118 protein-coding genes, 2 tRNA genes and 3 pseudogenes (1 of these 123 running past the window's edge) are annotated in these 110,975 nt (G+C 66.9%); 73 read left to right on the top strand and 50 right to left on the bottom strand.

Annotated elements, in window-relative coordinates:
• A partial coding sequence (locus tag RX333_RS03150) for a DDE-type integrase/transposase/recombinase (RefSeq protein WP_316013469.1) occupies positions 1-596 on the top strand: 596 nt, incomplete at its 5' end.
• A gap of 61 nt (positions 597-657) precedes the next feature.
• Here the strand turns inward: RX333_RS03150 and RX333_RS03155 are convergent.
• Both RX333_RS03155 and RX333_RS03160 read right to left on the bottom strand, forming a co-directional pair.
• Positions 658-795, bottom strand: a pseudogene (locus RX333_RS03155) (IS3 family transposase); the annotation flags it as partial.
• A 276-nt stretch (positions 796-1,071) separates the two neighbouring features.
• Entirely contained in the window at positions 1,072-1,782 is a 711-nt protein-coding gene (locus tag RX333_RS03160) for a GntR family transcriptional regulator (protein ID WP_316013602.1), read from the bottom strand.
• 235 nt (positions 1,783-2,017) lie between these two features.
• Here RX333_RS03160 and RX333_RS03165 point away from each other — a divergent pair, with 235 nt between their 5' ends.
• The 6 genes from RX333_RS03165 to RX333_RS03190 all read left to right on the top strand — a co-directional run bounded on the left by RX333_RS03165 (position 2,018) and on the right by RX333_RS03190 (position 7,780).
• Positions 2,018-3,001: an ABC transporter ATP-binding protein gene (locus tag RX333_RS03165; protein WP_316013470.1), complete on the top strand. Its 984-nt coding sequence runs from the start codon at positions 2,018-2,020 to the stop codon at positions 2,999-3,001.
• 44 nt (positions 3,002-3,045) lie between these two features.
• A complete protein-coding gene (locus tag RX333_RS03170; RefSeq protein ID WP_316013603.1) occupies positions 3,046-4,311 on the top strand; it encodes a PotD/PotF family extracellular solute-binding protein in 1,266 nt (421 codons plus the stop codon).
• Positions 4,312-4,371: 60 nt separating this feature from the next.
• Complete coding sequence (locus tag RX333_RS03175) at positions 4,372-5,220, top strand: ABC transporter permease (RefSeq protein ID WP_316013471.1); 849 nt, start codon at positions 4,372-4,374, stop codon at positions 5,218-5,220.
• Between the two features lie 2 nt (positions 5,221-5,222).
• Positions 5,223-6,053 carry an ABC transporter permease gene (locus RX333_RS03180; RefSeq protein ID WP_316013472.1) on the top strand — a complete coding sequence of 277 codons (831 nt, stop codon included), beginning with the start codon at positions 5,223-5,225 and terminating at the stop codon, positions 6,051-6,053.
• Entirely contained in the window at positions 6,050-6,685 is a 636-nt protein-coding gene (locus RX333_RS03185) for an aspartate/glutamate racemase family protein (RefSeq protein ID WP_316013473.1), read from the top strand. Before RX333_RS03180 ends, RX333_RS03185 begins: the two co-directional genes overlap by 4 nt.
• A gap of 615 nt (positions 6,686-7,300) precedes the next feature.
• Positions 7,301-7,780 (top strand): roadblock/LC7 domain-containing protein, encoded by a 480-nt coding sequence (locus RX333_RS03190; RefSeq protein WP_316013474.1) that lies wholly within the window; start codon positions 7,301-7,303, stop codon positions 7,778-7,780.
• A 332-nt stretch (positions 7,781-8,112) separates the two neighbouring features.
• On the opposite strand, the pseudogene RX333_RS03195 reads toward RX333_RS03190, so the two are convergent.
• Positions 8,113-8,402 (bottom strand): annotated as a pseudogene (locus tag RX333_RS03195) (integrase core domain-containing protein); the annotation flags it as partial.
• Between the two features lie 45 nt (positions 8,403-8,447).
• On the opposite strand from RX333_RS03195, the pseudogene RX333_RS03200 reads away from it, so the two are divergent.
• Positions 8,448-9,666, top strand: a pseudogene (locus RX333_RS03200) (IS3 family transposase).
• A gap of 307 nt (positions 9,667-9,973) precedes the next feature.
• On the opposite strand, the gene RX333_RS03205 reads toward RX333_RS03200, so the two are convergent.
• Positions 9,974-10,942: an SDR family oxidoreductase gene (locus tag RX333_RS03205; protein WP_316013475.1), complete on the bottom strand. Its 969-nt coding sequence runs from the start codon at positions 10,940-10,942 to the stop codon at positions 9,974-9,976.
• A gap of 291 nt (positions 10,943-11,233) precedes the next feature.
• Between RX333_RS03205 and RX333_RS03210 the strand changes: the two genes are divergently transcribed.
• From RX333_RS03210 to RX333_RS03235, 6 genes are all read left to right on the top strand, one after another.
• On the top strand, positions 11,234-12,280 hold the full coding sequence (locus RX333_RS03210) for a YeeE/YedE family protein (RefSeq protein WP_316013476.1): 1,047 nt from the start codon (positions 11,234-11,236) through the stop codon (positions 12,278-12,280).
• Between the two features lie 288 nt (positions 12,281-12,568).
• A complete protein-coding gene (locus tag RX333_RS03215; protein WP_316013477.1) occupies positions 12,569-13,231 on the top strand; it encodes a hypothetical protein in 663 nt (220 codons plus the stop codon).
• Positions 13,232-13,865: 634 nt separating this feature from the next.
• Entirely contained in the window at positions 13,866-14,135 is a 270-nt protein-coding gene (locus tag RX333_RS03220; protein WP_316013478.1) for a hypothetical protein, read from the top strand.
• Between the two features lie 393 nt (positions 14,136-14,528).
• A complete protein-coding gene (locus tag RX333_RS03225; RefSeq protein WP_316013479.1) occupies positions 14,529-14,990 on the top strand; it encodes a (2Fe-2S)-binding protein in 462 nt (153 codons plus the stop codon).
• A gap of 3 nt (positions 14,991-14,993) precedes the next feature.
• Complete coding sequence (locus RX333_RS03230) at positions 14,994-17,174, top strand: xanthine dehydrogenase family protein molybdopterin-binding subunit (protein ID WP_316013480.1); 2,181 nt, start codon at positions 14,994-14,996, stop codon at positions 17,172-17,174.
• A gap of 13 nt (positions 17,175-17,187) precedes the next feature.
• Positions 17,188-17,790 carry an Isoquinoline 1-oxidoreductase subunit gene (locus RX333_RS03235; protein WP_316013481.1) on the top strand — a complete coding sequence of 201 codons (603 nt, stop codon included), beginning with the start codon at positions 17,188-17,190 and terminating at the stop codon, positions 17,788-17,790.
• 144 nt (positions 17,791-17,934) lie between these two features.
• Here the strand turns inward: RX333_RS03235 and RX333_RS03240 are convergent, their stop codons facing one another.
• Positions 17,935-19,575, bottom strand: coding sequence for an alpha/beta fold hydrolase (locus tag RX333_RS03240; RefSeq protein ID WP_316013482.1), 1,641 nt, complete (start codon positions 19,573-19,575; stop codon positions 17,935-17,937).
• An 87-nt stretch (positions 19,576-19,662) separates the two neighbouring features.
• Here RX333_RS03240 and RX333_RS03245 point away from each other — a divergent pair, with 87 nt between their 5' ends.
• The 4 genes from RX333_RS03245 to RX333_RS03260 are packed head-to-tail and all read left to right on the top strand — an operon-like array spanning position 19,663 to position 24,347.
• Positions 19,663-20,370, top strand: a complete 708-nt coding sequence (locus RX333_RS03245; RefSeq protein WP_410056041.1) for an ABC transporter ATP-binding protein — start codon at positions 19,663-19,665, stop codon at positions 20,368-20,370.
• Positions 20,367-22,781, top strand: coding sequence for an FtsX-like permease family protein (locus RX333_RS03250; protein WP_316013483.1), 2,415 nt, complete (start codon positions 20,367-20,369; stop codon positions 22,779-22,781). The genes RX333_RS03245 and RX333_RS03250 overlap by 4 nt, the downstream gene beginning before the upstream one ends.
• Positions 22,778-23,830: a lipocalin-like domain-containing protein gene (locus tag RX333_RS03255; RefSeq protein WP_316013484.1), complete on the top strand. Its 1,053-nt coding sequence runs from the start codon at positions 22,778-22,780 to the stop codon at positions 23,828-23,830. The genes RX333_RS03250 and RX333_RS03255 overlap by 4 nt, the downstream gene beginning before the upstream one ends.
• A gap of 1 nt (position 23,831) precedes the next feature.
• Positions 23,832-24,347 (top strand): pyridoxamine 5'-phosphate oxidase family protein, encoded by a 516-nt coding sequence (locus RX333_RS03260; RefSeq protein WP_316013485.1) that lies wholly within the window; start codon positions 23,832-23,834, stop codon positions 24,345-24,347.
• On the opposite strand, the gene RX333_RS03265 is transcribed toward RX333_RS03260, so the two are convergent.
• Together RX333_RS03265 and RX333_RS03270 are read right to left on the bottom strand one after the other, a co-directional pair.
• Positions 24,337-24,660 carry a hypothetical protein gene (locus RX333_RS03265; protein ID WP_316013486.1) on the bottom strand — a complete coding sequence of 108 codons (324 nt, stop codon included), beginning with the start codon at positions 24,658-24,660 and terminating at the stop codon, positions 24,337-24,339. The genes RX333_RS03260 and RX333_RS03265 overlap by 11 nt on opposite strands.
• Positions 24,657-25,277 (bottom strand): thiamine diphosphokinase, encoded by a 621-nt coding sequence (locus tag RX333_RS03270; protein ID WP_316013487.1) that lies wholly within the window; start codon positions 25,275-25,277, stop codon positions 24,657-24,659. The genes RX333_RS03265 and RX333_RS03270 overlap by 4 nt, the downstream gene beginning before the upstream one ends.
• A 138-nt stretch (positions 25,278-25,415) precedes the next feature.
• Here RX333_RS03270 and RX333_RS03275 point away from each other — a divergent pair, with 138 nt between their 5' ends.
• Positions 25,416-26,108, top strand: a complete 693-nt coding sequence (locus RX333_RS03275; RefSeq protein ID WP_316013488.1) for a hypothetical protein — start codon at positions 25,416-25,418, stop codon at positions 26,106-26,108.
• Here the strand turns inward: RX333_RS03275 and RX333_RS03280 are convergent, their stop codons facing one another.
• From RX333_RS03280 to recJ, 4 genes are all read right to left on the bottom strand, one after another.
• A complete protein-coding gene (locus RX333_RS03280; protein WP_316013489.1) occupies positions 26,109-26,555 on the bottom strand; it encodes a CreA family protein in 447 nt (148 codons plus the stop codon).
• Between the two features lie 60 nt (positions 26,556-26,615).
• Positions 26,616-27,380 carry an NAD kinase gene (locus RX333_RS03285; protein WP_316013490.1) on the bottom strand — a complete coding sequence of 255 codons (765 nt, stop codon included), beginning with the start codon at positions 27,378-27,380 and terminating at the stop codon, positions 26,616-26,618.
• An 86-nt stretch (positions 27,381-27,466) separates the two neighbouring features.
• Positions 27,467-27,979, bottom strand: coding sequence for a hypothetical protein (locus RX333_RS03290; RefSeq protein WP_316013491.1), 513 nt, complete (start codon positions 27,977-27,979; stop codon positions 27,467-27,469).
• Positions 27,980-28,200: 221 nt separating this feature from the next.
• Entirely contained in the window at positions 28,201-29,964 is a 1,764-nt protein-coding gene (gene recJ / locus RX333_RS03295) for a single-stranded-DNA-specific exonuclease RecJ (RefSeq protein WP_316013492.1), read from the bottom strand.
• A gap of 202 nt (positions 29,965-30,166) precedes the next feature.
• Here recJ and RX333_RS03300 point away from each other — a divergent pair, with 202 nt between their 5' ends.
• Complete coding sequence (locus RX333_RS03300; RefSeq protein WP_316013493.1) at positions 30,167-31,453, top strand: homoserine dehydrogenase; 1,287 nt, start codon at positions 30,167-30,169, stop codon at positions 31,451-31,453.
• A 6-nt stretch (positions 31,454-31,459) separates the two neighbouring features.
• Here RX333_RS03300 and RX333_RS03305 read toward each other — a convergent pair whose 3' ends face one another.
• Positions 31,460-32,389, bottom strand: coding sequence for a rhodanese-related sulfurtransferase (locus tag RX333_RS03305; RefSeq protein ID WP_316013494.1), 930 nt, complete (start codon positions 32,387-32,389; stop codon positions 31,460-31,462).
• A gap of 232 nt (positions 32,390-32,621) precedes the next feature.
• On the opposite strand from RX333_RS03305, the gene RX333_RS03310 reads away from it, so the two are divergent.
• From RX333_RS03310 to RX333_RS03365, 12 genes are all read left to right on the top strand, one after another.
• A complete protein-coding gene (locus RX333_RS03310) occupies positions 32,622-35,240 on the top strand; it encodes a TadE/TadG family type IV pilus assembly protein (protein ID WP_316013495.1) in 2,619 nt (872 codons plus the stop codon).
• Positions 35,241-35,498: 258 nt separating this feature from the next.
• Positions 35,499-36,980 carry a signal recognition particle protein gene (gene ffh, locus RX333_RS03315; protein ID WP_316013496.1) on the top strand — a complete coding sequence of 494 codons (1,482 nt, stop codon included), beginning with the start codon at positions 35,499-35,501 and terminating at the stop codon, positions 36,978-36,980.
• A gap of 80 nt (positions 36,981-37,060) precedes the next feature.
• Complete coding sequence (locus tag RX333_RS03320) at positions 37,061-37,570, top strand: GNAT family N-acetyltransferase (protein ID WP_316013497.1); 510 nt, start codon at positions 37,061-37,063, stop codon at positions 37,568-37,570.
• Positions 37,567-37,869 (top strand): chorismate mutase, encoded by a 303-nt coding sequence (locus RX333_RS03325; RefSeq protein ID WP_316013498.1) that lies wholly within the window; start codon positions 37,567-37,569, stop codon positions 37,867-37,869. Before RX333_RS03320 ends, RX333_RS03325 begins: the two co-directional genes overlap by 4 nt.
• A 40-nt stretch (positions 37,870-37,909) precedes the next feature.
• A complete protein-coding gene (gene rpsP, locus RX333_RS03330) occupies positions 37,910-38,302 on the top strand; it encodes a 30S ribosomal protein S16 (RefSeq protein ID WP_316013499.1) in 393 nt (130 codons plus the stop codon).
• Between the two features lie 55 nt (positions 38,303-38,357).
• Positions 38,358-38,987: a 5,6-dimethylbenzimidazole synthase gene (gene bluB / locus RX333_RS03335; RefSeq protein WP_316013500.1), complete on the top strand. Its 630-nt coding sequence runs from the start codon at positions 38,358-38,360 to the stop codon at positions 38,985-38,987.
• Positions 38,984-39,478 (top strand): ribosome maturation factor RimM, encoded by a 495-nt coding sequence (gene rimM, locus RX333_RS03340; protein ID WP_316013501.1) that lies wholly within the window; start codon positions 38,984-38,986, stop codon positions 39,476-39,478. Before bluB ends, rimM begins: the two co-directional genes overlap by 4 nt.
• Before the next feature lie 103 nt (positions 39,479-39,581).
• Positions 39,582-40,367 carry a tRNA (guanosine(37)-N1)-methyltransferase TrmD gene (gene trmD / locus RX333_RS03345; protein ID WP_316013605.1) on the top strand — a complete coding sequence of 262 codons (786 nt, stop codon included), beginning with the start codon at positions 39,582-39,584 and terminating at the stop codon, positions 40,365-40,367.
• A 1-nt stretch (position 40,368) separates the two neighbouring features.
• The gene (gene rplS / locus RX333_RS03350; protein ID WP_316013502.1) at positions 40,369-40,749 is read left to right on the top strand and encodes a 50S ribosomal protein L19; all 381 of its coding nucleotides are present in this window, start codon (positions 40,369-40,371) and stop codon (positions 40,747-40,749) included.
• Positions 40,750-40,863: 114 nt separating this feature from the next.
• Complete coding sequence (locus RX333_RS03355; protein WP_316013503.1) at positions 40,864-41,748, top strand: hypothetical protein; 885 nt, start codon at positions 40,864-40,866, stop codon at positions 41,746-41,748.
• Between the two features lie 112 nt (positions 41,749-41,860).
• Entirely contained in the window at positions 41,861-42,082 is a 222-nt protein-coding gene (gene rpmE / locus RX333_RS03360; RefSeq protein WP_316013504.1) for a 50S ribosomal protein L31, read from the top strand.
• Between the two features lie 171 nt (positions 42,083-42,253).
• Complete coding sequence (locus RX333_RS03365; protein ID WP_316013505.1) at positions 42,254-43,063, top strand: division plane positioning ATPase MipZ; 810 nt, start codon at positions 42,254-42,256, stop codon at positions 43,061-43,063.
• Between the two features lie 69 nt (positions 43,064-43,132).
• On the opposite strand, the gene RX333_RS03370 is transcribed toward RX333_RS03365, so the two are convergent.
• Complete coding sequence (locus tag RX333_RS03370) at positions 43,133-44,470, bottom strand: D-alanyl-D-alanine carboxypeptidase family protein (RefSeq protein WP_316013506.1); 1,338 nt, start codon at positions 44,468-44,470, stop codon at positions 43,133-43,135.
• Positions 44,471-44,804: 334 nt separating this feature from the next.
• Here RX333_RS03370 and RX333_RS03375 point away from each other — a divergent pair, with 334 nt between their 5' ends.
• The 5 genes from RX333_RS03375 (at position 44,805) to RX333_RS03395 (ending at position 48,349) form a co-directional block, all read left to right on the top strand.
• Positions 44,805-45,251: a phasin family protein gene (locus RX333_RS03375; protein WP_316013507.1), complete on the top strand. Its 447-nt coding sequence runs from the start codon at positions 44,805-44,807 to the stop codon at positions 45,249-45,251.
• A 130-nt stretch (positions 45,252-45,381) separates the two neighbouring features.
• Positions 45,382-45,759 (top strand): ATP-dependent Clp protease adapter ClpS, encoded by a 378-nt coding sequence (clpS, locus tag RX333_RS03380; RefSeq protein WP_316013508.1) that lies wholly within the window; start codon positions 45,382-45,384, stop codon positions 45,757-45,759.
• Positions 45,756-46,748 (top strand): methyltransferase, encoded by a 993-nt coding sequence (locus RX333_RS03385; protein ID WP_316013509.1) that lies wholly within the window; start codon positions 45,756-45,758, stop codon positions 46,746-46,748. The genes clpS and RX333_RS03385 overlap by 4 nt, the downstream gene beginning before the upstream one ends.
• Before the next feature lie 55 nt (positions 46,749-46,803).
• The gene (locus tag RX333_RS03390) at positions 46,804-47,424 is read left to right on the top strand and encodes a thermonuclease family protein (protein WP_316013510.1); all 621 of its coding nucleotides are present in this window, start codon (positions 46,804-46,806) and stop codon (positions 47,422-47,424) included.
• Between the two features lie 121 nt (positions 47,425-47,545).
• Positions 47,546-48,349 (top strand): SDR family NAD(P)-dependent oxidoreductase, encoded by an 804-nt coding sequence (locus RX333_RS03395; protein ID WP_316013511.1) that lies wholly within the window; start codon positions 47,546-47,548, stop codon positions 48,347-48,349.
• 82 nt (positions 48,350-48,431) lie between these two features.
• On the opposite strand, the gene RX333_RS03400 is transcribed toward RX333_RS03395, so the two are convergent.
• Together RX333_RS03400 and accD are read right to left on the bottom strand one after the other, a co-directional pair.
• Positions 48,432-49,694 carry a folylpolyglutamate synthase/dihydrofolate synthase family protein gene (locus tag RX333_RS03400; protein ID WP_316013512.1) on the bottom strand — a complete coding sequence of 421 codons (1,263 nt, stop codon included), beginning with the start codon at positions 49,692-49,694 and terminating at the stop codon, positions 48,432-48,434.
• Positions 49,691-50,611: an acetyl-CoA carboxylase, carboxyltransferase subunit beta gene (gene accD, locus RX333_RS03405; RefSeq protein ID WP_316013513.1), complete on the bottom strand. Its 921-nt coding sequence runs from the start codon at positions 50,609-50,611 to the stop codon at positions 49,691-49,693. Before accD ends, RX333_RS03400 begins: the two co-directional genes overlap by 4 nt.
• A gap of 112 nt (positions 50,612-50,723) precedes the next feature.
• On the opposite strand from accD, the gene RX333_RS03410 reads away from it, so the two are divergent.
• Positions 50,724-51,611 (top strand): branched-chain amino acid aminotransferase, encoded by an 888-nt coding sequence (locus RX333_RS03410; protein ID WP_316013514.1) that lies wholly within the window; start codon positions 50,724-50,726, stop codon positions 51,609-51,611.
• A 3-nt stretch (positions 51,612-51,614) separates the two neighbouring features.
• Here RX333_RS03410 and RX333_RS03415 read toward each other — a convergent pair whose 3' ends face one another.
• Entirely contained in the window at positions 51,615-52,301 is a 687-nt protein-coding gene (locus RX333_RS03415; protein ID WP_316013606.1) for a YafY family protein, read from the bottom strand.
• Positions 52,302-52,364: 63 nt separating this feature from the next.
• Here RX333_RS03415 and RX333_RS03420 point away from each other — a divergent pair, with 63 nt between their 5' ends.
• Together RX333_RS03420 and RX333_RS03425 are read left to right on the top strand one after the other, a co-directional pair.
• The gene (locus RX333_RS03420) at positions 52,365-52,973 is read left to right on the top strand and encodes a glutathione S-transferase family protein (protein WP_316013515.1); all 609 of its coding nucleotides are present in this window, start codon (positions 52,365-52,367) and stop codon (positions 52,971-52,973) included.
• 69 nt (positions 52,974-53,042) lie between these two features.
• On the top strand, positions 53,043-54,029 hold the full coding sequence (locus RX333_RS03425; protein ID WP_316013516.1) for an NAD(P)H-quinone oxidoreductase: 987 nt from the start codon (positions 53,043-53,045) through the stop codon (positions 54,027-54,029).
• 78 nt (positions 54,030-54,107) lie between these two features.
• On the opposite strand, the gene RX333_RS03430 is transcribed toward RX333_RS03425, so the two are convergent.
• Together RX333_RS03430 and RX333_RS03435 are read right to left on the bottom strand one after the other, a co-directional pair.
• Positions 54,108-54,788 (bottom strand): MarC family protein, encoded by a 681-nt coding sequence (locus tag RX333_RS03430; protein WP_316013517.1) that lies wholly within the window; start codon positions 54,786-54,788, stop codon positions 54,108-54,110.
• Positions 54,789-54,864: 76 nt separating this feature from the next.
• Positions 54,865-55,476 carry a ribonuclease T2 gene (locus RX333_RS03435; RefSeq protein ID WP_316013518.1) on the bottom strand — a complete coding sequence of 204 codons (612 nt, stop codon included), beginning with the start codon at positions 55,474-55,476 and terminating at the stop codon, positions 54,865-54,867.
• 129 nt (positions 55,477-55,605) lie between these two features.
• Here RX333_RS03435 and RX333_RS03440 point away from each other — a divergent pair, with 129 nt between their 5' ends.
• The 8 genes from RX333_RS03440 to RX333_RS03475 all read left to right on the top strand — a co-directional run bounded on the left by RX333_RS03440 (position 55,606) and on the right by RX333_RS03475 (position 61,794).
• Positions 55,606-56,352, top strand: coding sequence for a DUF1013 domain-containing protein (locus RX333_RS03440; RefSeq protein ID WP_316013519.1), 747 nt, complete (start codon positions 55,606-55,608; stop codon positions 56,350-56,352).
• Positions 56,353-56,378: 26 nt separating this feature from the next.
• Positions 56,379-57,050, top strand: a complete 672-nt coding sequence (locus RX333_RS03445; protein WP_316013520.1) for a Crp/Fnr family transcriptional regulator — start codon at positions 56,379-56,381, stop codon at positions 57,048-57,050.
• Positions 57,051-57,132: 82 nt separating this feature from the next.
• Positions 57,133-57,345, top strand: coding sequence for a DUF2892 domain-containing protein (locus tag RX333_RS03450; protein ID WP_316013521.1), 213 nt, complete (start codon positions 57,133-57,135; stop codon positions 57,343-57,345).
• Positions 57,346-57,347: 2 nt separating this feature from the next.
• Positions 57,348-57,776, top strand: coding sequence for a YeeE/YedE family protein (locus tag RX333_RS03455; protein WP_316013522.1), 429 nt, complete (start codon positions 57,348-57,350; stop codon positions 57,774-57,776).
• A gap of 1 nt (position 57,777) precedes the next feature.
• Entirely contained in the window at positions 57,778-58,209 is a 432-nt protein-coding gene (locus RX333_RS03460; protein ID WP_316013523.1) for a DUF6691 family protein, read from the top strand.
• A 14-nt stretch (positions 58,210-58,223) separates the two neighbouring features.
• On the top strand, positions 58,224-59,105 hold the full coding sequence (locus tag RX333_RS03465) for an MBL fold metallo-hydrolase (protein ID WP_316013524.1): 882 nt from the start codon (positions 58,224-58,226) through the stop codon (positions 59,103-59,105).
• Between the two features lie 16 nt (positions 59,106-59,121).
• The gene (locus RX333_RS03470; RefSeq protein ID WP_316013525.1) at positions 59,122-60,837 is read left to right on the top strand and encodes a sulfate permease; all 1,716 of its coding nucleotides are present in this window, start codon (positions 59,122-59,124) and stop codon (positions 60,835-60,837) included.
• A 54-nt stretch (positions 60,838-60,891) separates the two neighbouring features.
• On the top strand, positions 60,892-61,794 hold the full coding sequence (locus RX333_RS03475; protein WP_316013526.1) for an MBL fold metallo-hydrolase: 903 nt from the start codon (positions 60,892-60,894) through the stop codon (positions 61,792-61,794).
• A gap of 19 nt (positions 61,795-61,813) precedes the next feature.
• Here RX333_RS03475 and hemA read toward each other — a convergent pair whose 3' ends face one another.
• The 14 genes from hemA to RX333_RS03545 form a co-directional block, all read right to left on the bottom strand.
• Entirely contained in the window at positions 61,814-63,037 is a 1,224-nt protein-coding gene (hemA, locus tag RX333_RS03480; RefSeq protein ID WP_316013527.1) for a 5-aminolevulinate synthase, read from the bottom strand.
• A gap of 50 nt (positions 63,038-63,087) precedes the next feature.
• The gene (locus tag RX333_RS03485; RefSeq protein WP_316013528.1) at positions 63,088-63,540 is read right to left on the bottom strand and encodes a DsrE family protein; all 453 of its coding nucleotides are present in this window, start codon (positions 63,538-63,540) and stop codon (positions 63,088-63,090) included.
• 48 nt (positions 63,541-63,588) lie between these two features.
• Positions 63,589-64,017: a DUF302 domain-containing protein gene (locus tag RX333_RS03490; RefSeq protein WP_316013529.1), complete on the bottom strand. Its 429-nt coding sequence runs from the start codon at positions 64,015-64,017 to the stop codon at positions 63,589-63,591.
• Positions 64,018-64,083: 66 nt separating this feature from the next.
• Positions 64,084-65,352: an NAD(P)/FAD-dependent oxidoreductase gene (locus RX333_RS03495; RefSeq protein WP_316013530.1), complete on the bottom strand. Its 1,269-nt coding sequence runs from the start codon at positions 65,350-65,352 to the stop codon at positions 64,084-64,086.
• Between the two features lie 73 nt (positions 65,353-65,425).
• Positions 65,426-66,121 (bottom strand): c-type cytochrome, encoded by a 696-nt coding sequence (locus RX333_RS03500; protein ID WP_316013531.1) that lies wholly within the window; start codon positions 66,119-66,121, stop codon positions 65,426-65,428.
• A complete protein-coding gene (locus RX333_RS03505; protein WP_316013532.1) occupies positions 66,118-67,473 on the bottom strand; it encodes a c-type cytochrome in 1,356 nt (451 codons plus the stop codon). Before RX333_RS03505 ends, RX333_RS03500 begins: the two co-directional genes overlap by 4 nt.
• The gene (gene soxC / locus RX333_RS03510) at positions 67,457-68,734 is read right to left on the bottom strand and encodes a sulfite dehydrogenase (protein WP_316013533.1); all 1,278 of its coding nucleotides are present in this window, start codon (positions 68,732-68,734) and stop codon (positions 67,457-67,459) included. The genes RX333_RS03505 and soxC overlap by 17 nt, the downstream gene beginning before the upstream one ends.
• A 64-nt stretch (positions 68,735-68,798) precedes the next feature.
• Positions 68,799-70,499, bottom strand: a complete 1,701-nt coding sequence (gene soxB, locus RX333_RS03515; RefSeq protein WP_316013534.1) for a thiosulfohydrolase SoxB — start codon at positions 70,497-70,499, stop codon at positions 68,799-68,801.
• A 93-nt stretch (positions 70,500-70,592) separates the two neighbouring features.
• The gene (gene soxA, locus RX333_RS03520; RefSeq protein ID WP_316013535.1) at positions 70,593-71,450 is read right to left on the bottom strand and encodes a sulfur oxidation c-type cytochrome SoxA; all 858 of its coding nucleotides are present in this window, start codon (positions 71,448-71,450) and stop codon (positions 70,593-70,595) included.
• A gap of 57 nt (positions 71,451-71,507) precedes the next feature.
• The gene (gene soxZ, locus RX333_RS03525) at positions 71,508-71,837 is read right to left on the bottom strand and encodes a thiosulfate oxidation carrier complex protein SoxZ (RefSeq protein ID WP_316013536.1); all 330 of its coding nucleotides are present in this window, start codon (positions 71,835-71,837) and stop codon (positions 71,508-71,510) included.
• A 19-nt stretch (positions 71,838-71,856) separates the two neighbouring features.
• A complete protein-coding gene (soxY, locus tag RX333_RS03530; RefSeq protein ID WP_316013537.1) occupies positions 71,857-72,273 on the bottom strand; it encodes a thiosulfate oxidation carrier protein SoxY in 417 nt (138 codons plus the stop codon).
• Between the two features lie 22 nt (positions 72,274-72,295).
• A complete protein-coding gene (gene soxX, locus RX333_RS03535) occupies positions 72,296-72,772 on the bottom strand; it encodes a sulfur oxidation c-type cytochrome SoxX (RefSeq protein ID WP_316013538.1) in 477 nt (158 codons plus the stop codon).
• A gap of 101 nt (positions 72,773-72,873) precedes the next feature.
• Positions 72,874-73,440 carry a thioredoxin family protein gene (locus RX333_RS03540; RefSeq protein WP_316013539.1) on the bottom strand — a complete coding sequence of 189 codons (567 nt, stop codon included), beginning with the start codon at positions 73,438-73,440 and terminating at the stop codon, positions 72,874-72,876.
• An 11-nt stretch (positions 73,441-73,451) separates the two neighbouring features.
• Positions 73,452-74,189 carry a cytochrome c biogenesis CcdA family protein gene (locus RX333_RS03545; protein ID WP_316013540.1) on the bottom strand — a complete coding sequence of 246 codons (738 nt, stop codon included), beginning with the start codon at positions 74,187-74,189 and terminating at the stop codon, positions 73,452-73,454.
• A 48-nt stretch (positions 74,190-74,237) separates the two neighbouring features.
• Between RX333_RS03545 and RX333_RS03550 the strand changes: the two genes are divergently transcribed.
• The 3 genes from RX333_RS03550 to RX333_RS03560 all read left to right on the top strand — a co-directional run bounded on the left by RX333_RS03550 (position 74,238) and on the right by RX333_RS03560 (position 76,223).
• Positions 74,238-74,636: a thioredoxin family protein gene (locus RX333_RS03550; RefSeq protein ID WP_316013541.1), complete on the top strand. Its 399-nt coding sequence runs from the start codon at positions 74,238-74,240 to the stop codon at positions 74,634-74,636.
• Between the two features lie 86 nt (positions 74,637-74,722).
• Positions 74,723-75,052 (top strand): metalloregulator ArsR/SmtB family transcription factor, encoded by a 330-nt coding sequence (locus tag RX333_RS03555; protein WP_316013542.1) that lies wholly within the window; start codon positions 74,723-74,725, stop codon positions 75,050-75,052.
• An 85-nt stretch (positions 75,053-75,137) separates the two neighbouring features.
• Positions 75,138-76,223, top strand: coding sequence for a YeeE/YedE family protein (locus RX333_RS03560; RefSeq protein WP_316013543.1), 1,086 nt, complete (start codon positions 75,138-75,140; stop codon positions 76,221-76,223).
• Here RX333_RS03560 and RX333_RS03565 read toward each other — a convergent pair.
• The 3 genes from RX333_RS03565 to RX333_RS03575 all read right to left on the bottom strand — a co-directional run bounded on the left by RX333_RS03565 (position 76,220) and on the right by RX333_RS03575 (position 77,752).
• Complete coding sequence (locus RX333_RS03565) at positions 76,220-76,870, bottom strand: DUF1353 domain-containing protein (protein WP_316013544.1); 651 nt, start codon at positions 76,868-76,870, stop codon at positions 76,220-76,222. The genes RX333_RS03560 and RX333_RS03565 overlap by 4 nt on opposite strands.
• A gap of 77 nt (positions 76,871-76,947) precedes the next feature.
• Positions 76,948-77,415 carry an SRPBCC family protein gene (locus tag RX333_RS03570; protein WP_316013545.1) on the bottom strand — a complete coding sequence of 156 codons (468 nt, stop codon included), beginning with the start codon at positions 77,413-77,415 and terminating at the stop codon, positions 76,948-76,950.
• Complete coding sequence (locus tag RX333_RS03575) at positions 77,393-77,752, bottom strand: metalloregulator ArsR/SmtB family transcription factor (protein ID WP_316013546.1); 360 nt, start codon at positions 77,750-77,752, stop codon at positions 77,393-77,395. Before RX333_RS03575 ends, RX333_RS03570 begins: the two co-directional genes overlap by 23 nt.
• Positions 77,753-78,557: 805 nt before the next feature.
• Between RX333_RS03575 and ttcA the strand changes: the two genes are divergently transcribed.
• The 10 genes from ttcA (at position 78,558) to RX333_RS03625 (ending at position 87,553) form a co-directional block, all read left to right on the top strand.
• Complete coding sequence (ttcA, locus tag RX333_RS03580) at positions 78,558-79,403, top strand: tRNA 2-thiocytidine(32) synthetase TtcA (RefSeq protein ID WP_316013607.1); 846 nt, start codon at positions 78,558-78,560, stop codon at positions 79,401-79,403.
• A 68-nt stretch (positions 79,404-79,471) separates the two neighbouring features.
• Positions 79,472-81,271: a membrane protein insertase YidC gene (gene yidC, locus RX333_RS03585; protein ID WP_316013547.1), complete on the top strand. Its 1,800-nt coding sequence runs from the start codon at positions 79,472-79,474 to the stop codon at positions 81,269-81,271.
• Positions 81,271-82,002 carry an MOSC domain-containing protein gene (locus RX333_RS03590; RefSeq protein ID WP_316013548.1) on the top strand — a complete coding sequence of 244 codons (732 nt, stop codon included), beginning with the start codon at positions 81,271-81,273 and terminating at the stop codon, positions 82,000-82,002. Before yidC ends, RX333_RS03590 begins: the two co-directional genes overlap by 1 nt.
• The gene (locus RX333_RS03595; protein WP_316013549.1) at positions 81,999-82,640 is read left to right on the top strand and encodes a CatB-related O-acetyltransferase; all 642 of its coding nucleotides are present in this window, start codon (positions 81,999-82,001) and stop codon (positions 82,638-82,640) included. The genes RX333_RS03590 and RX333_RS03595 overlap by 4 nt, the downstream gene beginning before the upstream one ends.
• 60 nt (positions 82,641-82,700) lie before the next feature.
• A complete protein-coding gene (yihA, locus tag RX333_RS03600; RefSeq protein ID WP_316013550.1) occupies positions 82,701-83,351 on the top strand; it encodes a ribosome biogenesis GTP-binding protein YihA/YsxC in 651 nt (216 codons plus the stop codon).
• 26 nt (positions 83,352-83,377) lie between these two features.
• Positions 83,378-84,280, top strand: coding sequence for an acetylglutamate kinase (argB, locus tag RX333_RS03605; protein WP_316013551.1), 903 nt, complete (start codon positions 83,378-83,380; stop codon positions 84,278-84,280).
• Entirely contained in the window at positions 84,277-84,900 is a 624-nt protein-coding gene (locus RX333_RS03610) for a ferredoxin (protein ID WP_316013552.1), read from the top strand. The genes argB and RX333_RS03610 overlap by 4 nt, the downstream gene beginning before the upstream one ends.
• Positions 84,901-84,931: 31 nt before the next feature.
• Positions 84,932-85,441 carry a SixA phosphatase family protein gene (locus tag RX333_RS03615; RefSeq protein ID WP_316013553.1) on the top strand — a complete coding sequence of 170 codons (510 nt, stop codon included), beginning with the start codon at positions 84,932-84,934 and terminating at the stop codon, positions 85,439-85,441.
• Positions 85,442-85,523: 82 nt separating this feature from the next.
• The gene (locus tag RX333_RS03620) at positions 85,524-85,745 is read left to right on the top strand and encodes a hypothetical protein (RefSeq protein WP_316013554.1); all 222 of its coding nucleotides are present in this window, start codon (positions 85,524-85,526) and stop codon (positions 85,743-85,745) included.
• 56 nt (positions 85,746-85,801) lie between these two features.
• A complete protein-coding gene (locus RX333_RS03625) occupies positions 85,802-87,553 on the top strand; it encodes a monovalent cation:proton antiporter-2 (CPA2) family protein (RefSeq protein WP_316013555.1) in 1,752 nt (583 codons plus the stop codon).
• Here the strand turns inward: RX333_RS03625 and RX333_RS03630 are convergent, their stop codons facing one another.
• From RX333_RS03630 to RX333_RS03675, 10 genes are all read right to left on the bottom strand, one after another.
• On the bottom strand, positions 87,554-89,461 hold the full coding sequence (locus RX333_RS03630) for a beta-galactosidase (RefSeq protein ID WP_316013608.1): 1,908 nt from the start codon (positions 89,459-89,461) through the stop codon (positions 87,554-87,556).
• Positions 89,462-89,463: 2 nt separating this feature from the next.
• Positions 89,464-90,294, bottom strand: a complete 831-nt coding sequence (locus RX333_RS03635) for an SMP-30/gluconolactonase/LRE family protein (protein WP_316013556.1) — start codon at positions 90,292-90,294, stop codon at positions 89,464-89,466.
• Positions 90,287-90,892, bottom strand: coding sequence for a 2-dehydro-3-deoxy-6-phosphogalactonate aldolase (locus tag RX333_RS03640; protein WP_316013557.1), 606 nt, complete (start codon positions 90,890-90,892; stop codon positions 90,287-90,289). Before RX333_RS03640 ends, RX333_RS03635 begins: the two co-directional genes overlap by 8 nt.
• Positions 90,889-91,767 (bottom strand): 2-dehydro-3-deoxygalactonokinase, encoded by an 879-nt coding sequence (locus tag RX333_RS03645; protein WP_316013558.1) that lies wholly within the window; start codon positions 91,765-91,767, stop codon positions 90,889-90,891. Before RX333_RS03645 ends, RX333_RS03640 begins: the two co-directional genes overlap by 4 nt.
• Entirely contained in the window at positions 91,764-92,531 is a 768-nt protein-coding gene (locus RX333_RS03650; protein ID WP_316013559.1) for an SDR family oxidoreductase, read from the bottom strand. Before RX333_RS03650 ends, RX333_RS03645 begins: the two co-directional genes overlap by 4 nt.
• Complete coding sequence (locus RX333_RS03655; protein ID WP_316013560.1) at positions 92,531-94,243, bottom strand: IlvD/Edd family dehydratase; 1,713 nt, start codon at positions 94,241-94,243, stop codon at positions 92,531-92,533. The genes RX333_RS03650 and RX333_RS03655 overlap by 1 nt, the downstream gene beginning before the upstream one ends.
• Entirely contained in the window at positions 94,236-96,257 is a 2,022-nt protein-coding gene (locus RX333_RS03660) for an alpha-galactosidase (RefSeq protein ID WP_316013561.1), read from the bottom strand. Before RX333_RS03660 ends, RX333_RS03655 begins: the two co-directional genes overlap by 8 nt.
• A complete protein-coding gene (locus RX333_RS03665) occupies positions 96,254-97,102 on the bottom strand; it encodes a carbohydrate ABC transporter permease (RefSeq protein ID WP_316013562.1) in 849 nt (282 codons plus the stop codon). The genes RX333_RS03660 and RX333_RS03665 overlap by 4 nt, the downstream gene beginning before the upstream one ends.
• Before the next feature lie 154 nt (positions 97,103-97,256).
• Positions 97,257-98,207 (bottom strand): sugar ABC transporter permease, encoded by a 951-nt coding sequence (locus RX333_RS03670; protein ID WP_316013563.1) that lies wholly within the window; start codon positions 98,205-98,207, stop codon positions 97,257-97,259.
• A 163-nt stretch (positions 98,208-98,370) separates the two neighbouring features.
• Entirely contained in the window at positions 98,371-99,633 is a 1,263-nt protein-coding gene (locus tag RX333_RS03675; RefSeq protein WP_316013564.1) for an ABC transporter substrate-binding protein, read from the bottom strand.
• A 137-nt stretch (positions 99,634-99,770) separates the two neighbouring features.
• On the opposite strand from RX333_RS03675, the gene RX333_RS03680 reads away from it, so the two are divergent.
• The 5 genes from RX333_RS03680 (at position 99,771) to RX333_RS03700 (ending at position 104,216) form a co-directional block, all read left to right on the top strand.
• The gene (locus RX333_RS03680; RefSeq protein WP_316013565.1) at positions 99,771-100,562 is read left to right on the top strand and encodes an IclR family transcriptional regulator; all 792 of its coding nucleotides are present in this window, start codon (positions 99,771-99,773) and stop codon (positions 100,560-100,562) included.
• Between the two features lie 12 nt (positions 100,563-100,574).
• Entirely contained in the window at positions 100,575-101,633 is a 1,059-nt protein-coding gene (locus RX333_RS03685; protein ID WP_316013566.1) for a sn-glycerol-3-phosphate ABC transporter ATP-binding protein UgpC, read from the top strand.
• Positions 101,634-101,706: 73 nt separating this feature from the next.
• Positions 101,707-101,883, top strand: a complete 177-nt coding sequence (locus RX333_RS03690) for a PLD nuclease N-terminal domain-containing protein (protein ID WP_316013609.1) — start codon at positions 101,707-101,709, stop codon at positions 101,881-101,883.
• Between the two features lie 87 nt (positions 101,884-101,970).
• The gene (locus RX333_RS03695) at positions 101,971-103,125 is read left to right on the top strand and encodes an acyl-CoA dehydrogenase family protein (protein WP_316013567.1); all 1,155 of its coding nucleotides are present in this window, start codon (positions 101,971-101,973) and stop codon (positions 103,123-103,125) included.
• Between the two features lie 17 nt (positions 103,126-103,142).
• Positions 103,143-104,216 (top strand): CaiB/BaiF CoA transferase family protein, encoded by a 1,074-nt coding sequence (locus RX333_RS03700; protein WP_410056042.1) that lies wholly within the window; start codon positions 103,143-103,145, stop codon positions 104,214-104,216.
• A 16-nt stretch (positions 104,217-104,232) separates the two neighbouring features.
• Here the strand turns inward: RX333_RS03700 and RX333_RS03705 are convergent.
• Together RX333_RS03705 and RX333_RS03710 are read right to left on the bottom strand one after the other, a co-directional pair.
• A tRNA-Gly gene (locus RX333_RS03705) sits at positions 104,233-104,307 on the bottom strand.
• A gap of 35 nt (positions 104,308-104,342) precedes the next feature.
• A tRNA-Gly gene (locus RX333_RS03710) sits at positions 104,343-104,417 on the bottom strand.
• Between the two features lie 285 nt (positions 104,418-104,702).
• Between RX333_RS03710 and RX333_RS03715 the strand changes: the two genes are divergently transcribed.
• From RX333_RS03715 to RX333_RS03730, 4 genes are read left to right on the top strand one after another with little or no spacing between them, the layout of a single operon-like run.
• Complete coding sequence (locus RX333_RS03715) at positions 104,703-105,224, top strand: prolyl-tRNA synthetase associated domain-containing protein (protein ID WP_316013569.1); 522 nt, start codon at positions 104,703-104,705, stop codon at positions 105,222-105,224.
• Positions 105,225-105,270: 46 nt separating this feature from the next.
• Complete coding sequence (gene trxA, locus RX333_RS03720; protein ID WP_316013610.1) at positions 105,271-106,179, top strand: thioredoxin; 909 nt, start codon at positions 105,271-105,273, stop codon at positions 106,177-106,179.
• Positions 106,179-106,835 (top strand): LON peptidase substrate-binding domain-containing protein, encoded by a 657-nt coding sequence (locus RX333_RS03725; protein ID WP_316013570.1) that lies wholly within the window; start codon positions 106,179-106,181, stop codon positions 106,833-106,835. Before trxA ends, RX333_RS03725 begins: the two co-directional genes overlap by 1 nt.
• Entirely contained in the window at positions 106,832-107,011 is a 180-nt protein-coding gene (locus RX333_RS03730; RefSeq protein ID WP_316013571.1) for a Trm112 family protein, read from the top strand. Before RX333_RS03725 ends, RX333_RS03730 begins: the two co-directional genes overlap by 4 nt.
• Here the strand turns inward: RX333_RS03730 and rlmH are convergent.
• Together rlmH and rsfS are read right to left on the bottom strand one after the other, a co-directional pair.
• Entirely contained in the window at positions 107,008-107,478 is a 471-nt protein-coding gene (gene rlmH, locus RX333_RS03735) for a 23S rRNA (pseudouridine(1915)-N(3))-methyltransferase RlmH (RefSeq protein WP_316013572.1), read from the bottom strand. The genes RX333_RS03730 and rlmH overlap by 4 nt on opposite strands.
• Positions 107,479-107,485: 7 nt before the next feature.
• Positions 107,486-107,818: a ribosome silencing factor gene (gene rsfS, locus RX333_RS03740; protein WP_316013573.1), complete on the bottom strand. Its 333-nt coding sequence runs from the start codon at positions 107,816-107,818 to the stop codon at positions 107,486-107,488.
• 270 nt (positions 107,819-108,088) lie between these two features.
• On the opposite strand from rsfS, the gene RX333_RS03745 reads away from it, so the two are divergent.
• The 3 genes from RX333_RS03745 to RX333_RS03755 are packed head-to-tail and all read left to right on the top strand — an operon-like array spanning position 108,089 to position 110,314.
• Positions 108,089-108,796 (top strand): ABC transporter permease, encoded by a 708-nt coding sequence (locus RX333_RS03745; RefSeq protein ID WP_316013574.1) that lies wholly within the window; start codon positions 108,089-108,091, stop codon positions 108,794-108,796.
• The gene (locus RX333_RS03750; protein ID WP_316013575.1) at positions 108,789-109,535 is read left to right on the top strand and encodes an ATP-binding cassette domain-containing protein; all 747 of its coding nucleotides are present in this window, start codon (positions 108,789-108,791) and stop codon (positions 109,533-109,535) included. The genes RX333_RS03745 and RX333_RS03750 overlap by 8 nt, the downstream gene beginning before the upstream one ends.
• Positions 109,532-110,314, top strand: coding sequence for a substrate-binding domain-containing protein (locus RX333_RS03755; protein WP_316013576.1), 783 nt, complete (start codon positions 109,532-109,534; stop codon positions 110,312-110,314). The genes RX333_RS03750 and RX333_RS03755 overlap by 4 nt, the downstream gene beginning before the upstream one ends.
• Before the next feature lie 56 nt (positions 110,315-110,370).
• Here RX333_RS03755 and RX333_RS03760 read toward each other — a convergent pair whose 3' ends face one another.
• Positions 110,371-110,975: the 3' portion of a branched-chain amino acid aminotransferase gene (locus RX333_RS03760; protein WP_316013577.1), read on the bottom strand. Its footprint extends 268 nt past the window's final position; the window shows 605 of its 873 coding nt (coding positions 269-873); the start codon falls outside the window, past its right edge; the stop codon is at positions 110,371-110,373.

Raw genomic sequence — 110,975 nt, forward strand, 5'->3', positions numbered from 1 at the left:
GCCAGCCGCATCCGCAACACCCAGTCTTTTCGTATCTGCTTCAGGAAGATGCAGATCGACCGCCCGAACCAGGTCTCCCTCTCGGGATCATGCGTTGCATGACCCTGCCGGGCAGCGGGGGCGCCGACATTACCTTCGTGCCTGTCAAGAACGAGTTCTTGTATCTGGTCGCGATCATGGACTGGGCGTCGCGCAAATTCCTGAGCTGGAGGCTGTCGAACACGATGCACGCAGACTTCTGCGTCGAGGCTTTGCGGGACGCAATCGTCGCATACGGCCCGCCCGGGATATGCAACACGGATCAAGGATCGCAGTTCACCGGATCGGCGTGGATCACGACGCTGACCGAGGCAGGCGTGCGCATCTCGATGGATGGGAGGGGCCGTTACCTCGACAACATCTTCATCGAACGGTTGTGGCGGAGCCTTGAGCAGGAGGCGATCCATCTCGAAGAAATCAACGACGGCTTCCAGGCCCGGCGCGTCATCAAGGACTGGATGACATTCTACAACACCGAGCGGCCCCATTCCGCGCTCGATCGGCTCACGCCCGACGCCGCATACTGGGCGGGCTTCGAAGAACAGAAAGCAGCATGAAACCTAAACCCAATACACCTTAGAAACGCTCCAAACCTGTCCGAAAAGGTGGGACCACTTCAACACTGTCCTCGCCGCGCAGCCCTTCCAGAACAATGCGGATCTTCTCTTCAGCAGAATGGTGCTTCCGCGTGCGACGGCGGATGTCCTTCACCATCGACTCCGCCGTTGGCTTTGCTGTTCCGGGTTTCTGTCTCATCTTCACACCTTGGTGGTCACGATGAGCCAGAAACTTTCCGTTACAAAATCAACTCAGATGTCCCGAGGGTGCTGACGCGGGACATGCGGCTCTGTCGGGTAAGTTTCTCATGTTCTGCCGGGAAAGCCCCGCTAGAATCACGGTAAGCTGGATCACGGATCAGATCCGTTCGAGGGAGAGCATATAGCAACTTACGTGTCTAAATCTGGTATTGGCCCTGCACGCAACCAGTTGAAGCAGCCTGTTTGCCTATAGTCCGAGAGGCCGCTCCGGATCTTATCGCCCGAGGATCGCCTTCAGCTCCGGTTCGGGGCGGGGTCGCTCACGAAGGTCCAATGCAGAAAGAATGTCGAGCAGGTGCCCCTTCATGATCTCCTCGGCATCCTCGCCGTTCTTGGCCCGGAACGCGTCGATCAGCGCGTGATGGGCCTGTTTCTCGCAGAGCGCGTTCTGCTTGCGCCAGTAGATCGCGATGATGAGCGACGATCGCGCGGTCAGCTGTTCGATCAGACTTGCGATGATAGTCTGGTCCGCGATCCGTGCGATCTCGACGTGGAACTGGCCCGAAAGATGCAGCGCCCGTCCCGACTCTCCTGCCGCCAAGGCTGTGTGCTCGTCTTCGACGTGTCGCTCCAGCCTCGCTATGGCGTCCGGGGTCATTCTCGCGGCGGCTGAATGTGCCGTCCGCGGTTCGAGCAGCGCCCTCGCTTCGAACACTTCCCGCGCCTCGCGAACCGTCGGCTGTGCGACGAACGCGCCGCGATTGGCCTTGAGATCGACAAGCTGCGAATGGGACAGCGACTGCAATGCACTGCGCACGATGGTCCGCGACACGCCGTATATCTCGCTCAGCTCGCCTTCGCTCAGTTTGGTTCCCGGAGGCAGCATATGCTCGTGGATGGCAGAGCTTAGCGACGCCTCGACACGCGCGCTCGCCCGTTGCGGTTCTCGCCCGCGTTCCGGCACGTTCTTTCCCGAAGTCTTCATCGCCACTCCCTCCAGATGTAATGGGCAGTTTGCGAATCGAATGCAAGCACGCGCCGCGTTGCGCTCAATCGAATTCTAGATTGTATACACTCTTTGTGTACATAAATTGATCAGGCCCGCTGGAAACTGCATGAAAACCGTGCAGCGGACACTAATCGCCCGTTTTTGAGGCTGATTGCGCTGGCGATCCACGAGAACCTCTGCTGCGGTCGGTCAAGCGATCATTGGAACCGACATGAAGCAGCCATCCGACCTCGAACTCATAGCCCTGACCAAACGATACGGCGAAACCGTCGCCGTCGCCGCAATCGACCATCGATTCCGCGCGGGCCGCTATGCCTGCCTGTTGGGCCCGTCGGGATGCGGAAAATCTTCGACACTGCGCATGATCGCCGGGCACGAGGAGGTCTCTGACGGCGCAATCATCCTGGACAACCTGGACATCGCGCATCTGCCGCCCAGCAGGCGCGGCACCGCAATGATGTTTCAAAGCTATGCGTTGTTTCCCCATCTGAATGTCCGCGACAATGTCGCCTTCAGTTTGCGAATGGCGGGTGTCAGCCGACCGGAACGCGAGAAGCGAGCAATGGAGATGCTCGAACTCGTGGAATTGCAGACGATGGCCAACCGCAGGCCCGATCAACTCTCTGGCGGGCAACAACAGCGCGTGGCGCTGGCACGTGCGCTGATCACCAGACCCCAGGTTTTACTGTTGGACGAGCCACTTTCGGCGCTCGATCCCTTCCTGCGCATTCGGATGAGAGCCGAACTCAAGCGTCTCCAGCGAGAGCTCGGCATCAGCTTCATCCACGTCACGCATGGTCAGGACGAGGCGCTGGCGCTGGCTGACGAGATCATCGTCATGAACGATGCCCGGATCGAGCAGGCCGGACCGGCAATCGAGATCTTCGATCGGCCCCGGACCGCCTTCGTCGCGCGGTTCATGGGCGGGCATAACGTGATCGATCTGCCGCGTGGATCGGTGGCGCTGCGCTCCGATCATACGACGCTCGCGTCGGCTGGTTCCGGACAGGTCGATGGCACGATTACCGCCGTCGAATACCAAGGCACGCATGTCAGCGTGACCGCCCGCACATCCGGTGGGCAGGACATGACAGCTTCCGTACCTGCATCCGCCTTTTTCGACAGTCCACGGGAACTCGGCGAAACCGTGGGGCTGACCTGGCAGGAGCGGGACGCACATCCCCTTTCCGCCTGACACGCACCGCCCTTCCAACAGAGAGGATTACTCCGATGACCACGATACCCAAGGTTCGCTATAGCCGCAGGTCAATGCTGAAGACTGGCGGAGCCGCACTCGCCGCGACTGCCTTGCCCGCCCCGATGGTTTGGGGCCAGGAAACCCGCAACATCACCCTGCGCCAGTTCGGAACGGGCGTCTCCAACCTCAACGAAGTGGCCAACAAGGTCCGTGAGGATCTGGGCTTCAACCTAGAGATGACCGCGCTCGACACCGACAGCGTCACCCAGCGTGCGGCGACGCAGCCCGACAGCTTCGACATTGCCGATATCGAGTATTTCGTGGCCAAGAAGGTCTGGCCCTCGGGCAACCTCCAGGCGATGGAGACCAGCCGGATCGACAATTACGACAAGATCGTCGGCATCTTCCGCACCGGCAAGCTGACCCCGACCTCGACAATCGCGCAGGGCACCGCTCCGCACACCGTCGGCTTCGTCGAAGGTGTCGATGGCCGGGAGTTTGTCGATTACGAATCCGGCTGGATGACGCTGGTGCCCACGATCTACAACGCCGATACCCTGGGCATCCGACCGGACCTGATCGGTCGTCCGATCACCAACTGGTCCGAGCTTCTGAACCCTGAATTCCGAGGGAAGGCGTCGATCCTCGACATTTCCTCGATCGGGATCATGGACATGGCGATGGTGTGCGAGTCGATGGGTGAGATCACCTATGGCGACAAGGGCAACATGACCCGCGAAGAGATCGACCAGACCATCGCCATCTTCACCGAGGCCAAGCAGAACGGTCAGTTCCGCGCCTTCTGGAAGAGCTTCGACGAAAGCGTGAATCTGATGGCGTCGGGCGAAGTGGTCATCCAATCGATGTGGTCGCCCGCGATCACGGCGGTCAAGTCCCGCGGCATCCCTTGCATCTACCAGCCGCTGGAAGAAGGTTACCGCAGCTGGGGCGGTGGCATCGGCCTGTCCAAGAACCTCAGCGGCATGGAGCTCGATGCAGCCTACGACTACATCAACTGGTATCTCTCCGGCTGGGTCGGCGGCTTCCTGATGCGTCAGGGCTACTATTCCGCCGTGCCCGAGACCTCCAAGGCTTTCATGAGCGAGAACGAGTGGGGCTACTGGTTCGAGGGCCAAGAAGCGACGGACGTCATCACCAACCCGTTCGGCGACGCCATGGCCCAACCGGGCGAAGTGCGTGACGGCGGCTCGTTCGAAGAGCGGATGGGCGCGGTCGCATGCTGGAACTCGGTGATGGACGAGAACCAGTACATGGTCCGCAAGTGGAACGAGTTCATCGCCTCCTGACGCATCCCGGCGGGGGCCGGCATCATGGTCCCCGCCATCTTCCTCGAACGGAAATCTTCCATGCCCAGACAGCTCGTATCGTGGGTTCAGGCCGCGCCGTTGGCGTTGATCCTCGCCGCATTCCTGGTGGCGCCGATCATCATGATCGTCATCGTCAGTTTCTGGGGCGCGACCGAATGGTCGATCTATCCGGCCTTCCAATTCGACAACTACGAATTTCTGTTCCGCTCTCCTGTCACGTACACCGTCTTCGCAAATACGCTGAAATACACCTTCATCACCTGGGCGCTAACTCTGCTGATCGGTTTCACGGTCGCCTATTTCCTCGCCTTTGAGGTGCGCACTCTGAAGTGGCAGATCGCGCTGTTCCTGCTGTGCACGATTCCGTTCTGGACCTCGAACATCATCCGGATGATTTCCTGGATCCCGTTTCTCGGGCGCAACGGCCTGGCCAACTCGGCGCTGCTGAGCTGGGGGGTCATAGACGAACCGCTGGACTGGCTGCTGTTCTCGGATTTCAGCGTGATCCTGGCCTTCGTCCATCTCTACACGCTGTTCATGGTGGTGCCGATCTTCAACTCCATGATGCGCATCGACCATGCGCTGATCGAGGCCGCCCGCGATGGCGGGGCGTCCGCCCGGCAGATCCTGTTCCACGTCATCGTGCCCCTGTGCAAGCCGGGCATCATGATCGGCACGATCTTCGTGACCACCTTGGTGATGGGGGACTTCATCACGGTGCGATTCATGTCCGGCAGCCAGCGTGCCAATGTCGGGCGCCTGATTTCGAACGACATCAGCTTGCTGCAATACCCCTCGGCGTCTGCGACGGCGGTACTGCTTCTTGTAACCGTACTTATCGTCATAGGGCTGCTGCTGCGCCTCGTCGATATCCGAAAGGAGCTGTGACCATGTCCGGCCCCCGCAGCCGCGGCTTCTACCTGCTGTCCGCGTTCTTCGCGCTATTCGTGCTGTTTCTCTACGGGCCGATCCTGACCATCGGCATCCTCAGCTTCCAAGGCCCCCAAGGCGGGTTGACCTTTCCCATGCGCGGAGTGTCGCTGCACTGGTTCCGGGACCTGTTTCAGGAGCAGGCAGTCGGCGACATCTGGGGCAGCTTCCGCCGCTCCTTCGCGCTTGGCTTCATGGTGATGGTCACGACCGTAGTGGTGTCGATACTGGCGGGACTTGCGTTTCGCAGACGCTTCGCGGGAGCAACGCTTCTGTTCTATCTGGCCATCGCCTCGCTGGTCATTCCGTCTATCCTCGTCTCGCTGGGTGTCGGCCTGATCTTCAACCAGCTCGGCCTGCCGGTACACTGGGCGAGTTCGGGATTCGGCAGTCAGCTGACCTGGACCCTGCCTTTCGGGCTGCTGATCATGTTCGCGGTGCTCAACAGGTTCGACAAGACCTATGAGGAAGCCGCCCGCGACCAGGGAGCGACGGCCTGGCAGACGTTCGCGCATGTGCTATTGCCGATGATCGCTCCGTCCCTGCTGGGCGTCGCGCTGTTTGGCTTCACGTTGAGCTACGACGAATTCGCGCGCACGCTCTTGACCGCAGGCAGCTACAATACGCTTCCGCTCGAAATCTTCGGCATGACGACCAACGTGACGACGCCCGTGATCTTCGCGCTGGGAACGCTGACTACGGTATTCTCGCTGGCCGTGATCGGCCTTTTCTTTCTGGCCGTCTGGCTGATGTCGCGCCGTCGGCGCAAGGCAACGGTCGGATCTTCATGAAAGCGATCCTGATCAATCCCAACCGGACCGAGGCTATGACCGTAAGCGCGGTTGACGCCGCGCGCCGGGTCTCGCCAGGTATCGAGTTCAGCGGCTGGACCTCCCTTGAAGGACCGGCGTCGATCGAAGGCCCCGCGGATTATGCCTGCGCGATCCCGCCTCTGCTGGACCTCGTCGCGGAGGCCGATCGCCAATCGGCACAGGTTATCGTCATCGCCTGCTTCGACGATACCGGATTAGCCGAGGCACGGACTCGCGTGGCCTGTCCGGTGATTGGCATCGGTCAGGCCAGCTATGCCTATGCCGCTTTGCTCGGAAGGCCTACAGCCGTGATCACGACCGTCGAGGCCGCGATCCCTCAGATCCGGGCAAATATTCAGGCCTATGGTCAAGGGGCCGACATCGTCGGGGTCGTGGCAGCGCAGGTCCCGGTCCTGTCGCTCGCAGCCGATCCGCAACGCGCCCTCGTCCAATTTCTGTCAGCGATCGAGGCCCTTCCGGACAATGTGGCGAACGTTATTCTGGGATGCTCTGCAACTGTCTCGATTGCTGACGAGATCGCCAGACAATCAGGCCTTAACGTCATTGACGGTGTCAGCGCGGCGGCACGGCTCTGCCGGGTCCTTTTGTAACGGCGGGGTCGTACACAGCTTCGCGAAACTCCATCTGCAGCGTGCGATCAACACGTTTTCGACGGGGACGCCCGTAAGCGAAATGCCGCCAGCATATCGGTTTTTCGCTATCAAGCCGATAGATTTGGTTGATGCTTGATAGCTCGCCTTCGCGAGATCGCACGACGAGGGTCGACTAAAGCCAAATCTCCGGCGGGTGACGACAGCTCGCGAGTGCACCAACCCAGTATACGGGTCTGTCGATATGATGAGAGATCATCTTACGGGTCCTATCCGCTGTGTCCAAGCCTACTGCCGTAACAAATCAGGCTTGGTTGTCTTTCGCTTCTTAAACCGTTCTCGATTGGCGCCAGATTCCGATCGCTGGAGAAGATGAACCCCTTTGGGGTCGATGCCAACAGTCAATCCCAGGTTGTCTGTGGTGATCCTTGAGTTGAGAAAAAGCCCAAATTCCGGGAGGTTTCGGCCACAAATCGGCCACCGTTGGACCGCCTAACTGTTCTAACTGTTAGCAGTTTTGCAGCCGACGCATTCGATTGAGGCGGCTGGGTATGAGCGGCTAGCGGGTGACACCTCTTTCCAGTGGACCGAAAGAGGGTGGCGTAAGGGGTCCGCATGAGACTGTTCAGGAAAGCTACGAAGCCAATTCCGGAAGCGAAATTACCGACATCCCAGCGCAATGGAGGATCGCGCAAGGAACCGTCGCTCGCGTCCGATAGCAACGAAGGAAAACGAAAAGTGAAGAACGAAGAGATTTCATCCCTCGAAAACCTGCAAGGATTTCTCGGAGCCTGCATCGTGGATGCGGAGTCGGGCATGATGATGGCGTCCATCGGCGGCTCCAACCTCGACCTTGAGGTCGCCGCGGCGGCAAACACCGAAGTCGTCAAGGCGAAACAACGTGCGATCCGCGAACTCGGATTGAATGACAAGATCGAGGACATCCTGATCACGCTCGATGGGCAGTACCATCTCATCAGGCCGCTCGCGATCAGCCCGATGATCTTCATCTATCTCGCCCTCGACCGCGCGAACGCGAACCTCGCGATGGCGCGTCGTGGCCTTCGCATCGCGGAAGAGTCGGTCACCGCCTGACCCCAACTCACTTCAAGGTCAGGATTCTGGCCGAACCCGATCCGGGGCTGCTCGGAGACCTGCGGCCCCGGTATTGGTCTTCTCCTGCGGGATGTTCGATGACCGGCTTTGGAGATCCTTGCAGCCCGGGGGGGATGCAAAGGCCACATCTCCATCCCAAGGGACATCATCTCGCAGGAGAAGATACCAACCCTTTTCTCAACCACTCTCGCCCTGTAGCCGCCTTTCGGCTGCTCCGATCCCCATCTTTGGACGGCTGAACCTGGAGTTCCCGGCTTCTTTGCGCCGCTACGGAACGCTGGATTGCCGCAAGCTGGATTTTTCCGGCTGTCTCAGGACGACGGGCTGGTGACGCCATCGGGATAATGCATTGCAATCGGAACGTTGTATCCGATCACGCTGTGGGGTCGGTCCTCGTTGTAGTGTCGACGCCAATCCTCCAGCTTTTCGCGTGCGTCGGCGAGGCACACGAACCAGTGGGCGCTCAGGCATTCGGACCGAAGTTTGCTGTTGAAGGCCTCCCCTCTCGGGGCATCGCTGCGCGATGCTCTACCGGGCAGTGGATAAACCCGTTGTCCATCGGCTTTCCGGGCCGTGAGAAGTCCACTGAATAGCCCCGCGCATCGTGGGCGCCTTCTTCGCTGGTTTTTGAGGCAAGGAGGCCATGATGAGCAGCAGCAAGTTCAGCGATGAGTTCAAGCAGGACGCGGTCGCGCAGATCACAGAGCGGGGCTACCCGGTCAGGGAAGTGTCGGAGCGTTTGGGGGGCAGCGCGTGTTCGCTCTACGCTTGGAAGAAGAAGTTCGCGAAGGCGTCCTTGGGAGAGGCGGAGAAAGACGCCGAGATCCGGCGTCTGAAGAAGGAGCTGGCGCGGGTTTCGGAGAAGCGTGATATCCTTAAAAGGGTCGTCATTGACGCGCCATTGGTCCAAGCGACAATGACGATGCGTATTTCGCCAGGGATGCAAGGTGAGATACGCGTTCGTGGCCGAGCATAGTGGGCAGTTCTTCGTCAGGGCGATGTGCCGGTGCCTGCGCATCCAGCGGAGCCGCTTTTATGCGTGGGTGAAGGCCCCGCTCAGCAAGCGCGCACAGGAAGACGCTCGTCAGACCGAACTGCTGAAGGAGGCCTCGGTCGAAAGCCGCAAGGTCTATGGGCACCCCTTGTCCGGCAGGGTCTTGCAAAGCAAGATCCCGAGAGGGGCAAGCTTCACGACGATCTTCTCGATCAGGGCGAAAGCGCTCGTCCGAACCGTGTTGCCCGCGTGACCAGGCTGGCCGGGATCACGGCACAGATCGGCTGCAAGCGCCGCCCCGGGAAGTATGGCGGCAAACCCTCGGTCGTGGTCGACAACACCATGGATCGGCATTTCGACGTGGAGGCTCCTGACAAGGTCTGTGTGACCGATATCACCTGCATACGGACGCAGAAGGGCTTCGCTTGCCTCGCTGTCGTAATCGACCTGTTTTCTCGGCGGGTGGTCGGATGGTGCATGCGGTCACGCCAGACGACCGACGTCGTGCTCCAGGCTCTGCTCACGGCCACATGGCGAATGAATCCGAAGGCTGAGGTGCTGATCCACGCGGATCAGGGCAGCCAGTTCACAAGCATGGATTGGGCCGCTTTCCTGAAAGCCCACAACCTCGAGCATTCCATGAGCCGACGCGGCAATTGCCACGACAACGCCGTTGCCGAGAACTTCTTCAACCCCCCTCAAGCGCGAGAGGATCAGGCGCCGCACCTACCGAACCCAACAAGAAGCGCTGCGGGACGTGTTCGACTACATCGAGATGTTCTACAATCCAAGGCGCAAGCACGCGCGAAACGGAACGCTGTCGCCTGTCGAGTTCGAGAGGCAGCAGAAACTGAGACATGAGGGCGTCTAAGAGACTCGAGGCTATTTAGTCCTGCATCCCTGATCATGGGCCAAACCCCTGCTGTGAGGCAAAGCAAATGTAGAACTGCGCTGGAATCGACATCAAGACATCGTCGAACGAGCCTTCCGGTTCTGGATATAGGTCCTGTTTGGACCCGGCTCAGGAGCCTTGAGCTGTCCTGTGCCTGCATGCTCGACCGGGCATTTTACGGGTGACGAGTGCTCGACCGAGTGGTCGTTGGAACCGGGCGAACTGATGCAGCACGCAATCCGCCCGAACCGGTTACTCAGCGACACAACTGCCGCTTCGGACCACGTCATCCGATGATCATTCCCAATACGACCAGCGCAACAGCACCGCCTCCGAAGACGAGTTTGCGTGCCAGATCCCCGTCCACGATCAACCCCTCATCCTTGGCACGGTCGGAGAAGCGACCATGCGCAGTGCCGGCATGCTCGGCAGGTGTGAACAGATTATCCTCGCGCCCGCCGGGCTCGGGCTCACCGCTTTTCTGCATTTCGGCCCCGTCCTTGGCCAGCTTCCGGTCGAGCCATGCGGGCAAAGCCATGTCGCCGAAGAGCAGTTTCAGGACCGAACCGCCGACCAGCAGCTCGCGCTCGCCCTTCTCGATGGCGCGCAGCACGGCCTTCGCCGCCACCTGGGGCGCATAGATCGGCGGTGCGGGTTGCGGTTTCATTTCGAGGCGGTTGCGGGCCCAGTCGAATTGCGGCGTGTTGATCGCTGGAAGCTGGACGAGGCTGAGCGTCACCTCGCGACCGGAGCGGATCAGCTCGGATCTCACCGCGGATGTGAACCCGTTGATCGCGTGTTTCGCGGCGCAGTAGGCCGCCTGGAACGGCACCGCGCGATAGCTGAGGCCTGAGCCGACATTCACGATGCGGCCGGTCGGCCCCATCAGGCGCAGGGCGGCTCGGGTTCCGTTCACCTGACCGAGGAAGGTGGTGGCGACGATGGCCTCGAATTCCTCCACCTCGGTTTCGAGAAAGGGCGAGAAGCTGGTCAGCATCGCGCAGTTGACCCAAACATCCGGGCGTCCGAGCCGTGCGACCAGATCGTCCGCCGCCGCGTCGAGTGCCGATGCATCGCTGACATCCGCTCTGGCGACGGCCACATTGTCGTGTTCCGCGTCCAGCGTGGTGAGGCGATCCTGGCCGCGCGCGATCACCCCGACATGCCAGCCGTCTGCCAATAGGCTCTCGACGACGGCGCGTCCGACCCCCGCCGTTCCTCCCGCGATGATCGCGACCCTACCTGTTCCGTTCATGTCCTGCTCCTCGTGACTTGCGAAATGAACGCCTCACGAGCGGGATCGGTGCCGTGCGCTTTGTCGCACCATCCGATGGGAGGCGTCGGACGATTTGAACCACTCCGAAAATAAGAAGGCCGATGCGGTCTAACCCTCGCTGACCGGGCGGAAGGACCTGCGTCATCGGCATCCGTCGAAACGATCGATCTCGGTTGGAGCAGGAAGGCGAATTTCAGTCTCGAACGCCATTTTGACAATTCGTGATGCGATCCTCACCTAAGCCAATGGCCTGTCAGTAGGAGAGACGTGATGTTGTTGGAAATGTACGATTTCGGGCTCGAAGCGCGGAGCCTGCACCTGATCGCCGGGCTCGTGCTTGGCCTGGTTTTCGGCATCGCCGCGCAGGCATCGCGTTTCTGTCTGCGCCGTGCGGTGGCCGGACCCGTCGAGGAGCGGGGATCCGCCGCGGCGGTCTGGCTTTCGGCACTCGCGACGGCGATCGCGGGGTTCGGGATCCTCTCCGCGACCGGACTCGTCGACCTGGGCGGGCATCGCTTCTTGTCCTCGGAAATTCCGGTAACGGCGATCATCCTGGGGGGTCTGGCATTCGGCGTCGGCATGGTTCTGACACGCGGATGCGCCTCGCGACTGACCGTGCTTTCGGCGACCGGCAATCTGCGGGCTCTCGTCGTGCTGCTGGCATTTGCCGTGACGGCCCATGCGACGCTCAAGGGGATCGTCGCACCCGTGCGCGTGAACCTCAGCGCGATGACCGTCGATTTCCCGCTGGCCGCAGTTGCACAAACTCCGTTCGGGATCGCCCTGTTCGCGGTGCCCGTGATCCTGGCCGCGGGTGTCCTGGTGTGGCGGACACGTCCCGGAGTCCTCAACGTGGTTTTCGGCATTGCGATCGGACTGGTCGCGATCGGAGGCTGGGCCGCGACGAGTGTCCTGCTGCTCGACGAGTTCGATCCGATGCCCGTGCAGAGCGCGGCATTCACCTCGACATGGAGCGACACACTGTTCTGGACGATCGCCTCGACGGCCACCCCGGCCGGGTTCGGCGTCGGCTTCGTCGGAGGCGTGCTCGCGGGTAGTTTCCTGAGTGCCACGATCCGTCGGGAATTGCGGTTGGAGAGCTTCGAGACGGCCGGCCAGACGCTGCGCTATGTCGCGGGTGGCATGATGATGGGTTTCGGCGGCGTTCTCGCCGGAGGCTGCACCGTCGGGGCGGGCCTGTCCGGTGTCGCGACCGGCAGCATCGCGGCGATCCTCGCCCTCGTCAGCATCGCGCTGGGCGGGTGGGCCGCGGGCAACCTGAACTGGACACGCAGGGCCGTTCCGGCGACCGCCTGATCCCGCCGCGCATCCCCGGCGTTCCGGTTGCAAGATCGGGCCTATGAATGCGACATCTCTGCCGACAGCGATCCACGCTGTCGGCAGATTTGATTCGAGCCCTGTCAACGGCGTGAATCGACCTTCGGAAAATCCCATCGACCTGTACGCGATTTCTTGTCGCGGATTGAGCAAATAGCACTCGCCTTCGCGGTCCTCCCGACCGGACGGAGGCGGAGGCGCGATTGGCGTCGAAGCGAATACATGCTAGAACAAATAAAGAACATTCTAGCTTGGCCCGCCCCGTGTATGAACAGCATCATCCAATTTCCCCAGGCACCCCGATCGGATCGCAATCACCATCCCCTTGTGGATCAAGGATTTTCCGACGTGTTCACGACCACGCCTCAGGATGCCGCGGCGTTCGGCTTCCTTCTGGCCAGCCTGCCGAGCATCCACGGGCCGATTCTTTGGGTCTACGACCGGATGTCCGCGCGGGAGGCGGGAAGGACATATCTCTTGCGGCATGTGCTGCATTGCATGCCCGCGAATGCGACAGGCGTCCTTCAAGCGATGGAGGACGGGTTGAACAGTTCCGGTCCCGGCGCCGTCCTGGGGGAATTGTGGGGCGAGCCCAGAGAGTTGAGCTTCACCGCGACCAAACGGCTGGCCCTGAGGTCACAGGCGCGCAAGGTCCCCTGCATATTGATCCGCCACAACGCCCGGACGTCCATCAGCGCGGCCCGCAATCGGTTTCGCATCGGCTCTCTGCCATCTATCGCGAACCCGAACGATCCCGCGGCGCCCGGTGATCCCTGTTGGCGGGTGGAGCTGTTCCGATCGCGAACGAGGCCACCCGGCATCTGGATGGTGCTCCATGACCGGGCAGCGGATCGTCTCCGTTTTTCTTCTCTCGCTGCCGATGGAGCGGTGGGAGAGGATCGCCGCGCAGACGAGCTCGCCCGCCCCTGACGGACCGATGGCGCTGGCCGCGGAAGGGGCGCATGGGCCGGTCGCTTACGCGCCGAACCGCGCGGCTGCGAGGATCGGCATCGGGTCCGATGAAAGCGTCGTGGACATGCGCGCGCTATGCCCCTGCCGAGGCCAACAAGCTGCGCAAGGCGATGGCCACCTTCCGGTCCAGGAGACTGGTGGGCGCTCAAAGGCCAAGATGGTCGAGCGCGGCTACGATCTCGTCTTCGCCGAGCGCTGCTTTTTCCCAAATCGAAGGGTTCGGGAAGTCCGGCTTTCCCGAAAGCCACGCGGCGAGCTTCGCGCCTCTCGCCTACATCTCCAGCTGGATCAAGTGCCACTACCCCGACGTGTTCTGCGCTGCCCTGCTGAATTCGCGGCCGATGAGGTTCCATGCGCCCGCGCAGATCGTCCGGGACGTGCACGAGCATGGAAATGCACGCCATGGGCGTGAACTTCAGCGACTGGGACAATAAGCTGGTGCCGGTCGGGGCGGCCCGCTTCGCCGTCAGGTTGGGTTTGCGCCAGATGGAGGAATGCGCGAGGACGTTGCCGCTCACTGCTGGCGGCGCGCGACACGCGCTATTGCGATCTCGACGATCTGAAGTCACCCGCCCGGATCGATCCCGGTGCGATGCGGCGGTTGGCGGCGGCCGACGGGTTCGGTTCCCTCGCTCTCGACCGACGTGCCGCGCTGTGGGACCTGGCTGCCCAGGACCTTATCTCGACCGAAACCCTGTCACGCTGCATGAACGGAGAGCGCGTTCAGATCGCGGGCCTTGTGCTCGTGAGGCAGGAGCCCCGCAGCGCGAAGGACGTGCGCTTCATGACCATCGACGACGAGTGCGGCGTCACCAATCTCGTCATCTGGCCAAACGGATGGAGCGCTACGGCGCCGCAGTGATGGGATCGCGTCTCGTCCATGTCGAAGGTCGGATCCAGCGAGACCGCGACATAGACCCTTTGATCGTGGATCATCTCGAAAACCGGAGCGATGCGTTCGACCGGCTGTCGCGCGAAACTATGCCGACCGCCATCGCCAAGGCGGACGAAGTGCTGCGCCCCTTGCCTGGACAAGCGTCGCGACACCCGCCCAAGTGCGCATCATACTCAAGGCGCGCGGCTTCCACTGACTTCGGAGAGACTTGGACAGCCTGGCGCTGCACCTCCTCCCAACCGCCACTGCCCCGCGTCGATCTCGACAGGTCCTCAACTCGGCCTAACTCGACAGGAAGCGCCAGCCTTCCGCAGGCTCGCCAAGCCGCCCGCCATGTCAGCCAGCGATAGGAGCCGTCCGATGGCCATCAGTTTCACCGTGAATGGAGAGCCGGTCTCCCTCGATGTCGATCCCGAGATGCCGCTGCTGTGGGCCTTGCGCGACCACTTGCGGCTGACGGGGACGAAGTTCGGCTGCGGCATCGCGCAATGCGGGGCCTGCACCGTCAAGCTCGACGGCACAACGCGCCGCGCCTGCGTCACGCCCGTGGGAAGCTTGGAGGGCGCGCGGGTCGAGACGATCGAGGCCCTCGACAGCCCTGAGGCACAGGCGGTGCAGGCCGCATGGGTCGAGATCAACGTTCCGCAATGCGGCTACTGCCAGTCCGGGCAGGTCGTCACCGCGACCGCGTTGCTGGAGGCGAATCCCAAACCGACGGACGAGGAGATCGACCTCGCGATGGCCGGAAATCTCTGCCGTTGCGCCACCTATGCCCGCATCCGCCAGGCGATCCGCCAGGCATCCGACAGCCTGGAGGCCTGAGCCATGCACCCTACCTTCAAGGCCGCCTTCGCCCCGCGCCCCACCCGCCGCACGTTCCTGACCGGCTCGGCCGGGCTGGTCCTCGGCCTGCACCTCGCCGGGAAACTGCGCGCACAGGATGCGCCCGAGCAGATGGTGGACGGGCAGTTCGCGCCCAATGCCTTCATTCGCGTAGCGCCCGACAATACCGTCACCGTCCTCGTTAAACATATCGAGATCGGACAGGGCGCGAATACCGGTCTGCCGATCCTCGTAGCCGAGGAGATGGACGCGGACTGGTCGCAGATGCGGGCGGAGCAGGCACCCTCGGACCCGGTCGTCTATGTGAACACGGCCTTCGGCGTCCAGGGCACGGGCGGATCGACCGGCCTGTCCAACAGCTACATGACGATGCGTCAGGCCGGAGCCGCAGCGCGTGCGATGCTGGTTTCCGCCGCGGCGGATCGCTGGGGTGTGCTGCCCGACGGCATCACCGTGGAGAAGGGCGTGGTCAGCCATGCCGACAGCGGCAACTCCGCCACGTTCGGGGAGCTCGCTGAAGCCGCGGCGGCCAGCCCCGTGCCCATCGACGTCACGCTGAAGGACCCAAAGGATTTCACCCTGATCGGCGGCGACAGGGTCGAGCGGCTGGACGCGCGCGCCAAGACGAACGGCTCTGCGACCTTCTCGATCGACGTCTACCGCGAGGGAATGCAGACCGTTGCCGTCGCTCATCCTCCGAAATTCGGAGCGACGGTCGCCTCGCATGACGCGACCTATGCGCTGGCGGTCGCAGGCGTGCGCGCCGTCCACCCCGTCTCCTCCGGGATCGCGGTCTATGCCGATGACACGTTTTCGGCGCTCAAGGGGCGCGATGCGCTGGTCATCGAGTGGGACGAGAGTGCCGCCGAAACCCGCTCGACCGAGGAGATCATCGAGGAATTCACGCAGGCGGCCCGCGCGCCGGCCAAGGTGGCCGAGAACGCTGGTGACGTGGACGCCGCGCTCGACGGCGCGGACCAGGTGATCGAAGCGGAATATGTCTTTCCCTATCTCGCCCATGCCGCGCTCGAGCCGCTCGACGGCGTGATCGAGTTCCGCGACGGCGCAGCGGAGATCTGGTCGGGCATCCAGATCCCCACCATCGCCGAGCCCGTGATGGCCGACGCCCTCGGCATCGCGCCCGACGCGCTGACCGTGAACACCATGTTCGCCGGCGGCAGTTTCGGTCGGCGCGGAACCCCGACCAACCATTTCGAACGGGAACTGGCCGAGGTCGCGGCTGCGGCGGGACCTGGGGCCTACAAGCTGATGTGGACCCGCGAGGACGACATGACGGCGGGCTACTACCGCCCGCTCACTGTCCACCGGCTGCGCGGCGGTCTGGATGCCGAAGGCAATATCGTCGGCTGGGACAACACGATCGCCAACCAGTCCATCGTGGCCGGCACGGCCTTCGAGCCGATGGTGATGCAGAACGGGCTGGACGCCACGGCCTATGAAGGCTCGAACGACATGCCCTACGACTGGCCGGCAAACCGGCTGAGCTGGGCGCAGATGTCGAACCCGGTGCCGGTGCTGTGGTGGCGCTCGGTCGGACACACGCATACGGCCTATGCGACGGAGACGTTCCTGGACGAGTTGCTGCTCGCCGGGGGCAAGGACCCGGTGCAGGGCCGTCTCGACCTCATCAAGTCGGATCGCGGGCGGGATCGCGCCGTGCTGGAGCGGGTGGCCGAGATGGCGAACTGGTCCGGTGCCGGGACCGGCGATCGGCGCCTCGGCGTGGCCCTGCAGCGGTCGTTCGGCAGTTTCGTGGCACAGATCGCCGAGGTCGAGGATCGCGACGGCATGCCCCACGTCACGCGCGTCTGGTGCGCCGTGGATTGCGGCGTGGCGGTCACGCCCGACGTTGTGAAGGCGCAGATGGAAGGCGGCATCGGCTTCGGCCTCGGCACCACCCTCTACAACGAGGTGACGCTGGGCGAAGGCGGTCTGGTCCAGCAGCGAAATTTCGACACCTATCGCCTGCTCGCCCTTCCGCAGATGCCGCAGATCGAGGTCTCGATCATCGAGAGCGAGGCCGATCCGACGGGCGTGGGTGAGCCCGGCACGCCGCCGATCGCACCGGCGGTGGCCAATGCGTGGCGGTCGCTGACCGGCGACCTGCCCCGCCGACTGCCCTTCCGTGCCAATGTCGTTTGAGGAGATGAGCCCCATGACGATCCGCTCCGCCGCCCTGGCCCTTCTGGTCCTTGCCACGCCCGTCGCGGCACAGGATCTCGCGACCGAGCTCTCCGGTCCCGAGGTCTTCTCGGACATCGAGGACGACGCGTCTCGGGCCGCCGCCCTGTTCGACGAGATGGCCAAGGTCATCACCCATCCGCGGTGCCTGAACTGCCATCCCGTCGACAACATTCCCCGGCAGGGCGACGACATGGCGCTGCACCAGCCGCATGTCGTGCGTGGCGAGGACGATCACGGTGCGGTCGGTATGGAGTGCACGACCTGCCATTCGACCGAGAATGTCGCCTATACCGGGGCCGAAGGCTCCATCCCCGGACACGATCCGTGGCATCTTGCCCCGCTCTCGACCGGCTGGATCGGACTGAGCAACGCGGAAATCTGCGCGCAGCTAAAGGATCCCGAGCGCAACGGCGACCGCACGCTGGCGGAAATCCTCGAACATAACGCGGAGGACGGCCTGGTCGGCTGGGCCTGGCATCCCGGCGAAGGGCGCACGCCCGCGCCGGGCTCTCAGGAAATCTTCGGCGACCTCACCGAGGCTTGGATCGAGGCCGGGGCCTCCTGCCCGAGTTGATCGAAAACGGGTCGAAGCGGGCACTCAGAAAAGTGATGGGGCAACCGATGCACCCGCTTCGACCCTCGCGGGTTGCCCCGCTGTGTTCGGTTCTGACCTGTGCGGGCATTCCGCGCGTCCCCCTGAGGGGTTAAAGCCTAGGCATTATCCGTGAAGGTCGAGCGTCGCGCGACCGGTCCGGCACATGTCCAGCAGAACCGGCAGGATCGCCTGCCAATGGGTCATCAGGATCAACGCCCCTGCGCCTTCGACGATGTCTATTGGCAGGTTGGAGCGTCGGGTCGCCCAGCGCCGGACCAGATCCGGCTTGGTGACGCTGTCCATCGAGCCGAGGATCATGCGCACTTCACAGGAGACATCCGCGAAGAGGTCGCTCCAGTCCGACGCGTTCGCCTGCGCATCCGCGATCATGGAGGCCGTCGCCAGCCCTTGGGCGTGCTGCCCCCCCTGAACCAGCAGGTTCAGCATTTCCGGATCGTCGAGCGCCGCGACATCCGCCGGACACTCGGCCAGCAGCTCCCTGTAATACCGCGCGGCCCCGTCCGCGCCGCGATGCCGCGCGAAGGACAGCCTTGCCAGCAGCACCAGCACCTGCGGCAGGTTGTTCAAAGCGCGTCTCGCGATGCGCAGCGACGGGTGCAGCCTCGCGTCCTGATCCTTGAAATGGATCGGGAGCTGGCCCGCCACCAGAAGCAGCCCGGTCGCGCGCGCGCCCAAGGCACGCTGCGCATGACAGGCGGCGATCGACCCGCCGTGGAACGCCATCAAGGTAATGCCGCTGCCGAGCTGCAGATGATCCACGAGCGCGACGACATCACGCGCCGCCGTTTCGTGATAGTCGGCGCCGTCTGGAGCGGGATCGCTGTTCCCGTAACCGGGCCGCGAAGGCGCATAAACCGTGATCCCGGCCTTGGCGAGCGCGAAGGAAAATGCGCCCGTCAGGTACGGGCCGCGAATATGTGCGTGATGAAGGATCACGGGCATTCCGCGCAATGCGCCGTAGCGCCGCCAAGCCACGCGACGACCGCCGATCAGGACCGTGTCCTCCGGGGCCGGCGGCTCGACCGCGCTGGCGTCGGCCACGTGCAGATATCCCAATGCATGGGCCAGCTGGATTGCTTCGGCCATGTTGCGACAGCCGCTCTTGCGCAGGATGGTCTTGCACTGGGCCTTCACCGTCTCGACCGATCTGTCGTCGCGTGCGGCGATCTGGCTTTGCGTCAGACCGGAGACGAGCCCTTCGAGGATCGTCAGCTCGCGACCCGTCAGGTCCATGACGCCCCCGACCTCGGCGATCAGGGCGGGTGTCCATGCGATATTCGCGAGCGATATGCGGACCCCGCCTTGCGGGAGGCGACGCGCGATCCCCGTGATGGTTCCGTCGCCGCGTGGATCGTAGAGGCGGACCACGGCGCTCGGCTTCTGGCCACGGGCCACCGCATCGAGATCATGCCGTTCGCTCTTGTCGATCAACTCGGGGTTTGCCGTCGCGAACAGCTGCTGCGCGGCCGCGTTCACCGGCACCAGACTCTGCGGGCCGACATCCAGCACGGCGAAGGCATCCGCCTCGGGGCCGGACTGCAGACGTGTCCGAGCCATGCGCGCGATCCGCTCCACATGGCGTCCGAGCGCACCGTCGACGCCTTCGTGCAGGTCCTCGGACCGCAGATCGTCCATCAGCGCCGCCGCAGCCTCTCGGAAACCGTCGAACGCGGCATCTTCCTCGGCGGCCGCATAGGACTGGTCGAGCATATCGAGCAGGCGGACCTGCAATTCCTTGGCCATCTTCGTCGGCGCCCCATCTGCGCTACACGCACGTCCAGAATAACGCGGCGTGGCACCGATAGGCAAAGAATTTGCCGCATTGCCGCAATGGGTCCCACCGGCCTAAAGCTGGACCCCGAACAGGGCGGGGAACCGATGCTTCGAATATCCGGACTGCACAAGAGCTATGCCTCCGCGAACGGGTCGCGTATCGCCGTTCTGCGTGGGATCGACCTCGATGTCGCTCGCGGGGAAGGGGTCGCGCTGACGGGCGAGTCCGGCAGCGGCAAAAGCACGCTGTTGCACCTGATCGCCGCGCTCGACGATTTCGACGATGGCGAGATCACGGTCGACGGCATCCCCCTCTCCGGCCTGACCGAGCAGCAGCGCGCCGCGCTTCGACGGGACGAGATCGGCATCGTTTTCCAGCAATTCAATCTCGTCCCGTCGCTCAGCGTGGGCGATAACCTCGCTTTCCAGGCGCGCCTTGCAGGCCGTCTCGACCGGAATTGGTTGGATCGCCTAACAGCCCGTCTCGGACTTTCGGAATTGACGGACCGCTTCCCCGAACAGCTGTCGGGCGGTCAGCAGCAGCGTGTCGCCGTCGGCCGTGCGCTCGCGTCGCGGCCGAAGCTGGTCCTAGCGGACGAGCCGACCGGCAATCTCGACGAGCGGACGGGCCTCGATGTCCTCGACCTCCTGCGCGACCTGGTGGAGGAGACCGGTGCGGCGCTGCTGATGGTCACGCATTCCAGCCAGCTGGCCGCCGGACTCGAACGTCGCGTGCACCTGAAGAATGGGCAAATCCAGGGATGAACCGCGTCGTCCTGAGCGCCCTGCTGTCGCACTGGCGCACGCGCCCCTTCCAGTTACTGACCCTCGTTCTGGGGCTGACGATCTCGACGGCGCTCTGGTCGGGGGTCCAGGCGATCAATGCGGAGGCCCGCGCGAGCTATGCCGCGGCAGCGCGGAGCCTTGGCGGCAATCGCCTCGACACGTTGAGGCCGATCGGGGCCGACAGTTTCGATCAGGCGATCTATGTCGATCTGCGGCGCGCGGGATGGCCGGTAACCCCCGTCGTGGAGGGGTGGCTTGCCGACAGCCGGGTCCGGCTGATCGGCCTCGACCCGGTTACAGCGCCGACGGATTATGCGGGCGCGCCGACACTGGCGGAAGATCGGCTCGTGGATTTCCTAGCGGGGCGTCTGGGATATGTCGGTGAAACGGTGCCGCCCCATGCCGCGCTGCCCGAACTCGCGACGGTCGAGGGGTTGGCACCCGGCACCGTGCTCCTCGACATCGGGGCCGCGCAGAGACTTCTGGGCCTGGACGAAAAGCTGACCAGTCTCCGGCTACCGCCCGATTTCGATAGCGCCGATCGCCCGATCGAAACGGTGACGGGTCTGGGATGGACCAGGATCGCCGCCGCCGATGGTGCGTCGCAGCTCGACGCCCTGACCGATAGCTTCCACCTCAACCTGACGGCGTTCGGCTTCCTGTCCTTCGGTGTCGGGCTCTTCATCGTCTATTCGGCGATCGGGCTGGCGTTCGAGCAACGGAGGCCTGTGGTGAGGACCTTGCGGGCCCTCGGCGTACCGCTCGGACGCTTGATGGTCCTGATGTGCAGCGAGTTGATCCTGCTCGCACTTCTGTCCGGTCTGATCGGGGTCGCGCTGGGCTACGTCATCGCGGCAAGCCTCCTGCCCGATGTGGCGGCGACGTTGCGCGGCCTCTATGGCGCACAGATCACCGACAGCCTCAGCCTGAGCCCCGCCTGGTGGCTTGGCGGCCTGGTCGTCACCTTGGCGGGGGCATCGCTCGCGGCGGCCGATACGCTCTGGCGGACATGGAGGATGCCCCTGCTCGCGTCCGCCCAGCCTGCGGCCTGGCACATGTCACAGGTTCGCGCGTTGCGCCTGCAGGGCTTTGCCGCGACTTTTCTTCTGGCGGGCGCCCTCGTCCTGACGGTCCGGGCCGAGTCGCTGGCTAGCGGATTTCTCATGATGGGCGCGATCCTCATCGGGTCGGCACTGTTGCTGCCGGTCGGCATCTCCGCCGTGCTCGCCGGATTGGCGAAACGCGCCCGGACACCCTTGACGCAATGGGCATTCGCAGATGCACGGCAGCAGATGTCGCGTCTGTCGCTCGCGCTCATCGCCCTTCTTCTCGCCCTCGCGGCGAATATCGGGGTCGGCACGATGGTATCGAGCTTCCGCGACACCTTCACCGGGTTCCTCGACCAACGCCTGGTGTCCGAGCTTTACGTCACGACCGACAGCGATGACCAAGGCGCTCGATTCCTCCGATGGGCCGGTCCGCGCAGCGATGCGGTCCTGCCGATCTGGTCGGTCGACCTTACACTCCCCGGCACATCGGAGGAGGTCGAACTCTACGGGGTCTCGGTTCACCAGACCTATACGGAAAATTGGCCGCTGATCGCCTCTGACGACGATGCATGGTCCCGCCTCGACGCAGGCATGTCCGCTCTCGTCAACGAGCAGATGGCCCGTCGGGACGGTCTGCAGCCGGGTGATACGCTGCCGCTGTCCGACGCGCGGGGCGGCTCCTGGGCTGTCGAGATCGTCGGCATCTACTCCGACTATGGCAACCCGCGCAGGCAGGTGATGGTCGATGTGGAAGCTCTCGCCGCCAAGTTCCCGGACCTCGAGCGACAGCGCTACGCCATCCGGATCGACCCGCGAGAGGCCGAGGACTTCGCCCTGGCGGCACAGCGCGATCTCGGTCTGAGCGCGGACCAGATCGTCGATCAGGCCGCCATCAAGGCATTGTCGCTGTCGATCTTCGAACGGACCTTCGCTGTGACCGGCGCCCTCAATGTTCTCACGCTCGGGGTGGCCGGGCTCGCACTCCTGACCTCGATGCTGACGATCCAGCTCATGCGGCTTCCTTCCCTCGCTCCGCTCTGGGCGATGGGCATGACGCGGGGCACGCTTGCAGGCACGGAAATGGCGAAAGTCCTCCTGCTGGCGCTCCTGACCTCGCTGCTCGCGATTCCGGTCGGCCTTGCCGTCGCCTGGATCCTGACAGACGTGATCAACGTGTATGCGTTCGGATGGCGGCTGCCTCTTCAGTTCTATCCTCTCGATTGGCTTCGCCTCGTCGCGCTGGCGTTGCTGGCGGCTGTTCTCGCCGCGGCCTTGCCGGTCATCCGGCTCGCCAACACGCCGCCCCGCGCCCTGTTGAGCGTTTTTGCACAGGAAAGATGATGCTCACCCGACTGATCGCAATCCTGATCATCTTTCCATTCGCCGCACTGGCCCAAGGCTATGCCGGGCTGGGCAGCGGCGATGGAGAAGGATTTGCGCGGCCCGATCCGGATTACCGCTTCGCTTTTCCGGCGGATCACGGGCCGCATCCAGATTTCCGGATCGAGTGGTGGTACCTGACGGCCAACCTCACGGCCTCGGACGGGTCGGCGCATGGCCTGCAATGGACGTTGTTCCGCTCTGCCCTGGCACCCGAGGTCGAACCCCGAAGCGGGTGGTCCAGCCCCCAGATATGGATGGGACATGCGGCCCTCACATCGCAGGACCGGCACCTGACCGCCGAACGCTTCGCCCGCGGCGGCATCGGCCAGGCCGGTGTCGTGGCAGATCCGTTCTCTGCCTGGATTGACCAATGGCGCCTCGAAGGTCCGAGCATGAACGACCTGACGCTGACCGTCACGGAAGACGAGTTCGCATACGACCTGCGTCTCTCGACCGATCGCACTGAGATCTTTCAGGGCGAAGACGGCTACAGCGTGAAATCACCGACCGGCCAGGCGTCACATTACTATTCACAGCCGTTCTACGAGGTCAGCGGCACGATCACGCGCGGATCGGACAGCCTGACGGTCGAGGGACAGGCCTGGCTCGACCGCGAATGGTCGTCGCAGCCTCTCGCCGCGACGCAGACGGGATGGGACTGGTTCTCGCTGCACCTCTCCTCCGGCGAGAAGGTCATGCTGTTCCAGTTGCGCGACCGGATCGCCGAGCCGTTCTATTCCGGGACCTGGATCTTGCCAGACGGAACGACCTCGCCGCTGCCATCCGATTCGATCAGCCTGCGACCGCTCGAGACAACGGATGTGGCCGATCGCGACGTCCCGACCGGCTGGCGTGTCGAGGTTCCCTCGCGCGACCTCGATATCGAGGTGCGCGCCCTCAACCCCCAGTCGTGGATGCCGATGCTCTTTTCCTACTGGGAAGGGCCGATCGAGATCTCGGGCAGTCACGACGGCATCGGCTATCTGGAGATGACGGGATATGAATGAGTTGCTCGACGCCGCCTGGTCGATGCTCGAAGCCGGAGCGGATGGCCCCGGCGGGCGTCCGGTCTTGGGTACGATCGCGCCCGATGGCCCCCGGCTCCGCACCGTGGTGCTACGGTTCGCAGACAGGCTCAGCTCGATGATCCACATATATTCGGACGCGCGAGCCGCGAAGATCGACGAATTGCGACGGGACCGCCGCGCCTCTCTCCATGTTTGGGATCCCGAGAGGGCCCTGCAGCTCCGTCTGCGGGGCGAGGCCATCGTGCACGAGGACACGGCTCTTGCGCGGACTGCGCTCGACGACCTTCCGGCACATGCGCGCGACCTCTATCGCGCCTCGCCAGCCCCCGGCACGCCGATCGAAGATCCGGGGGCGGTCAATTTCGACATGGTCCATTTCGCTCTCATCGCCTTCGAAATCAGCGAAATCGAGGTGCTGCATATCACGAGGCCCTTTCATCGGCGCGCGCTGTTCGCGGCCGAGTTCGACTGGCAAGGGCAATGGCTCACCCCCTAGGGCATAGCCTCACGAGTTGCATGAAGTCGATCAGCCTCCCTGTCTGGCTGCGCGCGTCCTCGGTCTGACCGATCAGGTCCTGCGTCAGGCCGGTGCCGACCAGTTGACCGGAGGCGAGAAGGATCCGGGCCAGCGCCTGACCCTGCGCGACCAGCGACAGCACGCTCTCGGTCGCGGCGAGTTCGTCGCAATTCATCGCGAGGATGCGCTGCACGACTTCCTGCGCGACATCGGGCGTCGCGGGCTGTTGCGGCTCTTGAACCGCTGCACATGCCGACAGGCTCAGCATTGCCGCCAGGATGATCGCTCTCATGACCGTTGCGCCTCCAATACGCCCGAAACATGGTCCAGGGCTTCCAAGGGCAATATAGCCAGCAGCGGACCTCCGTCGAACGCGATCTCGATCGGGCCGGTCGCCCGGTTCGACGTTGCGATCCGTCCAGCCGGATCGAGCTCCAGCCCGTCCAGCGGCCAGCGCAGCCCCTTCGACCGGCCACGCGTCCGCCCCATGGGGAAGAGCGACACCCTTAGATCGGCGGGCAGTTCCAGATGCATGCCGGACCACGCCCGGAAGCACAGGTCGCCATCGCCGATCAGGATGGCCGCCCTGTTGGACCGCGCGATCGATGCGAAGGCGGCAAGCGCGTGATCCATCAGGCCACCGGTGAAACCGACGCAGAGATGCAGCGGCGCCTTGACCGAGCGCAGGCATTTGTCGAAATCGGTGGTCTCCTGCTCCGCCAGCCGATGCACCGGCGCGTCCCAGCCCTGCGGATGACGCAGGGAGTCGATATCGCCGATGATCGCGTCCGGCCGAATCTTGGTTGCAGCCAGGCGGTCCGCCCCGCCATCGGCTGCGATGACCTTGTCGCATCGCGCCGCGATCCTCGCGAGCATGCCCTCATCGACAGGCGCGCCGCCCACCAGCATCGCCGGCCCGGCACTCGTGACCAAGGTTTCGTTCATCGTCCTTGGCTCGCAGGTCGTTGCGATCGCGTCAATGGCTTGCGAGGCCGCCCTCGCTTGCCGATAGTCTGACTCGACACGAGACGACCCGGACGACGCGCCATGACCGACCGCCCCCGCATCGCACTCGCCTTCGGCGCCTTCTCCTGCGAGATGGAGGGGGTCACCGATCCGCTCCCCACTCTGCGAAAGCTCGTCGCATTCTGCGAGGAGGTAGAGGCACGCAATCCCGAATTCGGGCAGCGTATCGCGCCTCTGGCCGAGTTGAACGCGGCGCTGCAAACGGAGGGTCCCGTGAGTGCCAGCGTGGACGGCGGTCGGCTGAAGCTGACCGTCCCCGTCGAGGAGCCGCGGCAGATTGCACCGGACGGCCCGACCGAACCGGAACCAGAGATCGATCTCGATGCCCTGCGCGAGACGTCATCGGACCTGCCCGACGATGCGATCTCCAGCGCCCTCGACCGTGCGATGCGCGAAAGTGCGCGGGCCGCTCAGGAGGAGGCCGCGCCACGCCCCGTTCTGTCGCTGAGGGACTACGCCTCCGCCCGCAGGCCGCGCCGCATACAGGACTCGTTGGAGATCGCGGCAGCCTACAGTCACCACATGCGCGGAGAGGAAACCTTCGACGGTGTCCGCCTCCTGTCGGAGGTCGACGAGATCGATATCGGGCGCGAGGTCACGATGGACGAGAAGATCGAGGCCTTCGGTCAGATGCTCGAGCGGGGAACCTTCAAGCCGACCGAAGCCGATAATCTGTTCACGCTCGCGCGGGCGGTCGTGCTGCGCTATCGATGACTACCACGGTCGGATCACGACCGCCGAGATCGAGTTCTTGGGGCTGCCTTCGATCAGACGGTCGGAGTAGGTCAGGTAGATCAGCGTGTTCCGCTCCTCGTCGAAGAAACGCACGACCTGCACCCGCTTGAAGAGGAGCGAGGCGCGCTGGCCGAATACCTCCTCCCCCTCGTCGAGTTCCTGCGGATCGAAGGATATGGGCCCGACCTGCCGACAGGCGATCGAGGCATCGGACGTATCCTCCGCGATCCCGAGCGATCCCCGGATACCACCCGTGCGGGCACGGCTGACGAAGCACGACACGCCATCGACCTTCGGATCGTCGAACGCCTCGACCACGATCCGATGATTGGCGCCAAGCAGCCGCCACGCGGTCGTGACCTCGCCGATCTCCTCGGCGAGTGCGGTGAGGGGCAGGATCGACAGAATGAGAGCGAAGCGCAGCATACGAGGAATCTCCGATTGATGGCGCTACAAGTAGTGCTCTGTCCTCCTTTCCAAGGCGGCTCAGACGAACTGCTCGCGGATCAGACGCTCCTCCAGCCCGTGACCGGGATCGAACATCAGCCGGTGCGTGACGGCGGGTTCGGAGTGGATCTCGACGCGAACCACGTCGCGGACCTCCTGCGAGTCCGCGACGGCGGCGACACCGCGCTTCTCATGCTCGAGCACGTCAAAGCGGACCGTCGTGTGCGATGGCAGCAACGCGCCGCGCCAGCGCCGCGGCCGATAAGCGGAAATCGCGGTCAACGCCAATATGTCCGCACCGATCGGCAGAATCGGACCATGCGCGGAGTAGTTGTAGGCGGTGGAGCCCGCGGGCGTGCTGACCAGCGCGCCGTCGCAGACCAGTTCGGCCATGCGCTCCCGCCCGTCGACGCCGATCTTCAGCTTCGCCGCCTGAGGTCCCATCCGCAGCAGCGAGACCTCGTTGATCGCCAGCGCGGTGTGCGTGTCCCCTGCGGTATCCAGCGCCTTCATTCGCAGCGGGTGGATCGCCGCGACCTCGGCCTCCGCGATGCGTTCCGGCAGATCCTCTTCAGAAAACTGGTTCATTAGGAAACCGACGGTGCCCCGGTTCATCCCGTAGACGGGCGCGTCGAGGCCTTCGGTCGCGTGCAGGGTCTGCAGCATGAAGCCGTCGCCCCCCAGTGCGACGATCACATCGGCATCGTGGGGATCGTGCGATCCGTAACGCCGCTCCAGGCGCTCGCAGGCGCTCGTCGCGATATCGGCGCGCGAGGCGACGAAACAGAACCGGAAATCCGTCATGCGCAGGCCCGATGTGACAATTCAGCGGCGCGCAGGATGACCCCTGCACGCCACGCGATCAACCCGCGCCGCATCGCGCCGCGGCGTCAGCCTTCGATCGCGGCCCGGACCGAGCTGTCGCAGGCCGCGAGCTGCGGCATCGACATGCGGCCGGAGCGCACGCTGTGTGTGATGGTCCGGTGGATCAGGCGGCCCAGGCACGCGGCGTCGTAGCCTTCGTCGAGGAGCGCGGGGTCGAAGATCAGCACGGGCGGCAGGCCGGGACGGGCCAGCCGCATGACACGCTTGGACGCCTCGCCGTCGAGCCCGAGCACATCGGCATAGGGCGTCTCGCCCAGGGAGCGGGCGGGGTCGGTGAACAGCACGTAGACGTCGTATGCCTCGAGCGTCGGCGACGTGAAGCCACCGTCGATCCCCCCACCGGCACGATTGGCCGCAGCGATGCCGAGGATGACCTCGTCGGGAATGTTCCAGAACGCCACTTTCGCGGCAGGCGCATCGGTCACGCCCGCGCGATCTGTATGGGCGAGCGAGGCGGTTGGCAGCAGTGCGAGGAATAGGGCGGCTGCGCGCAGAGGCGCGGTAAGGCGGCTGAGCATGATACTGTCCTGTCCGTTGGTGCGGTCGCTTCTATCGAGCGTTGGTGAACAGAGGTTAACCCAGGATCGTGGCGGAAAAGAGTCCCGCGATCGGGCGGATTGTCACACCGGCGTCATGCGTTGCATTCCTGCCGCAAACGGCCCGCATTGCGAAACTAAGTTGCGCCAGATGGAAGCGCAGCCCGCCAAGTCATCGAAAGGCGTGACATCGCGGCGATGCTCTACCCCGCAAACGCGACGTCGTCGATCTTCAGCTTGGGCTTGCGACGCCCGCCCCACTCGTCGATCTCCAGCTTTCCCGCGACATGCACGGGCCTACCCGCATGGGCCTCGAGGGCGGGGCCGATCTCGGTCTCGTAGGCACGGAAGGCGATGGCGTCGATCCGTCCGCCGTCCTGCGCTGCGACGGTCAGGCGCAGGTGGCTCTCCCCCGCGCGCTTGGCGAAGGCGATGCGCTGATTGGCCAGAGCGAACCGGGGCTGAGGGGCACCGGCTCCGAAAGGTCCGCAGGCATCGAGTTGCTCGATCAGATCGACCGTTGCCGCGCGCGCCGCGATCAGGCCCGTGACCCTCAGGTCGGCCGGCCCCATGTCGCCCGCGCCCTGACGGGCCAGCAACTCGGATAGCCGCGCCATCGCCGGCTCCAGCCGATCGGCCGCCACGGTGAGGCCTGCCGCCATCGCGTGACCGCCGCCTTTCAGCAGGATGCCCTCCCGCGTCGCGGCGGCGACGGCTCCGCCCAGATCGACGCCGGCGACCGAGCGGGCCGAGCCCTTGCCTTGCCCATCTGCGATGCCGATCACGACGGCAGGCCGGTTGAACGCGTCCTTCAACCGCGCGGCCACGATCCCGACGACACCGGGATGCCATCCTTCATCGGCGGCCCAGACCAAGGGGCCGTCTGCGCCGCGTTCCTCGACCTGTCGGCGGGCCTGGGCCAGAACCTCCGCCTCGATCTCGCGACGCTCGCGGTTGAGGTGATCGAGCCGTTCGGCCAAGGCGGAGGCCTCCGCCGGATCGCGGGTCGCGAGCAGACGCGCGCCCAGATCGGCGGCCCCGATGCGCCCACCGGCATTGACCCTAGGGCCGAGCAGGAAGCCCAGGTGATAGGAGGAGGGCCGTGCGTTGATTCCGGCGACCTCCCCGAGCGCGACGAGACCCGGACGCTCCCGACGCGCCATGACGCTCAATCCCTGCCGGACAAGCGCCCGATTGAAGCCTACGAGCGGGGCCACGTCCGCGACGGTCGCGAGCGCCACCAGATCGAGCAGGGACATCAGGTCCGGCACGCCACCCTCGCCCCGCATGGCCCGGTTGGCACCGGCGAGCATCAGGAACACCACCCCCGCAGCACACAGATAGGTATGCTCCGAAACTTCGTCCTGTCGGTTCGGATTCACGACCGCATCGGCCGCGGGCAGGGTTTCGCCCCCCTGGTGGTGGTCGAGCACGATGACGTCCACACCGCAGGCCTTGGCCGCCGCGATTGGCTCGAAGCTCAGCGTGCCGCAGTCGACACAGACGATCAGGTCGTGCCCTTCGGCAAGCCGCTCCATCGCAGGCACGTTCGGGCCATAGCCCTCGTCGATCCGGTCGGGGATATAGAGCGTCGCCTCCCGGCCCATCGCGCGCAACCAGTCGATCAACAGCGCGGCGGAGGCCCCACCATCGACGTCGTAATCCGCGAAGATGGCGATCCGCCCGCGGGACCGGACATGGCGGCAGAAGATCTCGACGGCCTTGTCCATGTCCATCAGGCTCGACGGATCGGGCATCAGTGCGCGCATCGTGGGCGCAAGGAAAGCATCGACCTCGTCCGCCGCCACGCCTCTCGAGGCGAGAAGCCGCGCGACCGGATCGGACAGATCGCGCAACTGCGCCAACTGTGCGGCCGCACGCGTGGTGCCCTCGTCCATGCCGATCCAGCGTCGGCCGGTCAGCGACGCTTCGACGTTCAAGAAGGCAGGGATCAGGTCACGCGGCATCGGCACATCATTTGGTACGAACTTTCTGTCGCCTCACCATATACCGGCTGGACGAACGAGGAAACCGGAACGCGGCGGGAACCCGTCGGCCTCGCAGGCACGCACCCGACCGGCCGGTCGCGACCGGATCGCGTCGCTTGCGTGCGGCCATCCCCTCGCCTATCACCCCGCGCAGACGCATCCGCGTGAAAGGACAGTCACCATGACCCAGCCGCTTCGCATTGCAATCGCCGGTCTCGGCACCGTCGGGGTCGGCGTGATCCGGATGGTGCAGACCCACGGCGACCGGATCGCTGCGCGGGCCGGCCGTCCGATCGAGATCGCAGCGGTCTCGGCGCGGTCCCGCAGCAAGGATCGAGGTGTGGACCTGTCTCCCTTCGCTTGGGAGGACGATCCGGTCGCCCTCGCCCGACGCGGAGATGTGGACCTCGTGGTCGAGGTGATGGGCGGCGAGGATGGACCGGCCAAGGTGCTGACCGAGACGGCGCTCTCCTCCGGCAAGCATGTCGTGACCGCCAACAAGGCGATGATGGCGCATCACGGCCAGGCGCTCGCGGAACTGGCGGAGGCGAACGAAGCGGCGCTGCGCTACGAGGCCGCGGTCGCCGGCGGCATCCCCATCATGAAGTCGCTGACCGAAGGTCTCGCCGGGAACGGGATCGAACGGGTGATGGGCGTCATGAACGGCACCTGCAACTACATCCTGACCGAGATGGAGCATACCGGCGCCGACTACGAAGCGGTGCTCGCCGATGCGCAGGCGCTTGGTTATGCCGAGGCGGACCCGAGTTTCGATGTCGGCGGCATCGACGCGGCGCACAAGCTGTCGCTTCTCGCCGCCACGGCCTTCGGAACGCGAGTCGATTTCGCGGGTGTGACGATCGAGGGGATCGAGCGCGTCTCGCTGGCGGACATCCAGCAGGCGGCGGAACTCGGCTACAAGGTGCGACTGCTCGGCGTCGCGCAGATGTCGTCCGAAGGGCTGGAGCAACGCATGCAGCCCGTCCTGGTCCCGAGCCAGTCGCCCATCGGGCTGCTCGAAGGCGTAACCAACATGGTGATCGTCGAGGGTGACTTCGTCGGACGAACGGTCTTCACAGGGCCCGGCGCGGGCGAGGGCCCGACGGCCTCCGCCATCATGGGCGATGTGATCGACATCGCGCGTGGACTGCGCATCCCCGCCTTCGGTCAGCCCGCCGACAGTCTGACCGCGCCCAACCGTGCGGCGCATGCGGGCTCCGCCAGCCATTACCTCCGTCTCACCCTGACGGACGCGCCCGGGACACTCGCGAAGGTCGCACAGATGCTTGCCGATCAGGGCATTTCGATCGACCGGATGCGCCAGAATGACCATGACGAGCGGCAGGTTCCCGTCCTGATTGTCACGCATGATTGCGCCCGCTCGAATCTCGACGCGGCACTGGCGGAGATCGCGAACAGCCCCGTCAGCCTGGCGGAGCCCGTCGCCCTGCGGATCGAGCAAGTCTAGCCGCGCTCAGTCCGGCACCTGTCCGGCAAGATGCCCCTCGCCGCGCGCGGCGGCGAGGTCGATCTGGCGCTGCCGCTCGCGGAACCGCGCGCGATCGGCGTCGGTCCTTTCATGGATGCAATGGTGGCAACTGACGCCGCGCTCGTAGGCCGGATGGGACAGGTCGTCGGGCGCCAAGGGCCGCCGGCACCCGCCGCACAGGACATGCGGGCCGGGCTGCAGGCCATGACCAACCGTCACGCGCTCGTCGAAGACGAAGCAGTCGCCGCGCCACAGGCTGTCCTCCTCCGGAATCTCCTCCAGATACTTCAGGATGCCCCCCTGAAGGTGAAAGACGTTCTCCACGCCCTGCCCCAGCAGCCAGCTCGTCGATTTTTCGCAGCGGATGCCGCCGGTGCAGAACATGGCGATCTTCTTCCCCGCGAATCGCGCCTCGTTCGCGCGCCACCAGTCGGGAAAATCACGAAACCCCTTGGTCTCCGGATCGATCGCGCCCTCGAAGGACCCAACGCCCACCTCGTAGTCGTTGCGCGTGTCGATCACGACCGTATCGGGGTCACGCAGCAGATCGTTCCAATCCTGGGGCGGCACATAATGTCCGACAGCCGCGTTCGGATCGACCTCACCCGCGCCGAGCGTCACGATCTCCGCCTTCTCGCGGACGCGCAGCTTGCGGAAGGGCATCGTGTTGGCCGATGCGTATTTCGGTGCCAGATCGGCGAATCCCGGCACATCGCGCAGAATGGCGATGGCTGCCTCGATCGCCGTCGCCTCCGCGGCGATCGTTCCGTTGAGGCCCTCCCGCGCGACGAGCACGATCCCGCGCACTCCAAGTTCCGACAGCTTCGCCGCCAAATCCTGCCGCACGCGGGCCGGATTACTGATTCGCGCGAAACGGTAAAACGCCGCAACGCTGATCGCCCCATGCGTGTGCATCGCTACCTCCCCGTTGCATTATGCGAGAGATTGCCACCCTCTCGTTGCAGAACGCGGCCCGACCTCTCGTAACATGGCGGCAAAGCGCGTGAAACGGATGGGATGTGATTGCTTGCTGAGCGAATTTTTGCCATATTTTATCTGAATTGCTGAGAGAGGCCTTATGCCTCGCTTGCTTGTGACCGGGTGGGGGCCCGGGCTGGCAAGGACCGACTGCTCGGGGGAGAGACGGATGTTCGGACGGTTTTCGACGGGTCTGGTACGGACCCTTCGCGACCTGCGCAAGGGTGACGAGGCTGTCGTCGCCATCCAGGTCGTTATTTTTTCTGTGGCGCTTCTGACCTCGGCAGGTCTGGTGATCGATTTCGGTCGCGCCTATTCGGCACACACGCAGATGCAGAATTTCGTCGACAAGGCGGCGCTCGCCGCGGCGGCGGAACTGGATGGTGGCGAGGACGCGATCACGCGGGCGACGGCGGCCGCGATGGCGGTGCAGCAGAATTCGACCTTCGTCGAGGGGGATGGCGCCTTCTCCATCGAGTCGATGACCTTCCTCGTGGGAAATCCCGTCGATTCGAGCGGCGATTTCGATGCCGGGGCCGTGTCGACGCTCGCCACGACGACCGATGCGTTCGCCAACCACGTGCACGTGAAGGCAAGCAACGAGACGGTGCGCCTCACCTTCCTCTCCATCGACATCAACGATGCCGACGACACAGGCGCACCCGAGACCGAGGCCTTCGACCTCTCCGTCTATGCCGTCGCCCGCATGGAGGTGTCTTTCTGCGGCGATCTCAGCACGCTGGTGATGTGCAACCCGTTCGAGGGAGACAGCGCCGGCTTCGCCGGTCAGATGGACAACCAGGAAGGGGCGCGCATGCTGCTGCATGTCGATCGCTCCGTCGCAAGTGGCGGGGGCTATACCACCACGCCGCTCAGCACCAATGACGGCCGGATCCGCGTCGGCGTCCTGTCCTCCGCCGACGATCAGCTCGGCGCGGATGCGGGTGGGTTCTGCGACGATACCGGCCTGCAGGTGTTCCAGGGCAACGCACATGTCGATTACGTCGGCGGCGATGGCACAACCGCGCGCACGCCGACGCAGACCGACCCCTGGACCTACCCCACCCCCGGCACGGCCGATTTCGAGCGGCTGCGCGATACCTGCCTGCTCGCCTCGATCGACAGCCAGCTCCAGTGTGTTCGGGGCGAGGTCCTCGTGAAGCCGACCGACCCCGAGGTCGTGACGACTGCGCTCAACACGCTGTTCGACATCTGGGACGCGCCGATGGACCGCGTGCTGAACCAGCCCGTAACGGCCGGCCGGGCCTTCGCGCCCGATTACGTGGCGCCGAACGGCCTGTTCACCCGTGAGGAGTATCAGGACTATTACGCGGAGCAGGTCACCCTTGCCGAGCAGGACGTGACGGACGCCGAGGCCGACGTGGCGACCGCGGAGCGCAATCTGGCAATCGTCGAAGCTCGCTTCCCTCCCGGCTCTGCGATCGTTGTCCAGAGGCAGGCCATGCTCGATTCCGCCAACGCCACGCTGGCCGCGCGCGAGGAAAGGGTCACGGAACTTCAAGCGGTCGCGGCCGAGTATCCCGACACGATCGCGAATGCCGCATCGCGTCGCAACATGATGCGCACGTCGGGTGGCGAAACCATCTATGGCCCGATGTATCTGACCGGATGCCTCGACGGCGACAGCCCCAATTGTCCCGTGCACTCCTATATCGCGATGGCGAATTCCTACAGCGACCCGGCCGACGTCAACTCGCTCTGGCAGAAGAGCGATGCGCAGCCCTTCGATACTGCGATCCTCCCTGCCGAAGCCGCCGAGGTTCCCGGCGAGGAAGCGAGCGGTTCGGAGGAAGCGACGGAGGCCGAGGGTTCCGGTGGCGAGGCCGAAACCGAATCCGGCACCACGCCCGCGACCTACGATCCGCGCGGCATCGTCAGCCGCGGCAAAACGCAGTTGCCCGACGAGGAAAACGGCGATGCGATGACCGACGTGACCGGCTGGTATGTCTACAACGACACCGACGACGATCACCACGGCTACATGGCGTTCAACCTCGAGGGTAGCGAGGGCGACACTCTCTACGATGCGCATATTTTCGTCCCTGCGCGGTCTTATGTCGAACTGCAGACACCGGTCGATCAGACGCTCTATGTCTACTTCCGCGACGGCCTTACGGTTTCGGCCTCGGTGGACGCGGCAGGGGCCTATACCGGCATCCCTTCGCCGTCCTACGACATCGCCCTCGACGACCGGCTGGCCTTCGCGGGGTATTTCGGCGGCGTCTACACCAACTTCAAGATCGACAACTCGGTCGATCCGGAGCGTCCCAGCACCTCTCTCGACTGGGACATCGCGTCCGCCCAGACCCTCTATGACGGGTACAGCCTGGTCGAGCGTCCGCTCGCCAACGCGGACATGCTCCAGACGGATGCGGGCAACAGCCCGTCCTACGCGAATGTGCGCTCGTATCCCGACAATTACGAGTTTACCGGCATCGGCGCCCATGCGGAGCAGACCACCGAGCGTCGTCGCCAGAACGTCGCGTTGGTCAACTGCCAGGCACTGACCTCGCCGACGAACAACACCTCCGGCACCTATAATGGCTCCTATGTCGCCGAGCTCGAGGGCGTCGTATCGCTGTTCTTCACCGAACAGGTCATCGTGCGGGAGTGCGACAGCACGATCGGCGGGGACCCTGAAGATCAGAAGGATTGCTGGAATTCCGATATCGTCGCGGCGGACATCGCCGTGGAATATCTCGGGATGGCCGATCCGTCCGATCCGGATGTGCAGGAATATCGTAACTACGCGGTTCTCGTGCACTAACCCGAGAGGCAACTCAATCGGAACGGCCCGCCCCACCCGGCGGGCCGTTTTCGTTTGCGGACTTGACGCGCAGGCACGCCGCACGTACACCCCCACCCAATTCCCGGAAGTGAGAGCTTCCGGTCCCACGGCCCGTGCGCCGGGGATCGCCACCGGTCAGCGCGTTGCGCCCGCCGGTGCGTTCGACGTTGGAGCGGTCGCATTCCGCCCCCATATCGAATGGCATCCCCATCCATCGGACCAGAACGAGGAACGGCCATGTTCGAGAATCTGTCAGACCGGCTTTCCGGCGCCCTCGAAAAGCTCACCCGCCAGGGCGCGCTGACCGAGGAGGACGTCTCGACCGCGCTGCGAGAAGTTCGCGTGGCGCTGCTGGAGGCGGACGTCTCGCTGCCGGTGGCCCGTGATTTCGTCAAGTCGGTCCAGGAGCAGGCCACCGGTCAGGCCGTGACCAAGTCGATCACGCCCGGCCAGCAGGTCATCAAGATCGTGCATGACGCGCTGGTCTCGACGCTCGCGGGTGACGATGCCGATGCGGGCGAGCTGCGCATCTCCTCCCCGCCTGCGCCGGTCCTGATGGTCGGCCTCCAGGGCTCGGGCAAGACGACGACGACCGCGAAGCTCGCCAAGCGCCTGTCCGAGCGCGGCAAGAAGCGCGTCCTGATGGCCTCGCTCGACACCCGCCGCCCCGCGGCGATGGAGCAGCTCGCCGTTCTCGGCATGCAGATCGGCGTCGACACCCTGCCCATCGTAGCGGGCCAGACCCCGGTCCAGATCGCCAAGCGCGCCAAGCAGCAGGCGACGCTGGGCGGCTACGACGTCTACATGCTCGACACCGCCGGCCGTCTGTCGATCGACGACGAGTTGATGGACGAGGTCGCCGCCGTCCGCGACGAGGCGAAGCCGCACGAGACCTTGCTTGTGGTCGACGGCCTGACCGGCCAGGACGCAGTGAACACCGCCGACAATTTCAACAAGCGTGTCGGCATCTCCGGGGTCGTGCTGACCCGGATGGACGGCGATGGCCGTGGCGGTGCAGCCCTCTCCATGCGCGCCGTCACTGGCAAGCCCATCAAGTTCGTCGGCCTCGGCGAGAAGATGGACGCGCTCGAGGAATTCCACCCCGAGCGGATCGCCGGGCGCATCCTCGGCATGGGCGACATCGTCTCCCTCGTCGAAAAGGCGCAGGAGCAGATTGAGGCCGAGCAGGCCGAGCGCATGATGAAGCGCTTCCAGAAGGGTCAGTTCAACATGAACGACCTGAAATCGCAGCTCGAGCAGATGATGAAGATGGGCGGGATGCAGGGCGTGATGGGCATGCTGCCCGGCATGGGCAAGCTGACCAAGCAGATGGATGAGGCCGGTCTCGACGACAAGGTGCTCAAGCGCCAGATCGCGCTGATCGATTCGATGACCAAGCAGGAGCGCCGCAACCCCGCCCTGCTGCAGGCCAGCCGCAAGAAGCGGATCGCCGCCGGTGCGGGCATGGAGGTCAGCGACCTCAACAAGCTCATCAAGATGCACCGCCAGATGGCGGACATGATGAAGAAGATGGGCAAGATGGGCAAAAAGGGCCTGATGCGCGGCGGCCTCGGCGCGCTGATGGGCAAGGGCGGCGCGGGACTGCCGCCGGGTATGACCCCGCCCTCGGGCGCGATGCCCCAGACGCCGAGCGGGATGCCGGGCCTCGGCGGCGCACCGCTCCCGCCGGGCCTGTCGGGCTTCGGGAAGAAGAAGTGAGCCGCGCGACCGCATATGACACGCCGCCCGCCACCGGGCGGCCCCCTCACCCGCATGCGGGAAAGGGAGGGGGTGAGGGTATGGCCCCGACCCTGCGCACCGACCGCCTGGTTCTGCGTGCCCATCGCCGCTCGGATTTCGACGCCTACGCCGCGATCTTTGCCTCCGACCGCTCCGTCCACATGGGCGGCCCGCTGGATCGCGACGCAGCCTGGGGCAGCTTCTGCGCCGATGTCGCGGGCTGGGCGCTCAACGGCTTCGGCGCCTGGGCCATCGAGCGCGCCTCCGATGGCCAACTGATCGGCCAGGTCGCCCTGCAGCACCCGCCGCGGTTCCCCGAGCGGGAACTGGGCTGGATGCTTTTCGACGGGTTCGAGGGTCAGGGATTCGCGTGCGAGGCCGCGACGGCCGCCCGCGACTTCGCCTTCGACACGCTCGGCTGGTCCGATTGCGTCAGCTACATCTCACCCGAGAACGCGCCCTCCATTCGGCTGGCACAGGCAATGGGCGCCCGGCGCGACGAGACGGCCCCCGTGCCGGTTGCGCATGATCTCGTCTACCGCCACATCGCACCGGGAGGCACCGCATGACCGACCCCGTTTCCCGCGCCCGCGAGATCCTGGCCGAGCATCGCTCCGCCATCGACAATCTCGACGCCATCCTCGTCTACACGCTGGCCGAGCGCTTCAAGCGCACGCAGGCGGTGGGCAAGCTGAAGGCGACGCATGACCTTCCGCCCTCCGACCCCACGCGGGAAGGAGAGCAGATCGCCCGGCTCGAACGGCTTTCCGCCGATGCCGGGCTCGACCCCGACTTCACCCGGAAATTCCTCGAATTCATCATCCGCGAAGTCATCCGTCACCACGAAGAGTTCCAGGAACAGGCCTGAGATCAGGCCCCACGACACGCCAGACCCAAGGAGAAAAATCATGGCAGTCACCATTCGCCTCGCCCGCGGCGGCTCCAAGAAGCGCCCGTTCTACCGCATCGTCGCCGCCGACAGCCGCTATGCGCGCGACGGCCGCTACATCGAGAAGCTGGGCACCTACAACCCGCTGCTGCCGAAGGATGACGAGAACCGCGTCCAGATGGACATGGAGCGCGTGCAGGACTGGATGTCGAAGGGCGCCAAGCCGACCGACCGCATCTCCCGCTTCCTCGAAGCCGCTGGCGTGATTGAGAAGAAAGAGCGCGCCAACATGAAGAAGGCTGAGCCCGGCAAGAAAGCCAAGGAGCGCGCGGAAGAGCGTGCCGCCAAGGAAGCCGAGGCCGCCGAGGCAGCCGCCGCTCCGGCCGAGGAAGAGACCGCGACCGAGGAGTGATCCCCGGCCCGGCGTCCCGCTCCCTCGGGGGCGGGACCGGCAACATGAGGACGGGATGCGATCCTTCGACGACCAATTCCGGGACGACCTGACCGACCTCTTCCGGTTGCGGCGCGACGTGCGCCGCTTCCGCTCCGATCCCGTGCCGCAGGCGTTGCTCGACGACTGCCTCGCCGAGATCGCGCACGCACCCTCCGTTGGCCTCGCCGCGCCGTGGCGCATCCTCCGCATCGACGGGGCTGACGCACGCGCCTCCGCCCTCTCCAATTTCGAGGCGGCCAATGCGGACGCCCTTGCCGGTTACGACGGTGAGAAGGCCGAACTCTACGCCGGGCTGAAGCTGTCGGGCATGCGCGACGCGCCCGTGCAACTCGCCTTCTTCTGCAACGACGGCACGCCGCGCGGCTCCGGCCTCGGCGCGGGGACCATGCCGCAGATGCGGGCCTACTCGGTCGTCGGTGCCATCATGTATCTCTGGCTCGCGGCCCGTGCGCGCGGGCTGGGACTGGGCTGGGTATCCATCCTCGACCCCGATCGGCTCTGCCGCGACCTCGACGTGCCCGATGACTGGGCTCTGGTCGGCTATCTGTGCCTCGGCTGGCCCGAGGAAGAGAGCGAGACCCCCGAACTCGTCACCGCGGGCTGGGAAGATCCCGCCCCCATCCCGGAGGTCATCGTCCGATGAGCGATCTGGTCTGTGTCGGCGCCATCGCGGGCGCCTTCGGCGTGCGTGGGGAGGTGCGGCTCAAGAGCTTCACCGCCGATCCCTCGGCCATTGCCGACTACGCCCCCCTCGTGACCGAGGACGGTGCGCGCAGCTTCGACGTGACCATCACGCGCGCCATCAAGAACGGCCTGGCCGCGCGCCTGACGGGCATCGCGACGAAGGAGGACGCCGACGACCTGCGCGGCACGCGCCTGTTCGCCCCCCGCGAGCGGCTGCCCTCCCTGCCCGACGACGAATTCTACCACTCCGACCTGATCGGCATGACCGTGGTCGATACCGGCGGCACCGAGCTTGGCCGTGTGCGCGCCGTGCACGACCACGGGGCGGGCGACATCCTGGAGGTATTGGGGTCCTCCGGCGAGGTCCTGATCCCGTTCACGCAAGCCGCCGTCCCGACCGTCGACCTGACCGCCCGTCGCATCGTCGCCGACATCTCGTTCGACGACTGATGCTTCGGCTTCGCGCAAATATCCCCGCCGGAGGCCCCCGCCCGTGACCGGACGTTCCCACGGCCGCAAGTCGATCGCAGCCTCCGTCAGGCCGCGCGACCTGATGGAGGAGCGCCAGCTCGCCCGCACCTGGACCGCGCGGGTTCTGACGCTCTACCCCGACATGTTTCCCGGCATCCTCGGCCACTCCCTGACGGGCCGTGCCTTGCGAGAGGGCCTGTGGCAGCTCGAGACGACGAGCATCCGCGAGTTCGGCCTCGGCAAGCACCGCGCCGTGGACGACACGCCGACCGGCGGCGGGGCCGGTATGGTCCTGCGCGCCGACGTGCTCGACGCCGCGATCCGCGCCCGTCCGGTGATCGGCCCGCTGATCTATCTCAGCCCGCGCGGCCGCCGCTTCGACCAGCCGATGGCCCGTGCGCTCGCTGCCGGTCCCGGCGTCACGCTCCTTTGCGGCCGGTTCGAGGGCGTGGACGAGCGCGTGATCGAGCATCACGGCATCACCGAGGTCTCGCTGGGCGATTTCGTCCTGACGGGCGGCGAGATCGCGGCACAGGCCTTGATCGACGCGAGCGTCCGCCTTATACCGCGCGTGCTCGGGAATGCCGAGTCGGCTGTCGAGGAGTCCTTCTCCGGCAACCTGCTCGAACATCCCCAGTACACACGGCCCAACGACTGGAACGGCCGCACGGTGCCCGAGGTGCTCCTCTCCGGCAACCATGCGGCGATCGCCGACTGGCGACGCTCCAGCGCGGAACGGCTGACGAAGGAAAGACGTCCCGACCTGTGGCGGGCGCATGTGCAAGGCACCTCTGCGGACCCGAACGGAAGCGCGCAGCTCTCGGACGCGGAAACATTCGCCGAAAAAGGCGATCACAAGGAAGATTGACATGAACCTGCTTCAGACCCTCGAAGCCGAGCAGATCGCCGAGCTCGGCAAGGACATCCCCGACTTCGCCGCCGGTGACACCGTGCGCGTCGGCTACAAGGTGACGGAAGGAACCCGCACCCGCGTCCAGAACTACGAAGGCGTGGTGATCGCGCGCAACAACGGGACCGGCATCGCCGCGTCCTTCACCGTGCGCAAGATCTCCTTCGGCGAAGGTGTCGAGCGTGTGTTCCCGCTCCACTCCCCGAACATCGACGCGATCACCGTCGTGCGTCGCGGCAAGGTCCGCCGCGCGAAGCTCTACTACCTGCGCTCGCGTCGCGGCAAGTCGGCCCGGATCGCCGAAAAGACCAACTACCGCGCCCCGAAGGCCAAGAGCTGATCGCGACCCGATCGCAACAATTTCCACGGGCGCCCCTTTCGGGCGCCCGTTTCGTTTGAACGGTCGGCGTCTGGCGTCTATTCTTCCGCATCGCGATCCGGAGCGTTGCCCCCCGTGTACGACCTGCTTCTCAAAAGCCTGCTATTGATGCCGCGCGTCTTCCTGAGGACGCTGCCAGTCGCCTTGCTCGTCGCGCTGATCTATTTCGGGCTGATCGACAACACGTCTAATCCGCTCTGGCAAATCGTCTTCGTCCTGCTTCTGACGACGCCTTGCATCGCCATCATTCGCATGGCGGCCCTGCGCGCGGCGCTCGTCGCCGCCGATCGCACCACGCCCCCGACCATCGCCCACCTGACGAAGGCGCAGATCCGTTTGGCCTATGGCAACCTGCTCCCGATCAACGTCGTCCAGAGCATCGCGATGGTCATCATCGCCGCCTTGGTCGATGCCAGCCTGACCGAAGGGCTGACGCAGGCCAGTCTGGAATATGCCAAAACCGGCTCCACCGCCGGCTACGACGAGGTGGCCGCCAACTTCACGACACTGTTGCAGGCCGCGGGCTGGATCGCCTCGCTCATCGCCGCGGCCGGCTTCGGCGTGATGGGCGTGCCGATGGCCGCGTCCGCCGCCAACGCGGCCGAGAAGCGCCCGCGCCACGACATCACCTTCGGGCTCGGCTGGAACTTCTGGAAACTCGCCCTTCTCTACCTGGTGGCTCTCTTCGTGAACGCGATCGTCGCGATCTGCCTCGCACTCATCGTGCTCTCCGCGCTGACGCTGGGCGACGTCTCCTTCGCCCGTTATGTCGTCCCGGCCGCCATCGTGCTCTATGTCAGTCTGCATTTCGCCACCACGGCGTCGGGTGCGGCCCTGTCCTACGGTCAACTTCTCGATCAGAAGGCCGTCATCCGCGACTACGTCAAATCGCAGATCGCCGGGCCGCAGACCAGCGCCGACGACCTGCGGGCCCTGCGGCAGTCGCGACAGCGCGGTTAGGCCTTGCGCCGGAGCCTCGACCAAGCTACGAGGCAAGCTTCAACGTCACCCTGACGGGCGACGGAGGCTGGCCCGTCCCCTCCGCTCAGTCCGTCGCGAAGGATCCCGAGACATGAAAAAAGACATCCATCCCGACTACCACGTCATCGACGTCAAGATGACCGACGGCACCGTCGTCCAGATGCGCTCGACCTACCAGTCCGAGGGCGCGCAGCTGAACCTCGACATCGACCCGACCGTGCACCCGGCCTGGACCGGCGGCACCTCCCGCCTGATGGACACCGGCGGCCGCGTGTCGAAGTTCAAGGCGAAATACGACGGCCTCGGCTTCTGAGGCACGGCAATCGTTTTCGATCAGCCCGCCCCGGCCCGGCCGGTGGCGGGCTTTTCATTGCGGCGGACCCGTGGCGCGAACGACGCGATCGGCGGAAACCTGCCGCCGCTCCCTTCCCGCAACACCAGCCCTTGTGTATCAACGCGAGGTAAGGTGGTTCGGAGGGTCCGCATGGCGCACATCATCGTGCTCGGGAACGAAAAGGGCGGGTCGGGCAAGTCCACGACCTCCATGCACCTCTTCGCGGCCCTTGCCCGCTGCGGACATAAGGTCGGGGTTATCGACCTCGACCTGCGGCAGAAGAGCTTCTTCCGATATCTCGAGAATCGCGAAGCTTTCGTCGAACGTACCGGCACCCGGCTGCCGATGCCCGTGCGCCATACGCTGGAATATTCGACGCTCGACAGCGTGACCGCCGCGCAGGCCGAGGAAGAGGCGCGCTTCGCCGAGGCGCTGTCGCGGCTCGACGAGAGCTGCAGCTTCATCCTGATCGACTGCCCGGGCTCGCACACCCGCTATGCCCAGATGGCCCATGCCGCAGCCGACACGCTGGTCACGCCGATGAACGACAGCCTGATCGACTTCGACCTGCTGGCTCGGCTGGAGCCGCAGACGGGCAAGGTCATCGGCCCGTCGGTCTACGCCGAAATGGTGTGGAAAGCGCGCCAGCTGCGCGCCAGCGCGGGGTTGAAGCCGGTCGACTGGGTCGTCCTGCGCAACCGGATTGCCTCGCTCAACGCCCGTAACAAGCGGCGGGTCGGCTCGGCCTTGGGTGAACTCAGCAAGCGGATCGGCTTCCGGGTCATTCCCGGTTTCGGAGAGAGGGTGGTGTTCCGCGAGATGTTTCTGAGCGGCCTGACACTGCTCGATCTCAAGGATGCGGGCGAGGGAAATCTCAACATCTCCAACATCGCCGCCCGGCAGGAGGTGCGCGACGTCGTGAAGGCGCTGAACCTGCCGGATGTCAGCATCAAGTTCTGAGCCGACGGTCCGTTCAACGAAAAAGGGCGCCCCACCGGGCGCCCTTTCGTGCTGCCATCGGTCGCGATATCAGCCGTTCGGCTCGACCAGTCGGCAGATCCGGTCCTGCGCCCGCAGGGAGTTACAGGCGGCGGTCGCATCCGCCTCGGTCAGCCCGACAAACTGCGCGGCGTAGAGCTCGACGCCGTTCACCGTGGTCGGCCCGACGGCGCGGTGCGCGCCCGAGAGCGGCTCGGAAACCCCGACCAGCGCATCGGTCAGGACCGATTCGGCGAAGGCACTGTCACGGTAGGCGCCCAGTTGGACCGCCCATTCCCCACCCGGACGCGGCATCGGACGCGGCGCTGCCATCGGCGCGGAGCGGCTGCCCGTCGCGGTGCCCAGTGCGGCCACGGGGCGCGGCTCGTCGACGCGAATGCGCAGCGGCACGGTCGAGGCGGTCTCCGCCCCTTCGTCGGGGTTCACCGCGGCATTCGCGGGCGAGACCAGTGCGTTGCCCACCAAGCTCGCCGCCGTGGCGATCTGGCTCGGTGCCTGCTCGCCGCGCGGCATCGGCCGGACGGAGGCCATCACGGCACCGGCCTGCACACGTTCGGGCCGGATCGTCGGCGCGCTGGAGGGTGCGCGGGCGAAGCCCATGTCCAGCAGCTCGACCATGCGGTTGTAGCGCCAGGAGCTGTTCCGCCCGCCGAAGATCACCGCGATGATCCGCGTATTCCCCCGCTCCGCCGAGGCGGCGAGGTTGTAGCCCGCAGCGCGGGTATAACCGGTCTTGATGCCGTCCGCCCCGCGATAGCCGTTGAGCAGGCGACGGTTGGTGTTGCGGACATGGGCGATGCCCGCATCGGTGCTGACCCGGCCGAAGATGTTGTAGTACTGCGGGAAATCGTAGAACAGGTGGCGCGACAGCTCCGCCATGTCGCGCGCGGTCGACATGTGACCGCTGGCCGTCAGGCCATGCGCATTGCGGAAGGTGGTCTGCGTCATGCCGAGCGCGCGGGCGGTGCGCGTCATCTGCTGCGCGAAAGCCTGCTCGGATCCCGCGATCGCCTCACCGAGGGCCGTCGCCGCATCATTGGCCGACCGGATGGCCGCCGCGCGGATCAGATAGCGCACCGAGAGGCGCTGGCCCGCGCGCAGACCCAGGCAGGAGCACGATTCGGAGGCCGCGTTGCGGCTGATCCGGATCTGCTGATCGAGGTCGAGCTGACCGTTCTCCACCGCCTCGAAGGCGAGGTAGAGCGTCATCATCTTGGTCAACGACGCGGGATGCAGCCGCGTATCCGCATTGCGCGAATGCAGGACGCTGCCATCCCGCGCGTCGATGACGATCGCGGCATAGGGCGCGGCCTTGCCCGCGACGGTTGTCAGGAAAAGGCACGCTGTAACCAGCGCGAGACTCAGCATACGAGAAAGCATCGGCAACACTCCGACGATGAAAAACTGTCCAGGTACGACCGGTTATCCGATCTGTTTGTGATTTACATGCACATTGCAGCATACCCATTTGAATTGCAACGGATATGCGTCAAGCCCTGCCTGCGTCTATCTGCAGGCAGAAAAGTTAATAACCCGCAAATGAGGCGGAAATCTGCCCCGCACGCGGGTGTCCACCAACTTCGGGACACAGATTTTTGTGCACCGCAACACGAAATTCTTGACGCACCGCAGCAAGCATCCTATCTAGACCATCAGAAGGCGAAAGAGTTTGCGCCCCAGCCAATGTAACGGAGTGATGAAAATGACTGCCAAGACCCAAGCCAAAGCCGCGACCGCCCAGATGGAAACCTTTGCTGCGGACGCGCAGAAGACCATGAACGAGACCGTCGAGAAGATGACCAAGGGCTTCGAAGACGCGTCCACCTTCGGCCAGGAAAACCTCGACGCGATGATGAAGTCCGGCGAGATCGCGGCCAAGACGGCCGAGACCCTGGGCAACGAAGTGTCGTCCTACACGAAGAAATCCTTCGAGGAAGGCGTCGCCGCCGCGAAGGACATGGCCTCCGCCAAGACCATGACCGAGCTGTTCGAGAAGCAGTCGGCCTTCGCCCAGACCATGTTCGATGGCTGGATGAAGCAGACCACCAAGATGAACGAGATGATGGTCTCCTCCGCGAAGGACATGGCGGCACCGCTCGGCGACCGCATGAACGCCGCGACCTCGGCCATGAAGTCGATGACCGCCTGATCGGTCCCGACCCCAAGACCTCGAAAGGGGGGAGGCTCACGCCTCCCCCTTTTTGCGTCCAGATGTCCCTTTTCACCTTTTGCGGCAATCATATATTGTGAAATCCGCTTGCAGGGGACATATGGGCGACATGACTTCCCACCACATCACGCATGCCCGTCCGACCGGGCCTCTCCGCCTCGCGCAGGACGACGACGCCATCGGCGACGATGGCGATGTGGCGCTCGCGACGAAGACCAAGCCGAAGACGGCCAAGCCCCCGCTCTACAAGGTCCTGCTGCTCAACGACGACTACACGCCGATGGAATTCGTCGTGCACGTGCTGCAGCGCTTCTTCGGCATCACGCATGGCCAGGCGGTCGAGATCATGCTGACCGTCCACAAGAAGGGCGTCGCCGTGGTCGGCGTCTTCAGCCGCGAGATCGCGGAGACCAAGGTCACGCAGGTGATGGACTACGCCCAGCGCAATCAGCATCCCCTCCAGTGCACGATGGAAAAGGAAGAGTGAGCGACGCACAGCGGCTCGCCCTCCTTTCCGACCGGCCACAGGGGAGCATCGGCGTCCTGGGCGCCGAGGCCGAACCCGGCTGGGCAGACTTTCCCGACCTCGTCTTCGAACAGCGCGACCGCGTCGCCTTCGAGCGGATGCAGGGCATGGGGCTGCATGTGGTGCCGAAACTCGAAGAGCCCGTCGACGCCCTGATCGTCAGCCTCGGCAAGTCGCGACAGCAGAATCTGGGGCGCATCGCGCGGGCGGCACGGCTGCTGCCCGCGGGGGCGGAACTCATCGTCTCCGGGCAGAAGACGGCCGGGATCGATTCGCTCCTCAAGCAGCTTCGCAGCCGAATGACGCTCGGCGAGGTGACGTCCAAGGCGCATGGCAAGATCGTCGCGCTGACCCTGCCCGACGACGCCGCCGCTTTGACCGAGGACTGGCACCGCGCGGCGCAGCCTGCGATACGCGACGGGTTCGCGACGGCACCCGGCATGTTCAGCGCCGATGGCCCCGACCCCGGCTCCGTGGCGCTCGCGGATCGGTTCGATGCGGCACTGTCCGGGCGCGTCGCCGATCTGGGGGCCGGATGGGGATGGCTGTCCGCGCAGGCGCTGGCCGCCGCCCCCGCGATCGAGAGCATCGCGCTCTACGAGACCGATGCCGACGCGCTCGACGCCGCACGCCGGAACGTCGACGACCCGCGGGCGGAGTACCACTGGGCGGACGTGACCGCCCTGCCCGCGAGTGGCGATGCGGACTGGGTCATCATGAACCCGCCCTTCCACGCTTCGCGCGCGGCGGAGCCGGAGCTGGGCCGCGCCTTCCTCGCCGCCGCGGCGCGGGTCCTGAAACCCTCCGGCACGGCCCTCATCGTCGCCAACCGGCATCTGCCCTACGAGTCGGCACTGGATGCGCATTTCCGCGACTGGACCGAGCAGCCCGGCCCCGCCGCCTTCAAGATCTTCTCGGCCCGACGACCGAAGACACCGGCACGGCGTTAACCTTTCTTTAGGAAAAGGCTGGCCACGGCCGCCGAGCGGCCCCACATGTTAACGCATGTTAACCGTGTCGCTCCTCGCCGTCCTGCTCACCCTCCAACCCGGAGAGATCACCGGAGCGGTCCGCGTGATCGACGGCGACACGATCGCGCTCGACGATACGCGGGTCCGCCTCGCCGGAATGGACGCGCCGGAGACCGGCCAGCCCTGCGGCGCCCTGCCCTGCGGCGAGATGGCGACCGCGGCGCTCGACGCGCTGATCGCCGACGCGCGGGTCGCCTGCGCGCCCACCGGCGACACCACGCATAGCCGGATCGTCGCCACCTGCCGCACGGACGATGAGGCCGATCTCGGCGGCAGCATGGTGCGGGCAGGCTTCGCGATGGATCATCCCGACCACTCCCCCGACTACTCAGCGCCAGAGGCACGCGCCCAGGCCGAATCGCGCGGGCAATGGCGGGGCGAGACGACCCCGCCCTGGACCTGGCGGCAGGCGGCGAACGCCCCCGCGGCCGGAAGCTGCGCGATCAAGGGCAACATCTCGAACAATGGCCGGATCTACCACAGCCCCGGCGACCGCAGCTATGCGGCGACCCGCATCGACACCAGCGCGGGCGAACGCTGGTTCTGCTCCGCGCTCGAGGCCGAGGCCGCGGGATGGCGCGCCCCACGCGGCTGAACGCCGCCGCGCGAACCCGTGTCCCCTGCCGCCGTGACCGGCTGCCCCCTCGCAAATCCGCCTCATTTCCCCTATATCGCCTCTTCGCCGTCCTTCGACGGCACATGAAACGGAGGGGACGATGGGGTCTCTTGCAGGAAAATCGGTCATCGTGACCGGGGCGGCCAGCGGCGTCGGCCTCGCCATCGCGCGCAAGTTCCGTGACGAGGGCGCGCGCGTGATGATGGCCGATATCGAGGACGACAAGCTCGAAGCCGAGCGCAAGGTGCTGTGCAAGGATAACGAGCGCGTTCGCTGCTTCACCTGCGATCTGCGAGAGAAGCTCAGCATCGCCAACCTGATGGCCACCACCATCGACAATTTCGACCGGGTCGACGTGCTGGTGAACGCCTCGCGCCAGGTCATCAGCTCCGACCCGCTGGACGCGCAGGGCGACGTGTTCGACGCGTTGATGCAGCAGAACGTCAAGAACGCCCTGCGGCTCAGCCAGGTGGTCGCCAAGAAGATGATCGCCCAGTCGGCGGAGGAGCCGGATGTCCGCAACGCCGGTGCCATCGTCAACGTGACCTCGATTTCCGCCCAGCGGACCCTGCCCGAGCTGCTGGCCTACTCCGTCAGCTGCGCGGCGCTCGATCAGATGACCCGCAGCCTCGCCGTGGCCCTCGCGCCCAAGGGCGTGCGGGTCAACGCCATCGCGCTCGGCGGCGTGATGACCGGGCATCTGAAGGAAGCCTTGCGCGAGCGCGAGGAACTGCGCGACGAGCTGACCGCCGTGACCCCGCTGGGACGGATCGGAGATGCCGAGGAGGCGGCGGAGGCCGCGCTGTTCCTCGCCTCCGACCGCGCCAGCTTCGTCACCGGCCAGATTCTCGCCGTCGATGGCGGGCGCACCAATCTCGACCCGCTCGACGCCCCGTCGGGCTAATCGACGCCATCGTACAAAGGGCGACACCTCACCGCCTGTCGCCTCCTCTCCCGCCCGCGGGAGAGGGCCGGGGTGAGGGCGCCTACCCGTTCTCTCGCAGCACGGTCCCCGCGAGATACAGCGACCCGCAGATCAGCACCCGCGCATCCTCAGGCACATCGGCCAACGCAGCCGAAACACTCTCCGCCTCGCTCGCCTCCAGCCCCACATCCCGCGCCGCGGCCGCCGTGTCAGCCGCACTCAGCGTCGCGGCCTCGCCGGGGATCTCGACCGCGTGCAGGTGCTCGGCGACCGCGGCCAGCGGTGCCATGTAGCCCCGCACGTCCTTGGTGTTCAGCATCCCGCAGATCAGGTGCAAGGGCCTGTCGGGCAAACGGCCCAGCGCCTCGGCCAGCGCGACGCCCGCCGCCGCGTTGTGCCCGCCGTCGAGCCACAGGTCCCGCTCCCCGGCCTGCTCGACCAGCGGCCCGGTCCGCAGTCGTTGCATGCGCGCAGGCCACTCGGCCCGCGTCACGGCCGCCTCGCACGCAGCATCGCCGACGCCGAGCGCACGCAAACTCGCCAGCGCCGTCCCCGCATTCGCCACCTGATGCGCGCCGATCAGCACCGGCAGCGGCAGATCAAGCAGCCCGCGCTCATCGAAATAGGCCATCCGGCCCTGGTCCTCGTAGGCGTCCCAGTCCTGCCCTGCGATCGACAAAGGCGCGCCGACCGCCTCGGCCCGCGCCTCGATCACGTCGCGCGCGGCATCCTCCTGCCGCGCGACGATGCCGGGCACGCCGGGCTTCAGAATTCCGGCCTTCTCCCCCGCGATCTCGCCCAGCGTCTCGCCCAGATATTGCTGATGGTCGATCGAGACCGGCGTGATGACCGTCAGGGCGGGCTTCGCCACCACGTTGGTCGCATCGAGCCGCCCGCCCAAGCCCACCTCCAGCAGCACGTAATCCGCCTCGACCCGCGAAAAGGCGAGCAGCGCCGCGCAGGTCGTGATCTCGAAGTAGGTGATCGGCGCATCGCCATTCGCCGCCTCGCACTCCTCCAGAACCGCCATCAGCGCCTCTTCCGAGATCGGCCCGTCCGGCAACCGGATCCGCTCGTGGAACCGCGCCAGGTGCGGCGAGGTGTAGGCGCAGACCCGCTTGCCCTCCGCCTCCAGCCCCGCGCGGATCATGGCGAGGGTCGAGCCCTTGCCGTTCGTGCCTGCGATGTGGATGACCGGCGGCAGCCTGTCCTGCGGGTTGCCCAGGGCCTCCAGCAACCGCCAGACGCGGTCCAGCACCAGATCGATCACCTTGGGGTGCAGCGCCATCAGCCGCTGCAGCACCACATCCGAACCTTGGCTCATTCCGTGGCGGGCTCCGGCGCGGGCAGCACTTCCGGCGTGGGCGCCGGCAGGTCACCGTGGCTGCGCGGACGCTCGTTCATCAGCAGGCGGATCAGCGTCGCGAGCTCGTCGCGCATCTCGCGGCGATGGGTCACGCGGTCCAACATCCCGTGATCGAGCAGGTATTCCGCCCGCTGGAATCCCTCGGGCAGCTTCTCGCGGATCGTCTGCTCGATGACGCGCGGCCCGGCGAAGCAGATCAGCGCGTTCGGCTCGGCGATCTGCACGTCGCCCAGCATCGCGTAGCTCGCCGTCACACCGCCGGTGGTGGGATGGGTCAACACGACGATGTAGGGCAGCCCCGCCTCCTTCACCATGTTCACGGCGACGGTGGTGCGCGGCATCTGCATCAGGCTCAGGATGCCCTCCTGCATCCGCGCGCCCCCGGCGGCGGAGAACAGGATCAGCGGCGCCTTCAGTTTCACCGCGCGCTCTGCCGCGGCGACGATGGCGTTGCCGACATACATCCCCATCGATCCGGCCATGAAGCTGAAATCCTGCACGGCGACGACGCTGGTGATCTCCCCGATCTTGCCTTCGGCGACGATCATCGCCTCGTGCTCGCCCTTCGCCTTGCGCGCATCGGCCAGCCGCTTGGCATAGGGTTTCTGATCCTTGAAATGCAGCGGATCCGCGATCGGATCGGGCACCTTCACCGCCGTAGAGACACCGCTGTCGAACAGGGCCGCCAGCCGCTCGCGCGGCGAAATGAACATGTGGTGATCGCAGTTCGGGCAAGTATAGAGCGCGTCCGACAGCTCCCGATGGAACAGCATGGTCCCGCAATTGTCGCACTTGGTCCACAGGTTCTCGGGCACCTCGCGGCGCGAGAACAGGGAGTTGATCATCGGACGGGTGAAGTTGGAGATCCAGCTCATGCTTGCGCCGTGCCTTCCTTGCAGGTTCAGCCCTCAACTATAGCGCGCCCACGGCGATTGCAACGTAACGTCGCTTGCGGCAAGCTCCGCAGGAAAGGTCAGCATCTATGACATGACCGAAGGGGAGACGCGCATGACCATCGGCACCGATATCCGCACCTGGTTCGAGGGAGAGTGGCACGACGGCAACCCGCCGATCCTCGGCGCGGCCGACCACGCCACCTGGCTCGGCAGCCTGATCTTCGACGGCGCGCGCGCCTTCGGCGGGGTGGCCCCCGATCTCGACCGGCACTGCGCGCGCACCGTCGCCTCGGCCCGCGCGATGGGGATGGAGCCGCCGATGGACGCGGACGGCGTGCTCGCGATCGCGAAGGAGGGGATCGCCCTCTACCCCGAAGATGCCGAGCTCTACATCCGCCCGATGATGTGGGCTCGCGACAGTGCCGCCAACCTGATCTCCCCCGCCGCCGAAAGCTGCGCCTTCGCGCTCTGCATCGAGGCGATGCCCCTGCCACCGATGGGCGCGATCGCGCTGACCGTCTCTCCGTTCCGCCGTCCCCGCCCCGACACCGCACTGACCGAGGCGAAGGCGGCCTGCCTCTATCCGAACAATGGCCGGATGCTGACCGAGGCGCGCTCGCGCGGCTTCGACAACGCCCTGTCGCTCGACGACTGGGACCACGTGGCCGAAACCGCGACCAGCAACGTGTTCCTCGTGCGCGACGGCGTGGTGCGCACGCCCCGCCCCAACGGCACCTTCCTCAACGGCATCACCCGTCAGCGCGTGATGGTACTGCTGGCCGAGGACGGGATGACGGTCGAAGAGGCGTCCCTGACCACCGCCGACTTCGCCAACGCGGACGAGATCTTCCTGACCGGCAACGCGGCCAAGGTCACCGCCGTCAAGCGGTTCGAGGATCGGGAGATGCAGCCGGGCCCGGTCGCCAAGCGCGCCCGCGAACTCTACTGGCACTGGGCCGGCGCACCGGCGGAGGCGTAGGCCTCAGCCCGCGGCCCGCCGCGCCACGTAGTCGCGCAGCAACGGCACCCGGCGGGGGCGAAAACTGCGCCCGCTCGGGCTTGCCGCCTCGATCCCCGATGCCCGGAAATGCCGCCAGTCCTGCCGCAGGCAGCACCAGGCCAGCAGCGTCAGCGACCGCTCGGCATAGCTGAGGCCCAGCGGCCAGATCTCCCGCTCGGACACCGCACCCGCCAGATCGCGATAGCGGATGTCGAGCGCGAATTCATCCCAGCAGGCGCGCCGCAGCATGTCCATGTCCACCACCACCGCATCGCGCGCGGGCGCGGGCCGATAACTGCGCAGCACCGTATGCATCGCCTGTCGCGACTGCGCGTCGGGCAGGGTCGCGATGATCCGGGCGAGCGCGGATCGCCCCGCCGCCTCCAGCGCGGCATCGCCGGTATGCCCCAACTCGCCCAGTGCCATGACGAGCGCCTCGATCTCCAACCGCGAGAAACTCTGCGGCGGCAGCGCCGGATCCTCTGTCAGGCTGTAGCCGACGCCCGCCTCCCCGTCGATCAGCGCGCCGCCCGCGCGCAAGGTGGCGATATCGCGGTAGAGCTGCCGCCGCGACACGCCCGTCTCCTCCGCCAGCCGCGCGGCAGTCACCGGCGCGGGCAGGCGGCGCAGCGCATCCATCAGGCGCATCAGTCGGTCGGGGCGGGCCATGCTGACAGGATATGTCAGCAGCACCCGCCTAGAACAAGCCATCGCAAATCGAAGGAGCCCCCGATGCCGACCCTCTACCACAGCCCCATGACCCGCTCGACCGCCATCGTCGCCCTGATCGAGGAGATGGGCATCGCCGACCGCATCGACGTCATAGACGTCACGATCCCCCGCCAGGACGGCACCGGCGCACCCGACCCGCGCAATCCGCATCCCGAAGGGAAGGTGCCCTACCTCGTGCACGGCGAGGACGGGATCCGCGAGCGCGGCGCAATCATCATCTACCTTACCGACCTCTTCCCCGATAGCGGCCTCGGTCGCCCGGTCGGCCATCTCCAACGTGGCACGTTCCTCGGCTGGCTGTTCTACTACCAAGGCGTCATCGAGCCGGTGCTGGTGCTCGACTTCACCGGCCTCGACCACCCGGCCCTCACCGCCACCTTCCGCGATCGCGGCGCCGTCATGGCCCGGCTGGAGGAGGCGCTCGCCGACGGGCCCTACCTGCTCGGCGCCGAATACTCCGCCGTCGATCTGCTGATCTCGGGGGCGTTCCACTGGTTTCCCGACCTGCTGACCGGCCATCCGGCCGTGAAGGCCTGGGCCGACCGCTGCGCCGACCGTCCGGCGCTCAAGGCCGTCACCGCTCGGGATGCGGCGGCCCTCGCAGGCTAGGACGCTGCGGCGGGTGCGCTTGCCAGCACCCGCCATCGCCGCCATCTTGCAGCCCAAACGGAGGACCCCATGCCCGACATGCGCTGTATCGAGATCACCACCCCCGGCGGCCCGGACGTCCTGAAGGAGACGACGCGCCCCCGCCCCGAACCGCGCGCGGGCGAGATCCTGATCGAGGTCAAGGCGGCGGGCGTGAACCGGCCCGACGCCCTGCAGCGCGCGGGCGCCTACGACCCGCCCCCCGGCGCCTCCGACCTGCCGGGGCTGGAGGCGGCGGGCGAGGTCGCGGCCATCGGCGCCGGCGTCACCCGCTGGAAGGTCGGCGACGCCGTCACCGCGCTGCTGCCCGGCGGCGGCTACGCCGAATACGTGACCACGCCCGCCGAACACGCCCTCCCCGTGCCGAAGGGCTATTCGTGGGAACAGGCGGCCGCGCTGTGCGAGACCTTCTTCACCGTCTGGATCAACGTCTTCGACCGGGGCGCCCTGCAGGCGGGCGAGACCCTGCTGGTCCACGGCGGCACGTCCGGCATCGGCACCACCGCCATCCAGCTCGCCAAGGCGCGCGGCGCGCGGGTCGTCACCACCGCCGGATCGGAGGAGAAATGCGCCCGCTGCCGCGAGCTCGGCGCGGACCTCGCCATCAACTACCACGAAGCCGATTTCGTGAAGGAGGCCAAGTCCCTCACCGAGGGCCGCGGCGTCGACCTCGTCCTCGACATGGTCGGCGGCGACTACATCCCGCGCAATATCCGCGCCTTGGCCGAGGACGGCCGCCTCGCCATGATCGCCTTCCTCGGCGGCCCGAAGGCGGAGGTGAACTTCGCACAGGTGATGGTCAAGCGGCTGACCCTCACCGGATCCACCCTGCGCCCCCGCTCCGACCTGGTGAAGGCCGACATCGCCCGCGCGCTGGAGGCGGAGGTCTGGCCCCTGCTTGATGCCGGGACCGTCGCGCCGGTCATGGACTCCACCTTCTCGCTCGCCGACGCGGCGAAGGCGCACGCCCGCATGGAAAGCTCGGAGCATATCGGGAAGATCATCCTGGTCCCGTGAGCTTCTCCTGCGCGGATTCAAAGCCGCAGCCGCCGCGCATCGGTCGTACCGAAGGCATGCCTCGGGCCTAACGCGCCCTTATTCGCCGACATCCGTCAGCGGGCTGCCCTCCGGCGCGGGGGCGACGTCGAAGATGCCCATCATGTCGAACCCGCCCAGGATCGCGTCGACCGCGATCGTCGCAAGCACGATGCCCATGACCCGGCTGATGATCGACGCCCCGGTATTGCCGATCAGCCGATGCACGAAGCTCGCTGCCAGCAACAGCACCAGCGTCAGCGCCAGCACCGCGACCAGCAACACCGCCGTCACCGTCTGCTCGGGCAGCGAATGCGCCTCGTTGCGCGTCAGGATGACCACCGCCAGCATCGCACCGGGCGAGGCGATGGAGGGGATTGCCAGCGGGAACACCGCGCCCGACAGGTGATCGCGCTCCGCCTCCTCGATCTCCCGGCTGGGCTTCGACTCGCCGAAGATCATAGTCAGCGCGAAGAGGAACAGGATCACCCCGCCCGCGATCTGGAACGAACCGAGCCGCAGCCCCAGCGTCTCCAGCACGAACTGCCCCCCCGCGAGGAACAGCAGCAGCACCAGCGTCGCGATGATGACCGCGCGGAAGGCGAACCGACGGTGCAGGTTCTTCGGCACCCCCGTCACGGCATAGAGATAGACCGGAATCGTCCCGATCGGGTCGATCACCACCAGCAGGGTGATGAACTCCCGCACCAGCGCGCTTCCGTCGAGCAAACTCCAGTCCACGTCTTACCTCTCGCCCCGTGTGCCCGCGCTCATCTGCGCCTTTCGCGCCCGCCCTTCAAGGGCGCGCAGCGCAACCTCACCGGATCGGCAACAGCTCCGCCGTGCCGGTGCAGTCGCGCCGCACGTCGCGGCCGCAGAGCCGCGGCTCCAACTCGCGCGTCAGGCAGATGCGCGCCTCCTGGATGCGCCGGTCGCGGCAGGTGATGGTGACGCCGTCCGGCTCCAGCTCCGGGTTGGCCTCCAGGAACGCCTCCTCGACCACCGAAGGGGACAGCCGCACCGCCTCCTCCACCTGGCGCAGGATGGCCGGGCGCTCGATCCGCTCGAATGCCTCGCGCGCCAGCGCGAAATAACCCTCCGACGACAGGCCAGAGCAGCGCCCATGCTTCTGCCACTGGTGCCAGGCCGATCCGTCCGACCCCATGATGTCGGCCATCGCGCCCGTCTCGCGCCGCGACGGATCGCGCGCCTCCGTTCGGCAGTAATCCGGCCAGCCATATTCATATTGCGGCCACAGCCCGTGCAGCACGAAGCCCAGCTCCCGCTCGCACTGCTCGGCCCCCTGCCCCTCGCCCGCGCACCAGGTCGGCGACCAGCTCAGCGCCAGCACGTAATAGTCGAACTCCCCCGCCCGGTCCTGGGCCATCGCGGCCCCGGCCCACAGCATCGCTCCGATCAACCAGCGCATCGGCGAAACCCCTTTATCCCGATCGTCATCCGGCCTATATACGGGATCAATTCCCCCACGGAAACGGACCCCGGCCCCGGCCAACCGATTTCTCGGCGCGGGAGAGATTTGTTTTTTGCGGAGAGACCAATGGCACTTCCCATCATGCAGAAAGCCACCGCCGTCTGGCTGGTGGACAACACCACCCTCACCTTCAAGCAGGTCGCCGACTTCACCGGCCTGCACGATCTGGAGGTTCAGGGCATCGCGGATGGCGAGGTGGCGCAGGGCATCAAGGGCTTCGACCCGATCGTCAACAACCAGTTGACGGCCGAGGAGATCAAGCGCTGCGAGGAGAACCCCAAGGCGAAGCTGCAGCTCAAGCACAACCCCGCCGCCGAAGGCGAGCAGAAGCGCAAGGGCCCGCGCTACACCCCGCTGTCGAAGCGTCAGGACCGCCCCGCCGCCATCGCCTGGCTGGTCAAGTTCCACCCCGAGCTGACGGATGGCCAGGTCTCCAAGCTCGTGGGCACCACCAAGCCGACCATCCAGTCGATCCGCGACCGGACGCACTGGAACATCGCCAACATCCAGCCGGTCGATCCGGTGGCACTCGGCATGTGCAAGCAGGGCGAGCTCGACGCCGCCGTCGCGAAGGCCGTCGCCAAGAAGGCGAAGGACGGCGAGGCGCTGACCGACGACGAGAAGCTGCGCCTGATGAGCACCGACGAAAGCCTCGCGAGCGAGCCGAAGGTGCCCGCCGCGATGGAGGGGCTGGAGAACTTCACCTTCTCTGACACGACCGAGGACAAGCCCGAGCGCGAGGACGACCTGCCCGACGCGGACAGCCTGTTCAACCTGCCCAAGGGCGGCGACGACGACGAGGACGAGGACTGACCGCCCACCCGCAAACGGGGTCGGGCATGACCCACTGGCTCGACCGCTTCCCCGGCTTCGCGATGCTGGAGCCGGGGATCCGCGACACGCTCGCCCGCGCGGGCCGGGTCGTCACCGTGCGCCAGGGCACCACGATCTTCGGCCCCGGCCAGCCGCCCGACAGCCTCCTGCTACTGCTCGAAGGCCGGGTCCGCGTCCAGCAGACCACCGAAGCGGGGCGGGAGATCGTGCTCTACCGCGTCCACGCGGGCGAAAGCTGCGTCCTGACCACCGCCTGCCTGCTCGCCTTCGAGGATTACACCGCCACCGGGGTGGCCGAGACCGAGCTGGAGGCCGTCTCGATCCCCCGCGCGACCTTCGACCGGGCGATGGCCGAGTCCTCGGCCTTCCGCCAGTTCGTCTTCACCGCCTATTCCCGCCGCATCACCGACCTGTTCCTGACGGTCGAGGAGATCGCCTTCGCCCGCATGGACGCGCGCCTGGCCGCCAAGCTGTTGGAGCTGTCGGACAATGCCGGCTCCGAAACGCTGCGCGCCACGCATGGCACGCTGGCGACCGAGCTCGGCACCGCGCGGGAAAGCATCTCGCGACAGATGGCCGAATTCGTGCGCCGCGGCTGGGTGGAACAGCGCCGCGGCCTGATCGAGATCGCCGACCCCGCGGCCCTGCGCGACTTCGCGCACGCCAATCCGGTCTGATCGCGCGCCTTCGGTAACATCGTCACCGAACGCCGTCTCCCGAAGCCCTAGACAGGGGCACGACAAACGGGAGATCGATTCCATGCGAAACGAAGGAACCATCGACAGGGTGCTGCGCGGCACGGCCGGGCTCATCCTGCTCGCCCTCGCCTTCCTGTCCGGCCTCGCCCTCTTCGAGGCGGGCTGGGCATTCTGGGCAGCGATGCTCGTCGGCGCGATCCTGATTGTGACGGCCATCACCGGCTTCTGCCCGGCGTACCGCCTGCTCGGCCTCAAGACCTGCGAGGAGTGCTGATCATGGAAACCGCCTTCACCCCCCTCGTCTCCCTGACCGGAGGCCTGATGATCGGCGCCGCCGCCGTCCTGCTGATGGCCACGCTCGGTCGCATCCTCGGCGCGACCGGCATCCTCGGCGGGCTGGTCCTGCCCGAAGGCCGCGCCGATTTCGGCTGGCGCGCGACGCTGGTCGCCGGGATGGTCACGGCCCCGATCCTGCTGGCCGTGATCGGCCGCCCCGTCGCCATCGACGTGCCCGTGTCCCTGCCCATGCTGATCGGCGGCGGCTTGCTCGTCGGCTTCGGCGCGGCGATGGGCTCGGGCTGCACCTCCGGCCACGGCGTGTGCGGCATGTCGCGCCTGTCCGCCCGCTCCATCGTCGCCACCCTCACCTTCATGGCGACCTCGGCCGTCACCGTCTTCGCCATCCGTCACCTGATCGGAGCCTGAGATGAAGCACCTCGCCACCTACGCCATCGGCCTGCTGTTCGGCCTCGGCATCTCGCTCTCCGGCATGGCCAACCCGGCCAAGGTCCTCAACTTCTTCGACCTCGCGGGGACGTGGGACCCGAGCCTCGCCTTCGTGATGGGCGGCGCGTTGATCGTCGCCTTCCTCGGCTTCCGCACCGTGCTCGCCCGCCCCGCCCCGGCCTTCGCGCCCGCCTTCCAACTGCCGACCCGGCGCGACCTCGACGCGCGGCTGATCGGCGGTGCTGCCATCTTCGGCATCGGCTGGGGCATCGCGGGGTTCTGCCCCGGCGGCGCGCTGCCCGCTCTCGGCACCGGCCGGGTCGAGATTTTCGCCTTCGTCGCGGCGGCCGCACTGGGTATCGTGCTGGCACGGCGCGGCCCCGCCCTCATCGGACGCCGCGCCACCGCCTGAGAAGGAGAGCCGACATGGACTACCCCATCGACACCTCCCTGCGCCCCGAGGTCGAGGCCTTCTTCGACCCTGCCACCAACACGATCAGCTACATCGTGAAGGATCCCGGCAGCGACGCCTGCGCGCTGGTCGATACGGTGATGGATTTCGACTACGCCGCGGGCCGCGTCACCTTCGACAGCGCCGACCGCCTGATCGCCCGCGTGCGCGAACGGGGCCTGACCGTCGACTGGATTCTCGAAACCCACGTCCATGCCGACCACCTCTCCGCCGCGCCCTACATCCAGCAGCAGCTGGGCGGCAAGATCGGCATCGGCGCGAAGATCACGCTCGTCCAGGACACCTTCGGCAAGATTTTCAACGAAGGCACCGAGTTCCAGCGCGACGGCAGCCAGTTCGACGCGCTGTTCGAGGATGGCGACACCTTCGCCATCGGCGGCATGACCGCCTTCGCCATGCACACGCCGGGCCACACGCCCGCCTGCATGGTCTACGTCATGGGCGACGCGGCGGTGGTGGGCGACACGCTCTTCATGCCCGACGGCGGCTCCGCCCGCGCGGACTTCCCCGGCGGCGATGCGGGCCAGCTCTACGATTCGATCCAGAAGGTGCTGAGCCTGCCCGACGAGACGCGCCTCCTGATGTGCCACGACTACGGCCCGGGCGGGCGCGAGATCGCGTGGGAGACGACGGCGGCCGAGCAGCGCGCCGCCAACATCCATGTCGGCGGCGGCAGGACCCGCGAGGATTTCGTCAAGTTCCGCACCGAGCGCGACGCCCAGCTCAAGGTGCCCGGCCTCATCATCCCGTCGCTGCAGGTCAACATGCGCGCGGGCGAACTGCCGCGCGACGCCGACGGCAACCTGGTGATGAAGATCCCCATCAACGGCCTCTGACCCGGACCTTTCCACCGTGATCGCACGTTACCTTCCCATCCTCGACTGGGGTCGCCGCTACGACCGCGCCACCTTCGGCGCGGACCTGCTGGCGGCCGTGATCGTCACGATCATGCTGATCCCGCAGAGCCTGGCCTACGCCATGCTCGCCGGTCTGCCGCCCGAGGCGGGGATCTATGCCTCAATCGTGCCGATCCTGCTCTACGCCGTGTTCGGCACTTCGCGCAGCCTCGCCGTCGGTCCGGTCGCCGTGGTCTCGCTGCTGACCGCCTCCGCGGTGGGCGACGTCGCGGCACAGGGCACCGCGGGCTACGCCGTTGCCGCCTTGACGCTCGCGGCCCTCTCGGGCGGCTTTCTAGTCCTGCTCGGCCTGCTGCGGCTCGGCTTCATCGCGAATTTCCTCAGCCACCCGGTCATCGCCGGGTTCATCACGGCGAGCGGCATCCTGATCGCGGCCAGCCAGCTGCGCCACATCCTCGGGATCGAGGCGGGCGGCCACACCCTCATCGAGATCGTCGGCTCGCTCCTCGCCAATCTCGGCCGGATCGACCCCGTCACGCTCGTCATCGGCGCGCTCGCCACCGCCTTCCTGTTCTGGGCGCGGCGCGGGCTGAAACCGGCGCTGCTGCGTGCGGGGCTCGCCCCGCTCCCCGCCGACATCCTGACCAAGGCAGGACCGGTCGCCGCCGTCATCCTCACCACGCTCGCCGTGTGGCTGCTGGGCCTCGACGCGCGCGGCGTCGCCATCGTCGGCGCGGTGCCGCAGGGCCTGCCGCCACTGACGCTGCCATCCTTCGCCCCCGATCTGGTGACGCAGCTGGCCCTCCCCGCCATGCTGATCTCCATCATCGGCTTCATCGAATCCATCTCCGTCGCCCAGACCCTCGCCGCCAAGAAGCGGCAGCGCATCGACCCGGATCAGGAGCTGATCGGCCTGGGCGCCGCCAATCTCGGCGCGGCGTTCACCGGCGGCTATCCCGTCACCGGCGGCTTCGCCCGCTCGGTCGTGAACTACGATGCCGGCGCGGCCACCCCCGCCGCCGGGGCCTTCACCGCCATCGGCCTCGCCATCGCGGCGCTGGCGCTGACGCCGCTGATCTACTACCTGCCCACGGCTACGCTCGCCGCCACGATCATCGTGGCGGTGCTCGGCCTCGTCGACCTCGCCATCCTGCGGCGCACCTGGACCTATTCCCGCGCCGATTTCGCCGCCGTCGCGGTCACGATCCTGCTGACGCTCGGCCTCGGGGTCGAGGTCGGCGTCGCCTCGGGCGTCCTCCTCTCGATCCTCCTGCACCTGTGGAAGACCTCGCGCCCCCATGTGGCCGAGGTCGGGCGCGTGCCCGGCTCCGAGCATTTCCGCAACATCGACCGGCACGCGGTCGAGACGGCCCCCCATCTGGTCACCCTGCGCGTGGACGAAAGCCTCTATTTCGCCAATGCCCGCTTCCTCGAAGACCTGGTCCAGTCCCGCGTCACCGAAGGCTGCGGTATCACCGATGTCGTCCTGATGATGAGCGCGGTGAACGAGATCGACTTCTCCGCCCTCGAAAGCCTGGAGGCCATCGACGCTCGCCTGCGCGACATGGGCGTGCGGCTGCACTTCTCCGAGGTGAAGGGCCCGGTGATGGACCGCCTCGAGGGCACGCACCTCCTCGACCACCTGCGCGGACGTGTCTTCCTCAGCCAGCACGACGCCTGGGCCGCGCTCGCCCCCCGCCACGCAACTTGACAGACCGGACCCACCCTCCCAGCATTCAGAAAACAGAATGTGTAGGAGGATACGATGCCCGACAGACGACAGTTCCTAGCCGGGGCCGGGGCGGGCCTCATCCTCGGGCCCTCGCTCCTGCGCGCGCAGGGCATGGCCGGGGGGTGGGAGGTGCTCAGCCTCTCCGACGGGCACCTGACCCTGCCCGCCGACATGGTGTTCGGCCCCATGCCGCAGGACGCGCTCGCCCCCATCCGGGCCGAGCTCGCACTGGCCGAGACGCTGACACCGCCCTGCAACGTCACCGTCCTGCGCAACGAGGACCGGATCGTCCTGATCGACGTCGGCTCGGGCACCGAGTTCATGCCGACCGCGGGCAAGCTGCCCGACGCGCTGGCCGAGGCCGGGATCGACCCCTACGACGTCACCGACGTGATCCTGACCCACGGTCACCCCGACCATATCTGGGGCCTCGTCGACGATTTCGACGATCTCGCCTTCCCCGAGGCCGCCTATCACATGGGCCGGACCGAGTTCGACTACTGGACCGACGCCGCCACCGTGGACACGATCGGCGCGGACCGGCAGAGCTTCGCCGTCGGGGCGGAGCGGCGCCTCGCCCGCATCGCCGACCGCATCTCGCTGTTCGAGGACGGGCAGGAGGTTCTGCCCGGTGTCGGCGCCCGCGCCACCTTCGGCCACACGCCCGGCCACATGGCGCTTCAGATCGGCGAGGGATCGGACGGCCTCATGGTGCTCGGCGATTGCATCGGCAACGACCACGTCGCGCTGCTGCATCCCGAATGGCGCTCCGGCTCCGATCAGGATCCCGACCAGGCCGTCACCACCCGCGTCGCCCTGCTGGCCGAGCTGGCATCGAGCGGCATGAAGGTCATCGGCTTCCACCTGACCGGCGACGGGGTGGGCCGGATCGAGGCGACGACGAACACCGCCTACGCCTTCCTGCCCGAAGAGTGAGGCGACGACCCTCGCGGCGCTACTGCGCCGCGAGCGGCACCCGGTTCAGCTCGCACTGCGCCCACAGATCGCCCAGCGCGCCGACCAGCTTTTCCACATCCGCATCCGTGTGCACCGGCGACGGCGTGATCCGCAGCCGCTCCGTTCCCTTGGGCACCGTGGGGTAGTTGATCGGCTGGATGTAGATGCCGTGCTCGCGCAGCAGCACGTCCGACAGGAACCGGCACTTCATCGGATCGCCGACCATGACCGGGATGATATGGCTCTCGTTGTCGATATGCGGAATGCCCAGCGCGTCGAGCCGCGCACGCACCTCGGCCACCCGCGCCCGCTGCGCCGCCCGCGCCGCCCCGCTGCGCTTGAGATGCGCGATCGAGGCGCGCGCCCCCGCCGCGATCGCCGGCGGCAAGGCGGTCGTGAAGATGAAGCCCGACGCGTAGGATCGCACGAAATCCACCAGTGAGGCCGACGCTGCGATATAGCCGCCCATCACCCCGAACGCCTTGCCGAGCGTCCCCTCGATCACGTCGATCCGGTGCATCAGGCCCCGCTCCTCCGCCACACCGCCGCCGCGCGGACCGTAGAGCCCGACACCGTGCACCTCGTCGAGATAGGTGAGCGCGCCGTATTTCTCCGCCAGATCGCAGATCTCCTCGATCGGCGCGATGTCGCCATCCATCGAGTAGACGCTCTCGAACGCCACGATCTTGGGCCGCTCGAACGGCTGCGCGGCCAGCAGTTCCTCCAGATGCGCCAGGTCGTTGTGCCGCCAGATCACCCGCTCCGCCCTGGAATGGCGGATGCCCTCGATCATGCTCGCATGGTTCAGCGCATCCGACAGCACCAGACAGTCGGGCAGCCGAGACGCGAGCGTCCCCAGCGTCGCCCAGTTCGACACGTAGCCGGAGGTGAACAGCAGCGCTGCCTCCTTGCCGTGAAGGTCGGCCAGCTCCGCCTCCAGCTCCACATGCGCATGCGTGGTGCCCGAGATGTTGCGCGTCCCGCCCGCACCCGCGCCGCTCAGATCCAGCGTCTCGTGCATGGCGGCGACCACGTCGGGATGCTGGCCCATGCCCAGATAGTCGTTGGAGCACCAGACCGTGACCTCGCGCTCGCTGTCGCCGTCCCGGTTCAGCGCGCGCGGAAACTGACCGCGCCGCCGCTCCAGATCCGCAAACCTGCGATAGTTGCCCTCGGCCCGCAGCGTGTCGAGCTGCGCGTCGAATATCTCGTCGTAGGTCATGTCCGTCCCCGTCTGCGGTCTGTTTGCGGCGGCCCGTCTGTCGCGGACCCTCAAGGTTTGATGTAGGTGTAGCCCTGCGCCTGCAGGTATGAGAGCTGCGCCACGCCCGAGGGCACGATGTCGTCGGCCCAGACGTCGTAGAGGTCGTTCTCCCAGTCGATGTCACGCCCGACCAGCGTGTTGTTGCAGACCTCGAAGCGCACGCCCTGCTCCTTCAGCCCCGAGATCACGGTCTGTAGCTGCGTGTCGTCCACCGCCGCCTGCAACAGGCCCAGCCCGTTGCCGTGCATGACCACCGCGATCTCCATGTTCTCGGCACCCACGGCGTTGATGTGGTTCTGCACGTTGCGCAGCGCGCCGTAATAGGCCCGGCTCTCCTCGCCGCCATTGCCGTTGATGTGGTAGGCGACGCTCTGCGTCCCGTAATCGGGTGTCTGCTGCGCCAGTGCGGGCGCCGCCAGCGATAGGGTCAAAGCCGTGACGGCAACGAAGATCGTCTTCATGTCATCCTCCTGAGTGTTCCCCGGCCGACCATCGGCCGCGCGTCGATCTCACCCGCCCAGCGCGTCGCGCGCGATGGTGTCGAGCAGGTCCTCGACGGCATCCATCGGCCCGTCGGGATAGGTGCGATAGCCGATCTCGACGGCGCCCTCCCGCTCGGTCACGAAGATCCCGTAGGGGCAGTATGCGATGTTGAGCGGATCGGCCTCCATCACCTCGCGGCTGACGCGGGCCGAGCAGAACAGCATCACCTCCGCGTTCTCGAACAGCATCTGGTCCGACCCGACATCCGCCGCGGTGCGCGACAGCATGTCCCCGACATGGCTGACCGAGTCGATGACCAGCCCCTGCCCGATGATCGCGTTCTCGACCGCGAAGGTCGCGTCGTCGTAGCTACCTTCGAAGGCGTGGGTCACGATCTCCTGCGCCTCCGCCGATCCGGCCCAGAGTACCGCGCACGCGGCCAGTGCAAGTCTCATCGTCGAAGCCTCCCTTTGGCGAGGGTCGAACGGCGCCCGGAATATGCCCGGACGCCGCTTCACAATTCAGCCGAACATGTCGTCGGTGATGCCGGCATACCAGCCGATCGCTTCCTGGTAGGTCTCCTCGCGGACCTCCAGCGTCTCGCCGACCTCGCTGATGAAGCCGTCGACCCGCGCGATCTTCTCGTCCGTCGCCTCGTAGGTCGCGCCGACCTTCACGCTGTCGTCGGGCGCGATCAGCGACCAGCAGGTGTTGGAGAAGCGCGCCGGGAAGATGGTCGAGTCGGTCAGCTGACCGCGCACCGCATTGGCGCAGACCTTGGCCTGGCTGTTGGCGGAGAAGCCGGATTTGGGCATGTCGCCCTGCTCCGCCGAATCGCCCAGCACGTGCACGTCGGGGTCCATCTTCGAGGACAGGTCCGCCGCGTTGACCGGCGCCCAGTTGCCTTCGGTCAGGCCCGCCAGATCGGCGATCCGGCCCGCCTTCATCGCGGGAATGACGTTGCAGACGTCGACATTCTCGACGCTGCCGTCGATGGTCAGCGTCATCGCCTCGGGATCGACCTCGACATTGCCGCCGCCGAAATCCGGGCCGATCCGCTCGATCATGCCGGAATAGTAGCGGTTCCACCCTTCCTGGAAGAGACCCTGCTTCGAGAAGCTCTCCTTCGGATCGGCGATCAGGATCTTCGCCGTGGGGTTCAACTGCGTTAGCCGGTGCGCGACCATGCTGACCCGCTCATAGGGTCCCGGCGGGCAGCGATAGGGGTTGGGCGGGGCCACCATCGCGAAGGTGCCGCCCTCGGGCATCTGCTCGATCTGCGCGCGCAACAGCTCGGTCTGCGAGCCCGCCTTGTAGGCATGGGGCATCTTGGCCTGCGCCGAGACATCCCAGCCCGGCACCGCCCCGTCGACGAAGTCGATGCCCGGCGACACGATCAGCTTGTCATAGGCGAACTCGTGCCCGCCCGCGGTCGTCACCATCTTGGTGTCGCGGTCCACGCCGACGGCCCAGTCATGCACCACGTTGATGCCGTAGTCGGAGGCGAGATTGCCGTAGCTGAACCCGATCGAATCCATCGTGCGGAAATCGCCCAGATAGAGGTTCGAGAAGAAACAGGTGTAGTAGTGGCGCGACGGCTCGATCAGCGTCACGTCGATCATGCCGTCGCTGTCCTTGGCAAGGTAGCGCGCCGCGGTCGCACCGCCCGCACCGCCACCGATCACCACGACCTTCGGGCGACCATGCGCGGCCCCCAGCACCGCCGGGGCGGAGAGGACACCCGCCGTCACCGCTGCCGTTCCGAGGAATCTGCGTCTGTTCAGTGTCATGTCATTAACTCCCTGTTATGCCGACCCTGCAATCCTTGGTTGAGTGCGGGCCGTTTGCAACCGGATCGACTATCTATTCAACCTCGGCAAAATAGGCGGCGAGCGCCGCGATCTCCTCGTTGGACAGCCGACCGGCCATCATTTCCATCACCGGATGCTCCCGCACTCCGGTCTTGTAGGCGTGCATCGCAATGACGAAATCCTCGACGGGCCAGCCGGTGATGCCGGGAATGCCGTCATTGGCCCCGCTGGTCTGGTGGCAGGCGGTGCATTCGCCCGACAGATATTCGCCGTAAGCGGGATCGCCCTCCATGGCGAGGATCTCGGCCGAGACGATCTCGTCCACCTCCGCCTTGCCCGCCACATCGCCGGCCATCTCCGAATGCGTCGCAAGAAACGCGATCACGTCCGCCCGGTCCTGTGCATCGCGCATCCCGCGATAGCTCATCCGCGTGCGCGGCACGAAACCGCGCGGGTCTTCCAGATAGGCGTCTAGACTCTCTGCGTCCCAGACGAGCCCGCCTTCCGCCGCCTCGACCATCGCGGGGGAGTAGCGATAGCCCTCATGCGCCGCCGCCGGACGCCCGACGATGTCGTTGAGATGCGGTCCGACCCGATCCTCGGCACCCTCGCCGATCTGGTGACAGGCCGCACACGCCCGGAACAGCCGCGCACCCTCCTCGGCATCCCCCCCGGTTTCGGCGGAGACACCCCCCGCGCCCGCCGCGAAGGCGAGCGCGAGGCCGGTCATGCGCACGGATCGGATCATTCCCCCTCCTGGGTGGACAGGTAGGCGATGATCGCCGCCAGATCGTCCGCGTCGCGCACCCCGCGGAAGGACATCTTCGTCCCCCGCATCGTGCCGCGCGGATCCTCCAGGAAGGCGCTCAACAGCTCGTTGGTCCAAGTGTCACCCGCCTCGCCCCGTTCGGCAAGCGTGTTGGAGTAGCGATAGTCCTCCACCGCCGCGACCTGACGCCCGACCACGCCGTTCAGATGCGGGCCGGAGCGGTTGCTGGCGCCGGGCCCGACCTGGTGGCAGGAGGAGCACTGGCGGAAGGCCCGCTCGCCCGCGGCGACCATCTCGGGATCGACGGCTGCGACCTCCTGCTCGACCGCCTCGGCCTGCGCCTCGACGACCTGCTCGGCCTCCGGATCGCCCCGCTCCTCGGCGGTGACGACCTCCTCCGCGGCATATTCCTCCTCCTCGGCGACCTCCATCTCCTCGCCCTCGGCGGAGTGGCCGTCCATCGACGCCTGCTCGTCCATGCCTTCGTCCGCGCCCCCGTCATCGGGCGTCACATCGAGCACGGTGGCGCGCATGGTGATCTCGGCATCTTCCTTGCAATCGCTCATGCACGGCGCTTCGGAGAACATGGCAAGCTCGGTCTCCGCCCGGTCGTCCATGAAGAAGTTGCCCGCATTGGGCATCTCCACCTCGGTGAAGTTCTCGTTGGACAGGACGAAATCGTCCTCCACGATGTTGTTGAGGTAGAGCAGGTAGGCCGTGATCGCATAGACCTCGTCCGGCGACAGCGACTGCGCGTTGCCGAACGGCATGGCCCGGTAGATGTAGTCGTAGACCGTGGACAGATACGGCCAGTAGGAGCCGATGGTCTTGACCGGATCCTCCCGGTCGAGCGTGTCCCAGCCGCCCGCCAGCACCGGCCAGCGGCCGACCGCCTCGCCGAAATCGCCGTGACAGGACGCGCACTGGTCGATGAAGACTTCCTCACCGGTCCAGACGTCGCCCGATCCGGCGGGCAGCCCCATGCCGTCGGGGCGGATGTCGATATCCCAGGCGACGATCTCCGCCTCCAGCGCCGCACGGCCGAGGCCGAAGCCCCCCTCGCGCGATGCCGCGCCTTCGGGCTGATCCATCATCGACTGTGCGTGGGCCGGGCCGACCAGCACGGCGGCCCCGCGCCCGGCGGCGTCGCCCAGATCGGCCACGACCTCCTCGACCGCTTCCTCCACGGCGTTCTGCGCAATTTCCGCATTGGACAGGCCGACGAGGCCCGCAGGCTCCCGCACGATCGGCTCGTAGGCGAGATACGCGGCCAGGCACGCGCCGCCGCTCAGCAGCGCGGAAACCGCGAAGGCATCAGGAGATTTCGACATTTTCTGCCTCCCCGTTCTCGTTCACGGCCCAGGTCTGGATGCCGTTGTTGTGGTAGATCGAGTTCTCGCCACGCACCTGCCGCAGCTGGTCCTTGGTCGGCTGGACATAGCCGGTGCTGTCATGCGCCCGGCTTTGCAGCAGCATGGGCCGCCCGTCCCACTCGAAATCGTAATAGAAACGGTGCATCGACTTCATCAGCGAGGGGCCGGACATCCGCGCCTGATGCCAGTTGGCCCCGCCGTCGAGGGTCACGTCCACGCGCGGGATCGTGCCGCGCCCGGACCAGGCCACGCCGGTCAGCGTCATCGGGCCGGGGCCGTGGGTGATCGGCGCCTGCGGGCTGGGATTGGTGATGACCGACTTCGCATCCATTTCCCAGGTGAAGCGGCGCGCCTGCCCGTCGGCCAGCAGGTCCGTGTATTTCGACGTCTCCTCGCGGTGATGCCAGGGCTGGTCGCCCACCTCGATCCGGCGCAGCCACTTGACCCACATGTTGCCTTCCCAGCCCGGCACGACCAGCCGCACGGGATAACCCTGCTCGGGCCGCAGCGCCTCGCCGTTCATCTTGAACGCGACGAGACAGTCGTCGAGCGCCTTCTCCATAGGGATCGAGCGGGTCATGCCCGACGCATCCGCGCCCTCGGGCAGGATCCAGGCGGCGTTCGTGCGCACGCCCGCTTCCTCCAGCACCAGCCGCAGCGGCACGCCGGTATACATCACGTTGTGGATCATCCCGTGCGTGAACTGGCAGCCATTGAGCTGCGCGCCCGCCCATTCCATGCCGGTATTCGCCGCGCATTCCAGGAAATAGACGTGGTTCTCGCGCGGGAAGCGCATCAGGTCTTCCATCGTGAAGACCAGCGGCCGGTCCACCAGCCCGTTGATCATCAGCCGGTGCTCGGCCGGATCGACCTCGGCGATGCCCGCATGGTGCCGCTCGAAACACAGCCCGTTCGGCGTGATGATGCCGTCGAGCTCGTGCAGCGGCGTGAAGTTGACCGAGCTGACGGGATCCGCCGTCAGCCATTCCACGTTCTGCCGCCGCACATGCGCCTCGTAGGGCGAGGGCATCCCGTAGGGCCGCGCATCTACGCCATCGCCCAGATACTGCATCCACGGCTTGATCTCGGTGATCGCCGGATCGGGCGCGCCCTGCGCCCGTGCCGCCTGCGCTCCGCCGAAGGCCGCGACACCCGTCGCCGCGGCCCCGCGCAGGAAATTCCGGCGCGACGGCTTCAATCCCTTGTAGAGCTTGTCCATGCTCGTACTCCCTCTCCCTGATCGGCGGCGGGAGCGCGCCCGGACCGCCGGATATGTCCGACGCCTAGCGCACCACCTCGACCGAGCTGTTGGGGTCCAGGCTGACCTCTTCGAGCTTCGCGATGTGGTCCTCGACCACGTCCCAGATGGGCGGGCCTTCCGTGCCCTGGTTGACCGATGCCCAGCCCGCGACGACGTAGTCGCGGCTCGCCTCGATCGGCTCCCCGGTCGACAGCAGCGTCATCTCGGAGATGCGCTCTCCGATCGGGGCGCTGATGTCGATGCGGTAGCCCATGCCGCCCACGCGCACCATGTCCCCGCCTTGCTGGTAATAGGGATCGGGGTTGAAGATGTTGTCGGCCACGTCCTCCATGATCGTCTTGAGGAACTCGCCCGTCATCGTCGTGCGGTAGGCTTCGGGATAGGTCATCGAGGTGACGTTCCAGATATCCTCCCGCGTGATGGGGGAGCCGGGCAGCAGCGAGGGCCCCCAGCGCACGCCGGGCGACAGGGCGATTTCCGCCTCCCGCTCCGACAGCAGCGCGTCGCAGATCAGGTCGTCCCAGGTGCCGTTGAAATTGCCCCGGCGATAGAGCAGCTGCTCCGGCCCGGTATGCCCGATCACCTCGCTCAGCGTGTCGAGATAGGGCGCGCGCTCCTGCGTGATCGCATCCGTCATCGCCGGATCGGGCGCGATCACGTCCGACAGGATCGGGATCAGCCGATGGCGGAAACCCATCATTTGCCCGTCGCGCACGTCGAGGTCCACGCGGCTGACGAACTTCCCGTTCGAGCCCGACGCGATCACGATCGTCTCGCCCACCAGATACGGCTCGGGCAGCGCGTCATGCGTGTGACCGGACAGGATCACGTCGATGCCGGTGACGATGCCCGCCATCTTCTTGTCCACGTCGAAGCCATTGTGGCTGAGGCAGACCACCAGCTCCGCCCCCTGGCCGCGCACCTCGTCGACGATCTCCTGCATCCGCTCGTCGCGGATGCCGAACGAATACTCCGGGAACATCCAGCCGGGATTGGCGATCGGCATGTAGGGGAAGGCCTGCCCGATCACCGCGACCTTCACGCCGCCGCTCTCGTAGAACTCATAAGGCTTGAAATCCTCCGCCGGCTCGTCCCACTCCGCGTCGAAGATGTTCTGCCCCAGCGCCGCGTATGGCAGGCCCGAGACCAGCTCCCGCACCCGGTCGGAGCCGAGCGTGAACTCCCAGTGGAAGGTCATCGCGTCGGGCTTGAGTAGGTTCATCACGTTGACCATGTCCTGCCCCTGCGTGTGATAGCAGGTATAGGACCCGTGCCAGGTGTCCCCGCCGTCGAGCAGCAGCGCATCCGGCCGCTCCGCCCGGATCGAGTTGACCACCGTCGCGACCCGGTCGAGCCCGCCCATCCGGCCATAGCCGCGCGCGAGCGAGGCGAAATCGTCATAGGTCATCGCGTAATGCGAATAGGAGCCGTCCTCGATGCCGTAATGGCGCCGGAACTCCGCCCCGGTGATGTGTGGGACGACGCCGCGATTGTCGCCCACCCCGAGATTGACCTCCGGCTCACGGAAATGGATCGGCACCATCTGCGCATGGATGTCCGTGACATGGATCAGCGAGACATTGCCGAAGCTCTCCATATCCAGCAGATCGCCCTGCGTCAGCCGCTGCTGTGCCGCGAGCCGCCCCCACCGACCATAGGACGACGCCCCGTAGATGGCGGTCGTCGCCATTGCGACCTGAAGGAAATCCCTGCGCGAAACCATGCTTACCCCGTGTTCCCGGCCAGATATTCAAAAGGCCGCATATGTCTTGAGACGAAAAGGCCGCGCAGGGGTCCCCCGGCGCGGCCATTCAGATCAGTTGCGGACGGACGGACCCTCGACCGACAGGCCGTTGCCGCGCGAGGCGACATAGAGTTCCAGCGCCACGAAATCCGGGCTGCCGACCGCATAGGTCTCGGCCCGCGTGTCGCGCACGCACCCGCGGAAGCGGGAGTGCACGCCGTTCAGCCGCGCGTTCTTCAGACGATAGACCGGGAAGCCGTTGATCTGGCCCTGGGACAGGTGGTCGGCACGGATGTAGTTGCCGTAATTGTCCTCGTGGCAGTTCGCGCAGCTCAGCTCCAGCTGGCCGGTGCGGGTGTAGTAGAGCTCCCGTCCCCGCTCGTACATGTCGGCGGCGGGTCCGTCGATGGCGACATCGACCGGCATCCCGCGGCTGACCGAGGCAAGCAGCGCCTCCATCTGCAGCATCTGTGCGCTGTCATAGCCCAGCGGCTCGGCGCCCATGTTCTCGGTCCGGCACGCGTCCACCTGCACGGCGATGGTGCGGACTTCCTCCGCCTCCTCGTTCCACTTCGGATAGACGGCGCGCACGCCGGCCATGCTCTCGGGATCGCCGTGGCAGGACGCGCAGCTTTCCCCGGCCGAACCCTCGACCGTGTTCCACAGCTCGATCGCGTTATCGACGAAGATCATGCCCGGATTCTCGAAGTCGTCCATCTGCAGCGCCTGGGTCTCGTCCGACCGGAAGACCCAGCCCGACAGGACCTCGCCGAGGTTCTCGACATGCTCGGGCGCGTCCGCGCGCACGGTCATCTCGATCTCGCCGTTGACGACCAGGTCGGCGTCCTCGTCCGCGATCGCATGGCTCAGTCCCAGGCCGCCAGAGGCCAGGATCGCCGCCAGCGCCACGGTCCGCTTCAGATTTCTCATAGGTCGCCCTCCCCGGCTTTCGTTTTTTGTTCGTCTGATGTCAGTGGAAAATCACCGTCAGCTGACGGTGATCTCCTTGGTCTCGGTGTAGACGCTGCCGTCGTCGTCGTACCAGGTGAACTCGAAGGTTCCGCTCTCGGGCACGGTCGCCATGAACTCGAAATACGGGTTCGTGGAGATCGCCGGCTCCATCGCGACGTCCATGACCATCTCGCCGTTGAACTCGCAGGTGAAGCGATTGATGATCGAACGCGGGATGGTGTTGCCGTCGCTGTCGCGGCGCTGGCCCGACTCCATCGGGTGCGAGATCAGCGTCTTGATCTCGATGGCCTCTCCGGCCGATGCGTCGCGCGGAACGCGGACGCGAGGGGTGACATTGTCTGCCATATCTCTGAACTCCTGATCCTCAGCCGCCGCAGCCGCCGATGGTGACTTTCACTTCCTGCTGGGCGCGCAGGTAGGTGCCGTCGGGCATCTTCGCGATGGCGATGACGTCCTGCGTCCCGGCCAGCCGGATCCGGGTGGAGGCGAGCTGCGATGCCGCGAGCGCCCCGAACTTGAAGACACCGACATCCGGCACCGGGTTGCCCGCGGCGTAGATCGCGATCTCGGACGCGCCGGGCGCCTCGACCTCGATCGGCACGGTGTTGCCGTTCTCCGCGATCTCGGGCGCGGTGAGGGTGATGCCCTCGCTGCCCGCCTCGGCACCGCCGGTATAGGCTTCGATGGCTTCATCCGCCTGGGCCAGCGCACGCATCGGCACCGCGATCGCGGTGGCGATGGCCGCCGTTGCCCACAGCATCTGTCTGCGCGTGGTAATCATGGTTACTCCTGTCGTTCCTGTGTCAGTAGTATTCGTCGAGGGTCATCAGATAGGCGACGACATCCTCGATCTCCTGCGCGGTCAGCAGCGGGGGCAGTTCGCCCTCCGCCGCGCGCCCGGTGAAGGCATCGCCGGGCCGGATATAGCCCTCGGTCTTGTAGAAGGCAGGCATCATCGTTCCGGGGAAGGCCATCTTGGCATTCGCCACGATCCCGCGCAGGTCCTCCTCGGTCCAGCGGTCGGCGACACCGTCGAGCGACGGGCCCACCTCCCCGTGGAACGGGTATTCCTCCAGCTCGGTCACCTGGTGGCAGGCGATGCAGTTGCCCTTCCCGCGCGTGACCATGATCTGCAGACCCGCCTCGGGATCTCCCGCCTGGCCGGTCAGGGATTCGGCCACCTGGCCATATTCGCCGTAGACGACCTCGCCGGGCGCGGTCTGGGCGGCCACCGACGTGGCCAGGGCGACGGCAACGGTCGCGACAATCGCGTTCCTCATGATTCCTCCCCAGGACATTTTCTTTCTTTCGGACAGCCTAGAGGGCTGCCCCCGCGTCACGCAACAACAAAATCAAATCTTGGAATACGAACGTAGACCGCTCACTCCACGATGCCCTCTTCCTGCAGCCTGCGCGCATGGTAGCGCTGGAAACCCTCGTCGCCTTCCCAGTGGTCGTCATGCACCCAGTCGAGCAGGTTGACCGTCGTCCACTTGCCGAAGGCGCCGGGCATCGTCACCACCGCCGCCTGGGGCGCGGTCACGTCCTCGGCCACCTCGTCGGGAAACAGCATCAGCGTCGGGGTGAACTGCGCGTTCCAGCGGCGCACGATGTCCTTTTCGGCCATCACCTCGCCGTCGAAATCCGTGACCTCCAGATCGCCGAACATGTTGATCCGCACGACGTAGTAATCCTCGTCGAGCCGCGCCTGCACGTCGGGGTCGGGGAAGACCTGCTCATGCATCCGGGTGCAGTAGATGCAGCCGCGCTGCTCGATCATCACCATCAGCGTGCGGTCCTGCGCCGCCGCCTCGGCGTGATCCTCGCGCAGGTCGAGGAAGGTCTCCTGGATCCAGTCGGCGCGGTGCAGGCCGTCGTCACCCAGCTCGGCCAGCGCGGCCAGCGGCGCGAAGGTCAGCCCCAGTGTCAGGATTGCGGTACGGAACATGGCGTCTCTCCTCACAGGATTGCGGTAAAGCCCGGAAAGGTCTCGATCATCCAGGCGGCGATGGCATTCACGGAATTGGTCGCGATCAACACGGCGAACAGGATCAGCATCCCGCCCATCGCCTTCTCCGCGTAACCCAGATAGCGCCGATTGCGCGTGGCCCAAGCCAGAAATGGCCGGGCGAAGAAGGCGGCGATCACGAAGGGCAGCGTCATGCCCAGCCCGTAGACCAGCAGCAACAGCCCCCCCGACCAGACGTTGTCCATGCCCCCCGCGATGAACAGGATCGAAGCGAGCGCCGGACCCACGCAGGGCGTCCAGCCGAAGCCGAAGGCGAGGCCCATCAGGTAGGCCCCGAACACGGTCGAGGCGGGGGCCGTGCTCTCCATCCGCGCCTCGCGATACAGGATCGGGATTCGCACCAGACCCAGGAAATGCAGCCCGAACACCGTCAGCAGCGCCGCGGCCAGCCAGCTCAGTTCCCGCTTCCATGCGCCGAACGCGCCGCCCACCGCGGTCGCGCCCATGCCCAGCAGCACGAAGATCGTCGTGACCCCCAGCGCGAAGAAGATCGAGGAGATCACCAGCCGCTTGCGCGCGCCCGGCGCGATTTCCCCGTCGCCGCGCAGCTCACCCATCGACAGACCGGCCATGTAGCTCAGATAAAAGGGCACCATCGGCAGGACGCACGGGGTGAAGAAGGACAAAAGCCCCGCGACGGCGGCCCCGAAATAACTCATCTCCATCATGCGCGCCGATTCCTTGTTTCCCGCGGGCCTTCATATTAGGTTAGTTGAATGTTTATGCGTCTGGCCACCCTTATCACGCTGATCGCCGCCCCGCTCGCGGCGGAAACCCGCCTCCTGATGGCGGAGCAGAAGGGCTGCATCTATTGCCGCGCCTGGAACGAGGAGATCGGCCCCGCCTGGCCCAACACGCCCGAGGGCGCGGCCGCGCCGCTGATGCGCATGGACATCGACGACCCCGTGCCCGAGGGGATCGAGCTCGACCGGGCGGTGATCCTGACGCCCACCTTCATCCTCCTCGAAGACGGGCAGGAGCTCGCCCGGCTCGAAGGCTACGCGGGCGACGAGTTCTTCTGGCACGTCATCGGCACCATGATGACCGAGAACGGCATTGCCTTCGGGGCGGAGGACCCCGCCGCCGACGCTCCGAATGACGATACGGACGAATGACCGCCCCGCGCTCGCATTTCGCGCCGTCATGCGCTATTGCGAGGCCGGTAACGTCTGCGGACGGATCACGATCAGGCGATGAGGACATGGCCCTTCCGAGGTTTGACGCCGAGACCGGCGCGGACGAGCTCGACCGGATGCTCGAGAACGCGACCAACGCCACGACCTTCCTCAAGGCGATCGGCCATGAGGGTCGGCTGATGATCCTGTGCCACCTGGCCACGGGCGAGAAATCCGTGACCGAGCTCGAACAACTCCTCTCCGCGCGGCAGGCCGCCGTCTCCCAGCAGCTCGGCCGCCTGCGGCTCGAAGGGCTGGTCCGCCCCCGGCGCGAGGGCAAGACGATCTACTACTCGCTGGCCGACGACCGGGTGAAGCGCATGATTTCCCTCGTCTACGAGCTGTTCTGCGCGTAGCCTGACCCCGGACCGGACGATCTCCGGCGCGGGCGCACCCCGCGATCAGAAGGGATCGGCGGCACGAACACGGGGAGGACGCGACATGCTCGACATGATCGGTGAAGGCAACATCGCCGCACTGATAGGTGCCGCGGGCGGCATCATGCTCGGCCTCGCGGCGCGGCTGGGGAGGTTCTGCACGCTCGGCGCGATCGAGGACCATCTCTACGGCGCCTCCAACGGCCGTCTGGGCATGTGGGTCGCGGCGATCGGCGTGGCCGTCCTCGGCAGCTTCGCCCTGATCGGCGCGGGTCTCGTCGATCCCGGCGCCATCTTCTACCTCGCTCAGGCCTGGTCGCCCGTCGCCGTCATCCTCGGCGGCCTCATGTTCGGCTACGGCATGGCGCTGGCGGGCAATTGCGGCTACGGCGCAGTGGCGCGTCTCGGCGGCGGCGACCTGCGCAATTTCGTCATCGTCGTGGTCATGGGCCTCGCCGCCTACTTCACCCTGTCGGGCCCGCTCGGCCTGATGCGAGAGGCGCTCTTTCCCACCCGCCCGGTGGAGGGCACGCCGCTGGGCATCGCGCAGCTCGCCGCCGAGGCGTCCGGCCTGCCCGCCACCGCCATCGGCCTGGTCCTGGGCCTCGCCCTCCTCGGGGCGGCGCTGAGCATCGGGGAGCTGCGCGAGGACCGCCGCGCGCTCGGCTGGTCGGTGGCGGTCGGCCTCTCGGTCGTGATCGCCTGGGCGGGGATGAGCTGGCTCGCCCGCACCGGCTTCGACGCCATCCCGCCCGCCTCGCACAGCTTCGCCGCCCCGGTGGGGGAGACGATGCTCTACGCCATGACGGCGAGCGGACAGTCGCTCAGCTTCGGCATCGGCTCGGTGGCGGGCGTCTGGCTCGGGGCCTTCGTGGGCTCTCTATGGAAAGGGCATTTCCGGTGGGAGGCCTGCGAGGACCCGCGCGAGCTGCGCCGCCAGATCCTCGGCGCGGCCTTGATGGGCGTGGGCGCGGTGCTCGCGCTCGGCTGTTCGATCGGCCAGGGCCTGTCGGCCATGTCGCTCTTGGCGCTCAGCGCGCCCCTCGCGCTCGGCGGCATCTACGTGGGCGCCCGCCTCGGCCTGCGCCAGGTGGTCGAGGGGCGTCTCCTCGGCCTCGGCCCGGACTGGAGCCGCGACACGGGCGCCTAGCCCGCCCGCCGCGCGATCCCGTCGCGCGCATCGGGTCGCGGCCCCCGATCGTCCGGCACGACGAAGGCGCTCTGCGCCACGATCTCCGGCGCGCCGAGGTCGGCATATCGATCCGGGTTCGGCCGCGCATAGGCCCGCCCGCCGAACAGCCGGACGGAGGCGTGGATCACCCAGCGCAACATCGCACCCACCCGCGCCTCCGCCATCGCCGCCAGCATGATCGCATCGGCAAAGGCCCGGTCCGCGTCCCGCACCCCACGCCCCGGCACGTCCTGCCAGGCGATGTAGAGATAATCGTGCAGGATCGCCGCCTCCAGATACGGCCCCGCCCGGCTGACGATCCAGCGAAAGGGCCGCGGCACGCTGACCAGATCGGTGATCAGCCCCGCGGGCACCCGCAATTCCCGCGGCTCGATCCCGTCCGCCTGCCAGACAACCGTGAAAGGGGCCGAGACGATGTAATCCGCATCCTCCCCGTCCCGCATCTTCGGCGCATCGCGCAGCCGCAACAGCCGCAAGGCGGAGGTGTACTTGACCACGATCCCCCGCGGCACCCGCTCGGGATAGGGATTGGCAGGCTGCGCCGGATGATCGAACCGCACCAGCCACGGCGCGCCACCACCGGAAACTTCATCGCGCCGATCCATAGCCTGCCCCCCGTGCGATCCCGCCGCCGGAGGCATGATATCAGATGTTCGCACTCATGTGGCGTCCGACCCGCCGATCAGATCAGGGTCTGCGCATAGGCCTCCAGCTGCGTCGCGACCGTGCCCCACCCGTTGTAAAAGCCCATCTGCTCATGCCGCTCGCGCGCGTCGGGGCTGCGATGCCGCGCGGTCACCGTGTAGATCGTGCCGCCCTCGCCATCGTCCGCGAACTCGACGATCGCCGTCATGAAGGGATCGGCCGCGGGCTTCCACCCCTCGCTATAGCTGTCGGTGAAGACCAGCCGCTCCCTCTCCACAACTTCGAGATAGACGCCCTCCCCCTCGATCAGATTGCCCTCGACATTCATCGTCGTGTTGAACCGGCCACCGGGCCGCAGATCGATCTCGCAAGCCGTCACCGAATGGGGCTTGGGCACGAAGAATTTCTCGATGTGCTTTGGCGTCGTCCAGCATTCCCACAGCAGGGCACGCGGGGCGTTCAGCGTACGGGTGAAGGTCAGGTCAGTCTTCGGGTCCAGTTTCATTTCCGCGCTCCCGCGTGAGGTTGAGGACATAGTCGTCGAAGCGGTCGAGCCGCCCCTCCCAGATCTCGGCCTGCTCCGTCAGCCAGTCCCGGACGGGCGCGAACGCATCCGGGGCCAGGGCACAGATCCGCGTCCGCCCCTGCTTGCGAGACGTGACGAGGCTGGCCGCTTCCAGCTTCTTGAGATGCTCCATGAACGACGGCAGCGCCATGTCGTGCGGCGCGGCCAGCTCGCTGACGCTCGCCTCGCTCCGCGCAAGACGCTGCACGATCCGCCGCCGGGTCGGATCCCCGAGGGCAGAGAAGCAAAGGTCGAGTCGAACGTCATGCTTAGCCATTCCCCTAAGTATCGCGAGCAGATATAGCCTTCAAGACAGTTAGGCTTTTTCCGAACCATCCAGCGCGCCAAGCGCGGATGCACCGCGCCTCCGATCACGCCTCGATCCGACGGCCAAGGCCTCCAATAGCGCCGCCCGGATCGGAGAGTCACATCTACGTTCACAACCGCCAATTTTAATAAATTGCTTCAGAAGCCATACCGAATGGCCGCCGCCGACTCCGTCGGCCGGACGAAGCCTGCGGCGCACTGGCCCGCCAGGACGCTGACCGATACGGGCAAAGAATGGTCACGCCCCCTTCGGCTCCGCAAACTAGCCGCACCGCCTCCGGCTCCGCCGACAGGCCGCACCGCATCAGGATCAGTCGACAGATCATTTCCGCCTTCGACTCCGCAGACGAGCCGCGCCGCCTCCCAATCCGACGATAGGTCACGCTTCCTTCGGCTCCGCAAACTAGCCGCACCGCCTCCACATCCGCAGACAGGCCGCACCGCCTCCAGATCCGCCGACAGGCCGCACCGCCTTCGCCAGCCGAACGCTGCCACGAACCGCTCGGGGCATTAACCTCAACGATCTGTTGCCACACCGTTCGGTCGCTACGCCGTCCGATTTTCACGCCGTCCGGGCGGCCCCGATCTCACCCGTCAACCGCGGTCATCGCCACGTCCCACCGGGGGCGTTAACCTTAATGTTCGGTATACCCGAGCCATTCAGTCGCCATACGCGTGCCATACGCTTTCCATACACAGGGCAGACCGCATGATTCCCGCTTGGCGGCTGCCCGCTTCCGCGTTAACGGATGGCCATGCTCGACCATGACGACATCCATCCGCTCTTCGCCGGGGCGCCCGCGACGACCGAGTTCCGCAAGCTGAGGAAACGGCTCGTCCGCCAGGTGCGCGAGGCGATCGACACCTACGGCATGGTCATCCCCGACACCCGCTGGCTGGTCTGCCTGTCGGGCGGCAAGGACAGCTACACGCTGCTCGCCATCCTGCACGAACTGCAATGGCGCGGCCTTCTGCCGGTGGACCTTCTGGCCTGCAATCTCGACCAGGGGCAGCCGGGATTCCCCGCGACGGTCCTGCCGAAATTCCTTGAGGAACGGGGGGTTGCGCACCGGATCGAGTATGCGGACACCTATTCCATCGTCATGGACAAGACCCGCCCCGGCGGCACGATGTGCGCCATGTGCTCCCGCCTGCGCCGCGCCAATCTCTACCGCATCGCGCGGGAGGAGGGCTGCTCCACCATCGTGCTCGGCCACCACCGCGACGACCTGCTGGAGACGTTCTTCATGAACCTCTTCCACGGCGGAAAGCTCGCGACCATGCCGCCCAAGCTCCTGAACGACGAGGGCGATTTGACGCTGGTGCGACCGCTCTCCTACGTGGCCGAGGCCGATTGCGCGAAATTCGCGGCGGCCCTCGACTATCCCATCATCCCCTGCGACCTCTGCGGCAGCCAGGACGGCCTGCAACGCCAGCAAATCAAGGCGATCCTCGACGGATGGGAGGCGCGCAGCCCCGGTCGGCGACAGGTGATCTTCAAGGCGCTGACCAACGCCAACGCGAGCCACCTCGCCGATCCGCGACTGTTCGATTTCGCGGCGCTGATGCCCGCGGCGGGGGGCGACCCGGAATCCCCTTGACCTCGCGCCCCTTGGCCTGTTGAACCCGCAGGGACTTCACGAAATGCGCGTTCAGGGGCCGTAGGTCTATGCAAGACGACAACAAGAATTTGATCCTCGCGATGGCGCTCAGCCTGATCGTCCTTCTCGGCTGGAGCGTGCTGTTCCCGCCCGAGGAGCAGACACCGCTGGACCAGGCGCAGCTTCAGGAGCAGCAGCAGGAGCTCGGCGACCTGACCGACGGCGCGCCCGGCGTGACCGGTGGCGACGCGGCCGCCGTGCCCGCCGAGAGCCGGGACGAGGTGGTCGCGGACAGCCCCCGCATCCAGATCGAGAGCGGCCACCTCTCCGGCTCGCTCTCGCTGACCGGCGGGCGCATCGACGACCTGCACCTGATCGAATATCGCGAGACGCTGGACGAGGACAGCGACACCGTCACGCTCCTGAACCCGCGCGGGGGCCCGCGCTCCTACTACGTGCAGCATGGCTGGGCGCCGGGCGGCGGGCTCGCCCCCGATCTCGTCCCCGGCTCCGCCACCGAGTGGCAGGTCGAAAGCGGTGAGACCCTGACCCCCGACAGCCCCGTCACGCTGGTCTGGGACAATGGCGAGGGCCTGACCTTCCGCAAGCGCTTCGCGGTCGACGACGACTACATGTTCACCGTGACCCAGTCGGTCGAGAACACGACCGAGGACAGCCTGCGCATGTATCCCTACGGCGTCGTCGCCCGGATCGGGGAGCCCGAGACGGTGGGCTTCTACATCCTTCACGAGGGTATCGTGCGCGCCATCGACGGCCAGATCGCCGAGATCGACTATGACGAGCTGCCCGATTTCGACTTCTCCCAGCGCGAAGGCGCGAACGTGGAGATCGTCGAGGCGGCGGAGAGCGGCTGGATCGGCTTCACCGACAAGTACTGGATGACCGCCCTGATCCCGCAGGAGGGGCCGTTCTCTACCGTCGCGCGCTACAACGAGCGGGCCGACAGCTACCAGACGCAGGTGCGCCTGCCGGTGCGCGACGTGCCCGCGGGCGCCACGGTCGAAAGCACCACGCAGGTCTTCGCCGGCGCGAAGGAGCGTGAGGTCCTGACCCGCTACGAGGAGGCGGGCGTGTCGAACTTTGTCGACTCGATCGACTGGGGCTGGTTCTACTTCCTGACCAAGCCGATCCACTGGTTGCTGGGCGCGTTCTATTCCGTGATCGGCAATTACGGCTGGTCGATCATCGCGCTGACCCTGTTCATCAAGGCTCTGCTGTTCCCGCTGGCCTACAAGTCCTACGTCTCGATGTCGAAGATGAAGAAGCTTCAGCCCGAGATGGAGAAGATCAAGGAGAAGGCCGGCGACGACCGCATGAAGCTCCAGCAGGAGATGATGGCGCTCTACAAGAAGGAGAAGGTGAACCCCGCCGCGGGCTGTCTGCCGATCCTGTTGCAGATCCCGATCTTCTTCTCGCTCTACAAGGTGCTGTTCGTCGCGATCGAGATGCGCCAGGCGCCCTTCTTCGGCTGGGTGCAGGATCTCTCCGCCCCCGATCCGACCTCGTGGATGAACCTGTTCGGGCTGCTGCCCTGGGGCGCGCCGGATCCGGCGAGCTTCGTCGCGATCCTGTCGATCGGCGTCTGGCCGATCCTGATGGGCATCACCATGTGGCTGCAGCAGAAGCTGAACCCGGCCCCCGCCGACAAAACGCAGGCGATGATCTTCGCCTGGCTGCCTTTCGTCTTCATGTTCATGCTGGGCGGCTTCGCCGCCGGTCTGGTGATCTACTGGGTGGCCAACAACACCATCACCTTCCTGCAGCAATACGCGATCATGCGCAGCCAGGGGGTGAAGGTCGACCTGCTCGGCAACATCCTGAAGAAGAACAAGGCCGAGGCGAAGTGATGCGCGTCTCCGCCCTCTGGCGGCATCCGGTCAAGGGTGTCGGGGCGGAGCGGCTGACCCGGACGGCGCTGGTGCCGGGTCGGTGCCTGCCGGGCGACCGCGCCTTCGCCATCGCGCAGGAGGGCGTGGAGGCCGACGGGTCGTGGATGCCCTGCCGCAACTTCGTGCGCGGCGCGAAGGCGGGGACGCTGATGGCCGTGGGCGCGCGGACGGAGGGCGCGCGCACGACCTTCTCGCATCCCGAGCGGCCCGAGCTGACCGTCCGCCTGCCCGAGGAGGGCGCGCGGCTCGTCGACTGGATCGCGCCCCTCTATCCCGCCAACCGGCCCGCGCCGACCAGACTGATCGCGGCGACCGAGCAGGGCATGACCGATGCCGACTTCCCGTCGATCTCCATTCTGTCGGACGCCTCGCGCGCCGAGCTGGAGGCGAAGGTCGGCCACCCGCTCGACCGGCGGCGGTTCCGCGGCAACATCTGGCTGGAGGGGCTGGAGCCCTGGGCCGAGTGGGACTGGATCGGCCGTCGCATCCGCATCGGCGGGGCGGTGCTGGAGGTGCGCGAGCGCAACACACGCTGCCGCGCGACCCATTCCGACCCGGTGACGGGGCGCGAGGACACGGACGTGCTGCGTCACCTCTTCGACGGCTGGGGCCACCGCGACTTCGGCGTCTACGCCGTCTGCATCGAGGGCGGCGAGGTGGCCGAGGGCGACGAGGCGGCTCTGGCATGACCGGACCGGACCCCGACACGCTGCACCCGATGCCGAGCTATCGCGGCGCGACCTTCCTGCGCCCGCTGGCGGGCGAGCGCGCGAATGTCGAGATCGGCGAATACGCCTACTACGACGATCGGCACGAGACCGGTGACTTCTTCGACCGCAACGTGCTGCAGCATTACGACTTCATCGGCGACCGGCTGGTGATCGGCCGGTTCTGCGCGCTGGCCTATGGCGTGCAGATCCACATGAATGGCGGCACCCATGCGATGGGCGGCTTTTCCACCTACCCGTTCAACATCTTCGGCGGCGGCTGGGAAGAGGGCTTCGACCCCGCGACCTGGGATGCGGAGCACAAGGGCGACACCGTGATCGGCCCCGATGTCTGGATCGGGACCGAGGCGAAGCTGATGCCCGGTGTCACCATTGGCGCGGGCGCGATCGTCGCGGCGCATTCCGTGGTGACGAGGGACGTGCGCCCCTATGCGGTGGTCGGCGGCAACCCCGCGCGCGAGCTGCGCCGCCGCTTCGACGACGAGACGGTGGAGCGGCTGCTCGACATCGCGTGGTGGGACTGGCCGGTGGAGAAGATTTCGCGCAATCTCGACGCCATCCGCGGGGCCGACCTTGCACGGCTGATCGCGGCGGAGTAGCTCGTGGCCCCTGTCGGAGCCTCCGGCGGGGATATTTGACGGAAGTGAAAGGGCGGGCGCGTGGAGCTTCAATTCGGAACGGCGGAACGGCCCGACGACGCAGGCCTCGCGGCCGGGCGCGCGCTGTTCAACGGTGAGACCGACTTCCTCAAGGGCGTGGTCGCGATGGACGGCCTGCCGCCCGCCGACCGGATCGAGTTCTGCATGGCGGGGCGGTCGAATGTCGGAAAATCGAGCCTGATCAACGCGCTGACGGGACGCAAGGCGCTGGCACGGACCTCCAACACACCCGGCCGCACGCAGGAGATCAATTTCTTCACCATCGCGGACACGCATTACATGGTGGACCTGCCCGGCTACGGATTCGCCAAGGCGCCGGTCGCGGTGGTCGCCAAGTGGCAGGAGCTGCTGAAGGCCTATCTGGCAGGTCGCCAGACCCTGCGCCGGGTCTTCCTGCTGATCGACAGCCGCCACGGGGCAAAGGCAGTGGACGAGGAAATCATGTCGCTGCTCGACCGCGCCGCTGTCCCCTTCCAGACCGTGCTGACCAAGATCGACAAGCCGCGCAAGTCGGAGCTCGACGCCTCGCTGGAGCGTACCCGCGCGGTTCTGGCGAAGCATCCGACCGCCTACCCCGAGATCGTGCTGACCTCCTCCGAGAAGGGCGACGGGGTGGAAACCCTGCGCGCCATCGTGGCAGGACTGGTCTGACCCGACCGCCTCAGAGGACGAGAGACATGGAGAAATCCGCCGCAATGAAACGCGACTGGCTCGCCACCGCGCGCACGCTCAGCGAGGCGCTTCCCTACCTGCAACGCTATGACGGGGCCACGGTGGTGGTGAAGTTCGGCGGGCACGCCATGTCCGACGACGCGGCGATGGAGCAGTTCGCCCGCGACATCGTCCTGATGAAGCAGTGCAACGTGCACCCGGTGATCGTCCATGGCGGCGGCCCGCAGATCAACCAGATGCTGGAGCGGCTGGCCATCAAGTCCGACTTCGTCGACGGCAAGCGCGTGACCGACAAGGCCACCGTCGAGGTGGTCGAGATGGTGCTGGCGGGCAAGATCAACAAGCAGATCGTGCAGGCCATCAACGATCAGGGCGGCCGCGCGGTCGGCCTGTCGGGCAAGGACGCGAAGCTGATCGTCTGCGAGAAGGCCAAGAAGACGAAGAAGGATCCCGAAAGCAATATCGAGCGGGTGCTCGATCTTGGCTATGTTGGCGAGCCGGTGGAGGTACACCCGGAGGTCCTGCGCACCTTCATCGACAGCGACTTCATCCCCGTGGTCGCGCCCATCGGCGCGGGGCGGCACGGCGAGACCTTCAACATCAACGGCGACACCGCCGCCGGGGCCATCGCGGGCGCGATGAAGGCGGACCGGCTGCTGCTGCTGACCGACGTGGCGGGTGTGAAGGACGCGGATGGCGACGTCATCACGCAGCTGACGCCCGCGCATGTGCGCGACCTGACCGAGAGCGGCGTGATCGCGGGCGGCATGATTCCCAAGACCGAGACGGCGCTCGATGCCATCGCCAAAGGCGTGGGCGCGGTGGTCATCCTTGACGGGCGCGCGCCCCATGCCTGCCTGCTGGAGCTGTTCACCGAGCACGGTGCCGGCACGCTCATCATCCCGTGACCCGCGCGGAGCTGGAGGCGGCGCTCGGAGAGCACGCCCTGCTGCTGGCAGGACTGGCCGAGGGCGGGCGCGTGGCGTTGCTCGCCCCCGACACGCGGCGATTCTGGGCGCATCTCGACACGCAGCCCGAGGCGCACGACGGCCTGCCCGACCGGGTGGACCGTTGGTCGGCCCGCGTGATCGGCGCATTGGCGGATCGGTTCGGGGCCGAGCCGATGCTGCCCTTCGGCGGCCCGCCCTGGCATCCGTTCATCGCCTGGGCGGCAGAGAGCGGGCAGGCCTGGCCCTCTCCGGTAACGTTGCTGGTTCACGCGCGGATGGGTCTGTGGGTGTCGTTCCGCGGCGCGTTGCGCCTGCCGGAACCGCTGCCCGCCCTGCCCGAGCCCGCGCGTCCCTGCGCCCCCTGCCCGGCCCCGTGCCGCACGGCCTGCCCGGTCGATGCGCTGACGTCGGACGGTTATGACGCAGCGTCATGCAAGGCGCATGTGATGAGCGATCAGGGGCTTGCCTGCCGGACCGGTTGCCTGGTGCGCAAGGCATGCCCCGTGGGGCGCGATTTCGCCTTGCCCCCGGCGCAGGCCCGGCACCATATGCGGGCGTTCACGGGCGAAGAGCCTTGATTGTGACAGCCAAGTGGAGCGCAATTTCCCCATGAAGCGAATCCTCGTCATCCGCCATGCCAAATCCTCCTGGTCCGACCCCGACCAGCCGGATATCGAGCGTCCGCTCAACCAGCGCGGGCGGCTGAGCGCGCCCCTGATGGCGGCGCAGATCCTCGAATGGGACGTGGTGCCCGATGCGGTCTGGGTCTCGCCCTCGCGCCGCACGCAGGAAACGTGGGAGCGGATGCGCCCCGTGCTCGGCGCGGGCAAGGCGAAGGTGCATGACGCGATCTACATGGGCGACCCCGCGGCCCTGCGCGATGTCCTGCGTGAGACGAAGGGCGCCGAGACGGTGGCGATCGTCGGGCATCAGCCCGGTGTCAGCGCGCTGGTGCGCAAGCTGTCGGACGGCAAGATCGGGACGAGCTGCGCGCGCGCCTTTTCCAGCTACCCGACCGCGGCGGTGTCGCTGCTGCAGGCCGATATCGCCGATTGGGCGGATCTCGACTGGAAGTCCTGCGACTTCCGGCAATTCGCGGTGCCCAAGGACCTGGTCTGAATTGTCGCGGGAACCCGGCGGCCCCCTTGCAGCTTGATCCATTGCGTCACACATTGATGACAGGGACGTGGAGGGGAATCGAATGAGTTTCGTTGAGCGTGTATTGGCGGCGATTGAGGTGTTCGCGACCGGCCGCAATCTCTCCATCCTGCGCGAGATCGCGGCGGCGACCGGCCGGTCCACCCTCGTGCTGGCCGGCATGACCCGCGACGAGATCGTCGAGAGCATCCGCGCCGCGGGCATTCCGCTGTCCGATGTGCCCGATCATGTCGCCAACGCACTGGGGCTCGTGCGGGCCCGCTGATTGCTTACCCTGACGCTGCGCCGTAATGTCTATCCGGTCTTGACCGGAGAACACGCATGGCGACCGAGGCTGCAGCCGATCCCTTTCTCGTATCCGCCGCGGTGTTCCTCGGCTCCGCCGCCATCGCGGTCCCGATATTCAAGTATCTCAAGCTGGGGTCGGTTCTCGGCTACCTCGCCGCGGGCGCGCTGATCGGCCCTTACGGGCTTGGCTTGTTCTACGATGTGGAGGGGGTGCTGCATTTCGCCGAGTTCGGCGTGGTGCTGCTGTTGTTCGTCATCGGGTTGGAACTCAGGCCGTCTCGGCTGTGGCGGCTCCGGGCGGACATATTCGGGCTCGGCACCCTCCAGATCGTGTTGAGCGGCATCGCCATCGGACTGATTGCCCTGATGTCGGGGCTGACGACCGAGGCCGCGATCGTCGCGGGCGGGGCGCTGGCGCTCAGTTCCACAGCCTTCGGTGTGCAGATCCTGCGGGAGAAGGGCGACCTGACCCTGCCCTATGGCGACCGGGCCTTCTCGATCCTGCTGGCGCAAGACCTCGCGATCGTGCCGCTCTTCACCCTCGTCACCATCCTCGGGCCTGCCGCGACGATGGAGGGCAACATGTGGGTGCAGGGCGGCATCGCGCTCGGCGCGGTCGTTGCGCTCTATGTCGTCATCCGCTACGCGATGCGGCCCTTCTTCCGGATGATCGCGGCCACCGGCTCGAACGAGATCTTCGTCGCCGCCGCCCTGCTGGTGGTGGCAGGCTCGGCCCTCCTGATGGATGTGGCGGGGCTGTCGATGGCGATGGGCGCGTTCATCGCGGGCGTGCTGTTGGCCGAAAGCGAGTTCCGCCACCAGCTGGAGACGGATATCGAGCCGTTCCGGGGCCTGCTGCTGGGCCTGTTCTTCATGGGCTTCGGGATGACGCTGGATTGGTCGCTGATCGCCCGGTTCTGGTGGGTGGTGATCGGCGGCGCGGTCGGGCTCTTCGCGCTGAAGGCCGCGATCCTCTACGCCCTCACGCGGCTGTTCCGCAGCCCGCATCCCGACAGCCTGCGCATCGCCGCGACCATCGGCCAGGGCGGGGAATTCGCCTTCGTCATGGTCTCGCTCGCTACCTCCGCCGGGATCATGGCAGGCACCGTGCCCGCGATTCTGTCGGCCATCGTCACGCTGTCGATGGTCGTGACGCCTGCCGCCGTCGCCTTGGCCGAGCGTCTGACCACGCGCGAGGAGGACGAGGACACGGACGGGATGGAGGGCCCCGAGGCCGCCGATCAGACCCGCGTGATCGTCGCAGGCTTCGGCCGTGTCGGGCAGATCGTGGCGCGCCTGATGCGGATGCGCGGCATCGACGTGACGATCATCGACAACTCGCCCCGCCGCATCCGCATAGCCGAGACCTTCGGCACCCGCATCTATTTCGGCGACGCGACCCGCCTCGACATCCTCGACACCGCGGGCGCGGGCGAGGCGGACCTGCTGTTCCTGTGCATCAACGATCGCGACGGGGCGGTCGGCACGGTGGAGAAGCTCAAGGAGCGGTTCCCCAACCTCCTGATCTATGCCGACACTTACGATCGCTTCTCGGAAAACCTGATGCGCTCCGCCGGGGCCGACTACGTGATCCGTGAGACCTTCGAAAGCGCGCTGGCCCTGGGCCGCGCGGGGCTCGAAGCGCTCGGCGACGGCGAGATCTGCGACGAACTGGTCGCCGAGTTCCGCCGCCGCGACGAGGAGCGCCTGCAACTCGAAACCGAATACGGCTCGCTCAAGGCGCTGGAGATGCTGCGCGAAAAGTACGCGCTCGATGAGGAATGATCAGCGCAGCCACCAGCTGACGTCATGTGGCGCGATGCGCCCCTTGGGCGCGCCGGGGATGTGCTTGGCGAGCTTCCAGTCGCGGTCCGCATAGTTGATGGCGAAGCGCCATTGCCCCGCGTCGCGGATGCGCAAACCCGCGGGCAGGTCCAGCACCTCCAGCCCCGCCTCCGTCGCAGCCTCGCCCAGGATCCGGTGCATCGCCGACTCGTCCGGCCAGCCGCCCAGATACTGCCGCCGCACGGTGCCGATGCGGGCAGGCACGCCGTCCTCCGCGACCTCCAGCGCCTCGCCCTCCAGCACCTCGCGCCAGAACTGGAAGCCGCCGCCCTCGGGTAGGCGGATCGGCATGTCGGAGCGCAGGCTCTCGACCCGCGCGACGGTGCCAGGCACGCCGGGCAGGTTCGGCCCCATGGGGACGGGGATCTGCATATCCGGCGTCTTGCAGCCCGTGCGCGGCCCCGCGACCACGACGCCCTCGAAAGTCGTCAGACTGGCCGCGAGCGCTCCCCAATGCATCAGCCCCGGCACCAAGACCATCGCGTAGCCGTCGAGCGGCGCATCGGGCGGCAGGATATCGACGCTGAGGCCGAGCCGCCGCAGCCCGCGGTAGAAATCGTAGCTCAGCCGGAACTGGTCGAACTCCGCCCCCTGCGGCTGCGCGGCCCAGGCCCAGCAGCTCTCGTAGTCGAAGATCAGCGCGACCGGGGCCTGAGACGCCTCGATCTCCATCCCCGCCGCCTCCGCCGTGACTTGGGCGGCCTCGCCCAGCGCGGGGGCTGCCTCGCTGTCGGGTCGCAGAAGCCCCGCGTGGTACTGCTCCTGCGCCATGGGGGCCTGCCGCCAGCGGAAATAGCACACGGCCTCCGCACCATGCGCGAACGCCTCCCACGCCCAAAGGCGCGCCATCCCCGGCGCGGGGTCCGGGTTGTGCGGTGCCCAGTTCACCGGCCCCGGCTGCTGCTCCATCACCCACCAGCGCCCGCGCCCCACCGCGCGATAGAGGTCGTGGTGGAACGCCTGGAAATCCACGTCGCCCGACCGGGCGAAACGGCGCTTGAAGTCGTCGTCGCGGTCCGAGCGATCCTCCAGGAACCCCATCGGGTAGCTGTCCCAACTCGCGATATCGAGATCGGCCCCGACCGCGTAGTGATCGAACTCCACCGTCCGGCCCATGTAGTTGTGGATCAGCGGCGCATCCGTCAGATCGCGCAGCACCTCGACCTGCGCGCGGTTGAACCGCACCACCTGATCGGAGGAAAAGCGCATGAAATCGACCACATGGCTCGGGTTCGGTTCGGTCACGGTGAGGTTCGGCAGGAACACCTCCCCGAAATGCCGGTACTCCATCGACCAGAACACGTTGCCCCAGGCGCGGTTCAGCGTGTCGATATCGCCATATTTCGCCTCCAGCCACGCGCGGAATGCTCCGCAGGCCGCGTCCGAATAGCTGATCACCGTGTCATGGCAGCCATACTCGTTGTCGATCTGCCAGGCCGCGACACGGGGGTTGCGCCCGTAGCGCTCACCCATCAACCGGGCGATGCGCGCCGCTTCCTCGCGGTAGCCGTCATGGCTGAAACAGTAGTGCCGGCGCGAGCCGAAGCCGCGCACTTGCCCCTTCTCGTCGAGCGCGAACATGCCCGGATGCTTCTCGCAGACCCAGCGCGGCGGCGTGGCGGTCGGGGTCCCCATCACCACCTTCAGCCCAGCGGTGCCCAGCACCTCGACCGCCCGGTCGAGCCAGTCCCAGTCGAACGCGCCCTCCTCGCGCTCCAGCCGCGACCAGGCGAATTCGCCGATGCGAACCCAGGCAAGCCCCGTCTCGACCATGCGCGCGGCATCCTCGGGCCATTGCGCCTCGGGCCAGTGCTCGGGGTAGTAGCAGACGCCCAGTTCCGGTTTCACGCTCACAGGATCACCCTTTGCTCGGCCCGCCCGGCAAGCCCTTCCAGAACCTTGAAGACCGCGCCCGACATGGGGGCTGCGGCCAGCGCGTCGCGCCCCATTCCCTCGCGCGCCGTGGTGGCGTAGAGCGTGCCGTCCGGCGTCAGGGCGGGGCAGCTCACCTGCGGCACGGGCAGGGTCTCGACATGATCGACGCGGCCGTCCGGCGTCAGCCGCACGACCTGCCCCGGCCCCCAGCGCGCGGACCAGACATGGCCCTCCGCATCGCAGACCGCCCCGTCGCAGCCCTCCGCCCCCTCGACGAAGACCTGCCGCCCCTCCACCGGCCAGCCGTGCCGGTCGAGCGGCACCTGCCAGATCGTCTCGGCCGCGGTGTCGGCGAAGAACGCCCGGTCGCCCTCGGGCGCGAAGCAGATCGAGTTGGAGATCGTGATCCGGTCGAAGAGCTTGCGCAGCTCGCCCCGGTAATAGCGGTAGATCGAGCCCAGCCCCGGCTCCGCTGTCCGGCCCATCGTTCCGATCCAGAAGCCGCCCTGCGGATCGGCCCGCCCGTCATTGGACCGGGTCGCGGGATCGTCCGCCTCCAGCGCCACGACCTCTTCCCTCGCGCCCGTCGCGATATCGAAGGTCGACAGCGCTCCGTCCCCCGCCACCAGCAGGGTGTCGCGGTCGATCCACCCGGCGGCGGAGACGTTGTGATCGAACTCCCAGACCCGCGCCTTGCTCATCAGCTTGCGCCCCAGGATGTCGAACCAGAACAGCTCGCCGCGCTCCGGGTGCCACAAAGGCCCCTCGCCCAGTTCGCAGGGGCGGTCGTCCCAGACCTCAGCCATGATAGACCTCATCGTAAGCCGCCACGCTGTCGGTCGCACGGCGCGCGACCTCCTCCGCCGCCATGCCCGGCTTGTAGAGCGAGGAGCCGAGGCCGAAGCCGTCCGCGCTCGCCGCCGCCCAATCGGCGAAATTGCCCGGCTCCGCCCCGCCCACGGCGTAGACCAGCGTGCCCTCGGGCAGCACGGCGCGCATGGCTTTCAGCCCCGCCGTTCCCGCCATGCCCGCCGGGAACAGCTTCAGCGCATCCGCCCCGGTCTTGAGCGCGGCGAAACATTCCGACGGGGTGAAGACACCGGGATAGGACCCCATGCCCAGCGTCTTGGTGCAGCGGATGACCTGCACGTCGCAATTGGGCGACACGATGAAGGTCGCGCCGGTCTCCTTCACCGCCGCGACCTCCTTGGTGGTCAGGACGGTGCCCGCGCCGAGCTCCGCCCGGTCGCCGACCGCCGCGACCATGTTGCGGATCGAGACGAGCGGATCGGGCGAGTTCAGCGGCACCTCGATCCGGGTGATCCCGGCCTCGACCAACGCCTGCGCCATCGCCGCGGCCTCGTGCGGCTCCACCCCGCGCAGGATCGCGATCAGGTGTCTCATCCGGCCTCCTTTGCGGCGGTCAGACCCGCCAGCACCAGTTCCGTCGCATCATGTGCCCGCGCCTCCAGCCCGACATGGGCCAGCGCCGCGCGGTAGATCTCGTTGAGCCGGGGCGCGCCGATCAACGCGACCTCCTGCCCCAGCCAGTAGGGTTTCATCGCCGCCAGCTCCGCCCCGATCAGCAGACCCGACAGCCGGGCGCGGGCGCGCGGCCCGTCCTCGCCGTTCAACAGGCCCTCGGCCCGCAGGGTGAAGAGCGCGGTCGCCACCCGTTCGGGCCGGCTCAAGGTCTCGTCCAGCGCCTCGTCGAAAGCGTCGCCGTCCCAGCCGTCGCCCAGCGAGTGCCGCAGCACCGAGTGGCGTTCCAGCAGGGCGAACAGCTCCCCGGTCATGGCCGTGCGGAAATGGCACAGCTCGCCTGCCGAGATGCGCGCCCACTTGGTATGCGTGCCCGGCAGGCACAGCACGCCGTCGAAATCGGGCTGCCGCGCCAAGAGGCCCGCGATCTGCGTCTCCTCGCCGCGCATGACGTCCGCAGGCTCTGCCTGACTGACCCCGGACAAGAGCCGCACGGTCAGGCGCGGGTCCGTCGTCGGCGCGAGCGTCAGCCGACCGGCGGGGCGGCAGGGCACGCTCTGATAAGGCGCCTCTGCCCAACCCTGACGCGATCCAACCATGCCGCAGGCGATCACCTCGACCGGCCCGTCGAGCCACGGCTCGATCAGCGCCATCAGCGCCGGCTCGAACCCGTCGCGCGACACAGCGTTCATGCCCGCATCCGACGCGGCCTCGGCCACCACGTCGCCCCTCCGCATCGCCCAGACGCGCAGATTGGAGGTGCCCCAGTCGGCGGCTATCCAGTCCGCCCCGCTCATCCGGTGTAGACCACGCCCCCGTCCACGACGAGCGCCTGCGCGGTCATCATGCGGCTGGCCTTTGAGGCGAGGAACAGCACCGCATCCACGATGTCCTGCGGGACCAGATGCTCCTTCAGGCACTGCTTCTCCAGATGCGCGGCCAGATCCTCGTCGGTCGCCCACATGTCGAGCTGCTTCTGCGTCAGCACCCAGCCGGGGACCAGTGCGTTGACCCGGATCCCGTCGCCGCCGAATTCCCGCGCATGGGTGCGGGTGAGGCCGAGAATTCCCGCCTTGGCCGCGACATAGGCGGGGTAGCCCGCGTTCCCCATGCCGTAGCTGGCGGAGGAGAAGTTGACGATGGCCCCGCCGCCCGCCGCCTTCATCCCCGGTGCCACGGCCTGCGCGGTGAAGAAATGCGGGCGCAGGTTGATCGCGTGGTTCCAGTCCCAGTCCTCGACGGAATACTCCGCCGTCTCGTGGCGCACGTCGTTGGCCGCGTTGTTGACCAGCACGGTGATCGCCCCGTGCCGTTCCGCCGCCTCGTCCATCGTGGCGCGCAGACGGTCGATATCGGTAATGTCCGCCTGCATGAAATGCGGCCGGTTGCCATGGGCCGCCTCCATCTCGTCGCAGAACGCGCTCGCATCGGAGCGTTGGACGAAGGCGACCTTCGCGCCCGCCTTCAGGAACCCTTCGGTCAGGCTCGCCCCGATGCCAGAGCCGCCCCCGGTGATATAGACGGACTGACCGTCGAGATCGTGAAATGTCGCGTATGTCATCAGTGACTCTCCCGCGTGACGAGGCGGGTGTCGCGACCCACCAGAAAATCCAGATCGGCGCCCTGATGCGCCTGCAATACATGGTCGATATAGAGTTTCGCGTAGCCGCGGGAATAATGCGGTTGCGGCTCCACCCGTGCTGCGCGCCGCCGGTCCAGTTCCGAATCCTCGACCATCAGGTCGAGCGTCCCCGCCTGCGCGTCGAGCCGGATACGGTCCCCGGTCTCGACCAGCGCCAGCGGGCCGCCCGCGGTGCTCTCGGGGCTGACATGCAGGACGACCGTGCCGAAGGCGGTGCCGCTCATCCGCCCGTCCGAGATGCGCACCATGTCGCGCACCCCCTCCTTCACCAGCCGGCCGGGGATCGGCATGTTGCCGACCTCGGGCATGCCGGGATAGCCCTTGGGTCCCACCCCCTTGAGCACCAGGATCGTGTCCGCCGTGACCGGCAGGTCGGGATCGTCGATGGTGGCCTTCAGATCCTCGATCGTCTCGAACACATGCGCCACGCCCTCATGCGCCAGCAGGTGATCGGATGCGGCGGAGGGCTTCACGATGGCCCCGTCGGGCGCGAGGTTGCCGCGCAGCACGCGCAGCCCCGCCGCCGGTTTCAGCGGATCGTCGTAAGCCCGGATCACGTCGCGGTTGAAGCATTCTGCCCCAACGCGGTAGCCGTCGATATCGCCACCCAACACGGTCTTCGCCGGGCGCAGATGCGCGCCCAGTTCCTTGAGCACCACCGGCATCCCGCCCGCGTAGCAGAAATCCTCCATCAGGTATTTCCCGCTCGGCATGCAGTTGACCAAGAGCGGGATCTCGCCCCCGATCTCGAAATCCTCCAGCGTCAGGTCGATCTCCATCCGGCCCGCCATGGCCAACAGGTGCACCACCGCGTTGGTCGAGCCGCCGACCGCCGCGTTGGCCAAGATCGCATTCTCGAAATTCGCCTTGGTCACGACCTTCGAGAGGGTCAACTCCCCCTCCACCATCTCCACGATCCGCTTGCCCGTCAGATGCGCCAGTGCCGCGCGCCGCGCGTCCACAGCCGGAAGGGCCGCATTGGTCGGCAGGCACAGGCCCATCGCCTCCACCAGGCTCGCCATGGTCGAGGCGGTGCCCATCGTCATGCACACGCCCTTCGACCGGCTCATGCCGCTCTCCGCGGCCATGAACTCCGCCAGCGTCATGTCTCCCGCGCGCACGTCTTCCGAGAACTTCCACACATCCGTGCCCGAGCCGATATCGCGGCCCCGCCACTTGCCGTTCAGCATGGGGCCGGAGGACACAACGATGGTCGGCAGGTCGACGCTCATCGCGCCCATCAGCTGGCCCGGCGTGGTCTTGTCGCAGCCGCCCAGCAGGACGACGCCGTCGATGCCGTAGGCGCGGATGCTCTCCTCCACATCCATCGCCAGCAGGTTGCGGAACAGCATGGCGGTGGGCTTCATCTGGGTCTCGCCCAAGGACATCACCGGGAACTCGACCGGAAAGCCGCCCGCCTCCCACACGCCGCGTTTCACCGCCTCGGCCAGGTCGCGCAGGCCGCTGTTGCAGGGTGTCAGTTCCGACCATGTGTTGCAGATGCCGATGATCGGGCGCCCGTCGAAGGCGTGATCCGGAAAGCCTTGGTTCTTCATCCAGGATCGGTGGATGAACCCATCCTTGTCGAGCTTGCCGTACCAATGCTGCGACCGGCGTTTCTTGTCAGCCATTCTCGGCCACTCCTTCCAGAACGAGGATCGAGGCGGGCGTCATCACCGGCGGCTGGAGGCCGAAGCGCATCAGCGCCGCGCCGCTCAGGTGGACCTCACCCTCCTTGATCGCGTTGTCGCCGCGGCTCAGCCACGGGGTCGATATGTCCTGCGAGATACGTCGCACGCGGTAGCGCCGCTCGTCGAGCCCGTCGAGCCGCAGACGGTCGGGCAGGATATCGGCGGGCGCGCCCCGCTGCCCCAGCCACAGGGCGAAGCGGTCGCGACTCTCGCTCACCACCATCTCGGCGAATTGCTCGGGGTCGCGGGTCGGCAGGGTCAGAACCTGCCCCCGGTGCATCCAGTCGCGGTTCGCCTTCCACCATGCCGTGACGCGGGCCAGCGCCTCCACCTCATTCCCGGTCAGTTCCGCCAGGTCCATCTCGAAGCCGAAGCTGCGCTGCGCCGCCACCCAGGCGCGCAGCTCCATCGGCAGGATGCGACCGGATGTATGGCAGACCCGCGGCCCGACATGGGAGCCGACGACCTCCGGCGGCAGCCAGGGGGCCGCCATCGCCTGTATGCGCATCCGCTCCAGCGCATCGTTGCTGTCGCTGAGCCAGACCCGCGAGGTCCGCTGCAGGATCCCCCAGTCGATCCGTCCCCCGCCCGAGGAGCAGCTCTCGATCTCCACCCCCGGATGCGCCGCGCGCAGCCGGTCGATCAGGGCATAGGTCGCCAGCGCCTGCCGATGGTCGGGGAAGGGCAGGACCCGGTTGTGATCCCACTTGATGTAGTCGATCGCGTGATCGCGCAGCACCGCGTCGATCCGCTCGAACAGGTAATCGGCGACCGCCTCCTGCGTCAGGTCGAGCACCAGCTGCCCGCGCCCGAGCGGCTGATCGGCGGGACCCAGCACCCAGTCCGGATGTGCGCGATGGAGATCGCTGTCGGGGTTCACCATCTCCGGCTCAAACCAGATGCCGAAGCTCATGCCGAGGCTCTGCACATGCGCGATGAACGGTCCCAGCCCGTCGGGCCACTTGCGCGGATCGACCTGCCAGTCGCCGAGGCTCGACGTATCGTCGTCGCGCCGCCCGAACCACCCGTCGTCGAGCACGAAGCGTTCGGCCCCCAGCTCCGCCGCGCGGACAGCGATGTCGCGCAGGCGCGCCTCGTCATGGTCGAAATAGACGGCCTCCCAGCAATTGTAATGCACGGGCCGCGGGCGTTCGGGGTCGGCGAAGCTGCGGACATGCTTGCGGAAATGCGCGTGCAGGTTCCGCGTCACCGCGTTCCTGTCCGCGCCCCGCGTCAGGTAGAGCGGCCCGGCCTCGATCTCACGCTCCCGCCGCCCGAGCATCGGCCCGAACTGCACCTGCCGCCGCCCGTCTGGCAACTGCTCGGCCACGAAGCGATGCCCGCAGCTCATCCCCAGATGTGCGGCGACCACGCCGTCGCCCTCGTCGAGCAGCACGCCGGGGAACGCCTCGTGACTGGTCCGGCCGTCGCGCACCTCGCGCACATGCGCACCCGTGGCAAAGGGGACGACGCGTTCCTGGAACTCCCCGATCCACTTGCCGGCATAGGTGGTGATCCCCTCGGCCCGCGGCGAAACCGGGAAGGCCGGCGCACAAAGCCATCCCGCCTCGGCCCCGTCCAACCGCGCAGTCAGGGTGAAGACCCCCGTCTCCGCGTCGACCTCGGCGCGCAGCGTGTAAGTCGCCTGCCCATCACGGAAGGTCAGGCGCAATGGGTCCGCCCCCTCCTCTACCCCATCGAGCCGCAAGGACAGGTCCGCATCGCAACCCTGCGCGCCGGGAAACACGTCCTCGCGCATCGGGCAGATCGTCATCGGCGGGCGCGCGTCCAGCATCCCGCCGGTTACGTCGCTCATCCCTGCGCGCCACAGCGCCACCAGCCCCTCTCCATCGGGCAGCCGCGCGCCCCAGTGCAGCACCTCAGGCAGGCGCCGGTTCTCGCTCGCCAGCACCAGCGTCGCGTCAGCCGTGTCGAGCCGCCAGCACTCGATCACTTCACGGCCCCGAGCGTCAGCCCCGCGATGAAATGCTTCTGCATGGCGAAGAACATGAGCACCGGCGGCAGGGCCGCGACGATGCTGCCCGCGCTCATCAGGTGATACTGTGCCACGAATTGCGAGTTGAACGAGGTGATCCCCGCCGTCACCGGCTGCGAATCCGGCCCCTGCGTCAGCACGATCGCCCAGAAATAGTCGTTCCAGATGAAGGTGAAGATCAGCACCGACAGCGCCGCGATGGCAGGCCGCATCAGCGGCAGCACCACGAACCAGAAGATCCGCCATTCGGCCACGCCCTCGACCCGCGCCGCCTCGATCAGCTCGCGCGGCAGCGCGCGGATGAAGTTGCGCATGAACAGCGTGCAGAACCCGGTCTGGAAGGCGATATGGAACAGCACCAGCCCCAGCTTGGTGTCGTAGAGCCCCGCATCCACCGTCAGATCGCGCACCGGCACCATCAGGATCTGGAACGGCACGAAATTACCCGCGATGAAGATGAAGAAGATCAGCAGGTTCCCCCGGAACCGGTAGATGCCGAGCGCGAAACCCGTCATGCAGCTCAGCGCCACCGCGCCGATCACCGTCGGCACCGTGATCAACACCGAGTTCCACATGTAGCGCGGCATGTCGGAGTTGAAGAAGACCTGCCCGTAATTCTCCAGCAGGTTGAAGCTGCCGGGCATCCCCCAATAGTTGTTGTTCGAGAAATCCGTGGCCGGCTTGATCGAGAACAGCATGACCGCCAGCAGCGGCAGCAGCCACAGGATCAGCGTGATCGGCAGCAGCGTCTGGTAGGTCGCGCGCGCGGCGCCGGAGCGTTTTTCGATAGGGGTGGGGAACATCAGCGACCTCCCGAAAACTGGTCAGCGACGATGAGGTACGAAAGGCTGGCGACCGACCGCGGTTGGGCGTGGAAGCGCCCGACCGGGGGGGCGATCGGGCGCTGGCCGGGCCACGGGCCCGACCCGGTCGGGCGATCTGTCGGCACCACGAACATCAGCGCCGCGCCTCGCGCTCGTCGCGCCACATCTGGAACAGGAAATAGGCGATGAAGACCAGCATGATCAGGAACAGCACGACCGCGATGGCCGAGCCGTAGCCCATGCGGAAGCCGTATTCGCTCAGCGCCTTTTCGAACATGTAGAAGCTCAGCACCCGCGTCGATCCGAACGGGCCGCCATTCGTCATGATCGAGATCAGGTCGAAGGACCGCAGCGCCCCGATGATCGTCACGACGAAGGCGATGAAGGTCGCGGGCTTGAGCTGCGGCAGGATCACGTACCACAGCATCCGCCAGCCCTTCGCCCCGTCGAGTCGCGCGGCCTCCACCTGCTCGGGGTCCACGGCGTTCAGACCCGTCAGGTACAGGATCATCGCATAGGCCGTCTGCGGCCACAGCCCCGCGACGATGATGCCATAGGTCGCGATATCCGGGTCGCCCAGCACGTTCAGCGTGCCGAGGCCGAAAAATTCCAGGATCGCATTCAGTGCCCCCACCCGCGGCAGATAGAACCAGGAGAAGACGAGTCCGACGACCACCTGGCTCAGCACGAAGGGGAAGAAGAACATCGACTTGTAGAAGCGGATGCCCGCGACCGTCTGATTGAGGAACAGCGCGATGAACAGCCCGCCGGGAATGGCCAGCAGGTACAGCAGCAGCCATTTGAGGTTGTTCCACAGCGAGGTCTCGAAGGCGCGGTCGCCCACCAGCTCCTCGTAATTGCCCATGCCGACGAACTCGCCGCGCTCGGACAGCTCTCCCAGCCCGTCCCATTCGTAGAAGGAAATGTGGAAGCTCTGGAAGATCGGCACGATCACGTAGACCGCGAAGAACAGCGCGCCGGGGATCAGGAACAGCCAGGGTGTCAGCGCGATCTCGTTGCGCCTGTACCAGGATTTGCGCGGGCGCTCCGGCGGATGCCGGTCGGGAACGGTGGCATAGGTCACGGGCGATCCTCCGGTCGGCGTTGGCGGGATCTCTCAACCGGTCCGCTCAGGCAAACCGGATGGGAAGGAGGCCGCCCCCCGATGGGAGCACGGGGGACGGCCGGATCGCATCACGAGTGTCGTCCCCGGCCGGGCCTGGCCCGCCCGACCGAGGGACAGTGGATCACTCGTAGATGCGCTGACGGGCTGCCTCAAGACGCTCGAGTATGTCGTCGAGATTGTCGGGGAAGACCATGAACTCTTGCAGGCCCTCCATGCCGATCGACGCCATCTCCGCCGGGAAGTCCCGGTCGAAGAACTGGGCGATGCCGCCCGTCGCGTTGTTCGACAGCATCTCGAAGCCTTCCTCCAGGAACTCGTCATCCGCGACCGAGGAGTTGGCGTTGACCGGCAGCTGGCCCAGCGCGTCGGGGCCGTTGATCTCGGTCTGCACCTCGGCGGAGGTCACGTATTGCAGGAAGGCCTTGGCCGCCTCGACGTTCTGCGCACCGCTCGCGATGTGGAACGTGTCGGTCGGGGCGTCCTCGCCCATCGGGTAGTCGCCGATCATCGGGAACTGGTAGAAGCCGAGCTGGTCGTCCGTCAGCCCCGCCTCGCGCAGCTGCGCCACGGCGAAGTTGCCCATCAGGTAGGATGCCGCCTCGCCGTTCACCATGAAGGGCAGCGCCTCCTGCCAGCTATAGGTCTGGTGATCGTCGATGAAGGCGCCCATGTCGATCAGCTGGCGCCAGTTGGCGAAGGTCTCGCGCACGCGCTCGTCCGTCCACTCGACCTCGCCGCGGGCGAGCTGCATGTGGAAGTCGAAGCCGTTGGTCCGCATGTTGAGGTAGTCGAACCAGCCGCCCGCGGTCCACAGGAACTTGGTCCCGATCGTGTAGCACTTGCGACCCGAATCGATGATCGCCTGGCAGTTGGACAGTTCCTCCTCCCAGGTGGTCGGCTCCTCCAGCCCCAGCTCCTCGAAGATGTCCTCGCGGTAGTACACGCCCCACTGGTAGTAGGTGTAGGGCACGCCCCACTGCTTTCCGTCGATGGTCATCGCGCCCTGCACGGCGTCGAGCCCCGGCAGGTCGCCATTCGCGTACATGTCGGAGATGTCCATGAACAGGCCCGCATCCACGTAGGGGCCCATGCGGTTCGCGGCATACCAGTTCACGACATCGGGCGGGTTCGCGCTCAGCGCGTTGCGGATCTGGGATTTCCACGCCTCGCGATCGACGATCTCCAGCTCGACCGTCAGGTTCTCGTGCATCTCGTCGAAATCGGCGGCGAGGCCTTCCATCACCGCGCGCGGCGCGGGGTTCGACATGTCGGAGATGATGCGCAGCGTGCCTTCGAGCGGGGCCATGTGCGCGTCGGCGAAGGCCGGACCCGCCACGACCGTCGTGGCCGCCAGCGCCATCAGGGTCTTCTTCAGAGTGGACATCGTTTTCCTCCCGGTTGTCTCACATATTGAAACTTGGTTTTGATTATTGAAAACCATGCCGACCCGCCGTAACGTTGTCAACAATGAAGGACGGGCCGCCCTCGCAGCGGCCTGCGCGACCCGGAAGGAAAGACCCCATGAGCGGCGGCCACGCAGACGGCACAGTCGGAAAGGCGCTCGACCTGCTCGATCAGGTCGCGGGCTTCGGTCGCCCCGTGCGCTTCGCCGAGGTGCAGGCGGTGTCGCCGCTGCCCAAGGCCACGCTCTACCGCCTGATCCAGACGCTGACGAACCAGCGCATGCTCGCCTACGACCCCGACCGCGCCACCTACCAGCCCGGCCCGCGGCTCGTGCGTCTTGCCCATGCCGCTTGGCGTCAGGCGACGCTCGCGCCCATTGCGCGCCCGCATCTCGACGCGCTGTCGGCTCGGCTGGGGGAGACGGTGCACCTCGCGCAGCTCGATGGCGGGCAGGTCCTCTACCTCGACAAACGAAACGCCGCGCGACCGATCCCGATGTTCTCGGATGCGGGCAAGATCGGGCCGGGCTACTGCACCGGCGTGGGCAAGGCGATGCTCGCCTTCCTGCCAGAGGACGAACTGTCGCGCGCGCTCGACCAGCAAAGCTGGTTCGCCCATACCGAACATACCCACACCTCGCCCGACAGCCTACGGGCAGAACTGGCCGATATCCGCACCACCCGCATCTCCTTCGACCGGGAGGAGCACGAGCCGACCATCATCTGCGTCGCGGTGCCGATCCTCGACCCCGCCGACCGCCCGATGGGCGCCATGTCGGTCACGTCCTCGACCCTGCGCCACGGCCTCGACGACTTGGCGCGGCTCGCCCCCGACCTTCACGAAACCGCCGCGGCCATCGCGCGCGACGCGGCGGGCCTGACCCTGCCGCAAAGCCGCGTCATCGCCTGAGAGGAGAGCCCCATGACCGGAGTGGTCCTGACCGACGTCATCAAGAAATACGGGGAGACGCAGGTCATCCACGGCATCGACCTGACCGTGGAGGAAGGCGAATTCGCCGTATTTGTCGGCCCGTCGGGCTGCGGCAAGTCCACGCTCCTTCGCATGATCGCGGGGCTGGAGGAGACGACCGCGGGCAAGATCGAGATCGCGGGCCGCGATGTGACCCGCAACGAGCCCGCCGATCGTGGCGTGGCGATGGTGTTCCAGACCTACGCGCTCTACCCGCACATGACGGTCGAGGAGAACATGGGCTTCGGCCTCAAGATGAACGGCCACCCGAAGGCCGAGATCCGCGAGAAGGTGGCGGAGGCCGCCCGGATCCTGCAGCTCGAGGACTATCTCAAGCGCAAGCCCAAGGCCCTGTCGGGCGGCCAGCGCCAGCGCGTCGCGATCGGGCGGGCCATCGTGCGCGACCCGGACGTGTTCCTCTTCGACGAACCGCTGTCCAATCTCGACGCCGAGCTGCGCGTCGAGATGCGGGTGGAGATCGCCCATCTGCACAAGGAGATCGGCGCGACCATGATCTACGTGACCCACGATCAGGTCGAGGCGATGACGCTGGCCGACAAGATAGTCGTGCTGCGCAAGGGCCATGTCGAGCAGGTGGGCAGCCCGCTGCACCTCTACGACGATCCCGACAACCGTTTCGTCGCGGGCTTCATCGGCTCGCCCGCCATGAACTTCCTCGCGGGAACCGTGCAGGGCGGCGCGATCCACGTGCCCGGCATCGACCAGACCGTCCCCTCGCCCGTGTCCGACCTCCCGCCCGAGGGCAGCGCCGTCACCGTCGGCATCCGCCCGCAGGAGATGGAGATGGCACCCGACGGCCCGCTCGCCGTCGACATCACCGAGCATCTGGGCGGCGTGTCCTACCTCTACCTCGATGCCGAGACCGGAGAGCGGATCGTGGTCGAGGCGCGCGAGACCCGGCGCGCCGATGCCTCGGGCCGCGTCGGCGTCCGTTTCGACCCGGCTTCCGTGATGCTGTTCGATGCCCAGACGGAAAAACGCCTGCGTTGAGTTGTCACACGGGAACCTCTCGCTTTCGTGAGCGTTGACCCTGCAACAGCAATTACGACAGGTATTTCACGTCATGGAATTCATTCTCGGTATCATTCACCTCGTCCTCATCATCTGGGCGCTGCTCAACATCTTCAAATCCGGCGCGAGCACGGGTGCGAAGATCCTCTGGGCCCTCGGGGTGATCATTTTCCCCATCATCGGCTTCATCGTCTGGTTCTTCGCCGGGCCGAAGTCGGCGGCGGTCTGATCCAGCGATATTTCGACTGACGATCAGCGCGGCGGGGCAACCCGCCGCGCTTTTCTTTTGAGGCGATCCCGGTCTAGTCTCGCGCCCATGACGACACTTTCCCATGACGAGATCGACCGCGTCACCGCCGACGTGATGCGCGACTTTCCCTCCGACTACTGGCAACGCACGGATCGGGAGCGGGCCTACCCGACCGAGTTCGTCCGCGCGATGACAGATGCGGGCCTCCTCTCCGTGCTGATCCCCGAGGCCTATGGCGGATCGGGCCAACCGCTCTCGGTCGCAGGGCGGATCCTGATGCAGATCCACCGCGCGGGCGGCAACGCGGGCGCCGCGCATGCGCAGATGTACACGATGGGCACGGTGCTGCGGCACGGCTCGGACGCGCAGAAATCCGAATGGCTGCCCCGCGTCGCCTCCGGCGAGTTGCGGCTGCAGGCCTTCGGCGTGACCGAGCCTACCGCCGGGACCGACACCGCCTCGATCCGCACCCGCGCCCGGCGCGACGGCGACGATTTCGTGGTGAACGGGCAGAAGGTCTGGACCTCCCGCGCCGAGCATTCCGACCTGATGCTGTTGCTCGCCCGCACCTCCGATCCAGAGGCGGGGCAGAAACGGACGCATGGCATGTCGATGTTCCTCGTCGACATGCGCGAGGCACTGGGCAACGGCCTGACCATCCGCCCGATCCGCACGATGCTCAACCACGCCACGACCGAAGTGTTCTTCGACGACCTGCGCGTGCCCGCCGCCAACCTGATCGGGGAGGAGGGCAAGGGCTTCCGCTACCTGCTCGACGGCCTGAACGCGGAACGTCTGCTGATCGCCTCCGAATGCATCGGGGATGGCCGCTGGTTCGTGGAGACGGCGACCCGCTACGCCTCCGACCGCCAGGTCTTCGGGCGGCCCATCGGTCAGAACCAGGGCGTGCAGTTCCCGATCGCCCGCGCCCATGTCGCGGTGGAAAGTGCCGCGCACAGCGTCGATCACGCGATGCGCCTCTTCGATGCGGGTCAGCCCTGCGGGGCCGAGGCCAACATGGCCAAGATGGTGGCGAGCGAGGCCAGCTGGCAGGCCGGCGATACCTGCCTGCAGACGCATGGCGGCTACGGCTTTGCCGAGGAATACGACGTGGAGCGCAAGTTCCGGGAGACCCGCCTCTACCAGGTCGCGCCGATCTCGACCAATCTCATCCTCAGCCACGTGGCCGAGCATGTGCTGGGACTCCCCCGCTCATTCTGACATTGGGCGGCATAACCGTGCTGGCCATCGAGCAGGCGGTGGCCGCGCCCTATGCCACCTCGCGGCTGGCACAGGACGGCGCGCGCGTCATCAAGGTGGAGCGTCCCGGCGGCGATTTCGCCCGCGGCTACGACCGGGCCGCGGCGGGGCAGTCGAGCTATTTCGTCTGGCTCAACGCCGGGAAGGAGAGCCTGACGCTCGACCTGCGCGACGCGGACGACCTCGCCCTCGCCCGCCGGATCGCCGCCCGCGCCGACGTGCTGATCGAGAACCTCGCCCCCGGCGCGCTGACCCGGCTGGGTCTGGACCCGGCGCAGTTGCGCGCCACGCACCCCGGCCTCATCACCTGCTCGATCAGCGGCTACGGCACCGGCCACGCCTACGAGACCGCCCGCGCCTACGACCTGCTGGTGCAGGCCGAAACCGGGCTCTGCGACGTGACCGGCAGCGCCGAGGCACCAGGCCGCGTCGGCTTCTCCGTCGCCGACATCGCCTGCGGGATGCAGGCCTATGCCGCGATCCTCAAGGCCCTGATCGCGCGCGGGCGTACCGGAGAGGGCCGGCACATCGCGCTGTCGCTGTTCTCCTCCGTCGCGGAATGGATGGCGGTGCCCTACCTGCAGGCCGCAGCAGGGTCTCCACCCGCCCGCGTCGGCGTCGCCCACCCCTCCATCGCACCCTACGGCGTGTTCCGGCTCGCCGACGGCACCCGCCTGCTGATCGCCGTGCAGTCCGAGCGCGAATGGCAACGACTGGAGCCGGAGCTGCTCGGCCCGCCCGACCCGCGATTCGCCAGCAATGTCGAGCGTGTCGCCAACCGCCCCGCACTCGACGCGGCCATCGCGGCCCGCCTCGCCGAAATGAACGTCGCCGAGGCCGAGGGCCTGATGAGCCGCTGCGCCATCGCCCATGCCCGCCTGCGCGACGTGACGGACGCGCTCGACCACCCCGCGTTGACCCGGCACGAGGTCGTGACCCCGAACGGCCCCATTGACCTGCCCCGCCCCGCGACCGGACTGCCGGAGCGCGAGGGCCTCACCGTGCCAGACGCAGGCGCGCAGACCGACGCGATCCGCACCGAGTTTTCCTGAAGATCGGACTGGAAATTGGAGCGGGCGATGAGATTCGAACTCACGACTTCAACCTTGGCAAGGTTGCGCTCTACCCCTGAGCTACGCCCGCACCGAGCCGGATTGCCACCCTTCCGAAGGAAGGAATGGAGCGGGCGATGAGATTCGAACTCACGACTTCAACCTTGGCAAGGTTGCGCTCTACCCCTGAGCTACGCCCGCAATCCGTGGGTGCGGCGATGTATACGGATTCTCGCGAGGGCCGCAAGCGGGAAAACGAGGTTGGGGACGCTGCGCATTGCCGTGTCGCGGTGCGGCGATCTTGCAGTGGAGTGACACACTTTATTGCAGCCAAGTCCGCATACCGTACCCGTAGCGCGTCTCCATCAGCCAAATCGCCGTGCCGGGGGGCGACACGGCGATGCGCGGCGCCTTCGGCTTGATTCCGCGCAATCCGCGCGGCAAGTGCAGAGGAAAGTCCGAGAGGAGGCGCAGTTGACCACCCCCATGACCGAATCCGACCTTCTCGCCTTTCTCGACCGCGAGGGGATCGCCTACACGCTGCACCGCCACCCGCCGCTGCACACGGTGGAGGAAAGCCGGGAGTTGCGCGGCGACCTGCCCGGCGCGCATTGCAAGAACATGTTCCTGAAATCCAAGGCGGGCGAGATGGTCCTCGTCACCTGCGAGGAAGGGCGCTCCATCCGCATCCGCGACCTCGAGAAACGCATCGGCCTGCGCAAGCTCAGCTTCGCCAAGCCCGACCTGCTGCTCGACCGTCTCGGCGTCACGCCCGGTGCGGTCACGCCCCTCGCCATCCTCAACGATACCGAAGGCACTGTGCGCGTGGTGCTCGACGAACAGATGATGCGGGCCGAGGTACTGAACTGCCACCCGTTGCATAACGAGGCGACCGTCGCCATCTCCACCGCAGACCTCGCCCGGATCTTCGACCTGAGCGGCCATGCCGCTGAACTGGTCGATTTCGATGAACTGGAACGCGCCGCGGTGGAAGCGCCGGGCAAGTGACGCATCTTGCCCCGCAAGCCCGCGTGCAATGAACGAAGAGACCGACATGCTCGAACTGAACCCCGCCCCCGACGCCACCGACCTCATCAAGGACTCGACCGAGGCGACCTTCATGCAGGACGTGGTCGACGCCTCGATGGAGGTGCCGATCATCGTCGATTTCTGGGCGCCCTGGTGCGGCCCGTGCAAGCAGTTGACCCCCGCCATCGAGGCGGAGGTGAAGGCCGCGCGCGGTGCGGTGAAGCTCGTGAAGGTCAACGTGGACGAGAACCAGCAGATCGCCGCCCAGCTGCGCGTGCAGTCGATCCCGACCGTCTACGCCTTCTACAAAGGCCAGCCGCTCGACGGATTCCAGGGCGCGCTGCCGCAATCGCAGATCAAGCAGTTCATCGAGAAGGTCGTGCAGGCCGCGGGCGGCGACGCCTCGGGCGGGCTGGACGACGCGGTCGAGCAGGCCGAGCAGATGCTGGAGGAAGGCGCCGTCGGCGATGCAGCCCAGGTCTTCGCCGCCGTGCTGGGCGAGCAGCCGGATCACGCCCGCGCCATCGCGGGCCTCGCCCGCGCCTACATGGAAAGCGGCGATGTGGAGCGGGCGACCGCGACCCTCGACGCCGCCCCGGCCTCGGTCGCCAACGCGCCCGAGATCGCGTCCGTGCGTGCCCAGATCGAACTGACCGCAGCCAGCGGCAACGCCGGTGAGCTCGACGCGCTGACCGCCGCCGTCGCCGCCGCACCCGACGACCACCAGGCGCGCTTCGACCTCGCGCTCGCCCAGATCGGCGCGGGCGACAATGCTGGCGCCATCGACAGCCTGCTGGAAATCTTCCGCCGCGACCGCGAATGGAACGACGGGGCGGCCAAGGACCAGCTCTTCAAGCTGTTCGACGCGATGGGGCCGAAGGACCCGCTGACCGCGACCGGGCGCCGTCGCCTCAGCTCGATGATCTTCGCCTGATGCGCCGCTTCGCCGCCGCCGACCTGCCCGGAACGCTGCCGATCTTCCCGCTCGGCGGCGCGCTGCTGCTGCCGCGCGCGCGGCTGCCGCTCAACCTGTTCGAGCCGCGCTACCTCGCGATGTTCGATGACGCGCTGAAGACACCCGAGCGGATGATCGCCATGATCCAGCCGGTCGAGGGGCCGCAGGGCACATCGCGGCTGCACACCATCGGCTGCGCGGGCCGCATCACGCAATTCTCCGAAACCGACGATGGCCGCTACATCATCTCGCTGACCGGCGTGTCGCGGTTCCGGCTTGTGGAAGAGGTCGAGGGTTTCACCCCCTACCGCCGCGCGCGGCTCGACTGGTCCAGCTTCGCCCGCGATCTGGGCGCGGAGGAGAAAGACCCCGGCTTCGACCGCCCCGCCTTCCTCGATCTGCTGTCGCGCTTCTTCGACAGCGCGCAGCTCTCCAGCGACTGGGACAGCCTGAAGGAGGCGGACGAGGAACTGCTCATCAACTCCCTCTCCATGCTCTGCCCCTTCGAGGCGGAGGAAAAGCAGGCCCTGCTGGAGGCCCCGTCGCTCGCGACGCGGCGCGAGACACTGGTGATGCTGATGGAATTCGCCCTGCGCGCAGGCGGCGCCAACCCCGACGAGACGCCCCTGCAATGAGCGAGGCGATCGACCGCAAGCTGCTGGAGGCGCTCGTCTGCCCCGTGACCCGCGGTCGGCTGGTCTGGGACCGCGAGGCGAACGAGCTGGTCTGCCACAACGCCGGCCTCGCCTACCCGATCCAGCAGGGCGTGCCGATCATGCTGCCCGACGCCGCGCGCCGCCTCGACGACTAGGCCCGGTGGTAGGGCAATCCCGCGCGGATGCTCGCCGCGCGGTACAGCTGCTCGGCCAGCATGACCCGCACCAACATGTGCGGCCAGACCATCTTTCCCAGAGAGATCGAGGCATCCGCCCCGCGCCGCAAGTCCGGCGCCAGCCCGTCCGCGCCCCCGATCAGGAAACACATGTCGCGCACGCCGTCATCGGCCCGCGCCTGCAGCAATGCCGCGAAATCGGGAGAGGACATCAGCTTCCCCCGCTCGTCGAGCGTCACCCGCATCGCGCCCTCGGGCACCGCGGCGTCGAGCAGCTTCGCCTCGCCCGCCATGCCGCCGCCCTTGCGCTCGTCCACCTCGACCACCTGCGCGGGGCCGAGGCCGAAGGCCCGCCCCGTCCGGTCGAACCGGTCGAGATAGTCGTCGATCAGATCCCGCTCGGGTCCCGCGCGCAGCCGCCCGACGGCGGCGATGGTCACGCGCACGGGGGCGTCAGTGGGCGGGGGCCGCGGCCTCGCCGGGGCTCAGCCACATCTTCTCGAGCTGGTAGAACTCACGCACTTCCGGGCGGAACAGGTGCACGATCACGTCGCCTGCGTCGATCAGCACCCAGTCGCCGGTCTCTCGCCCTTCGACGCGCGCCGATTGCCCGGTCGCGTCCTTCAGCCGCTCCAGCAGCTTCTCGGCCATCGACGACACCTGACGGGACGACCGCCCGGTCGCCACGACCATGTGATCGGCCATCGCGGATTTCCCCTTGAGGGAGATCGGCACGATGTCCTCGGCCTTGTCGTCATCGAGCGAGCGGAGTACGAGTTCGAGCATCTCGGCCCCGCCGAACGCTCCCTGTGCCGTTGCGCCGGTGGCACGATCCGGTGCGGTCTCGACCGCGGCAACACGTTCGGTCAGAACGATGTCCTCCTGTACGGGCAGGCCAGGATGGCCCGCTCACAAGTCTTAATGTAGCGATTCGACGCCCCCCTCTCAACCCGGCCCGCGCCCCGTGACCACGCGGCAGGCCCAAGTCGTTTCCCGCGCTCCGAATGCCGGGGCCGCACGGTGGCCACCGGGCCCCGGCGCGCATAACCTGACGGCATGACAGATTTAACCGATGCCGGCCGCGCCGCGCTGACCCTGATCCTGACCGCCGATCCCGACCTGATGGAGATCGTGCTGCGCTCGCTCCTCGTCTCGGGTGCGGCGGTCGCGGCGGCCTGCGCCATCGGCATCCCGCTGGGCGCGGCCCTCGGGGCGCTGCGCTTTCCGGGCCGTGCCCCGCTTCTGGTGCTGGTCAATGCCATGATGGGCCTGCCGCCGGTAGTGGTCGGCCTCGCGCTCTACCTTCTGCTCAGCCGCGCCGGACCGCTCGGGCCGCTCGGCCTGCTCTACACGCCCGCCGCGATGATCCTCGCGCAGACCGTGCTCGTCGTGCCGATCGTCGCGGCGCTCACGGCACAGGCCACCGCCGATTTGGCCGAGGAATATGCCGACCTCTTCGCGGCTCTGCGGATGCGGCCCGCGGCCCGCCTGACCACCCTGATCCACGACGGCCGCTTCACCCTCGTCACCGCGGCGCTCGCGGGCGCGGGGCGGGCGCTGGCCGAGGTCGGGGCCGTGCTGATCGTCGGCGGCAATATCGACCACGCCACCCGCGTGATGACCACCGCCATCGCGCTCGAGACCTCGCGCGGGGCGCTGTCGCTCGCGCTCGGCCTCGGCATCGTGCTGCTGCTGCTGTCGCTGATCGTCAACGGCGCGCTGATGGCGCTGAGGGGGGCGGCCCGCCGCCACGCGCATGGCTGAGCCCGTTCGCCAGATCCATTCCGGCGTCGTCCTGCCGCCGCCTGTCCGCCTCGACGGCGTGGGACTGCGCGCGGGCTCGCGCACGCTGCTGTCGGGGATCGACGCATCCTTCGGCCTGTCGCCGGTCACGGTGATCCTCGGCCCGAACGGCGCAGGCAAGACGCAGCTCCTGCGCCTCGTCGCGGGCCTTGCCCGGCCCGATAGCGGGACGATCCGCTACGCCTGGCCGCCCCGACCCGAGAAGCACCGCACCGCCCTCGTCTTCCAACGCCCCGTTCTGCTGCGCCGCTCCGCGATCGGCAACCTGACCCACGCGCTCGCACAGTACGGCGTGCCGCGCCGCGACCGGCGCGCCCGGGCCCAGGAACTGCTGCGCTTCGCCGATCTGGAGCATCGCGCCACCGCGCCCGCCCGCGCCCTCTCGGGTGGTGAGCAACAACGTCTCGCCCTCGCCCGCGCGCTTGGGGCCGCCCCCGACATGCTGCTGCTCGACGAGCCGACCGCCCACCTTGACCCGCGCGCCACCGCCGGGGTCGAGGCGCTGGTGGCCCGCGTCGTCGCCGACGGCGTGCGCGTCGTGCTGATCACCCACGATATCGGACAGGCGCGCCGCCTCGCCTCCGAGATCGTGTTCCTCCACGCGGGCCGACTAACCGAACAGACGCCCGCCAACCGCTTCTTCGCGCGTCCCGCCTCGGCGGAGGCGCGCGCCTATCTGCAAGGGGACCTCCTGCTGTGAAATACCTGATTGCCGCCTGCCTGCTGGCAGCCCCCGCCCTGGCCGATCCCGTCTTGATCCAATCGACCACCTCGACCCGGAATTCCGGCCTCTACGACGCGATCCTGCCCGAATTCGAGGCGGCCACCGGCATCGAGACCCGCGTCGTCGCCGTCGGCACCGGTCAGGCGATCCGCAATGCGACCAATTGCGACGGCGACCTGCTGATCGTCCACGACCGTGCGGCCGAGGACGCCTTCGTCGCCGCAGGCTACGGGCTGGAGCGTCACGCGCTGATGTATAACGACTTCGTTCTGATCGGCCCCGAGGAGGACCCCGCAGGTATCGCGACGGCCAGCGGCACCGGAGACGCGCTCGCCCGCATCGCGGCGGCGGAAGCGACCTTCCTGTCGCGCGGCGACGACAGCGGCACGCATCGCAAGGAACTGACGCTCTGGCCCGACGACCCGCGCCCCGCCTCCGGCAGCTGGTATCGCGAGGTCGGCGCGGGCATGGGGGCGACGCTCAACATGGCCGCGGGGATGGGCGCCTATGCGCTGACCGACCGTGCCACCTGGGCCAGCTTCGGCAACCGCCAGGGCCTCGCCCTGCTGCACGAGGGCGACCCGGCGCTGCACAACCCCTACGCCGCGATCGCCGTCTCGCCCGACCACTGTCCGCAAGCCAACGTCGCCGATGCCCGGACCCTGATCGACTGGCTGACCGGCGCGGACGGGCAAGCCGCCATCGGCGCCTTCGCCGTCGACGGCCAGCGGCTCTTCACCCCCGATGCCGACTAGGCACCGGGGCTCGCTCTTTCACTTCCGGCAAATATCCCCGCCGGAGGCACCCGGCCTCACAGCTTGCCGCGCACCAGCTTCTCGTAGTCCTCGGCGATCAACCGGGCCAGCGCGCCGACCTCGAAGCGGTGCTCGCCGATCTGCCCGACCGGCGTGACCTCCGCCGCGGTGCCGGTCAGCCAGCACTGCTCGAACCCGTCCATCTCCTCGGGCTGGATGTGGCGCTCGACCACCTCCACGCCCTTGTCGCGCAGCATGCCGATCACCGTCTGGCGCGTGATGCCGTTGAGGAAGCAATCGGGCAGCGGCGTGTGCACCTTGCCGTCCTTGACGAAGAAGACATTGGCCCCCGTCGCCTCGGCCACGTAGCCGCGATAATCCATCATCAGCGCGTCCGAGCAGCCCTTCGCCTCCGCCGCGTGCTTGGACATCGAGCAGATCATGTAGAGTCCCGCCGCCTTGGCCGCACTCGGGATCGTCTCGGGGCTCGGGCGCTTCCACTTCGAGATGTCGAGCTTCGCGCCCTGCATCTTCGCGTCGCCGTAATAGGCCCCCCACTCCCAGGCGGCGACGGCCATGCGCACCTTGTTGCGCTGCGAGGCGACGCCCATGTCCTCGCCCGATCCGCGCCAGGCGACCACGCGGATATAGGCGTCCGTCA

The sequence above is a fragment of the Roseobacter sp. HKCCA0434 genome (assembly GCF_032464675.1).
Lineage (GTDB): Bacteria > Pseudomonadota > Alphaproteobacteria > Rhodobacterales > Rhodobacteraceae > Pontivivens.

Coding starts and splice junctions, on each gene's coding strand:
- RX333_RS03490 (WP_316013529.1), bottom strand. CDS start 64,017: ATGAGACTTGCACTGGCCGCGTGCGCGGTACTCTGGGCCGGATCGGCG.
- RX333_RS03275 (WP_316013488.1), top strand. CDS start 25,416: ATGACCGACCGCCCCCGCATCGCACTCGCCTTCGGCGCCTTCTCCTGC.
- RX333_RS03280 (WP_316013489.1), bottom strand. CDS start 26,555: ATGCTGCGCTTCGCTCTCATTCTGTCGATCCTGCCCCTCACCGCACTC.
- yidC (WP_316013547.1), top strand. CDS start 79,472: ATGCAAGACGACAACAAGAATTTGATCCTCGCGATGGCGCTCAGCCTG.
- RX333_RS03500 (WP_316013531.1), bottom strand. CDS start 66,121: ATGATCCGATCCGTGCGCATGACCGGCCTCGCGCTCGCCTTCGCGGCG.
- RX333_RS03270 (WP_316013487.1), bottom strand. CDS start 25,277: ATGCTGGTGGGCGGCGCGCCTGTCGATGAGGGCATGCTCGCGAGGATC.
- RX333_RS03240 (WP_316013482.1), bottom strand. CDS start 19,575: ATGGCCAAGGAATTGCAGGTCCGCCTGCTCGATATGCTCGACCAGTCC.
- clpS (WP_316013508.1), top strand. CDS start 45,382: ATGACTTCCCACCACATCACGCATGCCCGTCCGACCGGGCCTCTCCGC.
- RX333_RS03455 (WP_316013522.1), top strand. CDS start 57,348: ATGGAAACCGCCTTCACCCCCCTCGTCTCCCTGACCGGAGGCCTGATG.
- RX333_RS03565 (WP_316013544.1), bottom strand. CDS start 76,870: ATGGATCGGCGCGATGAAGTTTCCGGTGGTGGCGCGCCGTGGCTGGTG.
- RX333_RS03395 (WP_316013511.1), top strand. CDS start 47,546: ATGGGGTCTCTTGCAGGAAAATCGGTCATCGTGACCGGGGCGGCCAGC.
- RX333_RS03595 (WP_316013549.1), top strand. CDS start 81,999: ATGACCGGACCGGACCCCGACACGCTGCACCCGATGCCGAGCTATCGC.
- RX333_RS03320 (WP_316013497.1), top strand. CDS start 37,061: ATGGCCCCGACCCTGCGCACCGACCGCCTGGTTCTGCGTGCCCATCGC.
- RX333_RS03570 (WP_316013545.1), bottom strand. CDS start 77,415: ATGAAACTGGACCCGAAGACTGACCTGACCTTCACCCGTACGCTGAAC.
- RX333_RS03560 (WP_316013543.1), top strand. CDS start 75,138: ATGCTCGACATGATCGGTGAAGGCAACATCGCCGCACTGATAGGTGCC.
- RX333_RS03495 (WP_316013530.1), bottom strand. CDS start 65,352: ATGACACTGAACAGACGCAGATTCCTCGGAACGGCAGCGGTGACGGCG.
- RX333_RS03650 (WP_316013559.1), bottom strand. CDS start 92,531: ATGACATACGCGACATTTCACGATCTCGACGGTCAGTCCGTCTATATC.
- RX333_RS03620 (WP_316013554.1), top strand. CDS start 85,524: ATGAGTTTCGTTGAGCGTGTATTGGCGGCGATTGAGGTGTTCGCGACC.
- RX333_RS03245 (WP_410056041.1), top strand. CDS start 19,663: ATGGGTCCCACCGGCCTAAAGCTGGACCCCGAACAGGGCGGGGAACCG.
- RX333_RS03310 (WP_316013495.1), top strand. CDS start 32,622: ATGTTCGGACGGTTTTCGACGGGTCTGGTACGGACCCTTCGCGACCTG.
- RX333_RS03370 (WP_316013506.1), bottom strand. CDS start 44,470: ATGCTGAGTCTCGCGCTGGTTACAGCGTGCCTTTTCCTGACAACCGTC.
- RX333_RS03290 (WP_316013491.1), bottom strand. CDS start 27,979: ATGCTCAGCCGCCTTACCGCGCCTCTGCGCGCAGCCGCCCTATTCCTC.
- rplS (WP_316013502.1), top strand. CDS start 40,369: ATGAACCTGCTTCAGACCCTCGAAGCCGAGCAGATCGCCGAGCTCGGC.
- RX333_RS03400 (WP_316013512.1), bottom strand. CDS start 49,694: ATGAGCCAAGGTTCGGATGTGGTGCTGCAGCGGCTGATGGCGCTGCAC.
- RX333_RS03465 (WP_316013524.1), top strand. CDS start 58,224: ATGGACTACCCCATCGACACCTCCCTGCGCCCCGAGGTCGAGGCCTTC.
- RX333_RS03460 (WP_316013523.1), top strand. CDS start 57,778: ATGAAGCACCTCGCCACCTACGCCATCGGCCTGCTGTTCGGCCTCGGC.
- RX333_RS03185 (WP_316013473.1), top strand. CDS start 6,050: ATGAAAGCGATCCTGATCAATCCCAACCGGACCGAGGCTATGACCGTA.
- rpsP (WP_316013499.1), top strand. CDS start 37,910: ATGGCAGTCACCATTCGCCTCGCCCGCGGCGGCTCCAAGAAGCGCCCG.
- RX333_RS03635 (WP_316013556.1), bottom strand. CDS start 90,294: ATGGCTGAGGTCTGGGACGACCGCCCCTGCGAACTGGGCGAGGGGCCT.
- RX333_RS03180 (WP_316013472.1), top strand. CDS start 5,223: ATGTCCGGCCCCCGCAGCCGCGGCTTCTACCTGCTGTCCGCGTTCTTC.
- RX333_RS03440 (WP_316013519.1), top strand. CDS start 55,606: ATGGCACTTCCCATCATGCAGAAAGCCACCGCCGTCTGGCTGGTGGAC.
- RX333_RS03655 (WP_316013560.1), bottom strand. CDS start 94,243: ATGGCTGACAAGAAACGCCGGTCGCAGCATTGGTACGGCAAGCTCGAC.
- RX333_RS03615 (WP_316013553.1), top strand. CDS start 84,932: ATGAAGCGAATCCTCGTCATCCGCCATGCCAAATCCTCCTGGTCCGAC.
- RX333_RS03210 (WP_316013476.1), top strand. CDS start 11,234: ATGTTGTTGGAAATGTACGATTTCGGGCTCGAAGCGCGGAGCCTGCAC.
- RX333_RS03225 (WP_316013479.1), top strand. CDS start 14,529: ATGGCCATCAGTTTCACCGTGAATGGAGAGCCGGTCTCCCTCGATGTC.
- RX333_RS03435 (WP_316013518.1), bottom strand. CDS start 55,476: ATGCGCTGGTTGATCGGAGCGATGCTGTGGGCCGGGGCCGCGATGGCC.
- RX333_RS03730 (WP_316013571.1), top strand. CDS start 106,832: ATGAGCGAGGCGATCGACCGCAAGCTGCTGGAGGCGCTCGTCTGCCCC.
- RX333_RS03745 (WP_316013574.1), top strand. CDS start 108,089: ATGACAGATTTAACCGATGCCGGCCGCGCCGCGCTGACCCTGATCCTG.
- rsfS (WP_316013573.1), bottom strand. CDS start 107,818: ATGCTCGAACTCGTACTCCGCTCGCTCGATGACGACAAGGCCGAGGAC.
- RX333_RS03390 (WP_316013510.1), top strand. CDS start 46,804: ATGTTAACCGTGTCGCTCCTCGCCGTCCTGCTCACCCTCCAACCCGGA.
- RX333_RS03255 (WP_316013484.1), top strand. CDS start 22,778: ATGATGCTCACCCGACTGATCGCAATCCTGATCATCTTTCCATTCGCC.
- RX333_RS03690 (WP_316013609.1), top strand. CDS start 101,707: ATGGAATTCATTCTCGGTATCATTCACCTCGTCCTCATCATCTGGGCG.
- ttcA (WP_316013607.1), top strand. CDS start 78,558: ATGCTCGACCATGACGACATCCATCCGCTCTTCGCCGGGGCGCCCGCG.
- RX333_RS03265 (WP_316013486.1), bottom strand. CDS start 24,660: ATGAGAGCGATCATCCTGGCGGCAATGCTGAGCCTGTCGGCATGTGCA.
- RX333_RS03680 (WP_316013565.1), top strand. CDS start 99,771: ATGAGCGGCGGCCACGCAGACGGCACAGTCGGAAAGGCGCTCGACCTG.
- RX333_RS03475 (WP_316013526.1), top strand. CDS start 60,892: ATGCCCGACAGACGACAGTTCCTAGCCGGGGCCGGGGCGGGCCTCATC.
- rimM (WP_316013501.1), top strand. CDS start 38,984: ATGAGCGATCTGGTCTGTGTCGGCGCCATCGCGGGCGCCTTCGGCGTG.
- RX333_RS03425 (WP_316013516.1), top strand. CDS start 53,043: ATGCCCGACATGCGCTGTATCGAGATCACCACCCCCGGCGGCCCGGAC.
- RX333_RS03230 (WP_316013480.1), top strand. CDS start 14,994: ATGCACCCTACCTTCAAGGCCGCCTTCGCCCCGCGCCCCACCCGCCGC.
- RX333_RS03715 (WP_316013569.1), top strand. CDS start 104,703: ATGACCGAATCCGACCTTCTCGCCTTTCTCGACCGCGAGGGGATCGCC.
- RX333_RS03665 (WP_316013562.1), bottom strand. CDS start 97,102: ATGTTCCCCACCCCTATCGAAAAACGCTCCGGCGCCGCGCGCGCGACC.
- RX333_RS03365 (WP_316013505.1), top strand. CDS start 42,254: ATGGCGCACATCATCGTGCTCGGGAACGAAAAGGGCGGGTCGGGCAAG.
- RX333_RS03220 (WP_316013478.1), top strand. CDS start 13,866: ATGCGGCGGTTGGCGGCGGCCGACGGGTTCGGTTCCCTCGCTCTCGAC.
- RX333_RS03555 (WP_316013542.1), top strand. CDS start 74,723: ATGGCCCTTCCGAGGTTTGACGCCGAGACCGGCGCGGACGAGCTCGAC.
- RX333_RS03685 (WP_316013566.1), top strand. CDS start 100,575: ATGACCGGAGTGGTCCTGACCGACGTCATCAAGAAATACGGGGAGACG.
- bluB (WP_316013500.1), top strand. CDS start 38,358: ATGCGATCCTTCGACGACCAATTCCGGGACGACCTGACCGACCTCTTC.
- RX333_RS03485 (WP_316013528.1), bottom strand. CDS start 63,540: ATGAAGACGATCTTCGTTGCCGTCACGGCTTTGACCCTATCGCTGGCG.
- recJ (WP_316013492.1), bottom strand. CDS start 29,964: ATGCCGCGTGACCTGATCCCTGCCTTCTTGAACGTCGAAGCGTCGCTG.
- RX333_RS03215 (WP_316013477.1), top strand. CDS start 12,569: ATGAACAGCATCATCCAATTTCCCCAGGCACCCCGATCGGATCGCAAT.
- rpmE (WP_316013504.1), top strand. CDS start 41,861: ATGAAAAAAGACATCCATCCCGACTACCACGTCATCGACGTCAAGATG.
- RX333_RS03415 (WP_316013606.1), bottom strand. CDS start 52,301: ATGGCCCGCCCCGACCGACTGATGCGCCTGATGGATGCGCTGCGCCGC.
- RX333_RS03505 (WP_316013532.1), bottom strand. CDS start 67,473: ATGTCGAAATCTCCTGATGCCTTCGCGGTTTCCGCGCTGCTGAGCGGC.
- RX333_RS03160 (WP_316013602.1), bottom strand. CDS start 1,782: ATGAAGACTTCGGGAAAGAACGTGCCGGAACGCGGGCGAGAACCGCAA.
- RX333_RS03590 (WP_316013548.1), top strand. CDS start 81,271: ATGCGCGTCTCCGCCCTCTGGCGGCATCCGGTCAAGGGTGTCGGGGCG.
- RX333_RS03410 (WP_316013514.1), top strand. CDS start 50,724: ATGACCGAAGGGGAGACGCGCATGACCATCGGCACCGATATCCGCACC.
- RX333_RS03725 (WP_316013570.1), top strand. CDS start 106,179: ATGCGCCGCTTCGCCGCCGCCGACCTGCCCGGAACGCTGCCGATCTTC.
- soxA (WP_316013535.1), bottom strand. CDS start 71,450: ATGAGAAATCTGAAGCGGACCGTGGCGCTGGCGGCGATCCTGGCCTCT.
- RX333_RS03300 (WP_316013493.1), top strand. CDS start 30,167: ATGACCCAGCCGCTTCGCATTGCAATCGCCGGTCTCGGCACCGTCGGG.
- RX333_RS03545 (WP_316013540.1), bottom strand. CDS start 74,189: ATGATGGAGATGAGTTATTTCGGGGCCGCCGTCGCGGGGCTTTTGTCC.
- RX333_RS03540 (WP_316013539.1), bottom strand. CDS start 73,440: ATGTTCCGTACCGCAATCCTGACACTGGGGCTGACCTTCGCGCCGCTG.
- RX333_RS03325 (WP_316013498.1), top strand. CDS start 37,567: ATGACCGACCCCGTTTCCCGCGCCCGCGAGATCCTGGCCGAGCATCGC.
- soxX (WP_316013538.1), bottom strand. CDS start 72,772: ATGAGGAACGCGATTGTCGCGACCGTTGCCGTCGCCCTGGCCACGTCG.
- soxB (WP_316013534.1), bottom strand. CDS start 70,499: ATGGTTTCGCGCAGGGATTTCCTTCAGGTCGCAATGGCGACGACCGCC.
- RX333_RS03205 (WP_316013475.1), bottom strand. CDS start 10,942: ATGAACGGAACAGGTAGGGTCGCGATCATCGCGGGAGGAACGGCGGGG.
- hemA (WP_316013527.1), bottom strand. CDS start 63,037: ATGACCTACGACGAGATATTCGACGCGCAGCTCGACACGCTGCGGGCC.
- RX333_RS03305 (WP_316013494.1), bottom strand. CDS start 32,389: ATGCACACGCATGGGGCGATCAGCGTTGCGGCGTTTTACCGTTTCGCG.
- RX333_RS03175 (WP_316013471.1), top strand. CDS start 4,372: ATGCCCAGACAGCTCGTATCGTGGGTTCAGGCCGCGCCGTTGGCGTTG.
- RX333_RS03235 (WP_316013481.1), top strand. CDS start 17,188: ATGACGATCCGCTCCGCCGCCCTGGCCCTTCTGGTCCTTGCCACGCCC.
- ffh (WP_316013496.1), top strand. CDS start 35,499: ATGTTCGAGAATCTGTCAGACCGGCTTTCCGGCGCCCTCGAAAAGCTC.
- trxA (WP_316013610.1), top strand. CDS start 105,271: ATGCTCGAACTGAACCCCGCCCCCGACGCCACCGACCTCATCAAGGAC.
- accD (WP_316013513.1), bottom strand. CDS start 50,611: ATGAGCTGGATCTCCAACTTCACCCGTCCGATGATCAACTCCCTGTTC.
- RX333_RS03750 (WP_316013575.1), top strand. CDS start 108,789: ATGGCTGAGCCCGTTCGCCAGATCCATTCCGGCGTCGTCCTGCCGCCG.
- RX333_RS03575 (WP_316013546.1), bottom strand. CDS start 77,752: ATGGCTAAGCATGACGTTCGACTCGACCTTTGCTTCTCTGCCCTCGGG.
- RX333_RS03420 (WP_316013515.1), top strand. CDS start 52,365: ATGCCGACCCTCTACCACAGCCCCATGACCCGCTCGACCGCCATCGTC.
- RX333_RS03640 (WP_316013557.1), bottom strand. CDS start 90,892: ATGAGACACCTGATCGCGATCCTGCGCGGGGTGGAGCCGCACGAGGCC.
- RX333_RS03445 (WP_316013520.1), top strand. CDS start 56,379: ATGACCCACTGGCTCGACCGCTTCCCCGGCTTCGCGATGCTGGAGCCG.
- argB (WP_316013551.1), top strand. CDS start 83,378: ATGGAGAAATCCGCCGCAATGAAACGCGACTGGCTCGCCACCGCGCGC.
- soxZ (WP_316013536.1), bottom strand. CDS start 71,837: ATGGCAGACAATGTCACCCCTCGCGTCCGCGTTCCGCGCGACGCATCG.
- RX333_RS03450 (WP_316013521.1), top strand. CDS start 57,133: ATGCGAAACGAAGGAACCATCGACAGGGTGCTGCGCGGCACGGCCGGG.
- trmD (WP_316013605.1), top strand. CDS start 39,582: ATGGAGGAGCGCCAGCTCGCCCGCACCTGGACCGCGCGGGTTCTGACG.
- RX333_RS03625 (WP_316013555.1), top strand. CDS start 85,802: ATGGCGACCGAGGCTGCAGCCGATCCCTTTCTCGTATCCGCCGCGGTG.
- RX333_RS03645 (WP_316013558.1), bottom strand. CDS start 91,767: ATGAGCGGGGCGGACTGGATAGCCGCCGACTGGGGCACCTCCAATCTG.
- RX333_RS03190 (WP_316013474.1), top strand. CDS start 7,301: ATGAGACTGTTCAGGAAAGCTACGAAGCCAATTCCGGAAGCGAAATTA.
- RX333_RS03285 (WP_316013490.1), bottom strand. CDS start 27,380: ATGACGGATTTCCGGTTCTGTTTCGTCGCCTCGCGCGCCGATATCGCG.
- RX333_RS03675 (WP_316013564.1), bottom strand. CDS start 99,633: ATGTCCACTCTGAAGAAGACCCTGATGGCGCTGGCGGCCACGACGGTC.
- RX333_RS03695 (WP_316013567.1), top strand. CDS start 101,971: ATGACGACACTTTCCCATGACGAGATCGACCGCGTCACCGCCGACGTG.
- RX333_RS03250 (WP_316013483.1), top strand. CDS start 20,367: ATGAACCGCGTCGTCCTGAGCGCCCTGCTGTCGCACTGGCGCACGCGC.
- RX333_RS03375 (WP_316013507.1), top strand. CDS start 44,805: ATGACTGCCAAGACCCAAGCCAAAGCCGCGACCGCCCAGATGGAAACC.
- RX333_RS03550 (WP_316013541.1), top strand. CDS start 74,238: ATGTTTATGCGTCTGGCCACCCTTATCACGCTGATCGCCGCCCCGCTC.
- soxY (WP_316013537.1), bottom strand. CDS start 72,273: ATGATTACCACGCGCAGACAGATGCTGTGGGCAACGGCGGCCATCGCC.
- soxC (WP_316013533.1), bottom strand. CDS start 68,734: ATGGACAAGCTCTACAAGGGATTGAAGCCGTCGCGCCGGAATTTCCTG.
- RX333_RS03165 (WP_316013470.1), top strand. CDS start 2,018: ATGAAGCAGCCATCCGACCTCGAACTCATAGCCCTGACCAAACGATAC.